This window comes from Acetobacter sp. ESL1128, assembly GCF_058505085.1.
In genome coordinates, this window is record NZ_CP196369.1 from 2,501,855 (window position 1) to 2,617,197 (window position 115,343).

At 51.5% G+C, this 115,343-nt stretch carries 88 protein-coding genes, 4 pseudogenes and 1 other annotated feature (2 of these 93 running past the window's edge); of the genes and pseudogenes, 39 read left to right on the plus strand and 53 right to left on the minus strand.

Translation table 11 applies throughout. The features are described 5' to 3' along the window. From ACSYTG_RS11755 to ACSYTG_RS11765, 3 genes are all read left to right on the plus strand, one after another. Positions 1–584: the 3' end of a DUF6538 domain-containing protein gene (locus tag ACSYTG_RS11755; protein WP_489783142.1), read on the plus strand. The gene continues 1,024 nt to the left of window position 1, outside the view; the window shows 584 of its 1,608 coding nt (coding positions 1,025–1,608); its start codon lies off the left edge, out of view; its stop codon occupies positions 582–584. Between the two features lie 174 nt (positions 585–758). Then, positions 759–1,136 carry a plasmid mobilization relaxosome protein MobC gene (gene mobC / locus ACSYTG_RS11760; protein ID WP_489783141.1) on the plus strand — a complete coding sequence of 126 codons (378 nt, stop codon included), beginning with the start codon at positions 759–761 and terminating at the stop codon, positions 1,134–1,136. A 21-nt stretch (positions 1,137–1,157) separates the two neighbouring features. Beyond that, positions 1,158–2,942 (plus strand): hypothetical protein, encoded by a 1,785-nt coding sequence (locus ACSYTG_RS11765; RefSeq protein WP_489783140.1) that lies wholly within the window; start codon positions 1,158–1,160, stop codon positions 2,940–2,942. A 37-nt stretch (positions 2,943–2,979) separates the two neighbouring features. On the opposite strand, the gene ACSYTG_RS11770 is transcribed toward ACSYTG_RS11765, so the two are convergent. Genes ACSYTG_RS11770 through ACSYTG_RS11780 form a run of 3 tightly spaced genes read right to left on the minus strand, consistent with a single transcriptional unit; the run spans position 2,980 to position 8,859 of the window. Beyond that, on the minus strand, positions 2,980–4,026 hold the full coding sequence (locus ACSYTG_RS11770) for a GIY-YIG nuclease family protein (protein ID WP_489783139.1): 1,047 nt from the start codon (positions 4,024–4,026) through the stop codon (positions 2,980–2,982). Continuing rightward, complete coding sequence (locus ACSYTG_RS11775; RefSeq protein WP_489783138.1) at positions 4,019–6,172, minus strand: DEAD/DEAH box helicase; 2,154 nt, start codon at positions 6,170–6,172, stop codon at positions 4,019–4,021. The genes ACSYTG_RS11770 and ACSYTG_RS11775 overlap by 8 nt, the downstream gene beginning before the upstream one ends. Continuing rightward, entirely contained in the window at positions 6,169–8,859 is a 2,691-nt protein-coding gene (locus tag ACSYTG_RS11780) for a DNA methyltransferase (RefSeq protein ID WP_489783137.1), read from the minus strand. The genes ACSYTG_RS11775 and ACSYTG_RS11780 overlap by 4 nt, the downstream gene beginning before the upstream one ends. Positions 8,860–9,353: 494 nt before the next feature. Here ACSYTG_RS11780 and ACSYTG_RS11785 point away from each other — a divergent pair. After that, positions 9,354–10,728: pseudogene (locus ACSYTG_RS11785) on the plus strand (DUF6538 domain-containing protein). A 104-nt stretch (positions 10,729–10,832) separates the two neighbouring features. Here ACSYTG_RS11785 and ACSYTG_RS11790 read toward each other — a convergent pair. After that, on the minus strand, positions 10,833–12,419 hold the full coding sequence (locus ACSYTG_RS11790; protein ID WP_489783136.1) for an ATP-dependent nuclease: 1,587 nt from the start codon (positions 12,417–12,419) through the stop codon (positions 10,833–10,835). Between the two features lie 450 nt (positions 12,420–12,869). Between ACSYTG_RS11790 and ACSYTG_RS11795 the strand changes: the two genes are divergently transcribed. The 3 genes from ACSYTG_RS11795 (at position 12,870) to ACSYTG_RS11805 (ending at position 15,630) form a co-directional block, all read left to right on the plus strand. Beyond that, positions 12,870–14,486 carry a DUF6538 domain-containing protein gene (locus ACSYTG_RS11795; RefSeq protein WP_489783135.1) on the plus strand — a complete coding sequence of 539 codons (1,617 nt, stop codon included), beginning with the start codon at positions 12,870–12,872 and terminating at the stop codon, positions 14,484–14,486. A 164-nt stretch (positions 14,487–14,650) separates the two neighbouring features. Beyond that, the gene (locus ACSYTG_RS11800; RefSeq protein WP_489783134.1) at positions 14,651–15,040 is read left to right on the plus strand and encodes a MobC family plasmid mobilization relaxosome protein; all 390 of its coding nucleotides are present in this window, start codon (positions 14,651–14,653) and stop codon (positions 15,038–15,040) included. 164 nt (positions 15,041–15,204) lie between these two features. Next, positions 15,205–15,630, plus strand: a complete 426-nt coding sequence (locus ACSYTG_RS11805) for a hypothetical protein (protein ID WP_489783133.1) — start codon at positions 15,205–15,207, stop codon at positions 15,628–15,630. 44 nt (positions 15,631–15,674) lie between these two features. Here ACSYTG_RS11805 and ACSYTG_RS11810 read toward each other — a convergent pair whose 3' ends face one another. Then, entirely contained in the window at positions 15,675–16,700 is a 1,026-nt protein-coding gene (locus tag ACSYTG_RS11810; RefSeq protein WP_489783132.1) for an AAA family ATPase, read from the minus strand. Positions 16,701–18,178: 1,478 nt separating this feature from the next. Beyond that, positions 18,179–18,739: a recombinase family protein gene (locus ACSYTG_RS11815; protein ID WP_279185441.1), complete on the minus strand. Its 561-nt coding sequence runs from the start codon at positions 18,737–18,739 to the stop codon at positions 18,179–18,181. A 231-nt stretch (positions 18,740–18,970) separates the two neighbouring features. On the opposite strand from ACSYTG_RS11815, the gene ACSYTG_RS11820 reads away from it, so the two are divergent. The 3 genes from ACSYTG_RS11820 to ACSYTG_RS11830 all read left to right on the plus strand — a co-directional run bounded on the left by ACSYTG_RS11820 (position 18,971) and on the right by ACSYTG_RS11830 (position 20,248). After that, positions 18,971–19,237 carry a hypothetical protein gene (locus ACSYTG_RS11820; RefSeq protein WP_048854710.1) on the plus strand — a complete coding sequence of 89 codons (267 nt, stop codon included), beginning with the start codon at positions 18,971–18,973 and terminating at the stop codon, positions 19,235–19,237. 51 nt (positions 19,238–19,288) lie between these two features. Next, positions 19,289–19,603 (plus strand): hypothetical protein, encoded by a 315-nt coding sequence (locus ACSYTG_RS11825; RefSeq protein ID WP_489783130.1) that lies wholly within the window; start codon positions 19,289–19,291, stop codon positions 19,601–19,603. A gap of 63 nt (positions 19,604–19,666) precedes the next feature. Next, complete coding sequence (locus ACSYTG_RS11830; RefSeq protein WP_489783129.1) at positions 19,667–20,248, plus strand: hypothetical protein; 582 nt, start codon at positions 19,667–19,669, stop codon at positions 20,246–20,248. 392 nt (positions 20,249–20,640) lie between these two features. Here ACSYTG_RS11830 and ACSYTG_RS11835 read toward each other — a convergent pair whose 3' ends face one another. Both ACSYTG_RS11835 and ACSYTG_RS11840 read right to left on the minus strand, forming a co-directional pair. Continuing rightward, positions 20,641–20,898, minus strand: a complete 258-nt coding sequence (locus tag ACSYTG_RS11835; protein ID WP_489783128.1) for a helix-turn-helix domain-containing protein — start codon at positions 20,896–20,898, stop codon at positions 20,641–20,643. 109 nt (positions 20,899–21,007) lie between these two features. Continuing rightward, on the minus strand, positions 21,008–21,562 hold the full coding sequence (locus ACSYTG_RS11840; protein ID WP_489783127.1) for a recombinase family protein: 555 nt from the start codon (positions 21,560–21,562) through the stop codon (positions 21,008–21,010). Between the two features lie 246 nt (positions 21,563–21,808). Here ACSYTG_RS11840 and ACSYTG_RS11845 point away from each other — a divergent pair, with 246 nt between their 5' ends. Beyond that, positions 21,809–22,126 carry a helix-turn-helix transcriptional regulator gene (locus ACSYTG_RS11845; protein WP_489783126.1) on the plus strand — a complete coding sequence of 106 codons (318 nt, stop codon included), beginning with the start codon at positions 21,809–21,811 and terminating at the stop codon, positions 22,124–22,126. 180 nt (positions 22,127–22,306) lie between these two features. Next, positions 22,307–23,482, plus strand: coding sequence for a Fic family protein (locus ACSYTG_RS11850; protein WP_489783125.1), 1,176 nt, complete (start codon positions 22,307–22,309; stop codon positions 23,480–23,482). Positions 23,483–23,544: 62 nt separating this feature from the next. Here ACSYTG_RS11850 and ACSYTG_RS11855 read toward each other — a convergent pair whose 3' ends face one another. Further along, positions 23,545–23,931: a hypothetical protein gene (locus tag ACSYTG_RS11855; protein WP_165925619.1), complete on the minus strand. Its 387-nt coding sequence runs from the start codon at positions 23,929–23,931 to the stop codon at positions 23,545–23,547. Positions 23,932–24,060: 129 nt separating this feature from the next. Between ACSYTG_RS11855 and ACSYTG_RS11860 the strand changes: the two genes are divergently transcribed. The 5 genes and pseudogenes from ACSYTG_RS11860 to ACSYTG_RS11880 form a co-directional block, all read left to right on the plus strand. Next, a complete protein-coding gene (locus ACSYTG_RS11860) occupies positions 24,061–25,608 on the plus strand; it encodes a recombinase family protein (RefSeq protein WP_491706423.1) in 1,548 nt (515 codons plus the stop codon). Beyond that, complete coding sequence (locus tag ACSYTG_RS11865) at positions 25,605–26,483, plus strand: plasmid partitioning protein RepB C-terminal domain-containing protein (RefSeq protein ID WP_489783123.1); 879 nt, start codon at positions 25,605–25,607, stop codon at positions 26,481–26,483. Before ACSYTG_RS11860 ends, ACSYTG_RS11865 begins: the two co-directional genes overlap by 4 nt. Next, positions 26,480–27,364 (plus strand): plasmid partitioning protein RepB C-terminal domain-containing protein, encoded by an 885-nt coding sequence (locus tag ACSYTG_RS11870; protein ID WP_489783122.1) that lies wholly within the window; start codon positions 26,480–26,482, stop codon positions 27,362–27,364. Before ACSYTG_RS11865 ends, ACSYTG_RS11870 begins: the two co-directional genes overlap by 4 nt. Positions 27,365–28,016: 652 nt before the next feature. Beyond that, positions 28,017–29,251 (plus strand): IS3 family transposase gene (locus ACSYTG_RS11875; protein WP_489783121.1). Its coding sequence is split into 2 segments (ribosomal slippage): positions 28,017–28,311 and positions 28,311–29,251, totalling 1,236 coding nucleotides; the frame shifts between segments, so codons are not numbered across the junction. Further along, positions 28,304–28,420, plus strand: a sequence feature (AL1L pseudoknot). It overlaps the preceding gene by 117 nt. Positions 29,252–29,291: 40 nt before the next feature. Beyond that, positions 29,292–29,957 (plus strand): annotated as a pseudogene (locus ACSYTG_RS11880) (IS3 family transposase); the annotation flags it as partial. A gap of 147 nt (positions 29,958–30,104) precedes the next feature. Here the strand turns inward: ACSYTG_RS11880 and ACSYTG_RS11885 are convergent. Beyond that, complete coding sequence (locus tag ACSYTG_RS11885) at positions 30,105–30,380, minus strand: hypothetical protein (RefSeq protein WP_491706424.1); 276 nt, start codon at positions 30,378–30,380, stop codon at positions 30,105–30,107. Between the two features lie 333 nt (positions 30,381–30,713). Further along, positions 30,714–32,090, minus strand: a complete 1,377-nt coding sequence (locus ACSYTG_RS11890) for a T6SS phospholipase effector Tle1-like catalytic domain-containing protein (RefSeq protein ID WP_489783120.1) — start codon at positions 32,088–32,090, stop codon at positions 30,714–30,716. A 556-nt stretch (positions 32,091–32,646) separates the two neighbouring features. On the opposite strand from ACSYTG_RS11890, the gene ACSYTG_RS11895 reads away from it, so the two are divergent. Further along, positions 32,647–33,069, plus strand: coding sequence for a DUF6538 domain-containing protein (locus tag ACSYTG_RS11895; protein ID WP_489783119.1), 423 nt, complete (start codon positions 32,647–32,649; stop codon positions 33,067–33,069). 136 nt (positions 33,070–33,205) lie between these two features. Here the strand turns inward: ACSYTG_RS11895 and istB are convergent, their stop codons facing one another. The 5 genes from istB to ACSYTG_RS11920 form a co-directional block, all read right to left on the minus strand. Further along, positions 33,206–33,976 (minus strand): IS21-like element helper ATPase IstB, encoded by a 771-nt coding sequence (istB, locus tag ACSYTG_RS11900; RefSeq protein WP_415421200.1) that lies wholly within the window; start codon positions 33,974–33,976, stop codon positions 33,206–33,208. Further along, a complete protein-coding gene (gene istA, locus ACSYTG_RS11905) occupies positions 33,973–35,466 on the minus strand; it encodes an IS21 family transposase (protein WP_462897561.1) in 1,494 nt (497 codons plus the stop codon). Before istA ends, istB begins: the two co-directional genes overlap by 4 nt. Before the next feature lie 78 nt (positions 35,467–35,544). Continuing rightward, positions 35,545–35,901, minus strand: coding sequence for an HAD family hydrolase (locus ACSYTG_RS11910; RefSeq protein WP_491706425.1), 357 nt, complete (start codon positions 35,899–35,901; stop codon positions 35,545–35,547). Next, the gene (locus ACSYTG_RS11915; RefSeq protein ID WP_491706426.1) at positions 35,898–36,644 is read right to left on the minus strand and encodes an SDR family oxidoreductase; all 747 of its coding nucleotides are present in this window, start codon (positions 36,642–36,644) and stop codon (positions 35,898–35,900) included. Before ACSYTG_RS11915 ends, ACSYTG_RS11910 begins: the two co-directional genes overlap by 4 nt. 6 nt (positions 36,645–36,650) lie before the next feature. Beyond that, positions 36,651–37,958 carry an FAD-binding oxidoreductase gene (locus ACSYTG_RS11920; RefSeq protein ID WP_491706427.1) on the minus strand — a complete coding sequence of 436 codons (1,308 nt, stop codon included), beginning with the start codon at positions 37,956–37,958 and terminating at the stop codon, positions 36,651–36,653. 361 nt (positions 37,959–38,319) lie between these two features. Between ACSYTG_RS11920 and ACSYTG_RS11925 the strand changes: the two genes are divergently transcribed. Next, positions 38,320–40,479: a hypothetical protein gene (locus tag ACSYTG_RS11925; protein WP_489783335.1), complete on the plus strand. Its 2,160-nt coding sequence runs from the start codon at positions 38,320–38,322 to the stop codon at positions 40,477–40,479. Positions 40,480–40,517: 38 nt separating this feature from the next. Here ACSYTG_RS11925 and ACSYTG_RS11930 read toward each other — a convergent pair whose 3' ends face one another. Together ACSYTG_RS11930 and ACSYTG_RS11935 are read right to left on the minus strand one after the other, a co-directional pair. Continuing rightward, positions 40,518–41,405: a decaprenyl-phosphate phosphoribosyltransferase gene (locus ACSYTG_RS11930; RefSeq protein WP_489783507.1), complete on the minus strand. Its 888-nt coding sequence runs from the start codon at positions 41,403–41,405 to the stop codon at positions 40,518–40,520. A gap of 182 nt (positions 41,406–41,587) precedes the next feature. Beyond that, positions 41,588–42,517: a restriction endonuclease gene (locus ACSYTG_RS11935; RefSeq protein WP_489783336.1), complete on the minus strand. Its 930-nt coding sequence runs from the start codon at positions 42,515–42,517 to the stop codon at positions 41,588–41,590. Positions 42,518–42,785: 268 nt separating this feature from the next. Here ACSYTG_RS11935 and ACSYTG_RS11940 point away from each other — a divergent pair, with 268 nt between their 5' ends. Together ACSYTG_RS11940 and ACSYTG_RS11945 are read left to right on the plus strand one after the other, a co-directional pair. Further along, positions 42,786–43,202 carry a hypothetical protein gene (locus ACSYTG_RS11940; protein WP_489783337.1) on the plus strand — a complete coding sequence of 139 codons (417 nt, stop codon included), beginning with the start codon at positions 42,786–42,788 and terminating at the stop codon, positions 43,200–43,202. Between the two features lie 123 nt (positions 43,203–43,325). Beyond that, positions 43,326–43,823, plus strand: coding sequence for a hypothetical protein (locus ACSYTG_RS11945; protein ID WP_491706428.1), 498 nt, complete (start codon positions 43,326–43,328; stop codon positions 43,821–43,823). A 166-nt stretch (positions 43,824–43,989) separates the two neighbouring features. On the opposite strand, the gene ACSYTG_RS11950 is transcribed toward ACSYTG_RS11945, so the two are convergent. Next, positions 43,990–44,355 carry a DUF1493 family protein gene (locus tag ACSYTG_RS11950; protein ID WP_489783339.1) on the minus strand — a complete coding sequence of 122 codons (366 nt, stop codon included), beginning with the start codon at positions 44,353–44,355 and terminating at the stop codon, positions 43,990–43,992. A gap of 443 nt (positions 44,356–44,798) precedes the next feature. Between ACSYTG_RS11950 and ACSYTG_RS11955 the strand changes: the two genes are divergently transcribed. Beyond that, positions 44,799–45,056, plus strand: coding sequence for a hypothetical protein (locus ACSYTG_RS11955; protein ID WP_489783340.1), 258 nt, complete (start codon positions 44,799–44,801; stop codon positions 45,054–45,056). 1,158 nt (positions 45,057–46,214) lie between these two features. On the opposite strand, the pseudogene ACSYTG_RS11960 reads toward ACSYTG_RS11955, so the two are convergent. Next, positions 46,215–47,229: pseudogene (locus tag ACSYTG_RS11960) on the minus strand (transposase). Positions 47,230–47,701: 472 nt separating this feature from the next. Here ACSYTG_RS11960 and ACSYTG_RS11965 point away from each other — a divergent pair. The 3 genes and pseudogenes from ACSYTG_RS11965 to ACSYTG_RS11975 all read left to right on the plus strand — a co-directional run bounded on the left by ACSYTG_RS11965 (position 47,702) and on the right by ACSYTG_RS11975 (position 50,669). Continuing rightward, complete coding sequence (locus tag ACSYTG_RS11965; RefSeq protein ID WP_489783341.1) at positions 47,702–49,300, plus strand: B12-binding domain-containing radical SAM protein; 1,599 nt, start codon at positions 47,702–47,704, stop codon at positions 49,298–49,300. Positions 49,301–49,752: 452 nt separating this feature from the next. Continuing rightward, positions 49,753–49,971: a hypothetical protein gene (locus ACSYTG_RS11970; RefSeq protein ID WP_489783342.1), complete on the plus strand. Its 219-nt coding sequence runs from the start codon at positions 49,753–49,755 to the stop codon at positions 49,969–49,971. Positions 49,972–49,981: 10 nt separating this feature from the next. Beyond that, positions 49,982–50,669 (plus strand): annotated as a pseudogene (locus ACSYTG_RS11975) (VIT1/CCC1 transporter family protein). A 144-nt stretch (positions 50,670–50,813) separates the two neighbouring features. Here ACSYTG_RS11975 and ACSYTG_RS11980 read toward each other — a convergent pair. Next, on the minus strand, positions 50,814–51,518 hold the full coding sequence (locus ACSYTG_RS11980; RefSeq protein WP_489783343.1) for a response regulator transcription factor: 705 nt from the start codon (positions 51,516–51,518) through the stop codon (positions 50,814–50,816). A 202-nt stretch (positions 51,519–51,720) separates the two neighbouring features. On the opposite strand from ACSYTG_RS11980, the gene ACSYTG_RS11985 reads away from it, so the two are divergent. Beyond that, positions 51,721–53,121, plus strand: a complete 1,401-nt coding sequence (locus ACSYTG_RS11985) for a sensor histidine kinase (protein WP_489783344.1) — start codon at positions 51,721–51,723, stop codon at positions 53,119–53,121. Between the two features lie 193 nt (positions 53,122–53,314). After that, positions 53,315–54,205, plus strand: a complete 891-nt coding sequence (locus ACSYTG_RS11990) for a sulfite exporter TauE/SafE family protein (RefSeq protein ID WP_489783345.1) — start codon at positions 53,315–53,317, stop codon at positions 54,203–54,205. A gap of 7 nt (positions 54,206–54,212) precedes the next feature. Here the strand turns inward: ACSYTG_RS11990 and ACSYTG_RS11995 are convergent, their stop codons facing one another. Together ACSYTG_RS11995 and scpC are read right to left on the minus strand one after the other, a co-directional pair. Further along, positions 54,213–55,184 (minus strand): GlxA family transcriptional regulator, encoded by a 972-nt coding sequence (locus ACSYTG_RS11995; protein WP_489783346.1) that lies wholly within the window; start codon positions 55,182–55,184, stop codon positions 54,213–54,215. An 18-nt stretch (positions 55,185–55,202) separates the two neighbouring features. Further along, the gene (gene scpC / locus ACSYTG_RS12000; RefSeq protein WP_489783347.1) at positions 55,203–56,714 is read right to left on the minus strand and encodes a succinyl-CoA:acetate CoA-transferase ScpC; all 1,512 of its coding nucleotides are present in this window, start codon (positions 56,712–56,714) and stop codon (positions 55,203–55,205) included. A 299-nt stretch (positions 56,715–57,013) separates the two neighbouring features. On the opposite strand from scpC, the gene ACSYTG_RS12005 reads away from it, so the two are divergent. Then, positions 57,014–57,913, plus strand: coding sequence for a dihydrodipicolinate synthase family protein (locus ACSYTG_RS12005; RefSeq protein ID WP_489783348.1), 900 nt, complete (start codon positions 57,014–57,016; stop codon positions 57,911–57,913). Between the two features lie 53 nt (positions 57,914–57,966). Here ACSYTG_RS12005 and ACSYTG_RS12010 read toward each other — a convergent pair whose 3' ends face one another. Further along, a complete protein-coding gene (locus ACSYTG_RS12010; RefSeq protein ID WP_489783349.1) occupies positions 57,967–59,217 on the minus strand; it encodes an MFS transporter in 1,251 nt (416 codons plus the stop codon). 27 nt (positions 59,218–59,244) lie between these two features. Beyond that, the gene (locus ACSYTG_RS12015) at positions 59,245–60,078 is read right to left on the minus strand and encodes a helix-turn-helix domain-containing protein (protein ID WP_489783350.1); all 834 of its coding nucleotides are present in this window, start codon (positions 60,076–60,078) and stop codon (positions 59,245–59,247) included. Between the two features lie 146 nt (positions 60,079–60,224). Here ACSYTG_RS12015 and ACSYTG_RS12020 point away from each other — a divergent pair, with 146 nt between their 5' ends. From ACSYTG_RS12020 to ACSYTG_RS12030, 3 genes are all read left to right on the plus strand, one after another. Then, entirely contained in the window at positions 60,225–61,133 is a 909-nt protein-coding gene (locus ACSYTG_RS12020) for a fatty acid desaturase (RefSeq protein ID WP_489783351.1), read from the plus strand. Next, positions 61,130–61,939: a phosphate/phosphite/phosphonate ABC transporter substrate-binding protein gene (locus tag ACSYTG_RS12025; protein WP_489783352.1), complete on the plus strand. Its 810-nt coding sequence runs from the start codon at positions 61,130–61,132 to the stop codon at positions 61,937–61,939. Before ACSYTG_RS12020 ends, ACSYTG_RS12025 begins: the two co-directional genes overlap by 4 nt. Before the next feature lie 148 nt (positions 61,940–62,087). After that, positions 62,088–64,448 (plus strand): TonB-dependent receptor, encoded by a 2,361-nt coding sequence (locus ACSYTG_RS12030; protein WP_489783353.1) that lies wholly within the window; start codon positions 62,088–62,090, stop codon positions 64,446–64,448. 210 nt (positions 64,449–64,658) lie between these two features. On the opposite strand, the gene ACSYTG_RS12035 is transcribed toward ACSYTG_RS12030, so the two are convergent. The 10 genes from ACSYTG_RS12035 to ACSYTG_RS12080 form a co-directional block, all read right to left on the minus strand. Next, positions 64,659–65,741, minus strand: coding sequence for a hypothetical protein (locus ACSYTG_RS12035; RefSeq protein WP_489783354.1), 1,083 nt, complete (start codon positions 65,739–65,741; stop codon positions 64,659–64,661). 671 nt (positions 65,742–66,412) lie between these two features. Further along, on the minus strand, positions 66,413–66,907 hold the full coding sequence (locus tag ACSYTG_RS12040; RefSeq protein WP_489783355.1) for a c-type cytochrome: 495 nt from the start codon (positions 66,905–66,907) through the stop codon (positions 66,413–66,415). A gap of 10 nt (positions 66,908–66,917) precedes the next feature. Further along, entirely contained in the window at positions 66,918–68,168 is a 1,251-nt protein-coding gene (locus ACSYTG_RS12045) for an FAD-dependent oxidoreductase (protein ID WP_489783356.1), read from the minus strand. Between the two features lie 261 nt (positions 68,169–68,429). Beyond that, entirely contained in the window at positions 68,430–69,167 is a 738-nt protein-coding gene (locus ACSYTG_RS12050) for a class II aldolase/adducin family protein (protein WP_086645166.1), read from the minus strand. Positions 69,168–69,201: 34 nt separating this feature from the next. Further along, on the minus strand, positions 69,202–70,248 hold the full coding sequence (locus ACSYTG_RS12055; RefSeq protein WP_165926369.1) for an isopenicillin N synthase family dioxygenase: 1,047 nt from the start codon (positions 70,246–70,248) through the stop codon (positions 69,202–69,204). Beyond that, the gene (locus ACSYTG_RS12060) at positions 70,248–71,117 is read right to left on the minus strand and encodes a sugar phosphate isomerase/epimerase family protein (RefSeq protein WP_491706429.1); all 870 of its coding nucleotides are present in this window, start codon (positions 71,115–71,117) and stop codon (positions 70,248–70,250) included. Before ACSYTG_RS12060 ends, ACSYTG_RS12055 begins: the two co-directional genes overlap by 1 nt. 25 nt (positions 71,118–71,142) lie before the next feature. Then, positions 71,143–73,536 carry a TonB-dependent receptor gene (locus ACSYTG_RS12065; protein ID WP_098123156.1) on the minus strand — a complete coding sequence of 798 codons (2,394 nt, stop codon included), beginning with the start codon at positions 73,534–73,536 and terminating at the stop codon, positions 71,143–71,145. A 154-nt stretch (positions 73,537–73,690) separates the two neighbouring features. Further along, positions 73,691–74,443: an amino acid ABC transporter ATP-binding protein gene (locus tag ACSYTG_RS12070; RefSeq protein ID WP_489783358.1), complete on the minus strand. Its 753-nt coding sequence runs from the start codon at positions 74,441–74,443 to the stop codon at positions 73,691–73,693. Then, the gene (locus tag ACSYTG_RS12075) at positions 74,433–76,007 is read right to left on the minus strand and encodes an ABC transporter substrate-binding protein/permease (protein ID WP_489783359.1); all 1,575 of its coding nucleotides are present in this window, start codon (positions 76,005–76,007) and stop codon (positions 74,433–74,435) included. The genes ACSYTG_RS12070 and ACSYTG_RS12075 overlap by 11 nt, the downstream gene beginning before the upstream one ends. Continuing rightward, positions 76,007–76,960, minus strand: a complete 954-nt coding sequence (locus ACSYTG_RS12080) for a LysR family transcriptional regulator (protein ID WP_489783360.1) — start codon at positions 76,958–76,960, stop codon at positions 76,007–76,009. Before ACSYTG_RS12080 ends, ACSYTG_RS12075 begins: the two co-directional genes overlap by 1 nt. A 315-nt stretch (positions 76,961–77,275) precedes the next feature. Between ACSYTG_RS12080 and ACSYTG_RS12085 the strand changes: the two genes are divergently transcribed. The 3 genes from ACSYTG_RS12085 to ACSYTG_RS12095 are packed head-to-tail and all read left to right on the plus strand — an operon-like array spanning position 77,276 to position 80,399. Continuing rightward, positions 77,276–78,148 (plus strand): dimethylarginine dimethylaminohydrolase family protein, encoded by an 873-nt coding sequence (locus tag ACSYTG_RS12085; RefSeq protein ID WP_086645137.1) that lies wholly within the window; start codon positions 77,276–77,278, stop codon positions 78,146–78,148. 26 nt (positions 78,149–78,174) lie between these two features. After that, positions 78,175–79,119, plus strand: coding sequence for a 2-hydroxyacid dehydrogenase (locus ACSYTG_RS12090; RefSeq protein WP_489783361.1), 945 nt, complete (start codon positions 78,175–78,177; stop codon positions 79,117–79,119). A gap of 35 nt (positions 79,120–79,154) precedes the next feature. Then, a complete protein-coding gene (locus ACSYTG_RS12095; RefSeq protein WP_489783362.1) occupies positions 79,155–80,399 on the plus strand; it encodes a M20 family metallo-hydrolase in 1,245 nt (414 codons plus the stop codon). 138 nt (positions 80,400–80,537) lie between these two features. On the opposite strand, the gene ACSYTG_RS12100 is transcribed toward ACSYTG_RS12095, so the two are convergent. The 12 genes from ACSYTG_RS12100 to ACSYTG_RS12155 all read right to left on the minus strand — a co-directional run bounded on the left by ACSYTG_RS12100 (position 80,538) and on the right by ACSYTG_RS12155 (position 101,472). Beyond that, positions 80,538–81,719: an aminotransferase class I/II-fold pyridoxal phosphate-dependent enzyme gene (locus tag ACSYTG_RS12100; RefSeq protein WP_489783363.1), complete on the minus strand. Its 1,182-nt coding sequence runs from the start codon at positions 81,717–81,719 to the stop codon at positions 80,538–80,540. 284 nt (positions 81,720–82,003) lie between these two features. Beyond that, entirely contained in the window at positions 82,004–83,605 is a 1,602-nt protein-coding gene (locus ACSYTG_RS12105) for a hypothetical protein (protein ID WP_489783364.1), read from the minus strand. 271 nt (positions 83,606–83,876) lie between these two features. Continuing rightward, positions 83,877–85,238: a nucleobase:cation symporter-2 family protein gene (locus tag ACSYTG_RS12110; RefSeq protein WP_489783365.1), complete on the minus strand. Its 1,362-nt coding sequence runs from the start codon at positions 85,236–85,238 to the stop codon at positions 83,877–83,879. Positions 85,239–85,386: 148 nt separating this feature from the next. Further along, positions 85,387–87,192 (minus strand): 2-oxoglutarate and iron-dependent oxygenase domain-containing protein, encoded by a 1,806-nt coding sequence (locus tag ACSYTG_RS12115; RefSeq protein ID WP_491706430.1) that lies wholly within the window; start codon positions 87,190–87,192, stop codon positions 85,387–85,389. Between the two features lie 187 nt (positions 87,193–87,379). Next, positions 87,380–88,831 (minus strand): carbohydrate porin, encoded by a 1,452-nt coding sequence (locus ACSYTG_RS12120; RefSeq protein WP_489783509.1) that lies wholly within the window; start codon positions 88,829–88,831, stop codon positions 87,380–87,382. A 690-nt stretch (positions 88,832–89,521) separates the two neighbouring features. Next, positions 89,522–89,731 carry a TOBE domain-containing protein gene (locus ACSYTG_RS12125; protein ID WP_086645129.1) on the minus strand — a complete coding sequence of 70 codons (210 nt, stop codon included), beginning with the start codon at positions 89,729–89,731 and terminating at the stop codon, positions 89,522–89,524. Positions 89,732–90,149: 418 nt separating this feature from the next. Continuing rightward, the gene (locus ACSYTG_RS12130) at positions 90,150–93,323 is read right to left on the minus strand and encodes a bifunctional diguanylate cyclase/phosphodiesterase (protein WP_489783367.1); all 3,174 of its coding nucleotides are present in this window, start codon (positions 93,321–93,323) and stop codon (positions 90,150–90,152) included. A 330-nt stretch (positions 93,324–93,653) separates the two neighbouring features. Continuing rightward, entirely contained in the window at positions 93,654–94,103 is a 450-nt protein-coding gene (locus ACSYTG_RS12135) for a hypothetical protein (RefSeq protein WP_415421685.1), read from the minus strand. 511 nt (positions 94,104–94,614) lie between these two features. Beyond that, positions 94,615–96,057 (minus strand): cytochrome c, encoded by a 1,443-nt coding sequence (locus tag ACSYTG_RS12140; RefSeq protein WP_095350199.1) that lies wholly within the window; start codon positions 96,055–96,057, stop codon positions 94,615–94,617. After that, the gene (locus tag ACSYTG_RS12145) at positions 96,050–97,687 is read right to left on the minus strand and encodes a GMC family oxidoreductase (RefSeq protein ID WP_354858016.1); all 1,638 of its coding nucleotides are present in this window, start codon (positions 97,685–97,687) and stop codon (positions 96,050–96,052) included. Before ACSYTG_RS12145 ends, ACSYTG_RS12140 begins: the two co-directional genes overlap by 8 nt. Positions 97,688–97,709: 22 nt before the next feature. After that, the gene (locus ACSYTG_RS12150; RefSeq protein ID WP_165925934.1) at positions 97,710–98,267 is read right to left on the minus strand and encodes a sugar dehydrogenase complex small subunit; all 558 of its coding nucleotides are present in this window, start codon (positions 98,265–98,267) and stop codon (positions 97,710–97,712) included. Between the two features lie 457 nt (positions 98,268–98,724). Next, a complete protein-coding gene (locus ACSYTG_RS12155) occupies positions 98,725–101,472 on the minus strand; it encodes an autotransporter outer membrane beta-barrel domain-containing protein (protein WP_489783368.1) in 2,748 nt (915 codons plus the stop codon). A 351-nt stretch (positions 101,473–101,823) separates the two neighbouring features. On the opposite strand from ACSYTG_RS12155, the gene ACSYTG_RS12160 reads away from it, so the two are divergent. The 3 genes from ACSYTG_RS12160 to ACSYTG_RS12170 all read left to right on the plus strand — a co-directional run bounded on the left by ACSYTG_RS12160 (position 101,824) and on the right by ACSYTG_RS12170 (position 105,580). Beyond that, positions 101,824–102,489, plus strand: coding sequence for a DedA family protein (locus tag ACSYTG_RS12160; RefSeq protein ID WP_489783369.1), 666 nt, complete (start codon positions 101,824–101,826; stop codon positions 102,487–102,489). Positions 102,490–102,763: 274 nt separating this feature from the next. Then, on the plus strand, positions 102,764–103,366 hold the full coding sequence (locus ACSYTG_RS12165) for a Crp/Fnr family transcriptional regulator (protein WP_491706431.1): 603 nt from the start codon (positions 102,764–102,766) through the stop codon (positions 103,364–103,366). Between the two features lie 348 nt (positions 103,367–103,714). After that, complete coding sequence (locus tag ACSYTG_RS12170; protein WP_489783371.1) at positions 103,715–105,580, plus strand: hypothetical protein; 1,866 nt, start codon at positions 103,715–103,717, stop codon at positions 105,578–105,580. Between the two features lie 90 nt (positions 105,581–105,670). Here ACSYTG_RS12170 and ACSYTG_RS12175 read toward each other — a convergent pair whose 3' ends face one another. The 3 genes from ACSYTG_RS12175 to ACSYTG_RS12185 form a co-directional block, all read right to left on the minus strand. Further along, on the minus strand, positions 105,671–106,963 hold the full coding sequence (locus tag ACSYTG_RS12175; RefSeq protein WP_253529785.1) for an NAD(P)/FAD-dependent oxidoreductase: 1,293 nt from the start codon (positions 106,961–106,963) through the stop codon (positions 105,671–105,673). Between the two features lie 189 nt (positions 106,964–107,152). Next, positions 107,153–108,544 (minus strand): NAD-dependent succinate-semialdehyde dehydrogenase, encoded by a 1,392-nt coding sequence (locus ACSYTG_RS12180; RefSeq protein ID WP_354858029.1) that lies wholly within the window; start codon positions 108,542–108,544, stop codon positions 107,153–107,155. A 397-nt stretch (positions 108,545–108,941) separates the two neighbouring features. Then, the gene (locus ACSYTG_RS12185; protein WP_278740593.1) at positions 108,942–109,535 is read right to left on the minus strand and encodes a TetR/AcrR family transcriptional regulator; all 594 of its coding nucleotides are present in this window, start codon (positions 109,533–109,535) and stop codon (positions 108,942–108,944) included. Positions 109,536–109,739: 204 nt separating this feature from the next. Between ACSYTG_RS12185 and ACSYTG_RS12190 the strand changes: the two genes are divergently transcribed. Continuing rightward, entirely contained in the window at positions 109,740–110,939 is a 1,200-nt protein-coding gene (locus ACSYTG_RS12190) for an MFS transporter (RefSeq protein ID WP_165925932.1), read from the plus strand. Positions 110,940–111,012: 73 nt separating this feature from the next. On the opposite strand, the gene ACSYTG_RS12195 is transcribed toward ACSYTG_RS12190, so the two are convergent. After that, complete coding sequence (locus ACSYTG_RS12195; RefSeq protein WP_086645119.1) at positions 111,013–111,219, minus strand: cold-shock protein; 207 nt, start codon at positions 111,217–111,219, stop codon at positions 111,013–111,015. Positions 111,220–111,619: 400 nt separating this feature from the next. On the opposite strand from ACSYTG_RS12195, the gene ACSYTG_RS12200 reads away from it, so the two are divergent. Continuing rightward, a complete protein-coding gene (locus ACSYTG_RS12200; protein WP_489783372.1) occupies positions 111,620–112,357 on the plus strand; it encodes a hypothetical protein in 738 nt (245 codons plus the stop codon). A 19-nt stretch (positions 112,358–112,376) separates the two neighbouring features. On the opposite strand, the gene ACSYTG_RS12205 is transcribed toward ACSYTG_RS12200, so the two are convergent. Together ACSYTG_RS12205 and ACSYTG_RS12210 are read right to left on the minus strand one after the other, a co-directional pair. Further along, on the minus strand, positions 112,377–113,318 hold the full coding sequence (locus ACSYTG_RS12205) for a DMT family transporter (RefSeq protein ID WP_233129013.1): 942 nt from the start codon (positions 113,316–113,318) through the stop codon (positions 112,377–112,379). A 199-nt stretch (positions 113,319–113,517) separates the two neighbouring features. Continuing rightward, positions 113,518–115,343, minus strand: partial view of a sensor domain-containing diguanylate cyclase gene (locus ACSYTG_RS12210; protein WP_489783373.1) — the 3' portion only. Its footprint extends 976 nt past the window's final position; 1,826 of the gene's 2,802 nt are visible here — the last part of the coding sequence; the start codon falls outside the window, past its right edge; it ends in the stop codon at positions 113,518–113,520.

The window sequence follows — 115,343 nt, forward strand, 5'->3', positions numbered from 1 at the left end:
ATACCCCATGGAATGGCACATCGGTTTCCCGCACCACATGGGCCGGTATCATCAGCGTTGGCATGTTCACGGGGATGCGTCTGGGCGAAATCTGTAATCTGAGAAAACAGGACATAGAAATTATTGAAGGGGTTCCGTGCTTTCATGTCCGCCCGCACCCCGAGGACAACTGGTCTCCCAAAACATCAGCAGGCACACGGATCATTCCCATTCACTCGCACCTGCTCACCATGGAAGGGCTCAGCCTGCTCAGGGATACCGGGGAGCACTACCTGTTTCCTGACCTCACGGTTTCATCGACGGGCGAACGCGGAGACAATTTTGCCCGGGCTTTCTCAAAGCATAAAAAGCGCATTGGCATCCCGGAAGATGTGACGTTTCATTCCTTCCGCCATACCGTCAGCACGAAACTTAGAAACCAAGAAGCGCACATTCGGGAACTCTGGATCGACACTGTTCTGGGACATGAGGCCTCCCATAAATCACAGGGCACGATGAACTACACAAGCGGGATTGAAGTCGCCAATTTGAAACAGGTCATTGAAGCCCTGAGCTATCCGCCCGAGTGCATCATGCCATTCTGAAAGCCTTATGGTGACAGTCTCGTTTGCATAAAAAGAAAGTTCGGAAATCAGGCATCTGAATAGGTTACCCTTACAGGGAGCCAGCAGTGCCAGACGGCTACCCAAAGGGTAGCGTCTGACAGCTGGCAAGGGGGAATACTTCCCCCGTTGACCCCCTTTAAGGAGAACCTTGTTATGCCGATTGCCCGAACTTCTCGTCTCTCTGTGAGAGCCAGCCCAGCTGAATTGGACCGCTGGAATAGCGTTACCCGCCACCTTGGCCATTCCACTACCGCCCATTGGATCAGAGCACTTCTGGCCACTTCTGAACTTACTGGTGACGATAGTCAAAAGGTCAGCTCAGAACTTTACAGTCTGCGTCATGCCCTCTCACGCATTGGCAACAATCTGAATCAGTTGGCTCGTTCCGCCCATTGTGGTGACACCGTTTACTGCGAAACGATGTTGAGCGAACTGGAAAACAGACTACACCAGATTGACCAGCTTCTGACCCGCTCAGGGCAACCGTCAACCGGGCGCAGGTGCGTCCGGTCTGCCCAAACACTTCATTGAAAGCTGTCCGGGTCATGAACCATGATTATTCAGGAAAGCCGAATTAAAACCAGAAGCGGTGCAAAGGCAATTGCCAGGCATGTTCTCCGTGGCCCCAAGAACGAGGCAATCAGGATCATGGCTGGGTCAGACTGGTTGCTTTACGATGCCATGCGGGAAGCCAGACGCGAAAACCTGACCTATGGTCTGCGTCACATCGCGTTCAATCCCAATGAACCCATGACAGACGCCCAACTGGCAGAATTTGCCGGAAGAATCTGTCACGAGTTCCATGCAGACCCTGAGCATATGACGCTGGTCATCCATCAAAAGGATGGCAGTACCCACGGACATCTGCTTCTACCCGAGTGGCAAGAGGATCATATTTTAGACAGTCGCTTTAGCTGGATACGATTAGAAAAACTTGCACGGCTGGAAGAAATCAGATTGGGTCATGCCCTTGTCGCGGGACGCCATGACCGCTCGATTGCTAAAGCTTTACGTCAGGACGGCAAAGTCCATGAAGCAGAATTGATCGCGGCCCTTGCACCAGCACAACCAGCAGACAAGCCACGTGCTGCCTATACCTCGCAAGCCCACCGCACAGCGGAAAGACAGGGACTTGACCTACCAAAACTCAAACAGCTTGTTGCCTCTCTCTGGACCCAGTCTGACGGATTAAAGTCTTTCCGTACGGCACTGACAGAACATGGCTTGACCATGCGCGAAGGGGACCGGACTGACAAACGGCCAGGAGCGCACATCATTGAAGATCAGGACGGAAAACTGATCGGCAGCTTTACCCGTCTCACAAAAGTCAAAATGACGGAATTCAGAAAGCTTCTTGCAGAAGAACAGCACCGCACTGTCAGCAAGTCAGAAACAGATATCAAAAGCAGCCGTTTACCCATCCGCCGGACAACCCCTGATTTTTATGAGGAATACCCTATCCCCAAAGGCCCAGACACTCAGACCGCCCTCAGACAAAGACCTGTTATAAAACGACCCAAAATACACCAATGGCAAAGAGAACTCTGGCTCCAACGTATGGCTGATGTTGATATACCGACGTCTCAGCCCCTTCTTTACACATCCTCTATCCGCATCACCAGTGCAGAGGAGGCCCGTTTTCGGAAAGAGATCAAGAAAGCTATTGCACAACAACAGGCTATTCTCGACCAGAAAGCCCCGGAAGCAAGCTGGAAACCCCTGGACAGAAACAGAACCATAACGACATGGCGCAGACAGCTTATCCCCTATCAGAAGCAGCTCCGAAAAAGCTATGACCGTTACGCCACGGCAAAACGAGCATGGCAGGAGGCCGAGAAAAGCCGCTGGCAACGCATGACCAGACGAACCGGGAAAATGCAAAAAGTCTGCCAACAACTTCTGCTCGAGTTCCTCGAAATCCTGCGGTTTGTTGTACAGGCGTTGCTGCATATTGTCGGCTTGCGCTCAACACCGCCAGAACCTGTCCGGTCTATCCTGACAGAACAGGATAGACCTGTCCTTGAAGAATTCAGGAAACAATATGATGCCGAATTTTCCGCCATGGCTGATTCGGAAAAACTTGAATCTTGGCTCCAGCATCGTTTTGACAGGCTGGTGCAGGCGAGAACAGAACATGTCAGGAGATGGGATAAAAACCACCAACCTGAAAAAGAACATGCGAAGCAGAAGATAGCTCATCTCAAATCAAAACTTGCTAGCCCAACAGTCATTTCCGAACCACAAAAACCAAACTCACCCCAGTCAAGACAGGCATTGCCAAAAAAATGTCTATTCCTAAATAATATTCGCAATTACGAAGGCATAACAAAACAATAAACCTCTTTTATTGCATTTTTTCTATCTCAATTTATCCTCATTGAAGTGCTAGATTTATGGCCTCTTCCACCAGCTTTGGCGTCGCCTGGAACCATTCCACTGCCCTGAAGGATCTTCCATCCGGTCCTGTCACTTTAAGAGTTGTGTGGTAGGAACTTAGTACGCGATGAATCCGCCGCTCGGCCTCCTTCGCTGAATGCCCTCTTAATTCGTAAGTCTCTAAAATTTCCACAGGCGCAAACAAGAACGTCGATTGGGTCTCAGCACCCGCGACGCGGTCCTCGACTGTGCCCGCTGTAGTACCGACCTTAAGTAAACCTTGGACTTCAGGTCTGTCCGATCGAGAACGCAGGACGTATACGAAACCTGTTCGAGCCCCCTCGAATAAAGGACCAATGTCTGTTGCACCAATCCTTCGGGCGTCTTTATCCTCGTAGAGCCTCCGCACCAGTGATGACATCAACAGATTCGATTCCGTCCCATTATCGAAAATGACGCGCAAACGGGCATCGGGCTTACCGTTGCGACGATGTTCATCGCGAATATCCGCAACATGCACGAGCTGACCCTTCAAAACAAAAAACTCACCCAATTCAACACGCTCCTGCCGAAAGGGCTGGGGGGCTCGTACCCCTTCCTCAACAGCTTTCCGAACAGACGCCATTAGCGGTTCGAAGCGGTCGAAGTCGGCGCATGGGCGTCGGTCAGCGATGAAATCTGGCCGCGCCATTGGCTTCAATTCATCCCGGACCTCGAAGATATCGATATTACCGGAAAGCAGGGGATCATCGAGAGGGTCGACGACACTCGTTCCACCGAACACAAGGTTGTGCGGATCGTAGGGTGCGAGCCCGTCAAGTTCTATCTTCGATGCTCGCAGTCCAGCTAACTCATTTGCAAGCATGCGCTCTCGAACACCACGCCCTGGCTCAGAGACCGGCTCAGCACCAGTCTTGTCAACGAAAGCATTAATACGCTCAAGCACCTCAATCGCACGATCAAGAAGAGGCGTTCGCGCGACTTTCGGTTTCTCATCAGGTGTGAGTAGAAGCTCATCGTTGAAGTAGTCGATTATTTCAGACATCAACTTCTCCTACATCTGCGCCAGCCATGGCAGCGCGTTTCTCTCGCGAAAGTTTACGCAGGAAGGCTAGGGCTTCTGCGAGCCTTACCTCGCGGCCGTTAGGGGAGTTGAGATTGGGCTCCCGACATTCACGCTTGATAAACTCTTTAATGCGCGAATAAAGCTTTTCGGCTTCTTCTCGCGTCATGCTTACTTTAAGCGCACGGACCTCACCATGGAGCCGCGCCAATAGCTCTTCGGAAAGTTCTTTCGATAATAGTTCGTAAGCGTCATCAAAATCGCGACGGCCGCCTAAAAGATCAACCTGTAACTCTTGGACATTGATAAACCTTCTAGCCTGCTTCACGAAACGATCACCTGCGTTCAGGCCATTCGCCACATCGCCCTCCGGCGGCTCCGCAAAGAGAGTCTGGTCTTCATCGGATAGGCTTGGTGTCTGAATAATGCTCGGATCTTTGGCAACTTCACGACCTAGACCAGCACGCACCCCAAAGAGCCCAACCGTATCTTGAATCTGCTCCTCAGAAAATCCGGGGTAACGTCGTTTAACGACGTCCGTAACCACGAGATCGTACATTACATCTGTGTGGTGATCATCCGGATTTATCATGACCGTCAGCGTACGTGGGTCATTCTGCACGTCAGCAAACAAATCATTAAAATCAGTTTCTATGGCACTGATAGCCTTTTCGTCGATCTTCGGCATACCAACAATTTCGATCTCGCCCGCATTGGTTACCGGTTCAGGTTTGAGCTTTTCTCCTGTCGAGCCATCAAACTCATCCGCCCCTTTATGAGTACGGAATTTGAAGACGGGCGCCATCACTTGTTCCATAAGCAACGAGACAGAAATGGCTTTGAGCATGTCGTTCACAGCACGACTCACCGCCTCATCTTTAGCGAAGGGAGCCGAAACAAGATTAGTGAACTGTGCTTCCGTCTTCCCTGGTGCATCCCGGGTCGCGCGGCCGATGATCTGCACTACTTCAGTCAACGAGCCTCGGTATCCTACCGTAAGAACGTGCTCGCACCATATCCAGTCGAAGCCTTCCTTTGCCATACCGAGTGCGATGATGATGTCGACGTCGTCACGCCCCTTTACCGTTCTTAGGCTTGCGAGCACCTTCTCCCGATCAGCGCTGTCGTCTACAAGGTTTGCGATCTTAATTAAGCGCCCCTCTGCCGTTAGGTGTACAAAGCCAGTTGCTCTGTCGATACTGGTCGAAAAGTTCTTCCCCAAGCGATCACCAATCGCATCTACAATCGCGTCGACCGCAAACATTTTATTGATCCCACTTCCTTCGGCCGAACCAACATGAGGAATGTGGACAATCGTCTTCAGGTTAGGATCCAGAGCATCGCCAATCGCATCCAGGTACTTACCCTGATAAAAGCGGAAATTAATACGTAACGTTTTTAGATACTCGTAGCCGTTAAGCTGTTCATAATAAGTATAGATCACCCGCTCGAAACGAGCCTCATCCTCAGGATGTAGCACCGCAGTTCCATCACCACGAAAGTAGGAACCCGTCATAGCCAAAATATGCGCCGCATCGCGCCCGATCTCACCTGCTCGATCGATCAATCCACGTAGTAGGTTGCCTAACCTGCTATTCTCATCTGAAGAAGCATGATGCAATTCATCCACACAGATGAGCGCACGATCAAACAAAGTTATATCGTCTGTCTTGGCGTAGACGGCACGCAAAGTGGAATGGGTGCAGAGTGCTATTCGACCACCCCCCTCTCCGTGCAGGAACGCGATTAACTCATCTACCTTACGCCCGGTCTCTGAGCCTACTGTACAAAGGTCCAGATCAAGCTGCCAGTCTGAGTAGAAACCGCCGGCAGTGAGGTCCGTGTTTCGAAACGAAGCACCGATGGAACGCTCTGGAACCGCGATGATCACGCGGTCAACAGCGTTCGTGCGTAGCTTCTCCAATCCCACAAACATGGCTGCACGAGACTTACCCGACGCTGGAGGCGACTTCACCAGTAGATGCTGCGCATCCCTCTTATCCCAAACACGCGCCTGCATTGCGCGCATACCGAGAGCGTCGGTTGCCTTAGACGCGCCTGTCCCGTCGTAATTAAGTGTGATTGAGCCGAGCCCGTTCTCGCCTGCATTGTTTTTCGTCTCAATCATGCATTTACCGTTTCATTATTTTTGGCCATATCTGTGTTTCCCGCTACCATACGCGAATAGAGTTGCAACATGTGCTCTATCCGGTCTGCGTCTGAGCGGTAGCGGCGTGAGCCGAAGATGGTCTCCATCGTCTCGTCTAGTTCGTCATGTACGCGACGCAGAACATCAGGCATGGCGGCAGGTGCGTAGAGCTCACCGAGCGAACATCCGAAGCCCGCTTCCTTACGCGCTTCATCGATTGCCCACCAGTGCTCTTCCAGTTCAGCCTTACGGCGCTCCGAAAGGTGTGGAAGCGGGAACGTGTTCCAGACAAGAGTGTTGGAGTAACGCACCCGGGTTTCGAGCTTTCCACCGACCAACTCAAGCCATAGGCGATGAAGTCGTGAAGATAGAACCGCAGCTTGCCAAATCGTCCCATCGAATATGCCAAAAGCAAGATTAGACACAATATTATTTTCGTCCATTACGTCTACTGGCAGCCAGTAGCGGTCCTCACTCGTTGCCCCTGGGATCATGATCGTGTGCGAGATAGCCGCGCCTGGCCGTTGCAGAAAGCGATGGGGCCGATCTGCAAAGTCTTTTGAGATATCGGAAGCCTTATCCTTGGAGCGATCCCGTGCTACAGCTTCAAACCGTCGCGCCAGTTCAGGAATCGCCTTGGCCTCCTCGACTTCGTCATCGCCCACCCAAAGGCAATACCGCTCGATCCCTTTCATCAACTCTTGGCTACCGTAAAGTCGCCGTATGAAACGAGCTGCCTCTGGATGCTCTTCCAGAAGCGCGTCACGCTCGCTGCGATCTAGAATCAGATTGCCGCCGTCGGTCGGTTGGTTACCTCGTATCATTGGTTCCAAGTCAGGCGCGATTGGCTTGCTTGCTTTCGCCACGATCGCCTTAGTACCTGGTGCCAGATAGGGTCCAATCACCTCCACATCACGTACTGTCTCACCATCGAACAGACGCTTGGGCGCATCATTTGGTAGTCCCATACCAATAATCACACAGGTCACACCGGGATTATTTACGGCGAGATTGGACCACTTGAAAGAGCGATGCGCAAAGCGGATCTCCATTCCATCGAGCAGATGCGGCCACAATTCAGGCACCTGTACGCCCTGAACAATGGAGTTGGTGGATACAAAAGCGAAAGGCGCACCGGTCTCCAAGGCGTAATCACGTGCTTTAGCGAACCAGAGAGATACATAGTCAAGATTGCCGAAGTTCTTAACGCGCCCCTTGAATACACGCGCCATATCCGCCTTCTGCTGGGGTGACCAGTAAGACGAGCCGCGAAACTGCGGATTGCCTACTACGATCGTTTCCACGGCTGTGTCTGGGGGGCATGCCTCTAACCAGTCGACTTCGGCCGCGTTGCCTTTCATGATCACGCCAGCCTTCTGGAGCGGCAGGAAGTCAGTCCGCTGACCGAGATCCAGTTCCAGTTGTAGATCACATTGATACTTTGCAATCCATAGCCCAAGCCGAGCCGCTTGGCAGGCGAAATCGTCAATCTCAATTCCAAAAAACTGCCCCAGTGCAATACCCGATAGACGTGGTGCAGCGAGGCGGCGCATTGCCTCAACTTCCAGATCGCGCATTTTCTTGTAAGCAAGGATCAGGAAGTTACCTGAACCACACGCTGGATCGAACACACGAATGCGACCAAGCCGATTAAGAAATGTACCTAGCCGCGCCTTGTTCAATCCAGCCCGTTCTAACTCTGCGTGGAGCGAATCAAGCAGGATGGGTTCCAACACCTTCATGATGTTAGCTGGAGAAGTGTAATGCATACCCAAGTCGCCGCGCTTCTCTACGTCGACGACGGCTTGAAGCATAGAGCCAAAGATGTCCGGGTTGATAAGCTTCCAGTTTAAGCCCGCACAATCGAGAAGGAGCTTGCGACAACGCCCATCCAGCTCCGGCATGGGCACGTCTTCCTCAAATAAGGAGCCGTTGACATAGGGTAACTTGGACCAACCCCTTGTTTCTGGAGGGCGCTTGTCAGGCTTAGTGTCCATGTGCCTGAACGCACCTTCAAGGAATTCGGCAAGACCAGCACCGTCAATACTGGTTGACTGGCGCACGGCAATCTCGAACGCGTCTTTCCCAAAAATCCCGACATCATCAGAAAACAGACAGAACAACATACGGGCCATGAAAATATTGAGCGCGTGCCGATCAGCCTCTGTTGTCCAGTTCGGGTTAGCATCGCGCACCGCATCATGGAACCGCGAGATGAAACGTGTTGCTCTTACGTCGGCCAAACGCTCCTTTTGAGGGACATAGCGCTCGTGTCCGCCCAGCGGGAAAAATAAATCTCCCTCCAGTGAAAGCATGTCGAGGCCAACGCGCAGCGGCTCCTCATCGAATTTCGGGCTTGTATCATAAGCGGCGATCCGTTCGCCGTCATATGCAAGCAATACACGCGGACGCCGCCCCTTAGACGAAGCCTCCACTTCTACTCGCATTCGGTCCAGAGCCGCATCCGCTCCGCCCGGCTCTGTTGCTTCGAACCGCAACATCCGCGTCCAAGTGAACGCGCCTCCTTTCGCTGTATCGCGAAGCTTCGTGATCGTAGAACGCGGAGCTCCCACCGCTTCCATCAACGCCAAGCCAAACTCAGCACCGGTTGGAGGATTAGCCACAAGATCATCTAAGTTGGAGTAGATTTCTCCTGGCGTCAGCATGACGTGCGATCTTCCTTCAACAGGAACCCTTTCTTAAGCTATTTATCCTTCTCTCCATCGATCGCACCAGGATGCTGAAGCAGTCAAGTGTGACATATCAACCTCCACCAACAATGCGCCCTTGATGGTGAAAAAAATATAATAATTACTGATTTTGCAAAATAATATTCAGTAAACGAATATGAATCTTGCGGAAAAAACCTACAATTACTTGAATTTCTAAGACATTAATATAAAAATTCATTCCCTCAAATGTATCAGCATATTCCTTCCCAGAATGCTTAACCAATGCTATAAGTAAAAACTAAACTAGAAGACGGCACGTTGTATTCTTTCTGCTGTTTCAAGAGGTTAGAAAAGTGTCACTGCGGGTTGATGCAGGTTCGAGTCCCGCAGTTCGCACCACAGACACCTGAAATAGCACGATTTTTCGGCTGAATGAGGGGCAAAGGCTGTCTTTGCTCCATCGTCCTTCCCCACTAAGGGAAGATTTTATGCTCCGTGTCCGAGGCACCACCTATCACTTTCGCCGGATCGTTCCCCCTGCCCTGCGAGCAGCCTTAAACCGGCGGGAAATCTGGGTTTCCCTGAAAACTGGCTATCAAAATGAAGCCCGCAAACGGGCATCACTTCTCCATGCCAGAACCACTGAACTGTTCATGCAAGCCCATTCTGTGCTGGGTGAACCAGACGCTTTAAGCAGGCTTGAGGGACTGCGGGTTGCACTGCGGGATTTGCAGAGTGTGAACCTAACTTCATCTGCTCAGGAAACGGGGTCCTTGCCAGTTTCAGCACCGATGCCAAAACCCCGGACAGTCAAAAAAAACGGCCAAAGCACCCAAAGCCCAACCTTTAATGCTCTCCGGTGCCCTGAAACGCTTTGTCCTGGACAGTCCTCATGCCAGCGCCGACACCAAGAAAGCCACGCAACGGGCGGTAGAGCTATTCCTGCAAGCTTTCGGAGATGCGCCTGTGTCCATTATTGGTAGTGAGAAGGCTGGAGCGTTCCGAGACCTGCTGTTTTCCCTTCCTGCCTCACTGGGCAAACGTAAAAGCAGCCTTACCCTTGAGGAAGAGGCTCAGAGGACCAGAGAGGAAAGTTTACCCACCCTGAGCGGTAAGAGCGTTAAAAATCACATGATGAGGCTGTCAGCCCTGTGGAACCAGTTACACCAGCGCGAACTGGTCACACGCAATCCGTGGACGGGTTGGAATTTCGAGAGCGGACAGAAGACCGTCAGAAGAAGCTGGACGACAAAGGAACTGGCTTTGCTGGTCTCTGCCTCATGGCATAGCACGTCAGTGCCAGAGCAGACCTTCCGACTGGTCACATTAATTGCTGCTTATAGCGGAATGCGATTGGGAGAAATCTGCACTCTGAGAAAAGAAGACCTCCAGACCGTAGACGGTATCCCTTGCTTCCTCATTCAGCCACACGCCGAAACCGGCTGGTCACCGAAGACAGAAGCAGGCACCCGTATTGTGCCCATACACTCGAAACTGATTGAGGCCGGTATCCCGACCCTTAAGGATACCACTGACGGCCCTTATCTCATTCCGGGTCTGGAAACCTCGAAAAAAGGTGTGAGGGGCGCAACATTGGGACGGGCTTTCTCATTGCTCAAGACCCGCATTGGTCTGCCCGCTGAAATCACGTTTCATTCCTTCCGGCACACCGTATCGACCCAACTCAGAAACGCAGATGCCAACATCCGGGAGGTATGGATTGACCGCCTGCTGGGTCATGAAGCCACCCACAAAAGTCAGGGCACCACAACCTATCTGACCGGCATTTCAACAGCCAATCTGCAACAAACCATAGAGGCGATAAGCTACCCCGAAACAGCCTTTGAAAACATGATAATTTAAAAGGGAGCCAGCAGTGGCGAGTGGCTACCCATTCGACATCTGGCAAGGGGGAATACTTCCCCCGTTGACCCCCAAGCTCGACCAATTCATTTTCAATGAAATCGCTATGATTTATTAAGTTCCAATGCTACTCCTTGCGATATTTCTTGGAAATACGCTTCTCTATTCTTTACCACAAATGAAATTAAGTCAGTTCTCGTTCTACCTTCATCCAGCCCGATGGCAGACGCTAGATCTCTAAATTCACCATGCTTTTCTGCCGCAGCTGCTTCTTCCAAAGAAGCCATAAGCTCTAAACGGCTCGATAGCCCCCACATATTCACTAATTCATCTACCTTTGTGTCACCTTCCTCAGCTACAATAGATTGCGCGGTTTCAATAATCCATTTTTCAGGCCAATCGCTACCAGGAAGATAGAATATACGCTTCGAAACCCAAGTGCTAACTTCTTCCTTTTCTAACTGAGTGCTACATTCACAAGATGAACAAAATGTCTTAATAGAATCATTAGCATATTTTCTTTGATCTCCGTCTAATATACAAATGCAATTATCAATTTTTTCTAGTTTTCGAGAAGCCATCTGACGCATAACAGCAGAATGAGATCCGATAGACTTTATTTGAACTCGTTTTCTTAATGTAGCTGGCAACGCTGCTTTTAGAATATCAACAGCTACGCTGTCTTCAACAAAGACATCAATTTCATGCGCGTCAGGACGACCCATTTTTCCGCATGCAAACTCTGGAGAAGCACCTGAAGTTATAAATGTATTACCACCGATGCTTTCAATATGAAACCGCGCTTCGGGGGGGAGGCTCCTCAGAACCCCATGAGAATGAGTTGAGCATATGATTTGACACTTTAGCTCTTTGCAGAGTTTTTTTAATTCTTGAATTAAGCGAACTTGCGCTTGTTCGTGCAGTCCAAGCTCAATTTCGTCAATAACCAATAGAGTTCCTGGACCAGAAACAAAAAGTTCAGATAAAATTTCAAAAACTGACCCTTCCCCCGCGCCCATGTTAAATCCAGAATATGAAATTCCGTTACAAGAGGCTACTGGAAGGGTATATTTAGTGTGCACGTACGAATTAAAATCTGTGTACGCTTTCCCGATAATTTTTCCCGCTATTTCCGCTATTCTCAACCTATCTTCGGAATTCATATTCCCAGGCTTGAATTTACTTCTATATGATTTGTGAGTATTCCTTTCGTAATGAGGAACGACTCTTTGTATACCAAAATAAATTACGTTCCTATTTACGCGAGACGCATAGTCGTTCCATTTTCCTCCTTGACTTTTTTTCCTAACCTGCTGGCCCACCCCAGGATCCCGACCTTTCCATTTATTATGATTAATAAAATAATTTATTTGCACACCACCCAAAGAATTTTCTTCTTTGGATTGCACAAAAAAATCATTAAAAGTGTAATAGCTTTTATTACGAAGTGGCGGAATAAACCCCGCTCTGTTATTATGAAAGCCGCAAGCAATTAAAGCCAGCATTGTTGATTTTCCAGAACCATTACCCCCAGAAAAAGCGGTTATTGGATATTTAAAGGAAACATCAAATTGAGTTAAGCCACGAATACCCCCTTTTACAAGAGATATGCCTGTTAAAGATGCTCTACTAGAATCGTTTTGGAACCAAGAAAAATTATTTTTATCTAAAGCCGAGGTTTTGTAAGCCATGAAATCACCCAAACTAAATTTTACATTGTGTCCATAACATTCTTATAAATCATAACAAACCACAATCCTATAAATATGCTTGTTTTTTTATTCCAATAATTAAAAATACTTACTCTACTTTATTATTTATAATTCGCATAAATTTAAATATTAGTGGTTAATATTACTTATTTTTTAATTTCCTCCGTAGCTTTTAAGAATAGAAGCTTTTCAACATCTTGACTGCCCCACGGGTTTGCTCCCACAGTGAACCCGCAGTCACCATGTGAAGGATGATTTCTCCTGAAATTATCGTTCTATTTCAATGGGTTGTCTGATTGATTGCGCCCAAAGCGAGCGGGCTCGAGTCCCGCAGTTCGTACCACTAACCACTTGAAATATAACAGTAAAATGAGAATTTGACGGGTCTGCGGGATTTTCCCGTTTGTCTTCCCAGACTGGGAACTCGTCATGCTCCGCCTCATAGGGTCACACTACCACTTCCGTCGCGCGGTTCCTCAGGCCGTGCAAGCCTGCCTCGGCAGAACCGAAATCTCCCTTTCCTTACAGACTCAGAGTAAGCTCATTGCCCGAGAACGGGCGGCTGCCCTCTATGCAGCCACGGGCACACTGTTTGAAAGGGCAAGGATGATGGACGAGAAGCCTGACACCGATCTGATGAAAGACCTGCTGGCCGTTCAGGCCCAGATGATCCGGGATCAGGAAGAGACGCTCGCCCTAGCCGAAGAGTGCCATGCCCTTGACCGCAAAATTCGCGACGCCACCCATAACATGGCCCTGCTCGAAAGAATTCAGAGCGAAAACGCCTTCCTCGATGAAAGCTCAAGAAAGATACGCGAGATCGGTCAGCGCTTTGACAGTCTACGTCAGCAGCTCACCACCGGCGTTGCCCTGAGCAAACAGGAAAAGAAAATGCTCAAGGCGGAAGCCGACCGCCTGTCCGGCATGATCGTTGACATCCAGAGCCGTCAGCCTGCCCATATTGTCCAGCCGGTGCCACAGACAATGGCCTCACCTGCACCGGAAGAGCGCAAACCCGCCCCGAAAATTTCATCGCCTCTTCTTTCAACCATGGCTGAACGCTTCATCTATTCCGACAAAACAAAGAGTGCCGACACCATAAAAGCCACCCAGAAGACTATCGGTCTGTTTATTGAAGCTTTTGGCGACATGCCCGTAAGACAGATTACTGGCAACGTGGCGGGAGAGTTCTTTGACCTGCTCTCTTCCCTGCCCGCAACACATGGTAAGGGCAAGACTGTTCTCCCGTTACGTGTTGTCATTGCACAGGCTCAGGAACGAGGTCTGGAAACGGTTGGCGGGAAAACGGTTAAAAATCATTTTTCCCGACTATCCGCATTATGGGGACATCTGGTCAAACGCGACTTTGCTGACAAGAACCCATGGGCCGGTTGGGATTTCAATGTCACCAGGAAGATTGTCCGCCGGGGATGGACTGACGGCGAACTGGCTTTGCTCGCCCGCACTCAGTGGTCAGGAACGGCTGTCTCTCACCGAACCTGGGTTGGCATTATCAGCATCGGCATGTTCACAGGTATGCGGTTAGGCGAAATCTGCAATTTACGCAGACAGGATATTGAGGTGATCGACGGAGTACCCTGCTTCCATGTCCGCCCTCACCCCGAAGATGGCTGGTCACCCAAAACGTCAGCGGGCACCCGTATCATTCCCATTCATTCCAGTCTGCTCAGAATGGAGGGGCTGAATCTAGTTGAGGACAATGGTGCAAAATATCTGTTCCCGGACCTGACCGTTTCTACTTCTGGTGAACGGGGCGATAACTTTGCCCGATCCTTCTCAAAGCACAAAAAGCGGCTCGGTCTGCCAGAAGCAGTGACGTTTCACTCCTTCCGGCACACCGTCTCGACAAAGCTTCGAAACCAAGAAGCGCACATTCGGGAACTATGGATTGATACTGTTCTGGGACATGAAGCCTCCCATAAATCACAGGGAACAATGAACTACACCAGTGGTATTGAGGTCGCTAATTTGCAACAGGTCATTGAAGCCCTCTCCTATTCGCCCGAATGCATCATGCCCTTCTGAAAGCCTTATGGTGGCAGTCTCGTTTGCATAAAAAGAAAGTTCGGAAATCAGGCATCTCGATAAGTTATCTTTAAGAGGAGCCAGCAGTGCTAAATGGCTACCCATTCAGCATCTGGCAAGGGGGAATACTTCCCCCGTTGACCCCCTTTAAGGAGACCCTTGTTATGCCGATTGCCCGAACTTCCCGCCTCTCTGTCAGAGCCAGCCCTGCTGAACTGGATTGCTGGAACCATATCGCCAGCGCTCATGGCCATGCCACAACCGCCCACTGGATACGCTCCCTCCTGACCAATGCGGAACTGGCCGGGCATGATGGGCCACGCGTCCCCGATGAACTGCGCGGGATACGTCATCAGCTTTCCCGTGTTGGAAACAACCTCAACCAGCTTGCCCATTCTGCCAACTGTAGCGATGCCGTGCATTGCGGGGCGGTGCTGGACGAGGTTGAAAGGCTGATCCAGAATCTTGACGGCCTTCTCCCCCGCTCACAGAGCAACCGTCCTGACAGGTCTGCCCGTCGCAGGTGCGAAAGGTCAGCACTGACCCTGCATTGACTGTTTGTGGTCATGCCCCATGATCGTCAAGGAAAGCAGAATTAACCGTTGCAAAATGGCGGGAAAGTCTCACACCCTATCAGAAACAACTTCACAGCAGCTTTACACGTTACAATCATGCCAAAAAGGAATGGAAACAGACCACAGAAAGCCAATGGCAGCGGATGACCGGACGGGCAGGAAAACTGGAAAAAATCTGCCAGCGGCTTTTACTCGCATTTCTGGAAGTCCTGCGCTTTGTCGTACAGGCATTGCTGCATATTGTCGGACTGCGCTCCACACCGCCAAAACCCGTCCGGCCTGTTCTGACGGAGAACGACAGACCAGCCCTTGAAGATTTCCACAAACGGCATGATGCCGAATTTACCGCCATGGCTGATCAGGAAAAACTTGAGGTCTGGCTCTCATACCGCTTTGACAGGCTTGTGCAGGCCAGACAGGAGCGCATCCAGCAATGGGACAAGGCCCACCGACCTGAAAAAGAACAGGCAAGGCAGGAAATCTCCCGCCTTCGTTCAAAACTTGTCATTCTAAAAGGAGTGACGAGAAATATGCCTGCTCCTTCGCCCCAACCGGTTATCGAACATTAACGCACAGCCAGTTTTTCACAGCCTCACGTGCGAACAAGCCTGTCTCAGCACATGATCAGAGAGGTCAGTCTTTCCCTGATGAAAAGATCAACCATCATCCGCAGATGGCGCAGGTCACCCCGAAAGTGCTCCTGCAACAAGACTTCCTCGACACCATCAAAAGTGATCCACCTGCGATCCAGCCCCATCTCTGTCAGAATTGCTTCCGCCATCTGACGAGACAATCCAATAGCATGTTTTCTGTCTGGCGACGGCACATGCACAATCTGACACCTGGAGCGAAGAGGAAGCGGTACCCTCTCCAGCACATTGGCAGTCATGACCCAACGCACACGGGACAGATCGACCTCGGCATTCAGACAGATATCACGAAAAGTTCTGGATTCACCGGGCTCAAGAAACTGGAGCATTACATTCTTGATGCTACCATTTCGTCCCCCTTCTGGTGATTTGTCGATCTCATCGAGAATGATGCAGGGATTGGCAATCTCATGTCTGGCCATATAATCCACAATGACCGAGGGCTTCGGGTTCGAATAGGTCGGATGCGTACCCGTGAACGCCATTACATCGGACAGAGCCGCGACATTCATGGTCATGCAGGGATAACCCAGCATTTTATGCCAGACACGCGCTAGCGTTGATTTGCCACATCCCGGAGGCCCGACCAGCAGTATGGGACGGAACACGCCAGAGCCCCCCAGCGTCATGCGCGTCAAATCAGCCATTGCCAAAGCATGGACTGCCGCCAACGCGTGGGGAAAACGCGCTTGAAGAGCTGCCAAATCAGACTGCACTGTTGCTGGCTGGTGTATCCTGACCGGAAAAGCCAGCTTACGGGCCTGTTCATAGGGATCGGCTCCCCCATGACGATCCGCACTGACCGCAGGAAAGCTATATCCCTTCTCCAGCAGACGAACATACCCGCCATCCGGGACACCTTCGGCTGGCCGCAGGCTTTCGTTTTCGTAGCGTTTTTCCCTCGCTGCCCGCATAAGAGCCGTGCGACGACGAAGAACTTCGGTCAGTGTGGAGTTAAGTTTATCCCTTGTTGAGTGGTTATCAGACATACTGGCACCTTTCAGATAAATTGCCCAAACGTTCCCGCAGGAGCGTCTTATCCGAAGGCTTGCGTGATCTTGTTCACGCGGACTGAGATAATAACGGCATCAAAAAAAACAAAAATGAACTCTCAATATCCCCTTTATATGACATATCTTTTGAGAAAAATCAATTCTAGAATCGTTTTACAATCGCCTCCTTAAAAAAATTTTTAATGAATAATCATCTTACGACAGTTATCAGAAAGCCACTTTTGAGGAGGATGCCCCACCTGCCTGTTTTACAATCATAGAGCAGACAGGCAGCCAGAGGGGGGGAGCCGACGGTTATTTTCAAGCAATGAGAATGCAAATGCGGCCACTCCACAATGTGGACGTTTGCAACATCTACACCTTTATATTCGGCAAGCAAAAAGCAATCACCGCTCGACGACAAAACATCCGTTGATGCAACCAGTTGAAAACTATGTTCATATTAATGAAGCATTTCTGGAAAGCATCTGTATTCTACATTAATTTCCCGTTCTCTTCCATCGAAGTCAACATAATCTACAGAAAGTTTACATTTTTTTCCGATACTCTTGCTCAGCTTGCTATCCTCGGCCAAACTGCCGGGGTTAGGCATTGGAGGGATTCTATATGACTGAACAATACTTTTGAAGCGCATCGTTGCTCCGGGAGCAATCACCACATTCGAGAAATCCGTTTCCAAATTACTTGTAGTCGTTATATATGACCACTTGTACGTTACATTGGCCTCAACAGGCGATGCCGACCGGTTTCCAGAATTTACAATAACATATTCAATATAATGTCCATCCGAGTAAAGAGGATAGATGCTTAAATTGGCTCTTAGATTAAAATAATTCTTATACACTGGTATAAGGAGCCCTATTATAGCAATAGTTGTTGATATTGTCCCAAATATTGTCAATCCGGAGGCAAAATATGAAACCCGCCCCAGGAACTTTCCTTGATATGATCGACACGTCGGACAAATACGGGCTGAACTTTCTATCAGGCTTGCGCAATATCTACATGCTACCAAATCCGAAGCAGAACGATCCGCTGTATTTGTAATGATTGTGGGTTGCATGTCCTCCGCTTGAGGACTCTCCATGTTGCCCATAGATATTTGCGCTCCAAATTGTTCGATTATGTAAAAATGATTCAGAGATTGTGGAAATATACGAAAATTCTTACTCTTTGGAATCAATCACGGCAACGTTTCCCTCGAACAGTCGACACTTCTTTTTACATCTATAGAATGATCGCGGCAACCAAGGTCCGGTATCTAAGAAGCACGAAACGGTAGATTAATGACCGACTTGAAGGCTACGACAGCCGACATTAAACAGTCACCCCCCACGCAACCAACATACTCTCGATAACGTTTACTGTCCGAAAAACGGTCGTTTCTGGAAGCTTGTCAAGCCGCACCGAACAGACGACGTCGCTACTGTCCCTAAAACCTGCTTTTTGGCACGCTATACCCCGCACTGAACCGTGCGCCAGACCGTGCTCCGACTGACCCGAAAAATTTTTGCAATTTCTGCCAGTGATCTCCCGGCCTGCTTCAATTCACAGGCATGCTTTTTTTGACGGGACGTCAGGATAGGGCACCTCCCCAATCGTTTTCCAGCCTGACGCGCGGCTTCCAGGCCCGCTCGCGTCCGCTCCCGGATAATTTCCCGCTCAAACTGAGCGAAACCCGCAAGGATGGTCAAAAAAAGCTGACCGTTCGGGGTGCCCGTCTCAATCCCAATATTCAATATTCGCACACGAACGCCGCTCTCTGTAAGGCTCCTGACCAATCCCATGACATCGACGGTATCACGTCCAAGGCGATCCAGACGTGCCACGACCATACTGTCTCCCTTTCCAAGCCGGTTCAGTAAGGAGGACAACCCAGGGCGTTCCACCGCCGGGATGCGTCCTGAAACAGTATCGGTAATGATCTCTTCAAGTCCCTCCCGCCTCAACTCAAGAAGCTGAGGATCATGACTCTGTTCATCGGTGGAAATACGAGCGTAACCATAACGCGCCATCGTTTGTGTCTCCTTATGTAAACGGGACACGTTTTTGAGACGCCATTTTCCTCTGTTTGTGCTTCGAAAGCCTTTTGTCCCAAAAACGACGGATTTTGACAACGATATCACGTAACTTCTTGGTTCAGAAAAATGCTCGAAAGTTCTCCTCCTCGTCTCTTACACATGACTCTTCTGACTTTACCTCTTATGCTCTCCGCCTGTTCCGGTGGAACGCCCAGTCAGGGCGAAATGGCTCAACTCGAAGCCGATCTACTCAGCCAGCCCAGTGGCTTCAACATGTTATTTGGCGGCAATCGTCGACAAGCCAGAGTAGATGTCGAAGCCATTAAAATTGTTAAGCAAAGCTGTGAAGCTCTGAAAAACTTCGATTCAGCTTTCGATTGCACCGTCAGCTTCACTCTTAATGATGAGCCTCATGAAAATACCCTACGGGTCATACATCATGAGGATGGCAAGTGGAGCCTCGCACATGAGCAGCCTGCACCTTCTCTTTAAACTCCCGAACGATAATCCTGATTTTAAATTCCACGGCTCAGAGATCATGTGATGTCGCTATATTATCCATCAAAACCAAAGTCTTCTTTATTTATATTGATACCTTTCCTTTTCCTGTCTGCCTGTGGAGATGAAGAACCTTCAATAAAAGAAATTGAAACAGTTCTTAGTCAGGAATTTCAAAATGACACTCAACAGGGAGCAAACGAACAGCCATCCACTAAAATCAGTGTTCTCGAAAGAAAATGCAGAAAAGGCAATGTCGCTTACATCTGCCAGTTGAAAATTCAACAAGGTAATTTTGTAGATAATGCTGAGTTAAGATTTGCAAAAAACAACGGCAAATGGATTAGAGTTCCAGAATAGAAATTCTTATTCCAATACACAGGGTTCCATCAAATAAACATTTTATCCTTAGTGAGGAATATCATGAAATTCACCATTGATGGTTCTCCAGTATGGTTTCATGGAATTAGCGGCGATGTTTACAGCCTCCAGAAATGGACATCCACCAGTTTAAAATCCGATGGTGGCGGTGGTTATATCCATCCTGTCTATGGCGGACAAATTAATGCCCCACAGATCAGATCGTCTACAGAACAACATCAGAATTTCTGGATTGTCTCACCGAGCGGTCATGAGCGGGAAATGAGCGATGCGAACATCCGATGCCGTGAAGGACAACGTGTCACCCTGATCTGGGGTGCATCAGAAGGCGTTGAAGACGGGAAATACCTTCTTTTCTATAATCATAATACAGATAGTATCACATTTTATGATGATGCATTCAGTGGGAAAAGTAGCTTTAAAGACCTGAATGCATCAGCATCAGAGTCACATATGAGTATAATCATATGGACATTAGCCATTCCCACTCTTGGCATAAGCCTCCTGTTTTTCATACCGTTAATCATTAAAATGGCAAGACGACTTGCTCCGATCACTCAGAAATACAGACTGTTCACGCAGGAACTTCTTAAAAATCCTGATTTCATTTCCTCCATATCATGACAATAAAATAAGTATTGTAGGGAATTTCAGTTATGGAAAAGCGCTTTTTTTCATTGGTTTTTCTAATCATATCATTAGCCCCTCTGCAATCCTTGGCGCAGACCAGCGGGCAAGTCACACCCTCTGCCCGCCCTCACGGATGTATTGCTGATGGCGCTGCAGGAGCCGTGGCAGGTCACTTCATGCGCTCTGGTCACGCAGTCATAGGGGCAATGGCAGGCTGTGCCTATGGCGCATGGCAACGCCACAAATGGAAAACGGAGATAAAAGAGTATGATAGCCAGCAACGCACGGTTATCATGCCTTCCATTACCGCTGGGCAGCATTCTAGGAGCCAGAACTATCTCCCAGCAGGAAGCCAGTTCCATCCGTCACATGATCCATAATCCGTCTTACTGGCTTGCTTTAATGTCCAATAATTTGGCAAAAACGTCTTCCGGCATCTTCTGGCGAACCTGTTCCCACGCCTGCAATTCCACAGAAGATACCCCTAAAAGACCAGCAAAGGCTTCCTGAGAGAGACCCAACCCTGTCCTGGCCAGCCGTAGCTTTCGCCCTCTATGAGCCATCACAAGCCCTGCTTTGGATACGGGTCTGTCTTCTGGATCGTTGGGATCAGCAGGCAGGGCGATGTCATTGTCATCTATCATAACTTTCTAATAACCTATTATAAATAAATATTCATGGCCTGAAACAGACATAACCCACAATATGACACTTACTGAAATAATAAACTGTTCAGATCATATTTTGAAAACACTATCCCCTAACAACGCGATGAACTGTCGATTTACTGACTTTAAAAATTGCAGCGATTTCCCGCAGGGACATACCATTTTCCGATAAATCACGAATATGGTTCTGCTGTCGCTTTGTCAGACAGTCTGGACGACCGAGTTTTTTTCCTGACGCCCGGATTGCAGCCAGCCCGGCTCGCGTTCGCTCCCGGACCAGTTCACGTTCAAATTCTGCAATCGCCATAAGAATTGTCAGAAACATGCGACCATTGGGGGTACCGGTTTCTGCGCCGATATTCAGTATCCGCACCCGAATACCGTCTTCGTCCAGTACCCGTAGCAGATTCAGAACATCCACAGTATCCCGTCCAAGACGGTCAAGCCGCGCGATCACGAGGCTGTCCCCCCGTTTCAGCTTGCCTAGAAGTTCCGAAAGCTGAGGACGGACACGGGCCGGGACAGAGCCGGAAATCACCTCTGTGACAATTGTTTCCACCCCTTCGTTCTGGAGCGCGAAAATCTGAGGATCATTCACCTGTGCGTCAGTTGAAACCCTTGCATATCCATAACGTGCCATATGGCTGCTTTCGACAATGACCCAACAGGCACACCTGAACGGTATGCCTGAGAGCGTCATCTATCATTATCATCATTTCGTGTAAACATATTTGGTTCCACACGATATTATTTATGTATATTATTGAGGTGTATTCCTTAAAGTCCGGAACAAAATTTGCCCTGGCTTTCGCACTTAAATTGCGATTTTTGCGCAGCATGATAGTAAATACGAAAGTGCCATCGTATTTTCCAAAGGTTCGTTTTCATGTCCATTCTGCTGGCTTCGCAGTGTCGTGCTGCCCGCGCCATGCTTGGCCTTTCCCAGAAAGACCTGGCGCAGCTGGCTGAAGTGGGTTCCAGAACACTGGCTGACTTTGAGACCGGCACACGCTCGCCCCATCACAGAACACTCAAAGCAATCCGGCATACACTGGAGGCAGCAGGAATCCTCTTTATTGGTGAGGAAGGCAATCTGGGGCCGGGCGTCAGGCTCAACAGCAATGAACACCCAGCGCTTATGTCAGATATGGAACAGCATGCCCCTGGCCTTCAGCACGAACTCAGCCCCGGCGCTTTCCGGTAACCATATAGTTCATTCTCTGCTTATTCCGCATGCTCAACCAATATCAGTGCATGGCATCATCCTGCCTTCACCTTTGACAGAAAGCTTAAATAAAGTACGTGGCGATAGCCATAAAATTAGGCTTGTGATAAAAACCTTAAATATGGATCATGCTATCCTTCCATGTTTAAGGTTTTCGCCATGAACCGTCAGGATTTAATGGGGGGCATCAGAGAGTGTCTGACCCGTCTGCCTCCCCCTTACGAGAGCCATTATGGCGTCGTCCCACCTGCTCCACCTGAAAGCGGAGTGTATCTGGACGACATCACAGCCCTGCACTCCCAGGCGATGGCTGCTCTGGGGCAAATTGCAGAATGGGCACGGTCGTCAACTGATCCCTATCTCATTAGCAGAACCCTCCGCAGCAGGGAGGCCGTAAGTAGTTCCGCGATGGAGGGCACCCACAGCACCCTTGATGAACTCCTGATCGTTGACGAAGACGACGAACAGGCCACGCAGGAAACACGTCAGGTCAGGGACTATGCGTTGGCACTTGAAAAGTTCCTGCCTCTGGCCGCTGCATCCGGCAGGAGCGTTTTCACGCTCGACACCGTGCTGGCGCTGCATCGGGAAGTCATGCGGCACGATACATCCTATATCGGCACTCCCGGCGCATTACGGACGACCGTTGTCTGGATTGGTGGCAGCAGACATAACATCGCCTATTCCACCTACAACCCGCCCCCACCTGACCGGGTGCCCCAGTGTCTTCAAAACACACTGGATTATATGGCGGGAGATGGCATGCAGATGATGACTCAATCACTCATCACGCGAGTTGCTATCGCCCATACCCATTTTGAAGCTGTCCACCCATTCAGGGACGGCAATGGACGGGTTGGCAGACTTTTGATTCCGATGATGCTGGCAGCGGAACAAGAACCACCTCTCTATCTCTCTTCCTACATTGAAGCGTACAAACAGGATTATTATGACGCGTTGAAACAGGCGCAGCAGAAACTGAACTGGCTCCCCCTGATTGCCTTCATGTCACAGGCCATTATTGGGACTGTGCAGGAATTCAAAGCTGTCAGGAAGGCAACCGAGACGCTGAAAGCGGAATGGCTGGGCAGACGCTCCTACAGAAAGAACTCCGCAGCCCTGAGAGCACTGGATGTTCTAATTGATAGTCCGGTCATTACAGCGACACGACTAGGGAAAACTCTAAACATTTCTGCTCCTGCAACCAAGACTGCGCTAGAACAGTTACAGGCCGCAGGCATTTTGGTGGAACGCACCGGGTATGCCAGAAACCGGATATTTTCTGCCCCCGAAGTCATGGCGATCATCAACAGACCATTCGGGGAAAGAACTTAAATTTTAAAAAAGCCGTTCTTTCATATAAAAGAACGGCTTTCATGAAATGGAATATTATATTTTTATTGTTTTGGAATATATTTCATAAACTCAATTACGGCTCGGTAGAGTTCTTTCTTACTTTTCGTTTCGGACATAGAACTCCACAAGTCGAAGCGTTCTGACAACTCCAGTACAGCCTTCGTGACCTCATCAGAATGGCGCATCAAAACGACAAGACTTGCACCGCTAGGACCATTGCGAGCACTCAACCAATTGCCCACTGTTCGTAAATTTGCTCCTGTTAATCGAGCGATATGTTTTATGTGTGCTGGTGTGTTTCCAAAATCGCGTCTGAGCGCGTCCGCAATAATGTTTGCAAAAGCCGCTTCCGTATCAGCAGACGGATCTAATGGAAATTTATTTCCTTCATCTACGCGAAAATTTCGGTCTTTTTTTGTAAACGACATTCCACATTCCTTTATATTAAAAAAACAATTGTCTGAACACGATCGATTCAGATCGACTGCACTAAGATCGTGGCGCAAAATGTGGGCGGGTGGCTTCTCCGTCTTTAACGCATAGAGCTGGGGATGAGAGTGGAAGCAGTAGGAGCAATAATCCCAGTGCGGGCCGCCCAATATGTGCGGATGTCAACCGACCATCAGAAATACTCCACAGAAAATCAGGCGGAAATTATCGCTGCCTATGCTGGACGGAGGAATTTTCAGATTGTTCGCAATTATGCCGACGAAGGACGTAGCGGCCTCAATATTGCTGGACGTGACTCTCTAAAACGCTTGATTGAGGACGTCCGAAGTGGAGCCGCCGATTTCGAGGCAATTCTCGTCTACGATATCAGTCGTTGGGGGCGTTTTCAGGATGCAGATGAAAGCGCCTATTACGAGTTTATATGCCGCGAACGTGGAATTAACATTCATTACTGTGCTGAACAATTTGATAACGATGGAAGTCTGCCATCTAATGTCATGAAAAGTATCAAGCGCGTGATGGCGGGAGAATATAGCCGCGAGCTGTCCAGTAAGGTTTTCACCGGGCAATGTCGCCTGATTACACTTGGTTATCGGCAGGGAGGCCCTGCTGGTTATGGTCTAAGACGTTTTCTTGTAAACGAGAATAACGAACCCAAGGCTCCCCTCGCTCGTGGGGAACACAAAAGTCTTCAAACTGATCGCGTTATCCTTATCCCCGGACCGGACGAAGAAGTTGAGACGGTCAGCCGGATTTATAGGCTATTTATTCTAGAGCATCGTTCAGAACGTGAAATTGCGATAATACTCAATGGCGAAGGTCGATTAACAGATATCGGAAAACCATGGACACATGCTGTCATCCGTCAGATTTTAAGCAACGAGAAGTATATAGGGAACAATGTTTACAATCGTGTTTCTTTCAAACTGAAACAGAAACGTGTTGTGAATGATGCCGATATGTGGGTTCGTGGTGATGGCGTTTTTGAAGGCATTGTTGATCCTGCCCTATTCGAAGCAGCACAAACCATTTTCGCGCAAAGAGCTCGCCGCTTTTCTAACGAAGAGCTTTTGAAAATGCTGTCTGATCTTCTTGCCTGTCGCGGTGTTCTTTCGGGCATGATTATCAACGAAGTTGAGGAAATGCCATCGAGTGCTGCTTATCGACATCGTTTTGGCAGTCTTCTCCGCGCCTATGAACTCATTGGTTATCAGCCTGCACGTGATTACCGTTACGTGGAGACCAACCGCCAGCTTCGACTAATGCACCCCGAGGTGGTCGCAGAAACCATCGCAGGAATTGAAGTCATTGGTGGCAGTGTGACTTCTAATGCCCGCAATGACCTGCTTTTGGTGAATCACGAAGTAACGCTGGCGTTCGTTATTGCTCGTTGTCAAAGCACTGCGGCTGGCTCTCTTCGCTGGAAGGTTCGTCTTGATACCAGTTTACAACCTGATCTAACTGTCGTTGTCAGGCTCAACCCGGACAATAAAACTGTGAAAGATTATTATCTTCTGCCATGGCTGGATATTGGTCACAAACCCAGACTGGGAATGGCGGAAAATAACGGGAACAATCTGGACTCTTTCAGAACAGATGATTTGTCCCCTCTTTTTCACTTACTGCGTCGTCATACTTTGGAAGGACCTCTATGATGTCCAAAATTGTCATGATTCCTACAAACTCTATTGAAATTTTGAATCCTCGAGTCCGAAACAGGAAAATATTCGAAGAGTTGGTTGAGAGTATTCGCAAGATTGGCTTGAAGCGTCCCATAACAGTCCGAAACGCACCCAATGGTAAGAATCACGAACTCATCTGTGGTCAAGGGCGACTGGAGGCATTTCAAAAACTAGGTCAAATAGAGATACCGGCCATGGTCATCGAAGCCACGCGTGACGAATGTTTCGTGATGAGTTTGGTCGAGAATTTAGCACGAAGGAACCTCTCTCCTCTCGAACTTATCCGGGAAGTCGGTTCCATGCGTGAGAGAGGATATAGCAACGCGGAAATAGCGGAAAAAGTCGGTTTCAGTGCTGACTATGTCTATTCCATTAATAGCCTTTTAGAAAAAGGAGAAGAACGATTACTTGATGCTGTAGAGCGCGGGATCATTCCTCACTCAATTGCAGCAGAAATCGCAAAAGCCGCAGATGCCGATGTTCAGAGAGCACTTACTGAGGCTTATGAATCTGGAGAGCTTCCTGGTCGCCAGGTTCTGGCCATCCGTCGGATTGTGGGAGAACGCAACACCATTGGTAAAGGTATGCGATCTGTTCGCCAAGGCAATAAAGGAGGACAACCAACAACTGCTACGGCATTGGTCCGAGCCTATCAAAAGGAAGTAGATCGGCAGAAAATGTTAGTGAAAAAAGCGCACCTTACCCAAGGTCGTCTGACTTTCGTTGTTGGTGCGATGGGGAAATTACTGGCTGAAGATCATTTCGTGCAGTTACTAAGAGCTGAAGGGTTGGCCTCCCTACCCCAGCCGATTGCAGACCGACTTGGTGTTGGGCAAGATCGGCCATGAGTAAGTCAGTTCGCATTTCTTTTGAGCGAGAGGTGCGCGAAGTGCTTCTTGATTCGATTCTTCCTCTCCGTCCAATGAGCAAACGAATTACAGACTCAAAGCGGTATCAACGAATTGCGACTTCCATTGGCGCAGTCGGTGTGATCGAGCCTCTGGTCATTGCCAAAGCTGGTCGAGATGGACGACATATGCTTCTTGATGGCCATTTACGATTACATGCCCTGCAAGAACGAAAGATAGAAAGTACTCTTTGTATTATTTCCGACGACGATGAAACATTCACCTACAATAAGCGGGTCAATCGTCTAGCGACGGTACAGGAACATTATATGATTTCGCGTGCCATTGATCGTGGCGTGCCGCCTGCCATGATTGCCAAAGCTTTGGGCATTGATGAAAAAGTTGTTTTACATCGACGTAACCTGCTTGATGGAATTGCTCTAGGCGCAGTTGATCTTCTGAAGGATCGACCGATTAATCCACATGTTTTTAGTATTCTGCGAAAAATGAAGCCACTCAAACAAACCGAGACGGCCGAACTTATGGTGGCTATGAATAACTTTACAGCCACTTACGCCAAGGCCATTCTGGCTGCATCGAAGCAAACGGATCTTGCGAAACCGGACCGTCCAAAAACGGTTTCAGGTCTGACATCGGAGCAGATGGCTAGAATGGAGCGCGAGATGGAAAGTCTGACTAAAGATTATCAAGCTCTTGAAGCAACCTTTGGAGATGATGTTCTTCAGCTTGTTCTTGCCTCTCGTTATCTCGGGCATCTTATACAAAATACCAAGATTGTCGGGTATCTTGAAGCCCGTTATCCTGAAATTATCGTTGAATTCAGAAGCATTGTATCCGCAACATCTCTTGATCCAAACTAATTTTACAAGTTCACCCTTACCTCAGAACAGCCTGAAGACTTTTGAGATATTAACCATCATTAATCTCTTCCCGAAATCAGCAAAATAAGGTTAAACTGCCCTCAAGATGTTCCCAGATGGTTTAACCAATTCTGGGAACCAGAACACTAAACTGGAAGACAGCACGTCGCATTCTTTTAGCTGTTTCAAAGGGTTAGAAAAGTGTCACTGCGGGTTGGCTCGGGTTCGAGTCCCGCAGTTCGCACCACAGATACCTGAAATAGCACGATTTTTCGGCTGAATGAGGGGCAAAGGCTGTCTTTGCTCCATCGTCTTTCCCCACTGCCGGCGGGAAATCTGGGTTTTTCTGAAAAGAGGCTACCAGAACGAAGCCCGCAAAAAGGCATCAATCCTTCATGCCAGAACCACAGAATTATTCTCTCAGACCCATCTGGCCCTCTCTGAACCCGACGCTTTAAGCAAGCTTGAGGGGCTGCGGGTTTCACTGCGGGATTTGCAGAGCATGAACCTGCCGTCATCTGCTCAGGAAACAGGGACCATGCCAGTTTCAGCACCGATGCCAAAACCCCGAACAGTGAAGAAACCAGCCAAAGCACCCAAAGTGAACTGCACCGGGTTTACCGGAGAGTAAAACTCTCGGAGGATGAGCCCTATGGTAGAGAAGAAGAAGACATCGCGTTATTCGCCTGAGTTCCGTGAGCGCGCCGTGCGCCTTCTGGACGAGCATCGCTCGGATTACCCGAGCCTATCGGCGGCCTGTCTCGAGATTGGTGGCAAGCTTGGCTGCTCGGGCGACAGCCTGCATGACTGGTGGAAGCAGGCCCGGCGGGACGCGGGTACGCAACCGGGGCCGACCACGGCCGAGACGGCACGGATCAGGGCGTTGGAGCGTGAGGTCCGTGAACTGCATCAGGCCAATGAGATCCTCAAGAAGGCCTCGGCTTATTTTGCACAGGCGGAGCTCGACCGCCCGTTTCGCAAATGATCGCGTTTATTGGAGCCTGCCGTGCCGATTACGGGGTCGAGCCAATCTGTCGTGTTCTGCCGATTGCCCCGTCCACGTTTTACCAGCATGCGGCCATAGCAAGAGATCCGGCCACGGCCAGCCCGCGTGCCCGGCGCGATAGGGAGCTAATGGAACATATCCGCCGGATCTGGCAGGACAACCGTGCTGTTTATGGTGCGCGCAAGGTGTGGCACAGCCTGCACCGTGAAGGGCGACAGGTGGCGCGTTGCACTGTTGAGCGCCTGATGCGCAAGATGGGTCTGAAGGGTATCACCCGGGGCCGGAAGGTCATTACGACCCGTCCGGATACGGCGCGCCCCTGTCCCGATGACAGGGTCAACCGGCAGTTCCGGGCCGAGGCCCCAAACCAGCTCTGGGTCTCGGACTTCACCTATGTCCAGACCTGGAATGGCATGGTCTATGTGGCGTTCGTCATTGATGTGTTCGCCCGCAGGATCGTGGGCTGGAAAGTCTCGACTTCCATGACCACCCAGTTCGTGCTCGATGCCCTTGAACAGGCCATCTGGCAACGAAAGCCTGCGGGAAACAAAGCACGGATCCATCATTCGGACCGTGGATCACAATACCTGTCGATCCGATATACCGAACGCCTGGCGCTGGCTGACATAGACGCCTCGGTCGGCACGGTTGGTGACAGCTACGACAATGCACTGGCGGAGACTATCAACGGTTTATACAAGGCCGAGGTCATCCATCATCTGGGGCCATGGCAATCCATGGCGCAGGTCGAATGGGAAACCCTCAAATGGGTGGACTGGTATAATAACCGACGCCTGCTGGCGCCAATCGGCTACAGGCCGCCCGCCGAAGCCGAACGCGCCTTCTATGAAGATCAGAACACGCTTGATATCGCTGCCTGATTACTGAACAAATCACTCTCCGGTAAACCCGGGGCAGTTCAGACTGACACAGGCTCACAGGAGATGGGGATTTGGCCTGTGTTTCCTGTATCTACGTAATGTGCAGGGACAGCCCTGGAACCATAAGCGGGTTTATCGGATCTATCGGGAGCTGGAACTTAACCTGCGGATTAAACCCCGCAAACGTCTGGTTCGCGAAAAGCCTGAAAAGCTGTCTGTTCCAGCCCTTCCCAACAGGGTCTGGTCCATGGATTTCATGGCGGACAGGCTTTTGGATGGACGTGCTTTCCGTCTCCTGAACATTCTGGATGACTTCAATCGTGAAGGACTGGCGATTGAGGTTGATTTTTCCTTGCCGGCCTGTCGGGTTGTCCGCTGTCTGGAACAGGTTATGGAGTGGCGCGGCAGGCCAGAGGCTATCAGAATGGATAATGGCCCTGAATATGTCAGTCATACGTTGGTTTCATGGGCGGAAAAGCAGGGAATTGCCCTGATCTATACGCAACCGGGTAATCCGCAGCAAAACGCTTATATCGAACGCTACAACAGGACTGTCCGGCAGGAATGGCTGGAGCAGTCTCTGTTTGAAAGCATTCAGGACGTACAGGAGGTCGCAACACAATGGCTCTGGACATATAATCATGACAGACCCAACATGGGGAACAGCGGGTTCACACCCGCTCAGAAACTAAAAGCAATTGCCTGAATTCTCAGTCAGAACCCCACTAAAAATGGGAGGATTACCTTGACATTTAACGTCTATACGTTGATAATGTTAAATAAATAATTACATAAATGTTTAAAATTATTTCAATTTTATATCATTTATTTGTGCAGAAATTGTTACTTGCGTTTATTTATTCCTGTAATCAGAACGTTTTTGTGCGATATGACATAAATTATCGTAATTATTTCCGTTGGAATCGCTGTCATAAATAACATACTCGAAATCTGGCTCAATTTCGGTCACTGATAATTCCGTACGAAAATGCTCTGATAGAAAACTTCTTACCCTTTCGACTTCGTCATCACCTCCATCCTGAGACACTAAATGTCCAAACCAAACACGACGGCTTTCATGGAACTGTTTTTCAAAATCTGGGTTTAGATGTCTGATATAATTTAACATATTATCCGTCTAAATGTTAAAGAATAGAAAATTATCACTCCATATAAATACTATCCTAATTTTGATCTACCATTTGATGGTTTCCATGAACTATTGACTAGAATCCAATATCACATATATTTTATTTTTCTATTTTTTCTAATCTAGTTTATATTTCTTCATCTAAAGCTTTCTATGTGATTAAATTATTGTCGGTATATTCTCTATCTTAGAATGTCTGAGCTGTTCGTCTACCCTATATTCTGTAGATACGTCATAAAATACGCGTGTCTGTAATGAGCTCTCATGGGCTCAGATCTGACATTCCGTTTACCCCCCGTAGTCGACATAACATCATGAATCACTGTCAAGATTTGACGAAGTGGTAAGTGATTTTTTCGGAATTCGAATTGTTTGTCCGGCGAATAAATCATCGGCCGTTTCAATTACATCTTTATTAGCTTCGAAGATAATTGGATAAAGTTCGGCATTCCTATAATATTTTTCCGCATAAGCACTCAAGGTATCTCCACTTTTCACGACAACCGTTTTGATCAAATCAGTCGGAGCAACAAACTCCCACGGTGTGAGCCGCGCCAGCTCATCCGCCACGCGCTCAAGGCTTTTGGGGCGATATGTCTTGCCGTCTGGCAGCAGTAAAGCGGGAGCTTGCCAGCGACGAACAGCGCTAATCGACATCTGCCAGACATGATCAGGACCAGCACGATCCGTTTTGGCCACCTGAGTTGGACTCCAAGTCGGATGCTTTACGTTATTGAGTGGTGCCAGCCAATCTGGGTGAAAGCCATCAATCCGAGTGCCCATGGCAGTGTCCAAATGAAGACCAGCCTCTTTGGCCCCCTTGAGAACCCACGCAAGCGCGTCATCCGACAAGCCTCTGATATCACCACCACCACCGACTGAGCCATGAACGCCAGGAAACCATCGCTCTTGGTATGGAGCCTTTGGATCACAATTATCATACCCAAGCGCTTGGTTAAGGTGCGTTACTTCTCCAAGAGGCACCGAAGGGAAAGTTGCTCTACGTTCGTCCAAAGCAACTGCGTGCCGTGCGCTTTTGACGAAATCATCAAGTGTTGCATCATGAAAGCGCTGATTTCTATTCAGTAGTTTACTAAAGGGAAGATTTTCTGGCAGCCCAAGAGCTGACACTGTATCCCATACACCAAGATATTGAATGGACATAATCGGTGCTGAGCCAGCTGTGTAAGTCGCAATATTGGCACACCGCCAATCATCATCTTCTTGATCAACACACACATCACTAGAGTAATCTGCGCGAAATTGTCGTAGATTCTCCTCGGCACCATCCTTTTCATCCAGTCGATGACGATAAAGTTCCAGAGCCTGATCTATACGCCCTGCATGCAGCCGACAAAGCGGACCCACATGCCTGATGAAGCCAATAAAAGACCGAGCACTGAAGCCACCACGAGAGAAACCGAAGACATATATTTCATCTCCTGGATCATAGTTGAAAATTAAAAAGCGATACGCGGCGCGAATATGCTCAATCAGTCCAGAACCAAACATTCCTCCTGTCCAGTGTTCATCCGCACCTGTGCCAACGCCTTCATCATAATGAATGATCTGAGTAACCGCATTAGGGGTAGTTCTTTGGATACTGGCAGCTGTCAGTACGACATTGGTCGGTGTATACTCATTCAACGTATTCCATGTACCATCGAAGCAAAAAATCAAGCGTTTCATTTTTTATTTCACCTTTATTTGTCAGAATTTTTAATCATTATTTAAATAATTTTTCTCCTTATATTTCAATATAAGTAATGGTAAGGTCAATTAAAATACCGTTAAGCATAAACATTTTTCACATATGTTCGATATACAAGAAAAAATTACAGCGTTCATAAATCGATTGTCTCTTCCAAGTTACAGTAACCATCAGGCTGAAGATAGCAATAGGGTTCCCAGCATTCGTACCCAATATTCATTTCACTGACTGTTGTGAGGCTGTCTTAGCCAAGAACAGACCTTCGGTTTTCTCCTCAAAAATCACCCAACCAAATTTCATGAGAGACTTTCAGACCCACATTTGCCTTTCCCATAATATTAGGTGTAGACATTTGGCCATTCGAAATGAGGGGGAATTTCCCCGGGCAAAAACCTTGGTCAAGCGTAACATGCCGATTCGAGCCCCGCAGTTCGTACCAATCATAACATATTGATTTAATTGACTTTTATGGTCTTTCTATACCCATAAAAGCCGAACCTTCTACAATCGGCTTCTACATAATGAGCCGTCTGTATGTTGATTCGTCTCCAATCCGGGTATCATTTCCGCAGAGCCGTACCTTCACATATCCGTGATATTGTGGGCAAAAAGGAGCTATGGCTCTCCCTTGGCACTAACAAACGCGAGGTTGCCAAACCATATGCGTGTGCAGTTTTCGCAGAGATCGAAAGGCTGTTCCGTTCCGTAATGCACCTCAAAACAGAACTCAGCGAAAACGAAAATTTTATCAGGAATGAACTGCCTGAAGAGGTGCAGGAACTCTTTGACCTGCTTATTCAGGACTACCAGCACAGGATTGCATCCTTACAGACGCAATATGACCATCAGAGACTCAGACATTCCATGGAAAGTCTGGAACAGGTGGAAAAGCTGGAGAAAGCCAGAAATCTGACTGGCAGAAGTGTGCATTTTCTGGAACGCACTGTCACGACCTGAAAAAGACCAAAGCTGTCAACGGCGGAGTAAAAGTAGGCCATTAGGCGGCGCAAAAGTAGGCCGTCTGGTGCCGCATTCGGGGAGCGTCGGGAGGGCGTAGCCCGACCAGAGTTCCCCGAATGCGGCGTCGGCGTTCTTATGGGGTGGCGTCGGCGGCTTTTCGTGCCCGGCTTTGGGCGAGGCGATAGCTGTCGCCATTTACCTCGAGGATGCTGACGTGGTGGGTCAGACGGTCGAGGAGTGCGCCTGTGAGGCGCTCGGACCCGAAGGTTTCGGTCCATTCATCGAAGGGCAGATTGCTGGTGATCAGGGTGGAGCCTCGCTCGTAACGCTGCGAGATCAGCTCAAACAGCAACTCTGCCCCGGTCTTTGACAGCGGCACGAAGCCTAACTCGTCGATGATGAGCAGCTTGTAGCCGGCCATCTGTTTCTGGAAACGTAGCAGACGACGTTCATCGCGGGCCTCCATCATCTCGCTGACGAGCGCAGCCGCCGTGGTGAAGCCGACGGACAATCCCTTCTGGCAGGCTGCCAGGCCGAGACCGATCGCGACATGGGTCTTGCCCGTGCCGCTGGGGCCGAGCGCGATGACGTTCTCGCGCCTTTCGATCCACTCGCAGCGCGCCAGTTCCAGCACCAACATCTTGTTGAGCTTCGGGATGGCGGTGAAGTTGAAGCTGTCGAGGCTCTTGGCGGCCGGGAACTTCGCAGCCCTGATGCGGCGCTCGACTGTCCTGCGCTCCCGGTCGATCAGTTCCAGTTCGACCAACCGGGCAAGGTAGCGAACATGATCCACGCCCTCGACCGCGCATTGCCGGGCAAGCTTCTGATGCTCGCGCAGGAAGGTCGGCAGCTTCAGGGTCTTCAGGTGATGAGCCAGCAGGATCTCGGGAACATCGCTGCTCATGCTGGCTCCTCCTCACGATCCAGCAGGCGCATATAGGCTTTGGCCGAGGTCGTCTCCACGGTGGCTCTGGGCAAATAGGGATAAATGTCGAGGTCCAGTCTGGGCGGCCTGCGCTCGGCCCGGCACAGGACGAGGTGCTTCACGGCGTCGAAGCTGATAGCGCCCAGATGCAGAGCCTGCTTCACGGCCACATGCAGATCGGCCAGATCGAAGTTTTCCAGCAGGCGCAGCAACTGCACGTAGGCGCGTCTGCCCTGTTTGCCCATCCGTGCTTCCATGAGGCGGCGCATTGTCGGGAACGCCTCTGGTAGTTCCCAGCCTTGCAAGGGTGCCGCCTGGTCGAGCGCGTTGATCTTGTGTTCGATCAGCGGCAGGTAATGCAGTGGATCGAAGATCACCTCTTCGCGCTCATAACTGCGCGAATGACGGGCAATGATCCCCCCGCCGCAGCCGATCACCACCGCATCGACATAGCCACGGATCCAGACGTCCTGGTGGCCGAAGGCGACCGGAACGGAGTAGTCGTTGGTCTTGAAGCGCACTAGCGCCTGCGAGGAGACCCGACCGCTGGCATGGTCGCAGGCATCGAAGGGAGAGGCTGGCAGCGGCCGCATCGCCGCCAGATCGCGTTGCAGCCGGTCGCAGATCGTCTCAGTCTCGCCGCGCAGCCGGTCCCCCTGGCGCTTACGACACTGAGCCTCGAGCCACAGGTTGAACGCATCCCACGTCGTAAAGTGCGGGATCGGCACCATGAAGTTGCGCCGGGCATAGCCGACCAGTCCTTCGACGCTGCCCTTGTCATTGCCCTTGCCAGGTCGGCCATAGCGGTCCTGGACCAGGTAGTGGGACAGAAAGCCGCTGAACAGCGCTGCCCGCTTGCGTGTGCCGTCGGGCAGAATCTTCGCCACCAGGCAGCGGTCATTGTCGTAGACGATCGACTGCGGCACGGCCTCAAAGAAGGAAAACGCATGGATATGACCGTCCACCCATGCTTCGGCCACCGCCGCAGGATAGGCGCGAACATAGCAGGCGTCGCTGTGCGGCAGATCAAGCACGAAGAAGTACGCCTTCTGCTCAACGCCACCGATGACAACCACAGCCTCCCCGAAGTCCGCCTGTGCGTGCCCGGCCGGGTGCGCCAGCGGCACGAACATCTCCTGGCCGCGCCGTAACCGATCGCGCATGTAATCCTTGATGATCGTGTAGCCGCCGGTAAATCCTTGCTCGTCCCGTAGCCGATCGAACACCCGTTTGGCCGTATGGCGCTGCTTGCGCGGGACCGTCCGGTCCTCATCAAGCCACCGATCAATGACAGCGATGAACGCGTCCAGTTTCGGGCGTCGCACAGGCGCCTGCCGCCGATAGCCCAGTGGGGCCGAATACGCCATCATCTTGCGAACCGTATCGCGCGAGATGCCAAAATGCCTGGATGCCTCGCGCTGGCTCATGCCCCCATCGCAAGCCATGCGAACCTTCAGATATAATTCCACGGTGTAGATCCCTCGTCCCTCCCTGCGCCGCGCAGAAAAGGGAAAAAGTGGACGACTTTTACGCCGCCCGCAGCAGGACTATCCCGCCGCTGCCGTGGTCGACTTTTCCACCGCCGTTCTCACCCGTGCCTGATGCGCATGCAGGCGTGCCATCATATCTGCCCGAAGCATGGTGGGAATGTTGTCCTGTGCAAACGCGCGCCCTGCGGCCCGCAAGCTGTCAAGGGGAAGGCCGCCCAGCGTATAACGTAGCAGGCGTTGTTTAGCTGTATCATTCGGGATGCACTTCAAGGCGTAGCCAGCCAACCACGGCAGGCTTTTCGTCATGCCCCAGCCTAAACCCCAATACCCTCTGACGGCGCGAAGGAAAGGAATAAGAGAGTCATGCCGCGTGAGTGTGCTGTCAAAATCAAACAGAGCCAGCTTACGTGTCACAGGGAAAGCTTTTTGAAGATTGCTTCGGGAATGGACCGAATGATCAGCATGATAATCCGCCAGAACCACGGCAGATAAACAACATTCCGTTTCCGTTTAACGGCCTGGATAATTCCCTGACCAATCTGACCCGGTGTCGCCCACAAAGCGCCTTTTGTGGGGATATGTGCTGTCATCGGGGTATCAACAAAGCCGGGTTTGATGGTCAGCACCGTAACGGAAGCCTTGGCCATACGATTGCGCAGCCCTTGCAGAAAAATATCCACCATGCCTTTGGCTGCCCCATAGACATAATTGCTCTGCCGCCCGCGATCACCCGCTACGGAGCCAATGACAGCGATTGTTCCTTCACGCCGGGGTTCAAACAGGTTGGCTGCCAGCGTGGTGAGTGAGATAACGCTGAGCGCATTTGTCCGGATTTCCTGCATTGTCAGCTCAACCGAAGCCTCGCAGGCTTTCTGGTCAGGGAGGGAACCGTGTGCGACCAGCACAATATCCGGCGCGCCAAGGGCCTGAGCTGCATGAGCGTATAGCGCCTCATGCGTAGAAAAATCATTAAGGTCGGCCGTGGCCGTGGCGACTGTCTGCCTCTGTGTGCTCCGGGTCTGCAGGTCGGTGCGCATGATCTCCAGTTTGTCCGCACTGCGACCAACCAGAAAAAGATTATGGCCTGCCGCAATCCACTCCCGCGCGCATGCAGTTGCAATAGCCGATGTGGCGCCGAATATAACGATATTGCTCATTCAGGGTTATCCCTCAGGTTCATTTACACGGCGCCAGAACCCCGAGGAAAATCGAGGGTCAATAAAAGGCAGCATTTTTTCCCATTGAGGGAAGCCACGGCGGAACATGGCTCCCGACATGCGGGCGTCTTTGGCTGGATACAAGGCCCCCCCGGCTGATGCAACAATGCTGTCCAAGCGGTTCAGCAGTTGCAAGGTCTTCTCACCCATATTGGGGAAGTCCAGCGCCAGCGTGGCTCCGGGGCGCGGGAAGGAAAGGGTGCCCATGGCGGGGCGGGTACCGAAAGTTTTGAGCACTGCCAAAAACGACCCCATGCCAGAACGTGCAATCTGGCGCATGAGCTCCGCGACCCCATCGGCCGAGACGTGTGGTGGCAGAACACACTGATACTGGTAAAACCCCTTGGTACCGTAGATACGGTTCCAGTTTTCTATTGCGTCCAGAGGGTAAAAATAAGGCGCATAATGTGCCACGTGCCGGTCACGGGGTAGTTTCTGCCGGTAATAGACCTCATTAAACGCTTTGAGCGAGAGGCTGTTGATACATGAGAACGGCAGGTCCACCGGCACAGTGCGGTGGCGGCTTTTCCATGCGGGCAATTCAGCCTGCGGCGGCGCATGCTGCCCCGCAAACAGAATGCCCCGCCCGCTCTGGCGGGTGCAGTCTATCCAGGCGACGGTGTAGGGCCATTCGCGCTCGGCGCGCGCATTGAGCTGCCAGAACTCATCCAGTGTCGAAAATCGGTAGGCCTGCGTCACCATGAACGGGTTGGCAACAGGGAGTAGGTCAAAAGTAACCTGCGTGATCAGACCAGTCAGGCCCAGCCCGCCAATTGTAGCAGCGAACCAATCCGCATTCTGCTCCGCCGAGCAGGTCAGGCGCTGCCCATCTGAACGCAGGAGTTCAAACGAACGAACATGATTGCCGAAACTCCCGGTGTCATGGTGGTTCTTGCCATGCACATCGTTTGCAACGCAGCCGCCCACCGTTACAAAGCGCGTGCCAGGGGTTACGGGGGGGAACCAGCCCTGAGGGGTAACCAGTTCAAGAATATCCGCAAGGATTACCCCGCCCTCGCAGGTAATGCGGCCATGCTCCCGATCGAAGGCAATCATATGGTCCAGCGCGCGGGTGCGGATTACGGCCGCATCCGGGTTCAGACAGACATCACCATAACTGCGGCCGTTACCAAACGGAATGCAGGTTTCCGCACCCGGCGGTAAAGGCAGATGAGCAGTGCGTGTCGGTATATCAAGAACATGCTGATGCCCTACAGCAGGCAGGCGGTTCCAGGATTTGATGTCCTGTCTCAAGCGATCCTCCCGGCGTTTTGGCCGATACGGCCATATCCTGCACAGCATATCCCTGCGACCAAGCTCAGCACCTTGTGCTGGCAGGTGTTAGAACAAAGCCGAAAAGTGTGCGCGCGGTGCTGGATCATGTGGTGAGGAATATCATTGGTCTATGAACAATGACAACGATGAGGGATGGCGCAGGGTTGGTTCTTTGTGCCCCTCAAGCTTTGCCGTAGAGTGCCAGCGTGTATGGCTGGCTGGCCCACTCCACCAGAAATTGTCAAACAATTCAGAGTAAAATGGGTGGCGTGTCGCTATTGAACGTTTTGTCTGGGAACGATATAAAGTTCACTCTTCATGTATAGGGCATCAAGTGAACTTGGAAAACAAAAACTATAAAAATATTTTTATCAGTTTTCTGATGGGTATATTTTTATCAATAATCCCTATTGTGATTCACAGCGATGCCTATTGCCGTGATGACATGCAGGTGCAGTATATGCCAACGTTTTATGCGATTGGCAGTACCATTCTGCATGCGCATTTGGTACCTTTTATAACAACGCACACATGGTTTGGCGGGAATCTTATAGGTGAGTTTCAGTACGGTATATTAAATCCGATTGAACTGGCTTTGTATTCCATATTGCCATTTATTAAATCCATTCAATATGGCGCTGATTTTATAGCCGTCTTCCATTATGGCATATTGTCATCAGGTATGTTCTTTTTAGCAAAGACATTGGGAATATCAGATAAGTTCTCATACGTTGCCGCGGCTACTGCTGTTACTAACAATTTTATATATTACTGGTATGCTTCCAGCTGGTTCCCTCAGTTTACCTCCATATCTTTTATGGTGTGGGCCATAGCGTTCACATTAAGAGCTAATCAGTCCAAATGGTATTTTCTGGCGGCGATCATATCTATATATCTTATGGTTACCATAGGATTCCCACAGACTATTGTTGCGTTTACCACATTTGGTCTGGTCTATTCGTTTCTGGAAATATTTAAATATAAAAATATTCAATCCTGTCTGCCTCTTTTTGCAGTCGGCCTTGGGGGTATGTCTGCTCTCATATCCTTTTTGCCGTCTGTGGCTATGCTTACGGTATCGGATCGCAATGTAAGAAGCTTATTTAGTGCAGGGTCTCTTATTCCTCAGCTGGGCGATCTTTTCTTTTTCTCCAATCCCGTTCACCCGTCCCATATGGTGATGATGTCATATCGGCACATCAAGGCATCACATTTTTATGTGGCATGGTTTATCTTGCCGGCACTCTTCTTTATTGACTGGAAAGCAGTTCGAAGTGTTCCAACCAAGGTTGTGTCTATTATAGTCTGTATGTTTGTTTTTCTTGTTCTGACACAAGGGCCTGAACATTTGGGGCCGTTGCGTTTACCGTTCAGATATATGGCGTTTTTTCAGATTTTTCTTGTTCTCACGGTTCTGTACTTTTTTGATCATTACAAAAAAATCCATACTCCAAAATATAAATCATATTGTTTTGCAGGCACACTCTTCATTCTGGACATGATCAGTTGCGTGCAATTCCCGAATAAATGCATATACATTGGTATATCTTTTATTTTGTGCCTGTATTTTGGACTGCGGATTGCTCAGAAAAATATGAGTGTCGTGCAATGGATAATCATAACGATTGTATTTACGGTATTCTCGCGCGGAGTGGGGGGCTTTCATAATGGAGCTATGCCGGACTGGCAGATATTCCCGCGGATTTCTGCCGAAATAAATCTTAATTCGGTCGATCCCTATTATAATATGTATCTTGTTGATAATATTTTTAATAAGAAATGGTACAAAAATAGTGACCAATATATAAAAGATATTGGTCTTGGTAATGTTGGACTTGCTCGTAATGATCCGAGTATCAATGGGTATTCGCCCATGCAGCCGTCAGGGCTTTCCAGAAGATTTTTCTCGCGTGGAGAGCATAAGGCTTCTGTTCATGGCACCACTTCCATGGAAGCAGGTATCAGAGGGCTGGAGATTGAGCCTGTAACAGGTTTGTCCTTTTTTGATCTGATGCGTGTTAAAAACGTCATAGCCTTTAATGGAGAGCAGGCGGATACATTCGACCGGGAAAAAACCGCAGAGTGGCAGAAAACCGAAAATCGGCAGTATGCTACGGTTTTCTCGCATTCATTACCAAACGAAATGCTGCCTGGCTCGCTTTCATGGCCATTGCAGGGCGCCTCGGTTGCTGAACAATCAGTGGCCACGGGCACGCATGAAGCTATGACCCTATCGTTGCGGAGCAAGAATGCGCACAAATTGATTTTCGCACGTACATATTGGCCCGGCTACGAGGCAACATTTAATGGTGCGACTGTGCCAGTCTCGGCGTTTGCAGGCTTTATGCTCTCTGTTGATCTTCCTGCTGATGCGTCCGCTGGGAAGCTGGAGCTGTTTTACCGTATGCCTTATTTGAAACTTTCCATATTTCTATTCATACTGAGTGTATTAATGACGGCAAGCATTATGAATATAAAAATGTTTTGGAAAAAAATATAAAGATAATTTTTAATATAATATGGAAGAATGTTTACCGCTTACATCGGCCATGAGATCAACCCGATGATAACGACAAACCAAAGCAGACCAGTGACAAGTAAATGTGGGTCCTGCAGCATATCACGGGCTGTGTCATTGCCCCCCGTGCCGCGATGCAGAAGGAAAAGGTAGCGGAAAATCCCGTAAACGACGAAGGGAACCGTATAGATCAGGTTGGTCGTGTGGTGCCGTGCTACGGTTTCAGGTGAAACGGTATAAAGGCTGTAGCAGATGATAGTGCATGCTGCGCTGATGGCAGTAAGCTGCTCAATCATTTCAGGGGAGTAATCATCAAGCACCCGGCGGATGGAGGCGGGGTTGACGTCATTATTGTTTTCTAGGGCAAGCAATTCGGCACGTCGTTTTGCAAAGCCTAAGAACAGAGTCAGCATGAAGCCACAGAGCAGGATCCATGAGGTAGGCTGGATGCCCAGGCCTACCGTGCCGATTAGAATGCGTAGCATAAAGCCAGAAGAAATCAGGAAAACATCTATGACCGGAATATGCTTCCAGCGGATGGAATAGCCAAGATTAATAACCATGTAGAGTGCAAGGAACACAAAGGCCCAAAGGCTAATGCTCACTCCTAGTGCGAATGCACTGGTAATGAGAAGAATGGCCAGAATTAGAGCTGATCTGGTAGAAATTTCACCACTGGCAATCGGACGCTTGCATTTTTTGGGATGCAACCTGTCGGCATCCACATCAATCATGTCGTTAATAATGTACACTGCGCTCGAGATCGCAGAAAATGCAATGAACGCGAGAAAATCTTTTAAAAGAAGATCATATTCACGTACATCGTAGAAAATTGGACCAGCAAAAACAAAAAAGTTTTTTATATATTGATGTGGTCGGCAAAGGCGGACGAGATGAATGATGTTCATAGTCAATATATAAAATGATGATTGCACTTAAAACATACCTAATATTTATTGGGTCGTCAAGAGATATTGTAGGCGAGATCCTCTATCTATTTTGCAGAACATACGTACTGTTTTTCATATTTCCAGGAATTATTCTGCATAATTAAACAGAATTGTCTGGCCTTCCATCAGTGCAACAATGTTCATTCAGGCTCAAAAAAATCCAGATCAATTCTCTTGATCTCTATTGTGCGGCTAATACGAACGCCTACGCCATGCTCGATCATCAGATCGGCAAGGGTAGTTCCATCAATCAAAATCACGCGTTGGCTTAGGTGGCGCACGAATTCTATGGCATGAGTGCTAAACGATGATGTGGTGACAAAAACGCCCTTGTGTGATCCGTGTCCAACAAGAGTGCCAACAAATGCCTGCACGTCGGGGCGGCCAACGCTAACATGGGCGGCATAACGCTTTGCCTGTACATAAATTCGGTCCAGCCCCAGGCGGTCTTCATTAATGACCCCATCAACACCGCCGTCTCCCGTGCCTCCCAAACGTTTTGCTGCATCTTCATGGCTGCCGCCATAGCCCATGGCCACCAATAGATCGACAATCAGCTGCTCAAAAAACGCAGGGCTTTGCCTCAAAATCTGATCCAGAAGATCTGAGCGTAACTCGGTCATCAGTTCCGTGTGAGCAGCTTCAATGCGTTCTTCAGGCGTTTGGTGATCTGTTATGGTAGAATCAGGTCTTACGGACAAAATTTCTGGTTTTTCACCCTCATTTGGTTTGCTCCCGACAAAGCTGACGAATGATGGGTACTGCTCCAGTATGGTGCGTGTGATGGCAGCAGGGTTGGAAGCAAGGAGTGCGCTACCGGCCGGTGTTATTGTGAACTGACCGCGTGCAGGAGAAGACAACAGGCCAGCTTTGATGAGATACGTTTTGGCCCAATGAACACGGTTTGGTAGCAATTTTTGTGTGCCACTGGGTAGCAACGCGGCTCGATCTTCTGCCGAGAGGCCGTATTCGTTTGCAATTGTCTCGGCAATTTCTGGCACGCGGCGAATACCAGTCGCGGCAAGGCGTAACACCGGCAGCATAAGGGATTGGTAATCAGGAACGGCCATAGTGTTACGTCAAACCTCGCATTGTCGCTTTAGCGCATTGTAGAAGAAAAATATGCCGTGGCATATCATAGAGCAATCCAACATCTTTGAATTGCAGTTAAATCGGAAAGTATGGGCATAATATGCGCTTATGCCTGTCATGTTCTTGATGATGGACGCTTAGCGGGAAAGACCGAAGACGCGTTAATTGAGAGGACAGTGTCCTCATTTGAGGGTTCAGCTGAAGTTTTCCATGTCTCGGGCGTTCAAGCTGGATCATGGAGATTTTATGACGATGATTACGAATACGGCTCTGCCAGAGGATGTTCTGGTTGCTCTGGACCGGCTAGGCAATAGTCTTCGGTTAGGGGGCGTGCCGTCGCAGAGGCTTGTTGATGAGGTGGTCGCTGCCCTGAACACCATACCAGTATTACGGATTATTTCTGAGATATATAATATCCAGAGAAATCTCGGATTTTACGATTGGAGCAATCACAATTCGGAGTGTGAAAAACGCGAAAGAGCTTTGCACTTTCTGGTCTGTATGCCTGCTTTGGCACAGGTTTTCACGTTTCATTCTAACGGGTATGTGCGTGAGGCTGCTTTGCGGGCTCTGACAGATGTGCCGTGTTCATCTTTCATGTTGGCGATTCTTGCTGTGCGTTTGAACGATTGGGTAGCCCCTGTGCGGCAAGCTGCTGTGTAGTGTGCGGAAGCGCTGTCTGGGCGGATTGATCCTGCGATTGTGGCTGCCTTTGGCATAGAACTTTGTGGCCGGTGGCATGAGTGAAGCAGGTGGTCCCCGGAGCAAGCCGCCTGCATAGAGAGCTTGTTTGTCCAATCTGCTGTGCACGAGCAGTTGGTTGTCCAGTTTGCAGTGCGGCGTAGCGGGCCGCTGCCGACGGCCCTACGTTATTTTTTACGCAAGCCGGGTTTGGATACTGCGTTGCCCATGCTGGCGCGTACGGCACAGGTAACCGGTGTCCGTGCGATAGCCGTGCTGGTGCTTTTGCGGGGGCACGCCCGGTGGCAAACTGGTACACGACGTCAATGGTTAAACAAGCCCCATGGAATCAGCCGCACAATACCGGTCCTGGCGCAGCGGGATATTGAAGTGTCTGTTGATCGTCACGAACTGATCAGCACAGTCCTTTGTGACAAATCCGCTATTGTCAGGCGGACTGCCTTGGTCGCGTTGACAGATTGTGCAACAGAACTTCCGGATCTTCCCACCTTTTTACCTGCTTTTCAGCAAGACGATAATCCGTCTGTGCGGAGATGGGCCGGATATCTGCTTCAGCAACAGGAAATGATGAAAATGCATTGACGGATGGAAGACGGGAACCGAAAAGAGCGCAGGACGATTAATATGATCTGGAATAATGTGGACGTGCGTTAGGCTCAAGTTATGGTGTTAGCCCCACGCACCAATAGAGACGGCATGTGCTAACATAGCTATAGTCAGAGGTTCAGGATCTGGCTGACGATGCTTTTTATAAGCGTAGCGCACCTATGATTCCGTCACCTTCTTGTGGGAAATATTTTTCGAAATCAAACGTTTGAGTGTTGACACCAAAGCACTCAAAGTAACTGTGCATCAGCTTTTCAGCATCGTCGTTGTGCATGCGAAGATCGTCTCGCAGTGTCGTATTTTCCGTCAACTCGCGTGGCATCAGACCCGGAACTTGCTCTGAGACAAATAACACGATTTCAGATAGTGTTTCATACGTTTCTTGGCAGGCTGAGGTCCTTCCTCTGTTTCCTCTAGAAGTTGGCAACACACCACGCATCTTCGATGCTTTTAGGAAAAAATGGCGCATATTTTCCGGCAGGAAAGAGCCGTTTTTTGCGGAATCCATTGTGAAGGATTGTTAGGTATTTCAGATGGTTTTGCGGAGGATTCCGAGCATTAGATGAAATTTTTTTGAGCTTTCTGCCGGTCTTCCTGATGTAGCTTCAGGGGAACAGGTGATCCTCTTCAGGCTGCGCTATCCTGATCAGACACTAAGTCTGTTTAGGACGTAAAAGCATGAGGATTTCTGCCCATCGGGTTTATCTTCATTTTGAGGCAGGCTGGTCTGGATCCGGCTACAGAGCGCGGCGATCTGGTTTTGTAAGCCCTATTTTTCGGTTACAGCCCAGACTTCTCGTTTTTCGAAGGTGTGCCTGATCTGTCCCAGTCCTTTCAGGAAGATCATTTTACCAAGTGTTGTCAAAAAATTAGTAGAAATTCAGATATATTTTTATGAATTTTTTTTAGAAACGAGAGAGTTAATATACTTCACCCGCAGGATGATGAATAATGTTTACGCCCGAACTGGTCACTGCTGATTCTTATATTTTGGTCCACAATCACTCCCTAGAAACGCCAAGGGCGGTTGAATTCGCCATGAAGTTTACAGTGGCGCGGGTAAGATTTGCTCGAGCAAATCTGCCTACCTTCGACATGAAGATTAAGCTGTATTTTGATGTACGCGGCCAGACACTCTGCCCAGAAGCAGAAATGAGACTGACAGCTATCGCTTTAGGTACGGATTCAGTTATGTTCAAGAGGTCATGAAATGTCACTACAATTTATTATTAAAACATCTTATAATTTTGAAGATCTTGAAAAGATTTTTTTTACTCTTAGCGAATGTGTCGAGATTTTTCCGATCGAAAAAGAGCACTTTGGTATCTCGATTCCTACGAAGGTTGTTGATGAATACGGAGAAGATATAATCTTAAATTTTATGATGACCTATGATCATTATGACCTCTGGTCAGGACTTTGGTTTAACGAAAAGTAAAAAACCTTTAAAAATTATTGATTTTTAAAATCCATTTTTGGTTAAAGGTAAGTATGGCATGTGATGAGGATATGGATCGTCTCTCACAAAATCGGAGTTTTGTGTGGTTCCATCAAAGATGGCCATTCCAAACAGGAGATGTTGCCGTTATCCAACCTATCACAGGACACCCAGATGGACATATGTATATGTTCGATGGTAATGGTCAGATATCAGATTTTAAACAGAACACCTTATATCCTGTACAAGCATATCGTGATGCGAAATCAATCTATAAAACTTACCGGCATCCGAAACGGATATAAAATATTATCACTCTGTGTTTTTACTTTTTTCGACTCTGAGCATATGCACAGATTACAAAATCAGCATACGAAGTTTAGGAATTTTATCAAAAACACATGATCACTTGCGATCATGTGTTTAGTAATAGTACTAAAAACGTAATGATTTTTTGCAACATGGATATTAGAAAATATATTACAAGAGAATTTCACAAAAAATAATTTCGGCTTATAAAGCTGGAACTTATAGTGATTATACTGGAGATAGAAATAATTCAGTTATTCGACTTCTCATGAATTTTCCAAAAGGGGCTGGGGAGCCGCTCGCAGTGTGTATCAGGTTACACTATGAAAGTAGTATTTGAAAAATTTACCAGGTAGACTCGTCCACCTATACTTACCTACCTGATTTCAAGTTCCTGGAAGATAACAGGCAGCTTTGTGACTTGATTTCTGGCACGTTCCCTATTTACGACCTTACTGGTGACACGCCACCATTCCAAAACTTCAGATGGAAGGATCGAAGAACCGTTAGTTGATGCGCTTGGCTCGTGATTTCAGGCTTTTGGCGATTTGATTGATGGTTCCTGAGGTAGCATTTGATCTGCATTTTGAGCAGATCGGGGACTGCCTGCCGCTAGATGACTACGCGCTCGCGCTGATCCGTTCCAGGAAGAGAAAGCGGCGGATATTATAGACGATATTGGCCAGGCCGATCCTCATTGTGGCCCGGGTGCTACCGACTGTTCGTACGAACAGCCCGGTCTGTGGTTTCTGGTCGGCAAAGACATGCTCGACGCGGGATCGGATCACGGACTTTCCAGCATTCGATTGCTGGATATGACCGGGTATAGGCTTGAGATGCAGCTTTTTCCTGTGAACCTTTGAGACAAAGCCCTGCTTTTCCATGAAGTCCTCATTGGCTTTTGAGCGATAGGTCGTGTCAGCCTAGGCTGTTGAGGTCGTATTGGTTTTATCCAGCAGCCCCTCTTTCAATCACGCACCATCACTGGCGGCGGCATCCGTCGTCTTCCATTTACGGATGAACCGGAACTTCCGGTCGATAGAGAGGTGGGATTTGTAGCCAAGGAATGGGATGGCGAGATCCCTAGATGGCATGCTTCCATCGTCCTGCCGCTTCGCTTTCGTGAACTTCAGCGTCCAGCGTGCATGGCGATCTTGGTGCGACAGCTTTGTGGGTCTGTCCTGCCAGTCTTCGGGAATACGTTCTGCCCGGAGATCCGCTTTCTCAGCGTTGATGTTACCTTGCTTTGGAACCGCCACCAGCGTTGCATCCAAGATATGGCCCGATACCGGCAAATACCCGGCGTTGCGCAGGATCGCGTCAAAGCAATTGAACAGGCCATCAACCGCACCGGCCTGAGACAGGCGTTCACTGAACAGCCAGACAGTTCTGGCGTCAGACACACGGTCCGAGAGCCCCAATCCCAGAAAGCGCATGAACGACAGGCGATCGTTGATCAGGTATTCTGTCCGCTCGTCTGACAAATTGTTCAGCGTCTGAATAGGCTAAAGTTTTTTCCAGATCAAGGCGGAACACCTCAAAATCCACAGTCAGGAAAAACGCTTCGAGTTGGCCACTAAGCCCGCTCAAACGAGAAAGCCGCTCTTCAACATCAAAGAAACCCGGCTGCTTCATCTTCCATCTTTCTCAATCAACGCAGGAAAGATGGAAGCACAGAAATGCACACAGAACCATGGAGTTTTTAGAACCCTCCCAATTAATAGGCGATGATCTTAAATTAATAAGCCCCAATCTTTGTACAAGCATATTGTTTGTTGATAAATAATATCGTAGGTTATTTATAATAAATAACGAAAGATCATCATGTAGTTTTTCTTCAATAAATACTTATATTGAATATGATAATTCATATAACCGTTAAGCATTTATTGAAGAAAAATACTCACGCAGACACTGAAATAGAACCAATCATGGCAGGTACGCCTCCTCACCCAGATCGTCTTTTTAACTCCAGTCACAAAGAAAAGCTCTTCATGTTTCTTTTGCAAAGGACTGGTGCTTTTTATGAAAACACTGGGTTGCAGAATAAATGGCAGCATATCTGTGCTGACTATCAGACAACCTTGCAGCAATGGAGGTTTGCAGCATGACCAGCCCATGCAAGGTTCTGATGATCTTTCCACTGTTCAATGCAGGGTCATTCTGGAATTACAAGGAAACTTGTGCTCTGAGCGGCGCACGCTACCCGGCAGCACCGCTCGGTCTCATTACTGTTGCCGCCTTACTCCCCAAAAGCTGGGAAATACGTCTGGTTAACCGCAATACCGAAGAGCTGGCCGATACGGATTTTGACTGGGCAGATATCGTGATGACTGGCGGCATGCTGCCCCAGCGCAACGATACACTCTTTCTGATCGAGATGTGCCGCACCCATGGTAAACCAGTCGTGGTGGGTGGGCCGGATGTTACGTCCAGTCCCTCCCTCTACAGCACTGCCAATTTTCAAGTTCTAGGTGAGGCAGAGGAAATCATGGCCGACTTTATCGCCGCCTGGCAGCTCGGCGATAAACGTGGCACATTCAAAGCTCCAATGGGCAAAACAGATGTTACAAAAAGCCCCCTCCCCCGTTTTGATCTGCTTAAACTCAACCACTACCTTCGTGTTGGCATTCAGTTTTCACGAGGGTGCCCATTCAGCTGCGAATTCTGCGATATTATCGAACTGTATGGCCGTGTGCCGCGCACCAAAACCAATGCGCAGGTCATAGCAGAGCTCGATGCCTTATACGCCCTTGGCTACCGTGGACATGTGGATTTTGTTGATGATAATTTGATTGGCAACAAAAAAGCCCTCAAGACATTCCTGCCATATCTCAAACACTGGCAAAAAGCGAACAACTTCCCCTTTGAATTTTCAACCGAAGCATCCATCAACCTTGCGGATGACCCTGAGCTGTTGCGTAGCCTGTCGGACACAAACTTCTTTGCCATTTTTGTTGGGATAGAAAGCCCGGATACAGACTCACTTGTGCTAATGCAGAAAAAGCAGAACACACGGCGCAGCCTGCAACAAAGCATTGAGACAATCCACAGAGCCGGGATTTTTGTTAATGCCGGCTTCATTGTCGGGTTTGATAGTGAAAAAGGCAGCGTTGCTCAAGGCATGATTGGCTGTATTGAAGACACATCAATCCCAGTCTGTATGGTCGGCCTCTTGTACGCCTTACCCACAACCCAGCTAACACGCCGTCTATTAGCGGAAGGGCGTCTTTTTTCCGGCAATGAACACACACAGTCCGGAGATCAATGCACGGCAGGGCTTAATTTTAAAACACAACGTCCACGGCGGGATATATTAAACGATTACAGGGCTGTTCTGGCAACAATCTATGCTCCTTCTGCCTATTTTGGGCGTGTGCGCAGACTTGGTCGGATGTTAAGGCGTGAACGTGCCCACCGGATGATCAAGGGAGATTTGCGTAGCTTTATCCGGCTTCTGGCCCGTATCCATCAGGCAGGGCCGGGTACGGCCGGGTCATTCTGGCGTATGCTGCTGGACTGCGCCCTGCATAACCCAAAAGCATTACCTTACGTCATTATGACAAGCGCACTTTACCTGCATCTTGGTCCTTTTTCGCGGCAGGTCATTGCTGAAATTGACCGTGAAATTGCGGATATAGACTGCGATCACTGGCATGCACCGCCCCTTATGCACCTTATGGAGCCAGAATTAATTCCTGCCTGACCTGTTTAAAGAAGAGATGAAGGAGTATGCGTAATGCAGAATGATTGTGGCATGTATTTTACATTAAAGCGCCTTTCATACAAATTGCAACACACAGGTGCCATTCCGCTCATGAAGATATACATGGAGCTGATAAAACGCATAGTTTCATGATCCCCCTATATTTTTTATAGGAATACACATTGCTAATCCACACTACATCAGCATCATTCAGGCACACGTTTTTCTACTTCTCTGCTTCCGAACTCAGACAGACTGTAATCTGTTCAGGTTCACGTCATGTTTGAATGATACGCTCCGTTAAATTAATGAAAAACTCACCTTTTCCTCAATACGTTATGATAACCTCACAATCCTTTTCTACTAGGGCTGTGCAGTTATTATTATGGTACAATTCGCAACAGCGAATGCATGGGGACCATTTCAGAACCTGCTGGAGTAACGTGCAATCCATGAGCTCCCGCTCCTGCCAGATCAGGCCTACATTTGCTAAATTTTCCGTACCAACTGTTAGCTGGTTACATGGCTTGCGCCAGTGGAATGGCTGGCTAATTATGCTGCTGACCACAGGCTATGCACTGGCTGCGTGTTTTCATTATTTTACTCTAAAAGACATTATTTCCCAAAAAATGTTGATAAAAAAGGATTATTCTGATGCAAACAGACAGTAGAAGCACCTCCATGACCGAGGAACTCCACGCCACATCCCGGCTGGGTTGGCTAAGGGCTGCTGTTTTGGGAGCAAATGACGGAATCCTGTCAACATCCAGCCTGATCATTGGCGTTGCCAGCGCTCATGCCACGCAGGAAAGCATTCTGCTGGCTGGAATCTCCAGCCTCGTTGCCGGGGCCATATCTATGGCGGCTGGAGAATATGTCTCTGTCAGTTCGCAGGCGGATTCAGAAAAAGCTGATCTAACCCGTGAAAAAAAAGGAACTGCACAGCAGTTGGGATACCGAAGTCAGCGAGCTGGCAAGCATATATCGCCAACGGGGTCTGGACGATACTCTCGCGCATGAGGTTGCCCTCCAGTTAATGCAACATGATGCGCTGGGCACACATGCCCGGGACGAACTGGGCATTTCCGAAGCTACGGTGGCCCGCCCCGTACAGGCCGCCTTTACCTCTGCCGCTGCGTTCTCATCCGGTGCCATATTACCCGTGCTGGCGGCATTGATGTCCCCCGCCAATATTGTCTCATGGTCTGTATCAGCTGTATCCTTGGTTAGTTTGGCCGTACTTGGAGTTGTGGGAGCACAAGCAGGTGGCGCCTCCCCCTGGTGCCCGGCAATGCGGGTTATCTTCTGGGGTGTTGTGGCAATGACCATAACGGCTGGAATAGGAAAGATGTTTGGCGTTCAGGCTTGATATATGCCCACACGCATTTCCCCGCCCCTGTTTTAATAAGTACAATTTCCCTGACCTTTAATCAGAACCCTGTTTGTATAACCAGTTATTCCTGATCCAGAATCATAATCTTGATTAAAAGATGCCTGAGCATTCCTGCCTATATCAAACAATATCGTTCAAATTGGCGCTCATAACATAACCACTCCCTCTGATCGTATGAATCAGAGGGGGGGCATCCTGCCCCAATTTTTCCCGCAGACGGCAAACATGTGTTTCAACAATGTTTGTACGAACCGGAAAATCCATATGCCAGACATCTTTCAGCAACATCTGGCGGGAAAGAATTGTTCCAGCATTGCGCATAAAATATTCCAGAAGTTTGAACTCCTGTGGTTGCAGAAAAATTTTCTCTCCATTGCGGGTCACTGCCAGTGTCAGCAAATTCAGCTCTATATCATCTACATTCAGGATTGCCGTGTTCCGAAAAGATGAAGATCGACGGAGCAGCACCTGCACACGTGCAACAAGTTCTGGCAAGGCGAAGGGTTTAACCATGTAGTCATCCGCGCCATGCCGCAAACCAGCCACACGGCTTGGCACGCCGTCCATGGTGGTCAAGAACAGCACTGGCGTCATAATACCCTGAGCGCGCATGCGCATAAGAATGGTCAGCCCATCCAGACCCGGCAACATCCGGTCCAGAATAATGACGTCCCATGGCTGGGAGAGCGCATAATGCGATCCGTCATTCCCATTTGCTACAGAGACGACGTCAACCCCGCATTTTTCCAGCCCCTGTTGCAGGTAATCCGTTGTAACATGGTCGTCTTCAACCAGCAGCAGGCGGGGACGTGTAACCGACGTCATGACTGTAGACCAATCACAGTTTTGCATCTTACTGAAAGCGCGCTCATTTCTGTCTCACGGTATCAGGATCAGTGCTATATGGCACTATCTATGATGCAAAACCGGTCATGATTGGGGATTTTTTAATTTATCAACTACCGGATATGAGACACACCCTCCCCTTCATACCTTGCGAGATTACGGCAATGCGTCACAATATCCCATGATATTCGGGAACAAACCATTCAAACGCCAGAGTGCTGCGGCCCGGCGTGTCATGGCCACAACGGCATTTCGTATTGTCACGCTGTTTGCCAGTCTTTTTATACTGGGTGGCACGGTCATGACCGTAACATCCGGCCTTTACAGCCAGTCCACCCTGCGCCAGCAAATCCGTCAGGCGGTAGAAAACGAAGGCCACGAAACATTTGCCGATGCAGGCGCGGCAGATGTGCGCCACCTCCTGCCTGTTGTGCAGGGACTGATCGAACATGAACCAGGCTTCCATTACCTTCTCCAAGGTCCCGGCGAGGTAGTTGTTACGGGTAATATGCTGCACCTGAAACCCATAGCAGGAGAACGCTGGCTAACCTGGTCCCACCGCCTGCCAAAGGAAGCAAACCAGAATATTGTTTATGGCATAGGCTACCTTCTGGATGATGGGGGTTATTACTTTGTCGGCATGGATGCCTCTCCCCTGACGCATCTGCAGCATGCCTTGTGGACCACGCTCCTATGGGAAATTGCAGGTTTTGGGCTTATGGGAATGGCTGGCGGTCTTTTCCTAAGCAACCTGATCCTGAAATGGATCGAAACCATAAACAGAACAGCGCGCAGCATTATGCAAGGGGACATGTCGCGCCGCATTCCCCTGCGTGGCACCAATGATGAGCTTGACCATCTTTCGGAAAGCCTGAATGCCATGCTTGATCAGAACGAATTCCTGATTGCCAGCTTAAAACAGGTTTCCAATGACATCGCACACGACATGCGCCGCCCACTGGCCCGCATGCGCCAGAACCTTGAACGCGCCAGCCTGGCCCGTTTACCGGCCGAAAACATGCAGGAGCAGGTCGAACTTGCGATTGTGGAACTGGATGCAGCGCTGGAAATATTTTCCTCCCTGCTCAAACTCGCCCAGCTTGAAGCCGGTGCATGGAACAAGGAAATGGAACCTCTAGACCCAGCCCAACTGCTGGAATCGGTTCTGGAACCCTACCGCTCCGTCATAGAGGATCATGGGCAGTACCTGCTCGCCCCACCCATGCCAGCCTGCCCTGCCATTATTGGGCATCCGGTGCTTTTGCGGCAGGCTTTTTCCAACCTGATTGAAAATGCCATACGGCACACCCCCAGCCAGACCACCATTACCGCGGCCATTAAGGTAACAGGCAACAGTATCCACATAGAAATAACCGATAACGGCCCCGGCATCCCGGGCGAGGCCATGCTACGGGTTTTTGATCGTTTTGTCCGGCTGGATACAAGCCGCACGCATGATGGCAATGGACTTGGGCTCAGCATGGTCAAGGCGATCATACAACTGCATGCAAGCACAATTATCCTGCGTGATAACAAACCCGGTTTGCGCTGCATAATCTCACTGCCTGTAAAAACCCAATAAGCGACCATGCTTTATTGGGGATACTATAGTGGGTCTGCTCTGCCCCCATAGCGCTTTGGCGGAAGATTGGGGGATTGTAAGCTGACACTGCCGGAAGCTTGAGCCAGATGTGGTAGCACCACCTGCATTTTGAGACGCAATTGCATGCAGTGCTCCCAATATGCAGGAACCAACATCCGAGGTCCGATAGCCAATGCTCCTCTGGTTCCTTATTCTGGTTGCATCAACTGCAGCATTTGGCCTGAGCGCTGTATCCGGCGGTGGAGCCGGACTTATTCTAATGCCCCTACTGGAGCTGGCGTTGCCGGGCAACCAGGTGCCCGCAACCCTGTCGATCGGCACAGCCGCCAGTTCCGCAGCCCGCATTCTCTCCTTCAGGCATGCAATCCGGTGGGACATTGTCCGCCATTTTGCCCCCACGGCATTACCGTTTGCAGGCCTTGGTGTCTGGGCTTTGAGTTGTATGAACCCGGCCTACCTCTCGCTCCTTCTGGGCCTGTTCCTTATGGGGAACCTGCCGCTGCTTTTTCGTAAACCTGCTTCCAACTGCACTGTTGCAACGGTTCCTGTTGCAAAGCTGCATATGCTGGGGGCTGCAGCTGGGTTCATATCCGGTTTTACGGGAGGCGTTGGTCTGGTTTTTAACGGGTTCTATTATCGGCTGGGTTTACGGAAGGAAGAAATTATCGCAACCCGTGCAGCCAACGAAATTTTGCTGCATCTGCTCAAAATCATTCTTTACGCTATATTTGGCCTGCTCAGTGCCCAAGCAACCGTTGCAGGGCTTGCCGTAGCAATGGCCGCAATCCTGTCTTCCATGGGCATGAAATACCTTCTGCCTTACCTGCATGACCGCCTGTTCCACCACATTGGTCATGCTGCCATGGTGGTAGCCGGCATTATGATGGTGATCATCGCCGGTGAGCAGATTGCACAACAGGAGAACATTACTGTTCATTTCGCCCATGCAGATGAAGAAGTCGCAGCATCCCTGTCATGGCAAGAGCATACTTTTGCACTGGAATGGGAGAATGGAGGCGAGCTGGAACTGAGCCATGATACCCAAAAGGCCAATCAACTCTAACACATGGTCAGACTTCTCGCAGTTGCCCAAAGCGCTTCCTGTATTCAGCCGGTGTTACACCAAGATGCCGCTGGAAAACCCGCCGCAAAACCCTGACAGACCCAAAGCCTGCTTCAGCAGCCACAACCTTGGGCGGTTTACGCCCTTCTTCAAGCAGGTTGCGGGCAATCGTCAGGCGTGTCTGCTCAACCCATCTGGCGGGCGATAACCCTGTTTCCTGCGCAAAAAGCCGCGTAAGCTGCCTGCGTTCCAGCGCAATCATCCCTGCCATGGCTTCTACACTGTATTCAGCGTCCGGCTGCTGCAAAATCTGCCGTTGAAGAGACTGCAAGGCAGACCGCCCGGCTGGGGACAGTTCCCTTTGCCGGCTGTACTGTAGTTGCCCTCCGGGTCGTTTGTAAAAAAGCACGAGTTGCCGGGCGACATCACGGGCAATTCGCTCCCCCATATCCTCCCGCACCAGCGCAAGCGCCAAATCCAGACCGGAGGATACACCTGCCGCAGTTCTAAGAGCCCCTTCCTCGCGCACAATTGCATCTGCATCCACCGTTACGGCGGGGAATCTGTGGCGAACACGGTCCACATCAGCCCAGTGCGTAGCAATGGTCTGTCCATCCAGCAGGCCGGTTTCTGCCAACGGAAAAACACCCCCACAGATTGATCCAAACCGGCGAGCTTTGGGGGCTTCCTGCCGTAGCCATCTGGTCAGGGCCGGGTTGTAACTTCTGGTCGCTGCATCGGGGGCTCCGGCCACTAGCAGGGTATCCACACATTTGCTGCCAATATCCCCCAGCAGCAGGTCAGCCCGCAGATTGAAACCACACGAACTTCGAATATCTTTTTTGGCTGCCACAAGGACAGACCGATAAAGTGGCCTGCCGTAAAACGTATTGGCTTCGGCAAAAACATCGGCAGGTCCGGCAATATCCATAAGCTGGACACCATCACTCACCACAAAAACAATCAAAAGTTCGGTCATCAGGTTTCCGGATTTTTCTCAGCCCAGCATGCTTCCAGTTTCCATATAACGCTGATGCCAGGCAAGGGCTGCGGGAAGATGATGCGGAATATGCTGCCCAAAGCCATACCGCTTGGCCTGCTCGAAATAATCCTGCAAATGCGGCCTGAAACCGGGATGTGCGCACTTGTCAATAATCGACCGTGCCCGTTCCACCGGGGCAAGGCCACGCAGATCTGCCAACCCCTGTTCGGAAACAATAATCTGCACATCCTGCAAAATATGATCGGTATGCGGCACCATTGGCACAAAGGCGGATATTTTTCCTCCTTTGGCGGTAGAAGGTGACACAAACATGGACAGAAACGCATTCCGTGCAAAATCGCCAGAGCCACCTATTCCATTTTGGATCCGTGACCCCATGACACAGGTGGAGTTCACGTTGCCATAAATGTCCGCCTCGATCATGCCGTTCATGGCAATAATTCCAAGGCGCCGGATGAGTTCGGGACTGTTGCTGACTTCCTGCTGCCGAAGTACAATTTTCTGGCGGAAAAATGCCGCTTGATGATTGATACGCTGCGCTGCCTCCGGGCTAAGGGAAAAAGAGGAGGCCGAAGCAACAGTCATGCGCCCGCTTTCCAGCATGGATAGCATACCGTCTTGAATAACCTCACTAAAGCCAGTGAGGTTTTCAAAATGGCTTTCATTCAAACCTTCCAGAACGGCATTGGCAATATTGCCAACCCCACTTTGCAACGGCAACAGTGAGGGCGGAAGCCGCCCCTGTTTTACCTCATGTGCAAAAAACTCCATAACATGACCGGCAATCTGCCGTGCAGTTGTATCCGGTTCTGCAAATGGTGCGTTACGGTCAGGCTCATCCGTAACAACAACAGCCACAAGCCGGTTAAGGTCAATGGCAAGTGTGCCGTTCCCTATACGGTCACCGGGGTGTAGCAGGGGTATAATCTGCCCGTTTGGTGGCATTTGCACACCACGCCAGATATCGTGAATGCCTGCAAGTTCAGGATTCTGCCAGGTATTGACCTCGACAATAATTTTATCTGCAATCTGCACCCATGTCGGGCTGTTGCCGACAGAAGAGCTAAGGATCACTTGCCCATCTGGCGTAACGGCAACTGCTTCAATAATCGCGACATCCGGCTTACCAAACTGCCCCTGCCGTGCCTTCTGGGCCACCTGACCAAGGTGTGTATCAAGGTAAAGCGTGCTGCCTTCGTTAATCCGGGCCCGCATGGCGGTATCCCCATTATAGGGGCTGCGAAACGCCACCGCGTTAGCTCTGGCCAGCGCTCCATCTAACTGCGGCCCGGTTGAAGCCCCGGTTAGCAACCGCACCGTAAACGGCTCCCCGGCCGCATGGGCTGCCTCAATCCGTTGGGCAAGGGCCTCGGGTACGGCCTTGGGGTATCCGGCACCGGTAAAGCCACTGGTGGCAATAACATCCTTATTCCGGATCAGGGCTGCGGCCTCTTGTGCCGTCATGATACGATCAAGAAATGTCTGGTGAGCAATGCGGTCTTTCATGGCCAGATTTCATCCAAGTGTTCCTGAGGTCACTTATGATGAAAGCTGAACAGCCAACACAGCAACGAGAATGATGGTCCGCAAAAAAGTATCATGGACCATATTGGGACATGTCTCTCCACATGACTGTGAGCCACCAAGCACCGGTTACGGATAGCGCCTGCCTGTTAAGATGTTGCCCAGCGCGTTAAAAACTTTCTCATCTGCGCATGATATTGGTAGATCATGAGCAGCCCACGGCATCAAACGTGATCTGAAGTCAATTGGCGTCAATGTTCCATCGGGGAATGAGGTCTGATATGTCGATTTTTTACGGTCTTTCAGCTTTTCCCATAACACCCACCAACTCACATGGTGTGGTCGATACAGAAGGTGTGATGCACCTGACGGGCTACCTGTCAGCCAATGGTGTAGATTCCATTGGCCTGTTAGGCAGCACCGGAACTTATGCCTATCTGAGCCGGACAGAACGATGCAGGGCCGTTCGGGCAGCGGTCAAAGCCATTGGCGGTAAAACCCCTCTGATCGTAGGGGTTGGAACCCTGCGCACTGATGATGCACAGAACCTTGCACGCGATGCGGCCGCCGAAGGCGCAGATGGGCTGTTAATGGCCCCTGTATCCTATACCCCCCTCACGCAGGAAGAGGCCTACCAGCACTATGCCGCGGTCGCGGCAGTCACGCCTTTGCCCCTGTGTATTTATAACAACCCCAGCACGACACATTTCAGCTTTGGTCGTACCCTACTGGAACGGCTGGCAGATATACCCAACATTGCCGCCATAAAAATGCCAGCCCCAGCAGCAGGCACGGTCACACAGGAACTGACAGAACTGCGGAACAGCCCGGCTGGAAAACTCAGTATTGGCTATAGTGGAGACTGGATTGCGGCTGAAGCCCTGCTGGCTGGATGCGACGGGTGGTTTAGTGTTTTAGGGGGATTTCTGCCCCAACTGGCCAAAGCCTTGGTCAGAGCTGCGCGTGCAGGTGATGTGGCTTCTGTAAACCATTACCAGAAAACCCTGCTGCCTCTGTGGCAGCTCTTCAAGGAATTCGGGAGCTTGCGCGTGGCTTATGCTGCAACCCGTTTTTTGGGGCTTGCCAATGCCCAGCCCCCTTTACCTATTCTGCCACTCAGCCCCCAGAACCAGCAGAGGGTAATTGAGGCATTACAGGCCTGCATGGATGATTGTTCCTAAAAACACCCCTGCATGCCATACGCAGCCGCGCATGAAGCATAGCGCGTCTGGCGCTAGGATTTTAGTGTACGGCCAGAAAAACCTTTATGATACATAACAACACTTACCAGACCTATGCCACAGGCCAGTATAAACGCAGGGCCGAATGATCCATAACGGGTTGCCAGAATACCCGTCAGCAAAGGAGCCAGAACACCTCCCAGTGAAGCACCGGTATTCTGTATGGCTTCAAGCGTTGCAACGCGGTTTTCCGTAACAATCAATGTACCCAGTGTCCATCCGCAACTCACAGCCACACCACTGGCAAACAGTGTAAACGTCAACAGGACTATGGCCGGGATCGACCCCGGTTGCAAAGCGAGTGTCCCGGTCAGGATTGCACAGGCAAGCATGGACAACACCACAGTACGCCTGCATGCCACTAAAGGGGCAACTCCGCGCTGGCTGATCATGTCCATCAGCCGCCCCCCCATAAAACAGCCCAAAAAGCTGAAAATCTGAGGGAATGCTGATAATAATCCTGCCTGAATGACTGAAAGATTTTCCGTTTTTTCCAACCAGGCCGGCAACCAGGTGACATAAAGAGAGCTAAGATAGACCACACCGGTATAACCTGCCGTAGCAGCCCATGTGTTACGTTGTCTGAGCAGGTACCCCAGATCATCCTTTAACGCAGAACGGAGTGATGCCCTTGCAGAATGAGCAGGTGTGGGAGCAGACACCTCGCCCGAAGCCGGGTCGCGATAATAAACAATCCAGATAACCGCAAGCAGAAGATTAATCAGGCCCACCAGAACCGACATATCCCGCCAGCCCCACCAGGCCATGATGGCCAGCAAAAAAGGAGGAGCCAGTGCAGGCCCCAAAGAGGCAGAACCATTAAACAGCCCGATCGCACTACCCCGCTCTTCCGCCGAAAACCAGTGAACCAGAACACGCGTGCCCGCCAGAAACAAAGGAGCTTCCCCCACACCCAGCAAGGCACGGGTCCAGAAAATATTGGTCGAACTATCCACCAGTCCAAACAATATTTCGGAAAATGAGCATAAAACCAGAGAAGCCCCAAGGAACACCCGTCCCCCCAGGCGGTCAGCCAGGAGCCCTATTGGAATCTGGCTGATCATGTAGGTCCATGCCAGAGCGGACAACAGCCAGCCCATGGTCTCATAGGACAAATGCAGGTCTGCCATAATCGCAGTATTGCCGATGGAAAGGGTTGCACGATCAATATAATTGATGCACCCCGCCCCTACGAGCAGAAGAAGAGTCATACGCTGGCGCGTGCGGTGCCTTGAATCCTGCATAAGAAATAAAATACCTTTAAAAACCTATTATTTTTCCAGAGATTTAGACGCCTGCTTGAGCCAGCGCGAGACATCATGAGGCTGTGTTTCAGACTGGCGGATAAGCTGATCAAAATGGCGCTGCATCTGCTGAATGGTCGCCTGATCATTGAAGATAATATATTGGCTACCAGCATAGATTGCAGCCCGCTGTGTTCCAAAAATTGTATAGGGCACGGTATGATGTGCTCGCCCATCAAACAGAAAAATACGCAAGGATGGGTATAACGTTTCTACCCGTTCCACCATATATGCCATCTGGGCCCGCCGGACTGAAACAGGCAGCCCATCCCATGGGAACACACCATCTATCAGGCTCGTGATGGTCTGGGTCGAGAGGCAGATTTCCATATCTGTTCCCGGGGGTCGGTTATAATTGAGATTGCTGACAATAGCCTCAATCTCTGCGGGGTCATCATATTCCGGCCCCAACTCCCATGCTACAACCTCTGACATACGCAGAATATCCGGCAAACGATAGGGCACGTAACGGATTTTCATACCCTCTGCTTCCGTGTGCCAGCGGGTTAGCAAAGGAATGTTATAATAATCCGGATTATCTGCAACTTCTGTCGTGCGGGTAGCACTTGTATTTGCGGTGTCTGTTACACCCAGCAGCCAGTCCACGGACACATTATAACGCTCGGCAATACGCACCAATGTATCCGCCCGGGGCAGGCGTACGGCATCCTCGGCAAGCAACTGGCTTAATGCTGAACGATCAATCCCGATCTCCGCAGCGAACAGAGAGCGACTTTTTGATTTTGCAATCAAGGACAAGACGCGCTGCTGAAAGATGCGGGAAATGACACGTTTGCTCATGCTGCTTTTCCACGATTAATTGCGTATTATATGTGACAAAAGTCAACATATTTTACAACACACTCATTGAAAAGGGTATTTGTACGGTTAAAACCGATCTTATGGAAAACGTACAGAATAAAACCACAAAAAATAGTGCTTTTATCATGCAGGCCATTGCAGAATGGCCAACATGGCTTGCCCTGCTGGGTTGCTACACAAGCTGGGTGCTGCTTGGATACTTTTTTTATCCTGCTCATCCGCTGCTGGCCTTGGTCTGCATGGCTGTAACAGTTGCATTCCACTCCTCACTCCAGCACGAAGCCATTCATGGCCACCCTACCCCATCTGCCCTGTTCAACGAAGTGCTGGTTGGCTTGCCCCTTGGTCTGGCTTACCCCTACCGCCGCTACCGTACGAGCCATTTGCAGCACCATCACGATGATGCATTAACCGACCCGCACCAGGACCCGGAAAGCTATTACTGGGACCGCGCGAACTGGGTACATCTCGGGTTTTTCTGGCGCTTTCTACTCACGCTCGACAACACCGTTCTGGGCCGCCTGCTGCTTGGGCCACTGGTGGGGAGTATCCGTTTTTTCTGGCAGGATCTAGCACTCATCCGGGCCGGAAACCGCACAGTCCGGCGAGCGTGGGTTATCCATGCCCTGTCCATCCTGCTTGTTGCTGCCATTGTTACATACGGTTTTCACATACCATTCTGGCTTTATGCAGTCGGACCGGCCTATGCGGGTAATGCCTTGATCGCCCTGCGTTCGTACTGCGAACATCGGTGGCACGAAGCCCCGGACGGACGGACGATTATTGTTGAAAAATCTTTCCTATCCTTCCTGTTTCTTTATAACAATCTGCATGTTGTCCACCATGCCCTGCCGGGTGAACCCTGGTTCCGCATGCCCAGCCTGTACAAGCAGAACCGGGAGCAATGGCAGATCCAGAATCGTGGATATGTCTATCGCGGGTACCACAAAATTATCTGGCAGTATCTGCTGCGCTCCAAAGAGCCATTGCTGCATCCGGCATATAGCCCACAGCCTGCAAGGGAGCAGTCATGACCTTTGTTGCTTCCATGCCAATGTATGACCCACCAGAGGAACGGGAGACCGTGGATCTAAGCTGGCGACGCGTGCGAGATGCGCTGCGCCTGCGTGGTATTGCTGCCCCGGAGCGACTGGTACGCCGTAATGCTGACCTGCCCGCCGTACCCGGTGGAATAAGGGATGTCGCTGGCAACATCATCGCCCCAGACCCTGCAACATTACCGCCAGAAGAGCTGGACCTGCACACGCTCTGGCGCCACCCCGACTTGCTGTTTGGTGAAACATGCTGGGGGCCGCTGGAGCAGGGGTTGCGACCGTTTGTGCATGTCATCGCACAAAACAGCTATTCTGGCGTACCGGGAGGAGAAGGTATTCTGTACCGCAGTGCGCTGATTACCCGCAGCGAGGCACAACGCCCTACCCTCGTACCATCAGACACTCCGGTTATGCCTGATCTGGCAGGCAAGCACTTTGCCTTTAACACGCTGGACTCCCGCTCGGGCTACTTATCGGTGGAGCGTGATCTGCACGCACAAGGTGCATCCATGCGCGCCTTTTCGCGCATTACACCAACTGGCAGCCATTTGGCCTCCCTGCGCATGGTAGCCGCCAACGAAGCCGATATTGCTGCAATTGATTGCAAAAGCTGGGCCATGGCGCAGCGACACCACCCGAGCCTGAGCGCAAAACTGCACGTGGCTGGCTGGACAGCCCCTTCCACCGGCCTGCCGTTCATCTGCTCGGTGCATCTGCCGGAAGCTATCAGGCGCAATGTGGCAGATGTCGCCCGGGCGATCTTCCTGCCTCCAGCGCGATGTTGACCCCGCAACCTCTCGCGCAGAATGCCCCCAGTCCGCACGATCATGTTTGCACGCATCTGCATGGCAGAACAAAGCATGATCAGGACACAATATTTATTAATATCGGATTCATCGGCAATCCACTTTCGTCTTTAAAGAGAGCAAACCCATGATGACACGACAGAGGCTTGCCCGCTCCACCATTCTGGGCGGTATGATCATGATACCCCCCCTGACATCGGCCATTGCTGCCAAATCGGTTCGGGCGGCTGAAGTATCTGGCGAGGCCAGAACCACCCCGGCTGCCGCACCCGCAGGGCATGTGAACAAGGCTGCCAAAACCGTTGATGGTGCGCACGAGGACATTGCCGTTTTTGGGCGTGGCTCCACCCGCCAGATGACCAGCATCACCCGAAGCATGATGCAGCAGAGCGTGCCCGGCACATCCCCGCTCAAAGTGCTCAACCAGTTACCGGGGGTGATGTACCAGTCCTCAGACCCGTTTGGTGCCTATGAATACTCCAGCCAGATTTTTATGCGGGGCTTTGGCCAGTCGCAATTGGGCTTTACGCTGGATGACATTCCACTGGGGGACCAGCAGTTCAACAATTACAATGGGTTGGGAGTGACACGCTCCATCATTTCCGACAACATTGGTGGCGTGGACGTATCACAAGGTGCCGGGGCAATTGATGTTGCCTCTACCAGTAATCTGGGGGGGGCCATCCAGATTCATTCCATCGACCCATCGCATACACGGGGCGGCACTGTCAGCCAGACATTTGGAAGCAATGCGGCCAAGCGTACCTTTGTACGCCTTGAAAGCGGGGACCTGAATGCAGTCGGCACGCGCTTTTATGTATCCTACGCACGCACGGATATGAACCTGTGGAAAGGCGGTGGCTACAACTACTCGGATCAGGTCAACGCCAAGCTTGTCCAGCCTCTTGCCAATGGGTCCTCCCTAAAAGCCTTTTTCGACTGGAGCTCAACGCAACAGTTCGATTATCAGGACATGACCATGGGTTACCTGCATAGCATTGGCCCCAAACTGTCCAATTATTACCCGAACTATGCCGCGGCCTATAATGCAGCTCGTGGTATTTTTTCTCCCTCGATTGCTGCCACGTATGACCCGGCCGATGCCTCCTATTACGCAGGCACAGCCAACCGGGTAGATTATCTGGGTGGGCTGACACTGGACGAAAACCTAACCGACCGGCTGAACTGGAAAACAACGCTGTATGGCCATGCAGACAACGGCTACAGCACATGGACCTCACCCTATATGCCCTCCCCCAACGGGGCACCCCTGTCGCAACGCCTCCAGACACCCCAGATCGCACGCGGCGGGTTTGAAACCGCATTCACCTACAAGATTGCCCGCCATACCCTCAATGCCGGTGTGTGGTACGAATATGGTACGTTTAACGAAGGGCGCTACTTTAGCCAGGCACCATTACTGGGTCAGGGTACATTGGGTAATCCGACCAGCGGCTTTCCATCCAGCCAGATTTTTGCTCACCCGTGGCAGGAATCTTTTTCCTCCAACACCTTTGTCTTTCATCTACAGGACACCTACCGGGTCACAGACACGCTTACGGTCAATGCTGGCTTCAAATCCATGATCCTCAACGCTGGCAACAATGTGCCTACGCAAGACCCCTCCCTCCCCCAAGCGGCACAGGGGCGGCTGGAGGCATCCAATGCGTTCTTGCCACAGGTATCGGCCAACTGGCGTTTTCTGCCACACAACGAGCTGTTTTTTGATGTCTCGCACAACATGCGCGGCTTTCCCGAAGATGGCTACCAGACCAATATGGTAGCCACACCATGGGCAGCACAGCAAAACGTGTTCCAGAGCACAAAAAATGCCTTAAAACCCGAAACTGACTGGGTATATGAAGGCGGATACCGTTATACGACCCCCTTGGTCAGTGCTCTGGCATCGCTCTACCGGATCAATTTTTCCAACCGTCTGCAAATGACATATGGCGGGCAGAACATAAGCCCTACCCCAGTGGTCCAGAACGTTGGCAGCGTAACAGCCAATGGGGCTGAAGCCAGCATTACCGTCAGGCCGTTAAAAGGCCTTTCGATCTATAACTCATTTTCTTACAACCATTCCTCTTACGACCAGAACGTTGCCAGCGGTGGTGTTCTGTACCAGACCCAAGGCAAACAGATCCCGAACTATCCACAGTTCATGTACAAGGGCAGTATCAGCTACCATATTGGCAAACTCTCCGCCCATGTGGATGGCACTTACCTGTCCAGCCGTCAGCTAACATATACCAATGACCTACATGTTCCTGGGTATTTTCTGGCCAACTTTGGCACCCGCTACGATTTTGGGTCTGTCGGCCCCTTAAAAGGGCTATCCGCCAGCTTTAACATCTACAATCTGGCCAACAAAACCTACATTGCCACCACCAATGAGGCGGGGAACAACTTCATTAACAACGGTTTCAATTATTTCCTCATGGGCGCACCCAGACAGTTTTTTGGAACGATTAGCGCAAACTTCTGAGGTTTGTGTATCCACGACCCAGAACCCATTAAGGCGCTGGGAGCAGACACAATAAGGGCTTCACATATTGGTCTCTCATACTGTGAAGCCCTTTAGTTTTGCAGCCATGCCAGCCGAAAGGCGTTTTCTGCCAGCCTCACCCCAAATGGGCGGAACATGAAAAGGCCTTTACCCATGCGATCAGGGCACAGATTTTGCCCTGCATCACATTTAGAATAAATACTTCAGCCCCATGAACCATATGATGGAGGACGACACAAAAGATACAACGCAAGCCCCATAAACAAGGCTATGCCTGAATTTTTGTTGCTTCACAAAATCTGCAACTACAATAATCGTTAAAGGGCATCCCCAGATATACCGATGTATGGACATAAGCGATGTGGATGATGAGATCAGGAACGTGAACAGCAATATAGTTGCTTCAACACAATACTTTCTCTTGTACGCATACCATATAATAACGATGTCTATAAGGAAGCTTACAAAAAGATGCATCCCATGCAGATGTTTTAAATAGTTCCATGCAACAACCACAGGAATACGGAATTTTCGTTCCCACGCAATCTGGGCATGCGAAAATGCCAGACCATCCCCCATGAGATGATATAGATACAAGCTATACAACCCGATTGCGCTGAACCCCACCAGAGCAACCAGTGCGTAACTCATAAAATCATATTTTTTTGCGATTATATTTTTAAAACCTGCCTCTTTCATCAAGAAAAATGACAAGATCAAACCCACCACAAACCCGGTCGGCCGACAAAAAGAAAGAAGAAATATGGAGGCCATGAGCGCAGGCATATTCTTCTTATAAAAATTATACAGGCTGACCAGCAGCAGAATGCCATAAACACATTCTGTGTACTGGATTCTATCCCACAAGCAAAATATTGAGAAAAACGAAAGAAAAATAATAACCGTATTATCTAAATTGCACTTCCTGATTTCATTGTATTTTATCAAAAAATACGGAATGAAAAACAATATTATGTTGTTAATGATCAGGCCGGAAGCCTGCACGCTGAGTGTAGAAAGATACGAAAATCCCTTTATCATCAGGATATAAAGAGGAAAAAAACACCAATCTCCCATTCCTATCATCGTCTGATAGAGATGCGAATATTTTCCGTATCCATGATTAGCTATATAAGAATACCAATGGCAGTCCCAATGGCATGTGGCTGGCACCACTCCCCCAAACAAGGGAGTCAGCATAAAAAACATGGCCGTTGATAATATATAGAGAGATATATATTTTTTGTTGATTATTTTTTTCATCGTTAACATGTCGTGTCTCTTGCAGATTTCACGCAAATTGGCTTGACCCGCTCTTGAATATCAAGTCCCCCGTATATCTCAGCCTCAAGATACTCCCATGCACTGATATTTTTATTAATATAGTAATTCCTGTAATTCTGACTGACACGGGGATGAATCATAATGAAAAGTGAAAAAGCACTGAACACCGACAGAGAGAAAAACAATATTGTTATGAACAGTTTCTGAAACATTGTTTTTTCTTCGTCGGGTGGCATCTGTCTGTATCCATTGTTAAAAAAATATTTATGAAATCCATTGCGTTATACTGCATGAAACCAGACGCAACAGAACATAGTGCGCCATCACATCGCGTTTTACTCCTACCTTCAGACTAAAAAAGGAAGGCTTTTTGCATAAATTATATTTTCGTGTCAATATAATGACCGCAAATAAGCATGCTAATATTTTATTGAATAATATTTCTGTTACTACAGAAAAACACCCAAATTATGGGAAGAAAAGCATTATTTTGTTTATACGTAATTATTTCTGAATAAAGCCATAATGGGTTTTAGAGCACCAAGAGGAAGCTTCAGGCATGGTGCCGTAACGGCTATCCGCCAATATTTGGTCTAACCTATCTGTATCTACCCGATAGAGGATGCGCCGCAGCTGAATATTACGGCACGACTCCCCTGTTACGGCTTGGTAGCTACAGCAGAACTGGCAGAAGGTGCGGGAAAGCGAAGTTTGGCCAGTCGGGCCTCTTCCATCGGCAAAGGCGCATCCGTTGCGGAGACCACTCCGTTCTGGTGCAGAAGAAACGCGACCAGAGCTGCCGTATCCTGTGGCGGCAGGGTGCCCGGTGCCATGAGCGGCATGGCGCGAGATATATATCCGGCTAATTGGTCAATCGGGGTGTTCGCCCAACGTGCCGTAAAATACGTGCTCAGGTCCGGTACGTCATGCCCACCTTCAAGGTCGGCACCATGGCACATGGCGCAGGCTCCAGCATAAATCTGCGCGCCATGCGCCACCTGCTCAGCCGAAAACGAGACAGCATGCCCATTACCGCTTTGGCTAGCAGCATGGGCTGTATAATGCGTGTCAGCCCATGCCGGAGCAGTATGGAGCAAAAAGACCGACAGCACAGAAGCCAAAAGAGCAATACGCAGGGTAAAGGAACGGATCATGATAGTGCTCTTATCCGGCACGAGGCTGAAAACGGGTAAAAAGATCGCCAATAATAGCAATGGCCTTTTCTGCCTCGGCGCGGTCCGGGTGTTCAAAACTGTTCCCCACACCGTCCATCTCACCCAGTCCGGACATGTCATACCCCTGAATCATCACGCCATCGGATTTGGAAATCATGGCCGCACCTTTGTATTCCAGCGCATAAGATGCGTCGGGCTGAGGCGGGAGCCAGCTTGTCTGCCCACGGACAGGAATGAGGGATTTATCATTCCACCAGTCCCGCGCAGCATAGCCGGGGCAATTGATCACCACACGCTCGGGCAGGTCCGCCAGATCGGCAGGACTATGGAATTCGCGGATAACTATACGCCCACCTGCCTGATGGAACTCTTCGAGCAGAAGGTGGCCGTAAGAACCAAAATTGTAGATCATGAGCGGCGTGCGCCGTGCATAAGCTACGGGAAACGGGTTATCGGCCCCGGCCAGCAGTTCGGGTGCGGGAATAATATCGCTTATCAGGCTGGCATATTCGGCAAATTCCGCACTGTTCTGCGGCATACCTGTGGTGGCAAAGCTGCCTTTGGCCGCATCTGCTGGGGCAGGCACATGGTCGGCCGCATCCGGTGCTGTGTCGGAAAGAGTATAGTTATCCCGGAAATCGATTGGATTGCCCGGCATGCCCAGATAATCCCGATAGGTCTGCCAGGAGTAACGGGCCATTTTTTCCCACGTTCTGGCAAATTCGGGGCCAGCCTGCTGGGTTAGGGCTATGCGCGAATCTGGTGTCCAGCTCCCATTCGCCCGCACGGAACGGGTATGGGGGAGCAGGTCGCGGGTGTAGATGGTGACATCCAGCCCAGCACGCTGCGCGGTCAGGGCCGAAGTCAGGCCGATAATGCCACAGCCTATAACCGCCACCCTGCGTTCCAGCGTAGCCGCGGCATGCCCAACGGCCATGTAAGCCGCCCCCCATGAGAGCGACCAGCCGCTACCACCATGGCCGTAATTATGCACCACGGTTTTGCCCGCCACATGCTCCACATCCATGCGTGGGCCAGCAGGGCGGAACGGACGCAGACAGACCTTTATATCCATGATCTGGTCCGCATGAGCACGAATAGGCACAATACGCGGGATGGTTCCGTGCAGGGCCGTACGCCCAAGAGCGGCTGCTGCATCTGGGGTGGCGGCCCAGCCCCGTCGGGTGCTCCCCATTATTCCGGCTGCCAGAGAGGCCGCAAACAGGTCTCTGCGTTTCAAGCTGCGTATCCTAATTGTGTGATCAACTGGCGAATAGAAGACCTAGCATACGGGAGTTTGCCGTGCATGCGCTACCCCTGCGCGCAAAACGACCGACCATGAACTTGCAAAATGGGTGATTTATCTGACTGAGCAGGCTTTACACCCGGCAAAACTCCTGCTGGCAAGGATGCAACACATCTGTTGTACCGCATCTGGCGCAGGCGGGCAGGCACCCTACCAAGGAGAGGCTCAAAAGCTCCCCCTGGCAGGGTCAGATGCTCAGTTTTTGTAGTCAGGCTGTTCGCGGTCAAGCTTGCGGCGCAGGGCTTTCCAGATCATCTGCCCCTGATCGGGGTCCGTATCAAACTGGTTTTTGGCACGAAGCATTTTTTCTTCTGACGGAATGTGTAGCGGTACCCCGGTGGACTGCGCTGCAATCTGGATCTTGCAGGCCTGTTCCATGTAGTACATGCGATAAAATGCCTGTGCCACGGTGCTACCTACAGTCAGCAGGCCGTGGTTTTGCAAAATAATGGCATTGCGTGTGCCAAGGTCACGCACCAGGCGTTCACGCTCGCTCAGGTTGTCATCCGCTGCAATACCTTCGTAAGCATGGAAGGCAACTGCACCATAAAACTCGATATTGATCTGGTTAAGTGGAAGAATCCCCTGATCCTGTGCCGCAATAACCATACCGGCAAGGGTATGCGTATGCATGACGCATGCAGCATCCGGCCGATTGGCATGGACAGCGGAATGAATGACAAACCCGGCAGGATTGATGTTCCAGCTTGTTTTTTGCTGCGGAACACCATCTGCGTCCACCACAACCAGACTGCTGGCTGTAATTTCTTCAAACAGAAGCCCATACGGGTTAACCAGATAACGGTGCCCATCACCGGGCAGGCGGACGGAAAGGTGCGTATAAACCATATCCGTCATGTCAAAATGCGCGATAAGCCGGTATGCGGCTGCCAGGTCTTCGCGCAGTTCCTGTTCTGTCTGCTGTGTTGTCATTGTTGTGGTGTCCTTAAATTCAAAAAAGGTGGTTTCAGGCTGAGGCAACGCGCTTGAAATGTCCAAAAGTTGCTGTTTTGCGTGCCCCTTCGGGGAGCTTGAGATCCCCTTTTTCAACCTTGCGCACCAGATACTGGTATGTCTGCAAGGCCTGCGCCCACATGTGCTCGCCAATAGTGATGGTTTCGTAGGAAGCCGCATCATCCTTGGCAAAAGCCGGTAACGGGCGGATCTGGGTATGGTAGTCGCAGGCGTAAAAGAGCGGGAAGGAATAGCGCTCTTCGGCAACCTTGCGCACCCTGTGTGCTGTTGCCACAAACTCGCCTGCGGTCATGACTTCGAGCATGTCACCAATATTGACCACAAACGCTCCGGGGATGGGGGGCGCGTCAATCCAGTCTCCGTGCCCGTTCATCACTTCCAGCCCCGGCTTGTCTGCCAGAAGAATTGTAAAGCATTCGTAATCCGTATGAGCACCAATGCCGGGCGCATCCTGCGCCTGTGCGTCATGCGGGTAATGGATCATGCGCAGCTTGGAGGGCGGAAAATTGGCTACGGAATCAAAGTAGTTTTCCTCCAGCCCCAGAGCGAGAGCAAAACCGCTGAAGAGCTTGCGACCCAGATCAAACACCGCACGGTAATAAGCTTCCGCCGCAGCCTGAAAACCGGGGAGGTCCGGCCAGTTGTTAGGGCCAAGCAACGGGGTTCCGGCTTGCACCAGCGGGTGATTGGCCGGAACTTCGTAGCCAATATCAAACGCTTCCTTGTGATCGGGGCGGCCAGCGGAATACACCTCCTCCCCTTCAGGCACAAAACCTTTGTGGGTGGCAGAGGTGCCTATGTAATATTCCATCTTCTTTTCAAAAGGCTGGGCAAAAAAATCACGCGCAGCCTTGCGCACGCCCTCGATCAGATCCTCTGGCACATTATGCCCGGAAATAAAGAGAAAACCGACATTACGCGCAGCATCACCCAGCTTGTCCGCTACGGCCTGACGTTGCGCAATATCAGGGCTGTACAGACCACTGATATCAATAACGGGAATACGGGTGAAAGTTTCGGTGGTGGTGGAAACGGACATCAACCCAGTTCCTTTTTACTGCCACGCGCTGACATGGCCTGTTGAAAATGCTGGCGTTCTGTCTGGCCAGTCCAGATGTTAAGGGACCACAGGTCCGCAACCGGCATGTTGGTAAACGGCAAGGTGTGCAGGTAACCATCCGGCCCACATTCGGGGGTCATGGTGGTTGTGGTGTAGCCCCGCGCAAGCTGGCTCTGCCAGATCTGCTGCCAGATGCTCTGGTGGAACCGTAAGGCGGGTGCATATTCCGGCGCGCCGGGATGGGGTGCCTGTGGCCCCTGATCATACCCCACCCGTGCCTGAATGTGATGCACACGCTCGACAAAAGCGGACAGGTCATCTGCCGGGTCATTCAGCAGGCGTTCACAGCACACAACCCAGTGGCTTATGTCCGCCGTAAACAGCATATCCGGCACCTGTGCTAACACATCCAGTGTTACCCACGGTGTTGCCAGAATACGGGAGCGGTGTGTTTCAAAACAGCAGAGCACATTGGCTGCACGGCAGATTTCCTGCGCCTGCGCAATAAACTCTGCCTGCTGGCTTGCGGGCCAGCGGTCGTTGCCCCCCAGAATGGTGACAAACCGGGGGTTCATGGGCAATGCGCGGTCCACAGCACACCGCAGGTCGTCCAGATGATTTTGAACAGAGGCACTCTGGTTGGGAATAACGCCGCCACCTGTCATGGCTATGGCGATATACGGTGCCCCTTCTTCTCGCAAAATAGTGCTGCATTCCTGTGCGGCAGCATGGGTTGGAGGAATACGCGCCTCAAACCCGGTAAACCCCGCGGCACGGGCTTCCGCCAGTGGGATGTCCCACCGGCGGTTATCTCCCCACAATGTTCGGAAAAGTTCAAATTTCATCATCGCTTTCCCGGTTTTTATTCAGGTATCAGAAGTTGTAGTGCAGGTCGCAGCCAACCCAGCGGGGTGTCTGGATATACTGGGCGCGGTTCCCGTCACTTCCGGTAAAGGAGTAGGTGGAGCCGTGATTGTCCTGCAGGTTGTCAACATAAACTGCAGCAGTCCATTTGCCGGTTTTGGGGCCAACTTCCATCCGCAGGCCAAGCGAGCTGATCTTGCTGGTCTGGGCGTTACTGTCACCCAATGCGGCCCACATGTTGTCTTTCCATGTGTAGCTGGCCTGCAATGTGGTGCGGTAGCGGTCAAAGTTGATGTTGTAACGTGCAACAGCACTCCATGAGAACCGTGGCGCAAACGGAAGCTGGGAGTTATGCGCGATCTTTGGGTCCAGTGTCAGGCCGGGCAGCGAGTCAACCGGGCTTTTGATCTGTGCATCCAGGTAGGCAAAGGAACCACGCAGATCAAGATTAGGAATAACGTTATGCAAGGTGGTGGAAACTTCGCCACCCCGTGTGCGTGCACGCGGAATAGTGCCCAGCGTCAGCGAGTTGCTGGAAATGTTTGAATTTGCATAAGGGTGGAACGTACCAAAGAAGAGTGTCTGACGGTTGTGATATTCGTAGTCAAACAGGGAGCCTTCCAGAATAACCTTGTTATGCAGCAGGGAGGATTTGATCCCGACTTCATAAGCAATCAGATTTTCCGGACGGACATAATCCAGTGCTGCGGGCGCCAGAACAGGGGCTGCAAAATAACTGCCTGCCTTATAACCGTTGGAAATGGTGCCATAAGCATAAGTGCCCGGTACAATCTGGTAACGCAGACCAACACGCCCGGTAAAGCGCTCGTAATCGTGCTGCTGGTTAAGATGGTTGATCGCACCATTAAGCGTTGCATTGTACGGAGCAGCAAGGCGCGGGCTTCCGTTCCCGACCGCCGAGTACACCGAACCACCATTAAAGCCACGTTCATCATAGGAAAAACGACCAGACGCGATAAAGTCCAGCTTTTTCGTGATATTGGTAACCGTGTTGACATAAACACCGGTGGACAGGTTCTGCTGCGAAAAATGGTTGGTCAGGTTGACCATGCTACCGGGGTCATCCATGCGGTAGCTGGTGTAGCTACCATCAATCTTGTCATAAGATTCGTAAACACCAACCGTCAGATGGAAGATTTTGGCCAGATTCATGCGCAGGTGCATGTCATGCGACTGGGCAATAGCCGTATCGTTCCAGCGGTAATCGGCATATTTGGTGCCAACGCCGCCTACCACGCCCGTACCGTCGGAGCGCACCCCGCCAGCAACGGTGCCAAGACCATCGTAGTTATCCAGATCATTCCGGCGGTAAAAATCGATCCCCGTTGTGGAGGAGAACGTACCAAAATCAAAAATTTTGGTAAAGTTGAGCGAAACACCACCGCCATTTTCGTTGCGTTGGGGCGGGGTATTGCCAACATTAACAGCATGCGGGTTGGGGTTTGCACCCACACCACCATTGGCAACCGTATCCATATCCTGAGGGGATGTGGACCGCCCCTTATCACGCGTATAGTGGATGTTCAGCAGGAAGGATGAGGTATCATCCACCGTAAATTTGGTCAGGTTACGCATTGCCAGCAGATCCTGCGAGCCATAACGCGCACCCGTTGCAACGTCTTTCTGCCAGCCGTCGCCCTTGACATAGTTAAAGGCCAGACGGTTTGAAATCTTGCTTGTAATGGGGGTGTTAATGGCAAAGCGGCCACGGCTGGTATTGTAGCTACCATAACCCCACTCCGCATAACCCCCAAACTTATCGGATGGTTTTACGGACTGTACGTTAATGCTACCACCCGTGGTGCTGCGCCCCATATCAAAACCCTGCGGGCCTTTTTCCGTTGCAACACTTTCCACATCCAGCATCTGGCCGGTGTAGAACACGGGGAACGGAGCCAAAACGCCATCAAGATAAATACCAATGCCACCCATGTTGGTGCCAACGTAGTCATCCAGCCCAACACCACGAATGGAGAAAATGGGAGCCGAACCAGAAACAGCGTTGGTTGCCGTCACACCGGGGGTAAAGGAGGCAATGTCCTTGGGGTTCTCCAGATGGAGCGAGCGGAGCTCCTGCCCGCTGATCACGTTGACCGTGGTTGGCTCGGACAGATAGCGATGGGCATGGGTCTGCGTGACTTCAACCTGCTCGGAGCCCCCTTGCCGAGGGGCTGAGCTTTTGCGGCGTGGCGCAGTACCCGCATGCTTATGGCCTGGGGCACTGTGGCTTGCATCTGCAGACGGCGGGCTTGCAGCAGAGGGTGCAGCCGTTGCCAGTGGGGAGGTGGATGCCAAAAGCAGGCAGGGCAGAGCTGGCAGGGTAACATACGCTGGAACCGAAGCCAGAAGGCGGAAGGACCGACGTAAAAACAAGGATTTCATGCCCGTATTCCTGATTTTATTCCAGTTGGAACCGGCCCTGGGCTTATAAGGCAACCGGTCTTTTCATTTCCATTTGATAACGAAATCTCCGGCACATTCGTTTGAAAATGACTAAATCATACTTTTGCTTGTTGGTATGCGGCCCTGTAGCGTCTCAATAACGGAGCATCTGGTTAAGAAAATTCTGTGCCCGCTCCGACTTGGGCGAGGTAAAAAAAGTTTCCGGGGGCGTAATTTCTACAATTTTCCCCTGATCCATAAAAATAATACGGTCAGCAATCCGGCGGCTAAACGCCATCTCGTGGGTTACGCAAACAGTTGTAATACCCTGCTCTGCCAGTTCGTCCATAATACCAACCACCCCCACAATGGCCTCGGGGTCCAGCGCTGCGGTTGGTTCATCAAACAGCATCACTTCTGGCTGCATACACAGGGCACGGGCAATGGCTACACGCTGCTGCTGCCCACCAGACAACTGAATGGGGTATTTATCTGCCTGATCGGGAATCCCCACCTGTTCCAGATAACGGCGGGCAAGGGCGGTAGCTTCCATACGGGTCATGCGCCTGACCCGTATGGGGGCGAGGATACAGTTTTCCAGCACGCTCAGATGCGGGAACAGATTATAGTTCTGGAACACCATCCCAACCATGCAACGGAGCTGTATGGGGTCCGTCTTTTCATTGATCAGCTTGCCATCAATGGTAAGCATACCGCTGTCATGCGGTTCAATCTGGTTGAGCGTGCGGATAAGGGTTGATTTTCCCGACCCGGATGGCCCCAGAACCACAATTTTTTCACCACGGCTTATATCAAAATCCACACGGTCCAGAGCAACAAACTTGCCGAACAGTTTGCTCATTCCCCGGACGGAGATCATGGGATTGGTTGTGGTTTCATGCTGCATTGGAAACAACCTTTTTGCGGTCAGACCAGGAAAAACGTCGTTCCACCCGTTTCTGAAGGAAAAGGAAAAAGAACACCATGACAAGGTAGTAAATCAGTGCGGCGGCATAATACTCGGTAAAAGCAAATGTCCGTGCCACCTGTATCTGGGTGACCGCCAGCAACTCCTGCAACGAGATAACAGACGCCAGAGACGTGATTTTTAACAGATTGATAAATTCGTTAATGGTTGGCGGCAGGGCAATACGAAAAGCCTGCGGAAAAATAACGCGCCAGTAAATATCACGCCGGCTCAGGCCCAGAGCACTTGCGCCAAGTTCCTGCCCCGGATCAACCGCGCTCAATGCGGCACGATTGATTTCGACCTGATAAGCCGATTCATTAATGGACAGAGCCAGAATGGTGGCCAGAAAAGGCGTAAACCACTGTTCCCGAAAAATGGGGAAAAACTGCGGCACCGCATTCCAGATAAACAGAAGCTGGAGCAGTGTGGGCGCAGCCCGGAACAGCGACACATAACCCTCCAGCGCCACCTTTAGCAGCGATTTTTGCGGGCTATTCAAAACAATGGCGATCGGCACGGAAATTGTGATGGCAATAAAGTGCGAAATCAGCGCAACACTCAGGGTAATCAGTGCACCGTGCAAAAATGCCATGGACGTAAGAGCGGAAAAGAATGCGCTCCAGTCAAACATTCCGCCTGCCCCGGCCTGCGCTGCATCGCCTTTTGTGGACTGGTCGGTAACAGACCATTTGGTGCGGAATGTTTGCAGCGTACCATCGCTATCCAACGCCGATATGGCGTTCTGCAACAGTGTCCGGTCCTCAGGATTCTGGCGGATATAAATGGCAAAATGGCGGTAATCCGGAATATTGGGGGTAATCAGCACATGCAGTTTGTCCCCCAACTGGCGCATACGGTAAAAAAGCTCGACATCCTGACTGACGAAGGCAAAAACACGCCCGATCAGCACCTGCTGCACCACCTGCTCTTCGGTTGGGTATTGCTGGATGATCATGGGGGGCTTGCCCGCAGCAATCAGGGCATCGTTTACAACCCCCAGCCGGGTTACGTAGCTGGTGCCGGATTCCACCGCGACATCCTTGCCCGACAGTTCATCCATACTGCTCAGGGAAGGAGTGCCTTTGCGCCCGACAACAACAAGCGCCGTATCCTGGTAGGAAACGGCATCAAAGCTTTTTTCCCGCGCGGGGGTGCGGATAATACCGCTCATGACCAGACCGCAGCGTTGGGCAGAAAGGCTGGGGAACAGCCCCGTAAAATCCATGGTGATCACAGACAGGCGGGCATGCCAGCGCGTGGCCAGTGCCTGTGCCACGTCTATGTCAAACCCTTCCGGGTGTGTAACATCCTGCCCTTTTACAAAGGTCATGGGGGGCAGCGTGGGGTTGGTACAAACGGTTAATGTGCCGTCCTGCACGAACGAGGGAACCTGCTCCGCCCGGGCTGCGCCGGGCAGCACTGCTGCGGTAAGCGCAACCGCAAGGGCCGCAACCGGACGAAGCCTGCGGGGGAGCCGCAGGTAAGATAAAACGCTGGTCATCAATAGGAAGCTTCCAGAAGGGCACGGAACGTCTCGACCATCAGGCTGGTTTCGGGGGACGTACGTGCCAGAAAATGACAGCAGGTGATCAGCCGCAGATCGTTAAAAACAATCCGGCGCAGCAAACCCTGTGCAACAAGAGGAGCGGCAAACACTTCGGGCAGAAAGCCCATATAACTGCCAGAAAGAATGAGCAGGGCGCGCGCATCCACCTTGTCGGCCTTGGCACGATAGGTAAACAGCGGGCGTATCTCCTCCCACCTGTCGGATGTGGCGGCATCTGCCACGCTGACCATGCTGTGGCTGGTTAGCACATCAAGGGTGATGTCTTCTTCAGGCATATGGAAAAGAGGATGGCGGGAGCCACAGAACAGAAAAGACGCCTCCGCCACAAGCGGGCGGCAACCCAACGGGGCCTGCCCCTGTGCATACAAAGCAATGCCAGCCGTGGCCTGCCCGGTCATGACTGCAACTTCTACCTCCTTGGTGGAGGCGGAATGCAGGTTCATGAACACACCAGGGTGGCTTTGCGTAAAGGTGTGAATGGCTTTGACCAGCGGTGTCTCACCATGGGTCTGTATGTTATCGGGAACATACAGGTTAAAAGTGCCGCTGAGCATGCCACTGGTCTGGTTGATCTGCTGGCGGAAGTTCTCCAGACTGACAAAGAGTTTGCGGGTTGCCTCCAGCACCTCGCGCCCTTCATCCGTAAGGGCAAAGCCACTGCGGCCGCGCAGGCAGATGGTCAGGCCCAGACGGGTTTCCAGCGCGGAAATATCCAGACTGATAGACGATTTGCTTTTGCCCAGTGTAATTTCGGCCGCACTGAAGCCCCCCTGTTCCGCCACAGTGTGAAAGACACGCAGCAGCCGCAGATCAATTTCGGAAACATGCCCCTGAAAACCGCGTGGCCTCTTTCTGGGGCGGGGTGTTTTATGGCTGCTTCCCGTCATGGTTTGAATGCTCCTGTCGGATGGGGCGTCAAGAAGAGGGCGGAAGGTGCTGCCAAAGGCTCCTGTTCTATGCTGGCAAACCGTTATCGTTCTTTATCCAGAATAATTATGACGTGGAAAATATACGATGTGAAGAGAGAACCAGTGCAATGCATAAACATACGCGCACCAGAACGCGGCAGAATGACGGTTTTCCGCGTTGTTTGCCTATGTTTGCGAAAAAACCAAAGTAAACTCATATCTGTTCATATTGGGTCCGAAACGAGGCTCGGATAGCCTGCAAGGGAAAACAGATACCTTGGGGATTGACAAGACATGGCTGCAAACAGGTGGTTTATTGATAGCGAAACCGGTGTGCTGACAGATGTTCTTTTATGCCCGCCAGATTATTATGAATGGATTCCGAGCAACGACATCGCCATTCAGACCATGGCTGGCGGTGGCAGTATTGACCGGAACATCCTGAGCAGCCAGTTCAACGAGCTGGTTTCCACCCTCAAGGGGGCGGATGTTTCCTGCCATTTTCTCACGCCGCACAAGGGCATGCCTTACGAGGTTTACACCCGCGACAGCTCGCAGACCACGCCATTTGGCACGGTAGTCACCAGCCTTTCCCGCCCTGAACGGGTGGGGGAAGAAAAGGAAATCCGCACCTTTTATGCACCCGACGAAATCTGGCGCACCTGCACCGCAGGCCGGATTGAAGGGGGGGATATTCATATCATCCGCCCCGGTCTTCTGGCCGTAGGGGTCAGTGGTGGGCGCACGGATACCAAAGGGGCGGCCGAGTTCATCAGCTGGTTTGAAGAAGCAGGCTGGACCTGCCGCATGATCCATTTTCCCGAACATTTCCTGCATCTGGACGTTATTTTCTGCATGGTGGCGGAAAATCTGGCGATTGCGGCAGTCGATGTGCTGGACGAAGCAGATCTGGAGTGGTTCCGTGAGCAGGGTATCCGTATTCTGCCCGTAACCTACCGTGAAGCCATGCGGGATATGGGGTGCAATGTGCTGGCTCTGGGGCGTGACCGGGTTGTAAGCCCGCGCCATTCCACCCGTATCAATGCCATGCTGCGGGCCGAAGGGTTGAGTGTGCTTGACCCGGAACTGAACCAGTTCTCCCGCGGGGGGGGCAGCATTCATTGCATGACCATGCCTTTGCGCCGTCAGTCTTTGCAGACCGCGTAAGGCACAAACTAAAGGAGCAGGGGCAGATGCCAGCACGGATTGTTATCAGCGCAGATGGCAAGAAGGCGTATGAAAGCTGGCATCAGGCCTTTGCTGCTGTCGCGCCTGATCTGGATGTCTGCTCATGGTATGACCCTGCGTGGGAAGTCGGGGGGGATGATTACGCACTCGTCTGGACCCCCGAACCTGAACATATGGAACGCCTTGCGGGCATGCAGGGGATTATCTGCACCGGAGCGGGTGTTGACCACCTTCTGGCGCACGAACACTTCCCCCGCACGGTTCCACTTGTCCGCATGGGCGGGGAGCAAACCGCACGGCTGATGGCCGATTATGTTCTGTGGGCGGTTATCGGTCTGCTGCGGGATGCCCGGACATGGGCCGTGCAGCAGCAGCAGGGCATATGGCGCAACAATGTATGCTGCCGCACATCCAGCACGACCAGAGTAGGCGTTATGGGGCTGGGCCACCTTGGGGCCTATGTGGCACAGGCGCTGGCACAGGTCGGTTTTTGCGTATCGGGCTGGAAGCGTACCCCGGCCGAACTGGATGGCATAACGGTCTGGAGTGGGGCGGACACATTGCCCGATTTTCTGGCCGAGCTGGATGTTCTGGTCAATCTTCTACCCGCAACCCCTGCAACTGACGGGCTGATCAACCACACCCTGCTCAGCCAGTTGCCCAAAGGGGCCGGGTTTATCAATGTCGGGCGTGGGCGCCACGTGGTGCAAAGCGATTTGCTCCGTGCTCTGGATGATGGAACACTCTGTGGCGCAGTACTGGATGTGGTAACACCAGAACCCCTACCACCAGCAGATCCCCTGTGGCACCACCCACGCCTGACCATAACTCCCCATGTTGCCTCTGAGGCCGCGCGGGAGGTGCAGGCCCGTTACGTAGCCGACGTGGTGCGCAGTCTGGAGCGGGGGGAAAAACCCGCATTACTGTGCGACACAGCACGTGGTTACTAAAAACCGAACAGCTTGAAACAGGGAATGGACAGGATATGAGCCAGCACGCCAACCTGACAGTAAACGGACAGGCCCTGTGGCATGACCTTGTCACAACCGCAGCCTTTGGCGGCACAGAAAAAGGTGGCGTCTGCCGCCTTGCCCTGACGGATGAAGACAGGCAGGTTCGCGTCTGGTTTGAGCAGACATGCACGGCACTTGGCTGCACGGTTACGTATGACTCCATGGGCAACCAGTTTGCACGCCGCCCCGGCACACATGATGACCTCCCCCCTATTATGATGGGCAGCCACCTGGACACACAGGTCACAGGTGGTCGCTTTGATGGTATTCTGGGGGTGCTGGGGGGCATTGCCGTTTTGCGCGCCCTGCATGATGCAGGAGTTACAACCAAGCATGCGCTGGAAGTTGTAAACTGGACCAACGAGGAAGGCGCACGCTTTACCCCGCCCATGCTGGCATCGGGCGTTTTTGGGGGAGCCTTTACCGAGGAATTCGCAGGCTCCCGCGCCGATGGAGCCGGCATAACCCTACGGCAGGAACTCGAACGCGGTGGTTTTGTTGGCACAGAACCCTGTGGCCAGCACCCTGCCGCTGCATATTTTGAACTGCACATTGAGCAAGGCCCCGTGCTGGAAGCCGAAGACCGCACCATAGGCGTGGTAACGGGTGTACAGGGCATGCGCTGGTACGAGGTTGTTGTACGTGGTCGCTCCGCCCATGCAGGCACAACCCCCATGCCCATGCGCAAGGACGCACTCCTGGCTGCCGCACGCATGATTGAACAGGTCAATGCCGTGGCTCAGGCCCATGCGCCTGAAGGGCTAAGCACCATTGGTATTATTACGGCACTCCCGGCCAGCAGCAACGTTGTGCCACGGGAGGTCCGCTTTACAGTGGACCTGCGCAACCCGTCAGAGCCTGTCTTACAGACCATGGAAGAAGATTTCCTACAGCGCATGCAGGCCTGTGCACTGGAAAACGATGTGCAGGTCACGGTTACACCAACATGGAACTCCCCGGCCGTTCATTTTGACCCACGTTGCATTGCCAGCGTTAAGGAAAGCACGGAAGAACTTGGCTACAGCATGCGCGATATTGTTTCCGGCGCCGGGCATGATGCCGTTTATGTCTCCCGTGTTGTACCAACTGCCATGATCTTTGTGCCATGCCTGCATGGCATCAGCCATAACGAGGCAGAAAGCGCCACACCGGAAGACGTCACGGCGGGCAGCAATGTTCTGTTGAATGCTGTTTTGAAAGCTGATCATCTTTTTTAAAGAGATCTTTTTTCACTACACCCCTTCAAAGACCATTCTGGTTTTCCAGTCCTAGAAACTGCACTTTATAAAAAGGGGAGGAAGAAGTTGATCTTCTCCCTCCCCTTTATTGAGCGGCGTTGCAACACAATCAGCTTGTCACTTAATCAGTGATGCAACCTGTTCCATGGCTTTACAAAAAACCTGCACATCGCTGGCCGAGCCCACGGTAATTCTGGAACAGGTGGGCCAGATCTCCCAGCTTCGTCCGATAATCACATTGTTCTGAGCAAATGTTCTCACAATTGGCCCGGGTGCTGTGCGCCAGTCTGCCATAAGCATATTGGCTTCACTTGGAATAGTCCGGACGCCATAATGGCTCAGACATTCCTGCATGACTTTGCGGTTTTGGCGTGTTTCAGAACGCCGCTTTGCAATTTCAGCCTGATCTTTCAGACTATCCGTGCCGATAGAAACAGCGGGGACGGAAAGCATGGTCGTCTGGTAAATGCCATCATACCGCATCATTCTGTCATGCAATTGCGGGTGAGCAATACTCAGCCCCAAGCGAAGTCCGGCCATGCCGAACAGTTTGGAAAAAGTACGTAAAACAACAAGATTACGGCACGACCCAAGCAGTGAAACCGCAGAGGGGGCGTTACTGAAATGCTGATAGGCTTCATCCACCACCAGCACGGATTTTTCAGGAATATTACGGGCAAGCCATGCAATATCCGCTAACGGCGTAACCGTGCCAGTCGGGTTATTGGGGCTGCATATGTAATACATACCTGCATGCGGATCAGCCTTGAGCATGGCCCGCACATCGGTCTTATAGCCATTGTCTGCCCTTAGGGGGACTTTGGTCAGGGGGATCTGTAGCCATTCCGCAACACCCCATACCGTCTCGTATGTAGGGTTGCTGGTTACAAGGCCCTGCGTAGGCGAACAGAAGGAAATCACAGTCCGGCACAGCGGGTCGCTCGACCCCGGCCAGGGAGTTACCAGCTCTGGAGAAATATGATCATACGTTGCCACGGCTTCAACAAGCGCCTGACGCTCCTTACCGGTCAGATAACGGTTGCCGTTCAGCAACGCCTTTTGTCCGGCGGGCAAGGCCGAGGGAAAAGGCCCCGTCCAGAATTCATTCCCATTGAGCAGAATGGCCCCCGCAGGGTAAACCCCGCCTACAGGCAGGGTATCCGCCCGGCTCCTGTGCCAAGGCATGCCGGCCATAACAGCACCAGCGCCCAGAACAAGACCAATGCGACCGATCTGCCTGCGGGAAAAACCACGCTCCTGAAACTCCTGCTGTGTGTGCGGTGGCAGAGGGGCAACCATGGCGTGTCTCCTGTCGGGGAAAGAAAGGAATCCGGGAGAAAACTTCTTTGGCTCAAACACTGCTCGTGCAGAGTAGCATGGTGGCCAAAGTAGAATGATCAGAACTGTACGAAAAAGAGGTGAAAAGAAAAGTTCACTTTTGTTGTAACGGAAGTCGGCCGATATGTTCCGATAACGTATCTAAAAATATACTCTGAAGACAAGCCTGAAAAATCGGGAGGGCGTTCAATTCATCGCCAGTCACTTTATTCCTCTCCAGAACAAAGCGTAACAGAGGCCCTGCCCTATTTTGACCGGCAATCACTCTGTTCTGCCCTGACCACATTCAGTTGGTAAACTATAAAGCCCTGCTCCAGATAACCATTGGGATACCTCGCGATTTCACGCGTATTTTCTAAAAATCTCTTTTTTTGTTCGGATGTTACGGTAAATGTCCAGTAGTTGTACATATAATTACGGACAGATTTTTCCGCATTTTCATCCATGATATTCAGAACAGAACTCCCTGCTTTTTCCTTATCATTAGCAATCAGAATCAAGGGCGGAGATTTAGAACACACGGCCAGCTTTTGTGCGGCCTTGAGCAAATCATCCAGATTGTAATCCAGCTTGTTTTTATAAGGAACGACAACATCATAGTCATTCGATGTCATCATGAACACGGGTCGTTTTGTATAGTAAGGAATTGCCTCCAGATTATAATCCATGGATGAAAGAATAGGAGAATTCTTTAAAATTTCGTCTTTATTGATAAAATCCACAAATTGTTTGGACATGCTATTGGGTTTATGCACCTCATGAAATGCCAGCAACCCAGACAGAATGACTTGAATAGTGAGTATTGTATAAAATGAGACAGACCCAATTTTATTCAGGACATTACCGGTAGGCTCTTTGCCCGTGTTTTTCTTTATCCACAATAATGCAACAACAAGCATGAGCCAGAGAGCCTCATGCCGATAACCACCTTGATAAACGATAGAAAAAAACGCAGAAAATCCGATAAGAGACAGCGCTGCAACAGAAAATAGAAAAGCATCACCCCACAAGACAAGGGGGGAAAACAAGATAGCAGCGTAAGCTACTGCTTCCAGAGCAAGATATACAATTTTTCCGAAAAGGTGATGGCCGAAAACATCGGATAAATAGTCTTTGCACCCGAAAAAGGTCAAATGCTTGAAAAATCGGAAATGGTGTTTGACGGTCATCTCTACCGGATGAGCCGCAGCCAGATCATAACGGGTTGGATAAACTGTCATGAAACAGGCAATAAATCCCGCAATACCCAGAAAACTGTTGAGGCATGCTTTTTTAGTGTCCTCACTCCACTTTTTGCCATTTTCGTACCAAATGCTTAATGGCCATAAAACTGAAAATCCCCCCACGATCAGAGCGGAGTGTACGTTGGTATTAGCCAACAAAAACAAAATAGGACCCGAAAAAATATATTTGTATTTATCAGCTGAAAAACAGCAGGCAAGCAGCAGCATCAACAGAGCGCTTATGCCATAATTCCTATCCATAACCGTATATTCATACAGCATGGGATAGCCAAAAAGTATCAGCGCTTTGAGTCTGAAATTAAATGGCGAGAAAAACAGCAGCAATATTACAGAGCAAAGAGATATGAACAACGATGAAGCTGGCAAAACATAATAAGAATCAGTTATCCAATATAACAACTGCTCTATTTTATAGACTAAAAATGGGTGTGGATTCCCAATAATATGGATCCGGGACGTTGCCCCTATGCCTATCATAAAATTCCGCACTTCATCCCGCCATAGGGCATGATGAAGAACCAAGTATGTTATGGTTAAAATCCACAACATAAAAATCCCAATTAAATTAATATTTTTATTTTTTAATAATCCACCTTTACTCATTTTTTATTTCCACAATATTTTGCCATTTCGGAACTCATAAAGCAGAAAACAACACCATTCAAGAGGATTTTTTAAGTGTCAAGACCATCAACTTTGAGAATTTGTGCTTAATATTTTTTTACTATTGAATGCACACCATAAAATTTCATTTCCACCAATAATCAGAGCATCCTCGCACAAATATCTAACATTCTTCTCAAACACTGAAGGGGAAGGAGCTTTCCCCCTTCCCATACATGCACGGCATATCTTTCGGCAATTATGAACGCCGTTAATTGCTGGCCAGATTTTTATCTGATTTTGAAGGCGGCAAAACATGATTGAAAAGAAGGCTAAGGAAAATAGCCGTAAGAGCACCAACGGTAATCCCGCTCCCGAACACAATCCGCACCCATGATGGGAGGCTGTCTGTAATATGCGGTTGAGCCGTAACCAGCATGCTCAATGCAACGCTGGCCCCCGCAATAATGATGTTATTATGATCATCAAAATCAACCTGACTTAAGATCTGAACACCAATCATTGCGACTGTTGCAAACATGGCAAGGGCAGCGCCCCCCAGTACCGGGGCCGGAATACTGGCGACAAGAGCCGCTGAGACCGGAAAACTGCTGAGAATGATCATAATGACAGAGGCGGATACAATAACCCAACGGCTCCGCACACCAGTCATACGCACCAGTCCAACATTCTCTGCATAACATGTATAAGGGAACGAGTTGAGAATACTGCCCAGAACAGTCGCCAAACCATCCGCCTGAATAGCGGAGGCAATGTCCTCGGCATGAATATCACGCTTTACAATGGAGCCAATGGCATAAACGCCGGCAGATGTTTCGATCATGGCAATGATCATAACAACTGTCATCGACAGAATTGGTGCGATATGAAAAATAGGAAGTCCAAAATAAAAGGGCTGAGTATAAGCCACCCAAGGCAGGGCATTATAATCATGCACTTTCATGTCACCCAGCATCATGGCAATGCCCGAACATAGGAGCAAACCCAACAGCACTGCTATGGTGGAAAAGAAGCCACGTAACACTCTTTGTAAGATGACAATCAGAAAAAAAGTACCCAACGCATAATAAATATTCCTGATATTAACAGAGCTCTGCATAATGCTCGGGCTCTGACCACCAACAATATCATTTGCGGCTATGGGAAGCAGGGCAAGCCCGACGATAAGAATGGTTGATCCCATGACCACTGGTGGGAAAAACCTTACAATTTTGGAAAAATATTTTCCTGCTATAAACGCGAACAGACCTGCTATGAGAATTGCACCGTAAATCTCTCGCAATCCTTCTATTCCGCCACCTGCAGCTACACCAATGGTGACCATCGGCACCATGGCCGTAAAAGTAACCCCCTGTAACATCGGTAAACGGACACCAATTTTTCCAATACCAACTGATTGTATTAAAGACGCAATACCACATGTAAAAAGATCAGCATTGATCAGGTGTAGCAGGTCACTTCTGGATAGGTTAAGCGCATTGGCCAGAATGATAGGCACAATAACCGCAGCAGCATAAAACGTGCAGACATGCTGAACACCATAGATAATCAGCTTGTTTAAGGGCAGCACTTCATCAACCGGATTATCCTGTGCTGATTGAGCCTTTGTCATACAACCTGACACACCTGCATTTGTTTCGCAGCACTTCATCCCAGTTCCTTCCGGCCATGTATGACTGAACTATGAGATTAAGGAAATTTTTTGAGTATTGATCATGTTCTCTACTCACGATCAAAATGGAAAGCATGGACTAGCTTATTCAGCCGTAGCTCTGGTGCCCATACGTTGCCTGTAGCCTTTCCTGCAGATAATCGTAGCCACTCACAGGCGGGTAATGCGCACTTTCACCTTGCTGGCTGACAATTGGTTCAACCTGTGCATCCGCATCCGGGTCCAGAAAAAAGGCAATGGAATATCGCTCTCCTTCTGGGCGCAAAACACGATGGGGGGTGGAGACATACACATCGTTGCTCCAGCGCATCAGGCAGTCCCCAATGTTGCAGATAAACGTACCGGGAATAAGTGGCGCATCCATCCAGTCACTCCCACGTGGGCGCACCTGCAGGCCGGACACACCATTAACGGCCAGAATGGTCACATTGCCATAATCCGTATGTGCCCCTGCCCCCGGAGCCTGATCGGCACGTTTTGATAGAGAAGGCGGGTAACGCAGCAGACGCAGCGTTGCCATGGGGTTTTGGAACTTATCAACAAAAAAGTTCTCATCCACGCCAAGGTCGCGCGCAAAACCACGGTGCAGGGCCGCACCTATATCCAGACATGTTGTAAAATACGCCATCATCAGGTCCCGCCACCCCGGTAAATCGGGCCATACATCTGCATCATCCACATTATGGGGGCTGATATTGAAGGCTTCCTTATTATCGGGCAGGGATGTCGTATCAAGCCGTTCGACGCCCAGGCCAACATAACCCCGATTTTTGCCAAGCCTGCTCATGGCGACCTTTTCCTTGGCATTGGCAGGCTGGTTGAAGAAAATGCGTGAAGCTTCAAAAAGCTTGTTCATCATTTCAGGCGCAACACCGTGGCCGGTAATGTAAAAAAAACCGGCTTCGCGGCATGCCCTGCCAAGGGCTGCAGCCACTACCTTACGCTCCGCACTGCTGCCATGGCGGAGTGCTGCAATATCAATAACAGGAATAGGGGGAACCATCGGACGTATCCTTTCAAACGCAGGACGCAAAGACTGATACTGATCGCTAGGCAGGCGGGTGGCGTCTCCCATGGTATGGGATGTCTGGCCATGAATACCGCGCTGCCGGATACTGCGTGGGCTCTGGCCATTCATCAGCCGGACCTCACGCGAGAGATGAAATGCCGATCCGTACCCGGTAATATCGGCAATACTGGCAAGCGACATATCTGTATGCCGTATAAGGCGCAAAGCCGCTTGGGCCCTTACGTTACGTAAATACCGTATAGGGGTTGTGCCCTGATGGCGGCGGAACAGGTCGATCAGGTAAGGCGGTGTAACACCAGCCACGCTAGCCAGTTGCTCAAGGGATGGCTTTTCAGCGTAATGCTGGTCGATATAGGATTTTGCCGCAATCAGGGAGGGCGGCATATGCCCGATAACGTCCTGCCCTGCCTCTATACGCCATGCCGCAAACAGGGCCTCGCCCAAAGCATTGCGTAATGTATCCAGCGTGGGCGAGCTATTCAGGCCGCAGTTAATGCCCTCACGAAACAACGTGAGAATACGCTGGGATGCGCGAACCCTGTCCCCCAGAAAATCACTTCTGGCGGGCAGGGCAGACTTGAGCAGCGGTGTTTCGCACCACATCACACGGCTGCCCGGAGCGTAAGTGGAGCGACGGCCCGTTCTGTTGATAAAAATACCGCATTCACCAGCATGCAGCTCGCGCCGGTTCCTATCAATAACCGTGCTCATGGTACCTGTTTCCAACAGGATCAGAGCAGCATAGGCACCACTGGTGACCCTGAACTCCCCTCCATCGGGGTAAGCCGTTTGACCAAACGAGAAATTGGCGCCACGCCTGATAAATGCGGTTTCCTGAATCTCTGACAGATCGAGCCTCCTCACATAGCGCACGACCTGAATTATAGTTATGATTCCGGAATGATAAATAGCTCAAATGGCTAAAAACATGTCCAGAATTAAGATATGGCAACCAAGGAGGGCACCCACCCCCAAAAGATCGGGCCTGTAACAAGCACGCTGGAAGCTGGAAAAATACGGGCGGCCTGAAACACCGCCCGACTGGACCGCTTTACAAAGCACTGATCACTTTAAGCCCTGCCAGAACAGCGTTGGGAATGACCGATGTCTCCCCCGGGCGCATCATGTATTCAAACTCGGGAGTTACAACCAACCCCGGCATGATGGGGATACCATAATACGCTTCCAGAATAGCAGAGTGGGTCTGAGGTGCATTAACATAGGCCCCCATGGACATGCCTGCCATCTGGCGCAATCGTTGCCCATACGTCGTGCGGGGGCTGAGCTGGTAATAGGAATACATGACCCCAAACCGGTCAAACGGACGCCCGGGAATAATCCCCAGCAAGGAAGCCCCGACATAAAACTCATTGGCGAATGTAGAATTGCTTGGAGTATTATGGACAAATCCCGCCAGCACATACCCCCCCGCCATCTGGTGTTGCCCATGACTGCGGTAAACCATCTGGTCCGTCTCGATATAAAACGTATCTCTGGGCTTTTCCTTATGCTTTTGCACGGACCCGGCAAAAGCATAAGGAACAACCCCGATCATGTCCGCATAGGGGGACGTATCATGCGCATACCCAATTTTGTAATGACCGGGCAATTTGCGTTCACCAAAAAAGGGTTCCCAGGTCAGTTCCACAGGGGTCTGAATACCAGTGTACGGCTCACTCCCCCACGCCCAGCCTGTGTTATCAACCGCTTTGGGGCCAATGCGGTACACGCCTGTTCGTAAAATCAGATCCCGCGTGGGACGTATGCGGAATGTTCCGCCCCACGATGTTTTAGGATACACGCTCCAGCCCGCAGGCTCACGAATGGCCATAGGTGCGGAACACATGGTCATGAACGTGCACAGCAGCACCGAAGTGGAATAGGTATGCGTGAGCGCAATACGCCCGAGATTAATATTGATCCTGTTGTTCAGGAACGATTTTTCTACGTAAAGGTCTGCCAGACGTGCGGCGGCAGGGCCATGAATACTCCAGACCTCGGTCAGCAGAACATTGCGCTCGCCCACGTGGTCCCACCCAACCTGCCGGCCCTCCCGGTTCATGACAATACCGTGCAGGAACCAGCCTTCCAGCGGTTTCCATCTGGTTAGCCGGCCCAGATCAAACAGCATGGCAATACGCACTTCATGCGTGTAGTCCATTCCTTTGGAAAGGCCACCGCTCATATTCCCCATGCCCTCACCTTTATAGGTTAGTTCAAAGCTGAAACCATGGTTCGCCAGACGGTCCCGTAAGGGTTTAAGGGAGGGCATAAGGTTGCCAAATGCCTGCTCGGACACATAATACCCTGCACTAATATCCCCCCGCCGCAAGGCATCTTCATTATGGTTCAATAATGAGGAAATACTTTCCGTCTGAAACAAGGATTCCAGACGATCTTCCGCAATAGGCCGCTTATGTTTGACCGGGGGCGGTGCAGTGCCATGCCCCCCACTGGCTTCAACACCTGCGGACACAGGCAATTTTTTAACGTCCTGAGCCATTACGGCGTAAGGCACAGCCAGAAGAACAAGCCCCAAAACAGCAGGCAATTTTGCGAGAGAATAAAAGATACGACACCGCAAGGCACATGCTTTGCGGCTATGACCCCGAAATGTGGACATGGCTTTATCCAAAGCTGCAAGCATCCGCCCCAGCTTGCGCTGAAACAGAGGCACAACATTCCTGATTTACAGAATAAAGACGCGCTTAGAGCTTGCTGACGACAGGCAAGCTTACGGGCACCTTATTGTGCTGTTGCAGGTCTGGGGGAGCACGGAGCATCATTTTGTCAGACATTTTTTTCTTTTTCTTATGATTGTTTTTTATGAGGCTAAACCGGGTTTTAAAAATTTTCAATTCACGTTCTTGTCGCTTATTTGTAATAACAACAGAACATACTTCAGTAATTCATTTTTCTGCTCAGATAATATAATATCTGTCGGGTACCGGCATACCTTTACGTATTGCTTTCAAGTATCGCCAAATTGGTTCTTTGCATCCCATAAAATGCTGTAACCAGCCGGTTTTTAAGCTGATTTCTTTATTGCCTTAAAACACAGGTCAGTTTCAAAAACATCTCTGTTCATCTTTATCTATGAACACTCTTGTTTCAAAAGAATGGAAACCGTGCCAGATTTTATGAGGCTACAAGCACCCTCTGCACAAGGCACGGTTCCAGAAATGGAATGCCTTTAGTCAACACCCACCATAACATCGGATGCCTTGATCACAGCATAGACGGACTCTCCGTCCTTTAGCCCGAGGTCTGCCACAGCTTCATTGGTAATGGATGCCATAACAATAGCTCCACCTGCAATTTCGATGCTCACATGAGAGGTGGTTGCACCTTTTTCTATTTTTCTGACTGTACCTTTGATCTGATTGCGTGCGCTAATCTTCATTATTCTATCTCCAGCATTTTTATCAGCTATCTCCCTCTGACGGACGGTAGAGAGAGTATTGCAGGAGCCAGATGCTCCTTCTTTTATATACTGCCACGTCCTGTAGAAAACACCAGCTTGCTACAGTGCTTACAGTTGGGGTTATTGTGCTTTAACCCCAACCAAACCACAACACGCCGGTATTTATCTGGAACAAATCACCAACGCGTGGCGATAAGCCGACTATGCCGCCTTGCGGTCACTTATAGTGGCAAGTCCCTTTTTGCGCCGAATGAGAACCGGCAATCGCGCCAGATTGCCCATTCCTGCCAGAAACTGAACCTGTCCGGCCGCGATGACGTGCATCTACCGAACAGGCAGGAAAAACCCTTGCATCCGGCGTAGCAATGCCGCGCATGGGAGCACCATGTGCACTGGTCTATACGCCCGTTTTAGGCTCTTCTACCAAAGACAGACGTTCCTGATTGGCCTCGGCTATTCTTTTAACCAGCCAGCCTATAAATTTGCGGGAAGCCCCCACAGGGTCATCTCCATAATGGCATTGTTCATGCCATTGTGCTGCATCGGAGCCTTCCAGCCCCCGTGCAGCCAGCCAGTGCGTTATAAGGCTATGGCGCAGTGAGTGCCTGCTGGCACTCTGCCCGCCCCGCGTGGACATCCAGTGGTACGACAGCACGCCCAGATCACTCACCAGTTCCTTGGCATAGCTGCAAGAATGGGCTTTTACGCGGTAACCTGCATGCCATTTGACAAAATGCTCGGGAGGCATGGGGGGAGAAATGCCATATCCCTGACCAAAACGGCAGCCCAGATGGTAGATGGCCTCGATAACGTCATCATCCTCCAGACCTTCCACAATAACCAGCTCATGGAAATCTATCCCCATATCCAGCACGGACTTAACCATGCTGAATGTCTGAAGAGGTGCTGTACGGATATTCCGCAAAAGCCCTTGGTCAACCTTGATAATATCAAACGGAAGGGAAGAAAGGCGGAGCAGGTTACTATAACCCGACCCCAGATCATCAATCGCGATCTTGACCCCTACCGCCTTGAACTTCTGGATAGCAATATCCTGTATGGTCGGGTCGATCATCTGGGTTTCCAGCAGCTCAACCGTTAACTGCTCAGGGCGGATGTTATAGCGCTGCAAAGCACTCTCAACCCACGCTGGGCCATCCTCATTTAAAAGATAAGTGGGAGGCATATTCACGGCCAGGTTGATAATCTGCCCGTCCTTCTGCCACTGCTGCAATAAGCCCAGAGACTCCTCAAGCCCCATATGGAACAGCCTGTCGAGCTCATTCTGCCCAAGCAGGGACAGGAAGCTCCCGGGTTCGATAATGGCACCATTGGTATCCTGAATACGCACAAGTGCTTCAACTTCCAGCAAATCTCCCGTGCGCAGGTTTACAATTGGCTGAACGTACATCCGCAACCCATCGCTGAACAACCTGTCCCTCAGGTAGCAGGACTGTTCTTCCGTCACGACGGAGCCCCGGGGGAAGCAGCACCGCATCCACATCTGCTCCCAGCGGTGTTGCAGGCTGCGGGCAAACTGCTGCATGCGCTGGGTTTCAAACTGGTTAGGGCATGCGCCAAACAGGGCCAGCACAACCGCGACCTGCTCCTCCTCCATGGAAATGGGGATGCTGATGGACGAACTTATGCCCAGAGCCTGCATCATCTCCCGCCATGGAGCGGCATTGGGGTTTGTGGAATAAGAGGCACAGGTCTGCTTCTGTCGTGTCCGCCATGCCAGACCGGTCACAGTGTTACCAAATACCGATTGCGCGTTCACAACGGGCTGACTGATGATCTGCTTCAGTCTTTCGGTCAGCTGGGCACCAGCAGCCCCTCCACTATGTTCGACCACCAGCTCACCGGCAGGGTTCATCCGGAACAGCAAGACAGCTTTAATACCCGGCAGGCTGCCCAGAGCCTCTATACCCTGCGCACTCACATCCGGCCACACACCCCCGGCAACAGGCAGACGCTTGGAAAGAAGAGAGAAATATTTTTCCTCTATCTTCTGCCCGGCCTCAAGCTGTGCGCCTTTATCATCCTGCAAGCGCATTTCGGTTGTCAGGAGAATATGGTACCGGTCGTACGCACGCAGCAGCGCTTTATCCAGACTGTCAATCAGCAAACGTCGATAAATACTATAGGCTTCTCCCAACAGGGCAGGGGAAATGCCACAAAGCATATGAATAGCACCCAGCTTTGTCGCCTGTTGCAGAATATCCTGCCGTTGCGTTTCTGCCCCCAGTAAAAAATCCAGATGTGCAGCCTGCTTTTGCTTCAGGTGCTCAAGCTGCTCTGGTGTCAGAACAGACAGAATAGACTGCGCCTCGCTCATTTTTGCCAGACTGTCGTAAAAACACTCGATAAAATTCTGCCGTATCCGTGTCAGAAACGTTTTGGCGCGTGTCAGCAGTTCCGCAGCTTCTGGCCCGTATGGGTTAAAGGCAACCTGTTCCACGGCCTCCTCAGCAGGCATCTGCCGGGTATTGCTGGCCATGCACCACCAGTTCTGGCGGTTGGCCTTGTTCTGCTTGGATAAATACATGGCCGCATCGGCACGGCGCAAAAGCGTGTCGGGGTCTTCGCCATCAACCGGATACAGTGCGAGCCCTAATGTCATGCCCACCATGGCAAAAGCATCCTGCGCAATGGCAAAGGGCGTTTCCACGGCTTTGTGCAGGTTATCCAGAATTTTTGTAGCCTGTGTTACCCGCAAGAGCGGGTCCAGATTTTCCAGCACAATAACAAACTCATCGCCGCCCAGCCGGGCAACGTAATCCGTATGCCGGACATGCTCTTGCAAACGACGCCCAAGGGCCTGCAAAAGACGGTCCCCCGCCTCATGCCCATAACCATCATTAACCTGCTTGAAGTCGTCCAGGTCCAGCATACCCACAGCCACCGAACTGCCCTGACGGACAGCTCGGGCTATGGCCTGCGGCATATACTCCTCCAGCGCCAGACGGTTGGGCAGGCCGGTTAGCGGGTCATGCCGTGCGCGGCGTGCTTCCTCATTCTGGAGTTTTTCCAGCCTTTTCTGGGCATCCAGTTTATCCAGCGCATGGCCCAGCAATTCCGCCACCTTCTGGCACAGGCCTATACACTGCTCATCGAACATATCTGTGCGGATTGATACAAACGAGATAACGGCCCAGCGCACGCCGCCCCGCCAGATCGGGACCGCCAGCACGGCACGCCACTGGTTACGGTAAAGAAAGTCATACCATGGCGTGTTTTTCTGCTCTCCCAGTTCGTCATTACTGTAAACTAGGGTCTGTCTGTCCCATGCCTCCACGGCGACAGGAAACTGGGGCGAATCTTCCTGAAAGCCAAACTTCAGGTTGGTCATCCCCTGCGTGCCAGCCCCCATGCAGGAGAGGATATGCAACGTGTCGGACTCATCCTTCCGACCAATCCAGACTGCCTGAAAAAGCGCATCATATACCAGATCGGCACATGTTTTATCGCACATCTCGCTTTCGGTAGAAGCCTGCAACACCGCATCGGCCGTGTTAAGAAGGGCGCGATACAGTCTCTGCACTAAATCCAGATTTGTTGCATTCTCCATAAAACAGACTAAAACCTTCCCCAGAGTTTATGAATGACACAAAAACTAAAGTCCAAAACCCAAAAATGGGTATACAATGCGTATCTAATCTAAAAACAAGACGATTTTATAAAGTGAAAACGCCACAAACCGATTACAATATATTTAATTATTAAATACATAACGGCATCAGATACAGACCCCCCTGTGCTGACAGGCAGATTTCCACGCGTTTAAAGACCCCAGATTATTCTACACCCGCATTGCGGTCAGACACGCCGGGAAACAGATACCCACGCCCCCGGCAACCCTGACCAAAACCTGAACACCAGAGAGAGAACCCGGCTTTCCTTAGGCGGCAGGTTCTTTTTCTTTGGGCATTTCCATGATCTTGATGCAGCTAGACAGAATCTTCCCGTTCAAAAAGCTATCACGCACAAACCGGCGGGACACATCTGCGGGCTTATGCTGCCCATCGGACCGGTTTTTATTATCGTCCAGCACAACGGCACCTGTTTTGGGGTCAAAATACCCAAAATCGCATAGATGGGGGTTTCTGATATCCGCCATAATATCAAACAGATGGCACTTATACTCCCCAATCCAGATTTCCGTTCCCTTGCGGTTGGAAATATCGGGGTAGTTGAAGGTCAGCCCACGCGCATGGAAAAAGTCAAAAATACCCCCCATCAGGCACTGGGTTGCCTTGACCTCACGCGGGTTGAACTCAAAACCATAATAAAAATGCTTCTGATAACGGATTTCGTCTGTGGGCAGGTATTTCTGATTAAACAGCCCCATGAACTTCTGCAGGCCGTTAGGGTTCGCCTTTACCTTGACAGGATCCTCATGAAAGAGGGCTGTTCCACGGTAATTGAAGAACACGGGAACAATAATATGTTTTGGGTTTTCCCACATGGGAAATCTCCTAAAGACCTGACCACACAATAAATAATCTAGTTTGTTATGATTCTGCCAGCTTTGACAAGCTGCCCGTGTTCATAACCCTCAACCAAAATCACCAAAGACCAATATCGGCGAGAGAGGCAGCAACATGCAAGTAACCTTACGAATGCACAACCGGCTTTGATAGCTTTACCCTAACGCCAGACCGAGCGAGACGTGGCACCATGTGCATCCAATTACCTGCTTATACCTTTTTAGCATAGAGCATTCCTCCACCCGCCCAAACGCAATCTGCCCCGCCAGCGCCCACAAGGGGAACATAACGGGGCAGACTTTGTAAGCGTTTACCGGGCCTTCAGGGGCATGCACTTTTGTCCTGCGGCTTATCCGCCACAGGCAGCGGGCCTCATGGATGCTCTGGTGGCGTAGGCTGGGCTGCCTCCTTGCCCGAAGCCGGCACGGCAGGCGGGGAGGCAACAGTTGCAGGTGCTGCGGTTGCCGGTGCTGGCACCGGAGCAGATGCGGAAGCAGGAGCCGGGGCCGGGCGCGGCTGGCGCATGGCCGCAACCTGCTCGGCATTAACCTGATGGTCCCCACTCCCGAACCTGATGGTCAGGTAATTGACCAGTCTGGCAATTTCCTCATCACTCAGGCGTTGCACATCGGAATGACTGCCAAAAGAGGGCATGCTGGCATGGCCAGACGGCGTCGTGCGGTTAACACCTTCCAGAATAGTCATGATCAGGTTATCCGGCCGCCCCGAACCCACAACGGAGTTGGTGTAGAGCGAGGGCACGTACTGGTCCGCCGTTCCTGCGCCATTGGCACCATGGCAGGCTGCGCAGTTTGCATCGTACAGTTCAGCCCCACCCATTTCGTACAGATCACCGACCTGATGGACAACACCGGACCGAATATCAGGCTCCTGTAGCGCCTTGCCAAAACTGTCCCGCGCCTGATGCTCCATGTCATCATCATGGGCAGGAACCTGTTTGATAAAGGCGGCCAGCGCATGCAGGTCCTCATCGGTAAGGTGGCTGGTGCTATGCTCAACCGCCTCCCCCATGGGGCCGGCGGCCTGACTGCGCCCTTTGGCATGACCCGTTTTAAGGTAGGCTACCAGATCATCCTCGCTCCAGTCCCCTATGCCGCCAGTATTGCTGGGCGTAATATTGGGCGCGAACCAGCCATTCAACTGGCTCCCAGCCAAGTACTGGTCCTGCTGCTCCACCAGCATGAAGTTACGGGGCGTATGGCAGGTGCCACAATGCTCCAGCGCAGTAGCCAGGTAATGGCCACGGCGGAGCTTGTCATAGGTTGCGGAATCCCCTGTTTCGGGCTTTTCGCTCTCGGCCAGCATGTTCCACGCCATCATGGACATACGGATATTGCCGGGGAACCCCATTTGTGTTTCAGGCGCTTTTTCCGCCACCGGCTGCACACCGTGCATGAACCATGTGTACAGCGCCTTGACGTCCTGATCAGTCAGCCCGGCGTAGGACACGTAAGGCATAACGGGGTAAAGATACGCCCCATCTTTTCGCAGGCCACGGCGCAGGGCTTTTTCAAAGTCCTCCAGCGTGTATGCACCAATGCCGTTTTGGGGGTCGGGCGTTATGTTGGTGGAAATCACCGCCCCTTTGGGAGTGGCAATTTCCAGCCCCCCTGCAAAGGGCTTGCCGCCGGGGCGCGTATGGCAGGCCACGCAATCACCCGCGGTTGCAAGGTATGCACCACGCGCCATAAGTGCCTGCTCGTCATCCGCAGCATGGCCGGGTGTGGCATGCACTCCGCCAAAGACCGCCCCACCCAGCAGAACAGACCAGAAAATATGTTTGAAATCAGCCATGGAGCAGTTCTTTTTTCAACGTATCGGCAACACGCAGCGCAATGGCCGCTACGGTCAGGGTGATATTCCCCGTTCCCACGGTCGAAAAGACAGACGAACTGGCAATAAACAGGTTTTCATGGTCATGCGTGCGGCAATGCCCATCCACCACGGAATCCTTGGGGTCCACGCCCATAATGGTGCTGCCCGAGGGATGATCCTGCGGGAAGTAGCCCGGTGTCCATTCTTCATCCGTGCCATGCATCAGGTGGATCAGCTGCTTGAACACACTGCGCGTGTGGTCACAGCTACGCACCGTGTACTGGGGCAGTTTGTAATAGACTTCGGGGTGCGGAATACCCAGTACGTCTTTTTCCGTCTTACTCAGGGTCAGGCGGTTTTCGGGGTCGGGCAAAGCCTCGTTATGGCTGAACAGGCGCACCGTGTGCGATGCAAGGTAGCGGATCTGCTCTTCCAGCTCCCGACCGACATACCCTTTGGAAATGGCAAGCTGGGTGGCAAAGTCCACCTGATTATCATCCACCATATGCACAAGGTACGCACCGCGTTCGTTCCGCCAGCTTCCATCCCGGAAATTGTCGATCACGTTTGTTTCCAGCGGCCCGCGCCCCGGCCAGAGCGCCTTGTCCCCGCTAATAAACGTCACCTGCACGCCGGTATGGTCCATCATGTTCCGGCCGACATGGCCTGAACTGTTGGCAACCCCATCGGGGCTCTGCTCATCGGCGGACAGAAGCAGGAGCTTGGCGGTTTCAATACAATGGGCGGCAATAACAAAGTATTTTCCGCTCACACGGTGCGACCCTTTATCGGGATCGTAATAGTGTAGCGCTGTAACTTTTTTATTCGCGGCATCCCGCTCAATTTTGTACACAACCGCATTGGGGATAAACTTCGCCCCGGCTGCCTCGGCATGGTAAACGGAATAACTGCCGTTATACATGGCCCCGATCGGGCAGATGGGCATGCAGTTATTATGCCCTTCGCAGGTTGGCCGCCCATCATACGGGCGCGTGTTGCGAGCCTGCGGTTCATGCACAATGCGCCAGGGGGTTTTTTCCGTAATCAGCTTGCGGAACTGCTCCCCGGCATAGGACAGGGGCAGAGCTTCCATGGGGTAGGGCTGCTTGCGGGGGGAGCCAAGGTCTTCCACGCTTGGGTCCGGCCCGCAGACGCCCATCATCACCTCGGCCTGATAGTAGAATGGCTCCAGATCATCATAGGTCAAGGCCCAGTCACGCCCCTGTCCGTAACGGGTTTTCAGCTCAAAGTCCGATGGCAGGTAACGCCATGCACAACCGGCCCAGTGCCATGTTGTGCCCCCCATAAGCCGCAGATAAGCCTGCTGGTACGCCTCTGCGTCCGGGCCGGTCGTGTGGAGGTATTTATTGGGGGACTGCTGGTTGGGCGGATGGGGCGCCCACGGCGTGCTGGGGAACGGCCCCTGATAGGAGGGTTTGTTCTCCAGATTACGAAAGTTCTCTACAAAATGCTGCCGGTCCACGCGCGGACCGGCCTCGAGCACGATAACGGATATTCCAGCGCGCACCAGTTCGTTGGCAATGGAACTTCCGGCAACGCCGGACCCGACAATAACAACATCAGCGGAAAGATTCTGGTCAGAAGACATAGGTTTGGACTGCTTCAGTTCTTCAGGTGGGTTCCACGACAAACGGCGAGGGCGAAAGGGCCGGCAGACCGGTCGGACGCGCGACCTCGGGCGGCTTGGTGGTCCAGTAGAATGGACCACCTGCGGCGTAGGTCTTGGGGTAAATTGCATCTTTGGTGATGTCGAACATCAAGGCCGTGCGGTACACAACGACCTTGCCCCCCGCAACACCACGGTACCAGCCGATCATGATGTCATGAATCGTCTCTTTTAAGGCCTTGTCGGCTTTTTCCGCCGCTTTTGCCAGTTCGGCCGCGGTGATCAGCCTGTACTTTGCCTTCAGGTCATACAGGGTTGCGATCTGGGCCGTACGTTCTGGTTTGGCCTGCACCATACCGGCGTACAGGGCAGCGCCTACGGCGGAGTCCAGCTCCGTGCGGTCTGTCAGACAATGAGAGACATCCATAAACCGGGCAAGGCCGGGGTCAACGGCCGGCACGGGTGGAGGCACTGTATCCAATGCCGGAGCAGCACTGGCCCCACCCCATGCTGCCAGAGCACCAATGCCCGAGAGCAGCACATCACGACGCATCAGCCGCATGGACTGGTTCAGCTTGATTGCATTGGGCGATGCACGCCATGAACCCTCCACTGGGGAACGTCTTTCTTGCGTCACAAAAACTCACTCCACCCTAAAATCATAACCCCGACCGGAACGCAGAATATCCCGGACATTATTGCGACAACCGAACAGACAGTCTGCCCTCTACATAAACCAGAGCACTGGCTCCAAGGGGTGATAAAGCGGAATAACTCCTCTGAACGAACAACAGAACCCCCAAAAAAGAGCAGTTCTCGCCCGATCACAGCCCTCCGGCCCATAGGGAACCAGATAAAGCACTTTATTCCTGTGTTGATATTTTTGCGCATACAGGCAAAAGTGGAGTGTTATATCAAATTTTTCTTTACCTTACGGCACCTCCGGCATGCGCCTGCCCTGCCAGCACTGGGGTTGTGTGCCGCAATACAGGCATATGCCAGATAAGGGCCACACTCCGTTAAAAACGGAAGGTCACGCCACCATGCGCACCACTGCTGGAGGACGGCCCACCATACTGCCCCAGATAGGACACGCCGATATCTATCAAGTCTGTCAGTTTAACACTCACCCCCACATCCATGACCGCCGCGTTCGGGCTAAGGGATATGCCGGCAACCTCCATGCCATAAGCACCAGAACCAATGGCAAAGGCCTCATGCGTGGTGGCTGTTAGCAGGCCAAAGGCGTGCCGGTAGCCTAATGTGGCATGTGGAGTAACCCATGCCCCATGTGTCTGGAAAGAAGCGGAAGCCCGCACTCCGAACGTGGCAAACGTGACCCCACTGGTCATTGCCCGCCCACGCAGTGCTGCCACGCCCCCACGCTCCCGGAAGGAACTGGTATGCTGGTTTACGTAAGCCACATTACCAAACGGCTCCAGCACAGCCCGCCCCGTATGGAACCGGTAGCCCAGTTCGCCCACACCCTGTGCCGTGCCTCCATCATAATGGCTAGACAGGGTGTTGCCAAAACCCGCAAACGCCACCCTGCGTGAAAGGGAGAGCAGGTTCCATGTGTAATCGCCCTCTATATGCAGGCGCCACCCGCCCCAGCGCGCGCCCACATACCCCCCCAGCGTTATGTTGTTGCTCCGGCCAGACGCGCTGCGCCCTCCGCTGTCCACCATGGAACGGCCATAACTGACCAGCCCCCCAACACGCCACCGGGCCTCCTCCCCCAAAGGCGCATCTGCCCCCATGATAAACCCGGATGTAGAATGGTGCAGGCTGGCCGCATTGCCATTGCCGCTATTATTGCCAAAGCCTCCATAGGCCTGGCTCCACACTGCCGCGCGCTCTGCCGTGCAGCCCTCCTCCACACCGCGCCCATGCCGCGTGCCCAGCACATGCACGTTTTGCTCTGTTGGCCCATTATCACACCAGGCTCCGGCCAGCCGGTCGGATACGGCCTGCCGCACATACATGGAATCCTGCACCAGAACCGTGCGCATGGAGGCATGGACTTCGCCCGACAGGGCATCCAGCGCACCATCCACCGCGCGGGTACCCCCAAGCTGCACTACTGCACGCACCACGGAACTATCCAGCGCCACGCCTTGCAATCCATTCCCTGCGGCCCGCTGGTTCCGTGTCTGTGCCACTGCGGCAAAAGGCACAGAATTACGCAATAATTGCAGGTTTACCGTATTTGCCGTGTAAAGCAGGGTGGGAGATAAAAACGGGTAAATGCTCGCCTGTTCCAGACTCACCCCTTCATACTGCCCGCTTACACCCTGTGCGGCGGATAACAGGGTGTATTTCTCCCCGTAACGCAGGTTCTGCTCGGCACCCAGCAGGCGCACGGTGCCACCGGACAGGTTTGCACTCCCCGTAACCCGCACCAGTTCCTGCGTGGTGGACAGGTTATTAACCAGCAGGGAGGAACCCTGGCTCATGCTCAGGTTCCCCACCACATTCAACTGCCCACCAGTGCTCCCCACTCCGGGCGAAAGAGCAGCACCGGAGGCCACCGTTGTAGTGCCAACACGCCCCTGCCCCGCCAGAGTGGCTCCACCGAGCACATTCACCGCGCTGCTGACCCCGCCATCAACCTCCAGCACCCCGGACTGCACATCCGTCTGCCCGGTGTAGGTATTGGTCCCGGATAAAATAAGCGTCCCCTGCCCGGCCTTGGTCAGCCCCCCATTGCCCGAGAGCGTGCCAGACAACACCGCCATTCTGCCATTGGTATCAAAGGTGGACTGCACGCCACCGGTCAGTTGCATGGCCATTTGCGTGGTTAAGCCGGAATTAATCAGCTTGATGCCCCCGCCAGACAGGATCAGATGTGACTGCCCGCCTGCTCCTTCCTGATCCACCAGCGCACTGAGCGTCTGGCCATTGGCCACCCGGTCCCCCAGTGCCAGCGTGCCGCCGGATTGCAGAATAAGCGTGCCATCGCCATTGGTGTTGTCCGTACCAAAATAGACCTGCCCGCCCACAAACAGCATACCGCCATTGCTGACCTGTGTTGTACCCGTGCCGCCAGCGCCCCCCGAACCACCATTGACGTAATAATCCTGGCTTGCCTGCAAAAGGGAGTTGGCACCATCCACCGTTACAGTGCCTATGCCATCACCATACATCCCAATAGCCACTGTACCCACCAGCACCCGCCCCCCATTGGTAATGTTAAGGGTGCCGTAGGTTTTGTTGGTCGTGCCAATAAACGGGCTGCCGTAATTACTGTTATCCCCCGTTGCCACGACCAGAAGGCTCTCGGGTGATGTCACTATCTGGGAGCCCGCGCCAGAAACATTGACCAGACCATCCCCCCCGCTCCAGCCAATCTGCATAACCGAGCGGTTGAGCAGCAGAGTCCCTCCCCCCTGAATGGAAAGAGTGCTGGTGCCCGAGGTGGTAAACCCGACATAAACCTGCGCAGTGGATGTGACCGTGGCCCCTGTGCCCACAATTCCCAGCGTAGCCCCACCATCCACGCAGAGTGGAGATGGGGCTATATTGTTTGAGCAGGCCCCCCCCGGTACAAAAAAACTTTCCTGACCATTCACCACATATGTTGTCTGGCTTCCGGTCAGGTACAGGGTGTTATCTGCGTGAGCAGCCTTTTGGAGCGCCACATTCAACCCGACCAGAATACCCAGAACCGGGCCTGACAAAGCGAACGAACGGACTCTGGCGCGAGAAAACAGTACAATTTTAGTGCTGTTTTTGCCCATGGAAATGCCTGCACGATCTAATTTCATGCAACTGTATTCCTTATCAGATTAATGCTGTTACTCATGAATTTGTCTTAATTATAAGCACACATGAAAATATATTGAGCGTTAAAAAAACGGTTATTCCAATTTATTGAGATTATTTGATATTTTATTAATTGATTATAAATACGTTTGTTTAAAAATTATTGACTGTATGTTTTTTTGTTCTTATTTTTCTAACTTAGTTCTGTTCTTTCTCTTCCGCTGGATAACAGTACTCCAACACCACCAGCAGCCAGCACCAACTCAAACATGGCAGGAAATGCAGCCATGCAACAGAAAGCCTTTCCACCCGTAACACTCTGACTGCATCAGAAAACGGAAACGCCAAAAAGGATGCTCCCCCTGCTACATCATCTGGATACGCTGCTTCAGCATTACGGTTACGGTATCGTGACCCTGCTTGTTCTGATGGAGAGCATGGGCCTGCCTGTTCCGGCCGAAACCTGTATTATCACCGCATCGCTGTACTGCCTCAAAACCCACCATCTGGCCATTCAGGGTGTTGCGCTGGCGGCTATTGCCGGGGCGATCCTCGGGGATAATCTTGGCTACCTGATCGGGCGGCATTTTGGGCTTCCGCTCCTGCAAAAGCACGGGCGCAAGGTCGGCCTGACGCCAGAACGGCTGGTGCTGGGCCAGTATCTGTTCCGCCACCACGGTAGCGCCATTGTTTTTCTGGGGCGGTTTGTTTCTGTCCTGCGCGTTTTTGTGGCCCTGCTGGCTGGGGCGTGCAACATGCACTGGAAGCGCTTTATGCTTTTTAATGCACTGGGCGGCACATGCTGGGCCGGGGGGTACGCAATGGGCACCTACCTGCTGGGGCGAAAAATATCGGAAGTTTCCGGCCCGACCGGCATAGCCATAGGGGTGCTGACCGTAATCGGCCTGCTTGGCTCAGGTCTTTTTTTACGCAAGAACGAAAAACATCTGACCCAACTCGCCCTTGCCGAAGAAAAAAACCTCGAATCCCCGCAGCAAAGCACCATTTCAGCCGCCTGAAAGGCTGCTCCATTCGCTCTGGCAGCCTGTTCTGGATGATATTGTGAAACGGTTCCGTTTCGTTTATTTAGGACCCAACAGCAACCTCGTCATCATGACAGCAAGGGTTTACCGGCATGGCGGTCACACATCATGAACCAGACCACCTGCCCGCCTCCGCGCTGCCGCTTGGGTGGTAACCAGCACCGTGCCTTACTCTCGACCGCTGCATAATCTGGAGTATTCCGGGGAGCATGCCCCAAGCACTCCACCTAGTCTTGTGGAAGAAGCATGCTTGGCTCTGGAGCGCATTGGCTGCGACCTGAAAAAACCCGCAAAAAGCATTGTGTTCCGGCAAGGTGAAAGTGCCGATTTTATCTATTTTATACAATCCGGAGCACTCAGGCTGGATTACCAGCTTGAAGATGGCCGCAATCTGGTGCTTGATTTTTTATGGCCCGGCAGAGTTTTGGGCATTGTAGAAAACGATGTTTACGCCTGGTCTGCCATTGCGTTGGTAGACGTGCACCTCAAGCGCCTGCGCCGGAGTGCCGTGCAAACCCTTGCCCAGAACTATCCGGGCATAACGGATTTACTGCTCAAGCAGAAAACAGCCTCCCTTATGGCGGCCAAAAACCATATTATTCTGATGTCCCACTCCACAGCGACCAGCAAACTGATCGGTTTTCTGCTCGATTACAGCAAACAGCCTGAATACTTCAACCAAGCAACGCAGGTGTTAACGCTGGTTATGAGCCGTAAGGATATTGCCGATTATCTGGGCATGACGTTTGAGACAACCAGCAGAATTTTCAAATATCTGGAAACCAAGAATTACATCAAAAAAATCAACCACCGGCAGATACAACTCAACACCCGCATGCTGCTGGACCCATAACCTGTTCGGCCAAACCCACCTGCGCGGCATAATCCAGACCAACCCATCATCTTTTTCTGGTCATGGCCTTGAAGGTTCTTATTTTACACAGTTATGCAGATCATAAACACGCCTGCTTTTTCAGACTTTTTTATATTCTACGCCCCTGTTCTTCCTACAGTTTACTGAAAAACCACTGTACCAGTCTGGCACTTCCGGCCGTTTGGGCGGCCTGAATTCGCCCTGTATGGATGGGTCGCCAAATTGGCATATCTAGACTGGAGCAATACCCGTTAAATCACTGCTTCGTTACCGGTAAGGCGTTGAAAGGATAATCGTCTCCAGCCGGCCACACGAGGATCGGTCAGGGTGAAAAAACAGTCTTTTCTACATCTCTACACGCAGGACCTCTGGTATTTTGGGCTATCATGCGTTCTGGGCTGCATGGTCAGCTTCCCCCGCGCAGCTCTGGCCGACAATAGTGCCGAAATTGCACAATTGCGCAGCATGGTTCTGCAACTTCAGGCACAGGTTAAAGACCTGCAGAAAAACCAGCGGACACCCCGTAGCCCCCTCCGCCACCAGCCCCGTGCGGAACAGAACCCCACCAGCCACTATGCCTCTGGTCAACAGGCTTCTGGCACAGCGGGCACACGTCTGGCACGCTCACCCTCCATGCCAAGCCAGCAGACGGAAGAACTGGCCGGGCCAATCCGGATCAACAACCAGCCAGTCGAACCATTTTCTGCCGACCCTGCCCCCACAGCCATGGCGCAGGACACGCCAAGCGTTAAAAACATCAACCTGTCTTCTTCCAGCCCTACCGCGCTCACCCAGACAGAAGTGGACAGCCTACCCCCTATTTTCAAAATTGGCTCAGTCTCAGTCAAACTGGGGGGATTTGTGGATATGTCCAATATCTACCGAGACAAAAACCTGACCGCAGGCCCAGCAACCCCTTGGGGTGCCTTCCCTTACTCCGGAAACCCCAATGCCCATGCCTCCGAATACCGCCCGACCGCCCAGCTCAGCCGCTTCAGCCTGCTGATTGAGGGCAAACCCGCCCGGGGGGTTACCGTTGAAGCTTACGTGGAAAGCGATTTTGGCGGTTCTGGCAGCAATTCCAATGCCGTGCAGACCAACAGCTACGTGCCCAGAATGCGACAGGCCTATCTGGCGGCAGACGACCGGGATCTGGGCCTGCACTTTCTGGCCGGTCAGGCATGGAGCCTGACCACGGGCTACACCAGCACCCTGCTGCGCAGGCACGAACAACTCCCCCCTGTTGTGGATAGCAACCTTATTCCCGGCGTAACCTTTACCCGTGTGCCTCAGGTGCGCTTTATCAAGGACTTCCACCGTAAGTGGTGGCTTGGCCTGTCGGTTGAAACCCCGCAGGCTACCCTTGGGTTTGATGATTCCACGCTGGATTCCGGCGGCAACATTCCACCCGCCATGGGGCAAACGTCTGGCCCGCATGTAATCTATAACAGCACGGGTACAGGCATGCTGGACCCCGAAGCCCATTACAGCCTTGATGCCGCGCCGGATATTGTTCTCAAGACTGCGGTGGACACTTCTGCTGGGCATTACGAACTATACGGCTTGGCACGGTGGTTCCGCACCATTGTTGTCAATGGCGGGGGCAGTGGGGGGCTTGGTGGTCAGGCGCATTCCCGGGTTGCCTTTGGGGGCGGTGTTGGTGGCTCCATGGCTGTGCCGCTTCTGTCTGGTAAAATGCAGCTAGTGGGGGATGTGCTGGCAGGCAGAGGAATTGGCCGTTACGGCCCCAGCCAGTTACCCGACATGACCTTCCGCAGCACCGGCGCACCCGCCCCCTTGCACGAAATTATTGGCTCCCTTGGCCTGATCGGCCACCCGACGGACAACCTGCTCCTGTATTCCTATGGTGGTGTGGAAGCCGCCCACCGCACGGTTTATGAAGGAGCGGATGGCAACTATTACGGCTATGGCTCCCCCAATGCCAGACTTTCAGGCTGCTCCCTGATGATGGGGGTCTGCAATGCCCAGACCCAGTCCCTTATATCGTACACAATGGGTGGGTGGTGGCACCTGCTGGATGGGCATTACGGTAGTGTTATGGCGGGCCTGCAATATACCTATGTTCGAAAATTTGCTTTTCGGGGCGTGAATGATACCGGAACGACAACCCGCCCAACCGTAAACGGCAACACGGTTTTTGTAACCTTCCGGTATTATCCTTTCCAGAATTAGGCCAGAAGCAGGCCGGGGCCTGAAATACCTGAAGACAAAAACCGAAAAACACAGGGGCCTACAACTCCCCCTAATCCTGCTTGGCCGGGATTAATCCAGCCTTACAGGGGGGCGGATAAAGGTTTCAATCCTGTCCGCAAAAATGGAGGCCAGACCACGCAGTAATCCGTACAGTTCAACCTGATGTTTTCTGTAAAGCATGATATGGCCAATACGGGCAGAAAGCCCGCGCATAAAGCCGCCCCCCAACACACGCCCACCCGGCAGGGCCGCCCAGCCATTATAATTGCCCAAGGCAACAATAGCCCCCTTGTTATGAAAAATGCAGCCAGGCACTTCTTGACCGTGCTCAATCCAGGCAGGCAGGTGCCGGGCAAGGTGAATGGCCTGCTGGCGGGCAACCTGCGCGGTTGCTGGCAAAGGGTCATCCACAATAAAGGAGCAGTCCCCCATTGCAAAAATCCGGTCGTCATCCACTGAGCACAGGTTGGGTTTAACCTGTATCTGCCCCGCACGATTGAGCGATAGCCCCCCATAGGCACGCGTAACTTCCGGCGCTTTAACCCCAGCAGCCCAGACACGCAGCATGGCAGGCACATGCGTGCCATCCTTGAGGATAAAGCCGCTCTGATCCGCCCCTGCCACTCTGGCCGATGTGCGCACGGTTACCCCAATACGCTCCAGCTCCTGCTGCGCTGCCACCGAAACAGATTCGGGAAAAGCCGGGAGAATACGTGCACCGGACTGAAGCAGCGTAATACTGAGCTTGGGCGGCTCCTTGCCAAAGGCATGCAGGCTGACCGGGTCCACAATTTCGAGCGATTTATGCAGTTCCGCAGCCAGCTGGGTGCCCGTTGCACCGCCACCAACAATGGCAATGTCCAGCTTGGATGTGCTGGCGAACGCCTTGAGCAGTTCCATGCGGAACTTCTCGTTAAAAGAATTGGCTTCGACCAGATTATCAATAAACAGGCAGTTTTCCTTAACTCCCGGTGTACCAAAATCGTTCGCGCAGCTTCCCACCGCCAGCACTACAGCATCATATGTCAGTGTCCGGCTTTCCAGCACCGGCGTGCCATCGGAGGCATGAAAAGGGCTTAGAGTTACCTGCCGTTTCTCCCGATCCAGAGAGACGACCTCACCGGGCCAGAACTCAAAATGGTTGCCGCTGGCCTGCGACATAAAACTGATCCGGTCATTTTCGTTCATGACCGTCCCTGCCGCAAAACAATGCAGCATGGGCTTCCACACGTGGCAGAAGCTTTTATCCACCAGTGTAATGCGGGCCTTACCCTGCCTGCCCAGCGTTTTACCCAGACGCGTTGCAAGAGCCAGCCCGGCCACACCACCGCCAACAATAAGAATTTCAGACCTGGATGCCATCGGTTTTACCAACCTCTTTAAAAAACACGCAGAATGGAAGAGCAGCCAAAAGGGTTTCCCGCATGGGAAACACAGAAGAATTATTTTAGTCCGGGAGTTTCATTCTGATACTTTTATAAAAAAGTATCTTATTCAGTCAGTATTTTTTGAAAAACCCGGTGGAATATTACTTCCACCGGGCTGTGTTCATCAGAACGGTGCGTCAATATCAACAGTGTTGATCAGCTTGTGGTTAACAAACTCCTTGATCCCCAGACCGATCAGCTCGCGGCCATAACCGGAACGGGCAATACCCCCGAACGGAAGATCGGCCTTTGGTGCCAGCGGATGGTTGATAAACACCATGCCTGTGCGTATCCGGGCGGCAACACGTGCACCACGCGCCTCATCCCGCGTAAAGACAGACCCACCCAGACCATAGGGCGAATCATTGGCAATACGCACGGCGTCATCTTCATCTTTCGCACGGTAAAGCTGTGTCACCGGGCCAAAAAACTCCCAATGGCGGGCTTCGTTATTCTCATCCAGACCGGTCATGAGCAGCGGCTGGAAGAACGCGCCCTTACCCGGCACGGGGGCACCAATAACTTCTACCTTTGCGCCATGGCTCATGGCCCGCGTTACCTGATCGTGCAGGTCATCCTTGGCACCCTGGGAAGAAAGCGGAGCCAGTGTGGTGGCTGGGTCCATAGGATCACCCGCCTTAAGCTCGGCAACACCTTTTTTGTACAGCTCCAGAAAGCGGTCATACACGGCATCAGCCACAATCAGGCGCTTGGCAGACACACACACCTGCCCTGCATTCCAATGGCGGCCCAGCACGGCCCATTTGGCAGCCTTTTCCACATCGGCATCATCCAGAACAATAAAGGCGTCTGCGCCACCCAGTTCCATGGTTGCCTTTTTAAGGGCTTTGCCCGCCGTGCCTGCGATAATAACGCCAGCACCTTCGGACCCGGTCAGGGCCACGCCGCAAACGCGGGGGTCATTCAGGATCATGGCTGTATGCGGGCGCGCAGCATACAGGTTGCGGAACAGGCCTTTGGGCAGACCGGCTTCTTCCATCAGGCTCTGGCAGGCTGCTGCACACTGCGGCAGGTTGGAAGCATGCTTAAGCAGCACGGCATTACCGGCAGAAAGCTGGGGCGCAATAATGCGCACAACCTGATAGAAGGGGAAATTCCAAGGTTCGATTGCCAGCACAATACCCAGCGGTTCATGCACCAAAGTGGCCTTGCCTTCCGAGGGATCGGCAACCGGCAGGGATTCAGGCTGGAGCAGTTTTTCGGAAAATTTTGCGTAATATTCAAAAATTTCGGCTGAAAGAATCACTTCTTTTTTGGATTCTTCAAACAGCTTGCCCATTTCCAGCGTGCCAAGCAGGGCATATTTATCCACATCCCGGCGCAAAATGGCGGCGGCGGCCGTCATGACCCGTGCACGTTCTGCAAAGGATGTTTCGCGCCAGCTTTCATAAGCTGCGTGAGCCTGTGCCAGTGCGGTCTGCACTTCCGCATCCGTTGCATCGGGGAATGTGGCTAGAACTTCGCCCGTATAGGGGTTTGTTGACGCGTAGGCCATTTTTTCCTCACAAGTATTAAAAGTCGCCAAGGCAGAAGTGTGCACAATCTACCCCGCACCCGATGCGCGACCGCGCACAACATCGGGGCGATTAAAAATAGACCAGTCTATTTAATTGTTGGCACATGAGAAGCAGCCGGATGCTGCCCGCTTCTTGCGCCCACAACCTGGAACAACAGTGCACGACCATAACTCCACACAAACAGCACCCCGCCAAAACCGAGGCTTGCTGGTTTGTGCTACTCATGTTGTCTATATATGTATGGATATAGATGCGGTCAACGACGAAAATAGACCGATCGGCTCATATCCGCCCTGCACGTTACGCACATGCTTGTAACAAAAGCATTTTAAAAAAGACCAAACCGGGTCGGTTTGAGCTACACACCCCGCCGGATCAGGGCAGAAGGAGCCGCTGGGACGCCTGCCATGTTTTTTCAAACGGCTGGGAGCGGTGCGTAATCTTGACCATTAAGGTCGCGCCAAGCCAGAGCTGGTATAAAGCCCCCGCCAGTGCCTGAGCCTCCATCCCACGCTGGACCGAGCCTTCCTGTTGCCCTTCCGCAATGGTGCGGGCAATGCGGTCTATAGCTTTGGCTGTGCCGGTATCCAGAATTCTGCGCATGCGTTCGGACAGGTCAGATACTTCAGCTGCCAGCTTAACAATCAGGCATTTATCGCCTGTTTTCCCATCCACATGCGTTTCCTGCCAGAAGCGGAAATACGCAAACAGCTGGTCCGCTGCATTACCAACATCGGGTGAGAACAGAGTGTCCATTTTTTGCAGATAATCATCCATGTAAATCCGCAAAAGTTCTTCGCCAAAAGCCTCCTTCGAATCAAAATAATGGTAAAATGATCCTTTGGGGATACTTGCAACTTCCAGTATCTGGGAAATGCCTACAGCAGAAAACCCACGCTCCCCAACAATAGACCGTGCGGCTTCTACAATACGCCTTTTGGCTGCATTATGCTTTTCTACAACACTCATGCGTATTTAATAGAGTATCTACAGTGCTCAGTCAATACAACTAGACCGATCGGTCTATAAAAATCCCCTTTTACTCTGCCGAATTCTTTGCGCCATGCCGGCACCAAAGGGCCTCTCCGGCTCCATGCCCCACATACTCATCACATTGCTGCTCATGCGCTTAACCTGCTGTGCAAAGCGTTCAAAATCTGTTCCAATTACGGCATGGCCACCGCACAAACATCAGCCGCATCTCCGATCAGGAAGGTTCTTTCCGTCGTTCTGTTCAATCTGCTTGTCTATATTGTTATAGGCATGCCCAATGCGGTCCTGACCATTTTTGTGCATACAACGCTGGGCTACAGCACAACGCTGGCCGGGCTAACCTTTGCCCTACAATATCTGGCCACCTTTGCGGCCCGCTCCTCCGCCGGACGGCTGGTGGACAGAATAGGCCCCAAACCCGTGGTTATTGGCGGGTTACTGACTTGCGTCTGCTCCGGCCTGCTCTTGGGGGGGGCGGGTCTGCTGCCATATGCCCCCTCTGCTTCCCTTGCCATTATATTGCTCAGCCGTCTTTTTCTGGGCTGGGCAGAAAGCTGGACAGCAACGGGTGTTATCATATGGAACATTCACCGCGTGGGGGCCGAGAACACAGCACTGGCCATATCATGGAACGGAATATGCTCTTACGGGGGCATTGCTCTGGGGGCACCGGTTGGTGCGGCACTTGCACTCCTGCCTGCACCGTATGGGGGGCTGGTTTCAGTTGGTGCCCTTTCTGCCGCATTACCACTCTTCGGGCTTGCTCTTATTGGCTTTTACCACGGAGCCCAGCCTCACCCATCAACTGAAACGCCTATTGCTTTCAGCAAGGCATTGCATCTGGTTCTGTGGCACGGCTCGGCCCTTGCCGCAGGCTCTATCGGGTTTGCCGCCATCTCGTCTTTTCTGGCACTGTATTATGCAGCCCATCATTGGACTGGCGCGGCTACGGCACTTGCTGTTTTTGGCATCGTGTTTGTGTGTATCCGGTTTTTCTTTGCATCCCAGATCAAACGGCGCGGAGGCGTGTTTGTCGCCATTGTTTCCTTGCTGGTCGAAGCGATTGGACTGGTTGTTATTGGGGTTTTTCCGTCCCATACCAGTGCATTGCTGGGGGCAGCCCTAACAGGGGCAGGCTTTTCGCTTCTGTTCCCGGCATTAGGGGTTCTGGCGGTTAACAAGGCAGGCCCTCATAACCGTGGTGCTGCACTCAGCGCTTATTCCATCTTTCTGGACCTGGCCATTGCGTGTTCAGGCTTTACACTTGGGCCTATCATTGAACTTGCGGGCTACCCCGCCATGTTCCTGGCCAGTGCCACCTGCTGCCTGGTCGGGGCCATGATCAGCTACCTGTTAACACGCGCGCCAGACCACACCTGACCGGACTTAACCCCAGACATAAAAAAAGCCGCCCCGAAAGGCGGCTTCAGACAGCATTTCTGCTGGTCTGGTCTTAAACTGCCTTGAGATTGACAGCAGACTTTTTGCCGTTACGGCCAGCTTCGATTTCGTAAGAAATCTGCTGCCCTTCGCTGAGCGAAGCCATACCTGCACGTTCGAGAGCAGTAATGTGAACGAACACGTCCTGCGCACCATCCTCAGGCTGGATAAAACCGAAACCCTTGGTCGAATTAAACCATTTTACGGTGCCTGTTGCCATAACTAGGCTCCTTTTTAACGTCGTGGTCGCGCACAGAACACGTGCGCAATCGTAACTTCTAACAGGACAAGGCTGGCACAACGCGCACCAACTCGCCTTATAAGAGCATCCACTCTATATTTTTCCCATACATCCAATACAAAGGCAAGTTATTATTTTTATAATGGACATAATTTTATTTTATAAGATCAAGAATTTTATGCATGATATTGAATTTGTTACACCTTATTAATTTACATATCATTCCGATTTATTTTTACACATCTCTTTTTTATAATCTTTTAAAGGCTGTTCCTTTCCATAGCCCCCTCCCCAACATTGCCCCTGCATGCTGGATGGAAACCACAGTTCGCGTTATGGAGCACTCTTTGGTCCATACAAAACACCAAGGCCTGTCTGCATGCCCTACTCCTCCGCCCCACAAAACCAGACAACGGGTTCAGATGGTGTTGTCTGGAAAGATTTTCCTCAGGCGGCCCTTCTTAACCTTGTCACAACCGAAATCGTGCGCAATTTTGCACGCCCGTTACAAGATGATAACCGGCGCGTACATGCCCCTACGCTATTTGCGGCTTTAGGGAGCGTTTGTGGGTTTGCCGCCCAAACCAGTCTGCTTGCGCTCATACACTCTGGGCAACGGCCAGAGCAGGATATAATGGCCCATACACTGGCTGGGGGACGGACCTTTATGTTTGGTGAGCAGCTCAACCAACTGCTGATGCAAGGTGACGCCAGTGTGCATAACCCCGGCCTGTGGCCCTGCCTGAGTGGGCCTGCACTCCAGAACGGCTGCTCCGCACAGGACTTACCGGACCTGAACGCCCAGTTTGCAAGCGTTGCCAGCCGCCTGGGCACCACAGAAGAAGGCATGCCTGATGTTGAAGCCCACTTCCGCCCTCTGATTGCTACAGAAAACCTGCGCGAGGCCATGTGGGCATACGTGGAACCTATTTTTCAGCAGGATTACCCCGATCAACCCGGACCATATGGCCCGCTCCCAAAACCGTTCTGGGGCTCCGCCATGACCGTTGCCACAGGCATGCTGTTCAACACCATGTGCAAGGTCATGGACACACGCATTGCCATGACCATTATCCTGCAATCCGCCATTTTTGGTTCAAAAATTATAGAAGCCTGAAGCAGCGGCCCCAACCCGGTCAACTCACGAGTTGACCGGCCTTGTCTGCCTTACGGGCTTTACGGCGGGCAAGGCGTTCCTTCATGGCCATCCGCTCATAGCGGATTCTCTGACGCACCCAGTTCAGAATACCGGAAGACATTAGCACAATAATACCCACGAATGTCCAACCATCCAGCGGCTGGCGGAATACGAGGTAGCTCAAAGCCACCCCCCACACCATCTGGCTGTACTGCGGCAGCGCAACACGGTTAGCAGGTGCTCTGGCTGTTGCCATCATCATCATCAACTGCCCCAAAGCCGCAAGAAAGCCGTAACCAAACAGATAGACCCATGCTGTCATTGTGGCAGGCCATTGTGCATGCAGCCCCATAAGCAGCCCATTGCCAACCAGAGGACCAATCAGGCTTGAACCAAACAGGGACAGGCGCGTGGGCTCCTTATCCGCCAGACGATAGGCAATAACACTGCCAGCGTTGGCAAAAGCTGCGATCAGCGCGCACAGGTGTCCCCATTGCAGCGCACGAAGCCCGGGGCGCAGAACAATAAGAACCCCGACAAACCCCAGTACAACCGCCAGCCATGCCCAGAATGACACTTTTTCCTTGAGCAGCAGCACGGACAGGATTGTTACAAACAGCGGCATAAGAAACATGAGCGAAAGGGCTTCGGGCATGGGGAGCAGCATAAACGCTTCCACACTGGCAGCCGTAGCAGCAAACACACACCCAGCACGCAGCAACCACATGCCCCATTTTTGCGGCCTGACGATATCCAGATAGGATTCACCGGACCTGCGGATAAAGGGCAGAATAAGAAAACCAAAAACCCCGCCAGAAAAAGCCACTTCAAATGGATCAAGCTGGCCAGCCAGCAATTTGGAAAATGCATCACTCACTGCAAAAGACGCATAAGCGCCAAAGGCCAGAGCCATGCCGGAAAAAAGAGTCTTTGTGTCCATTGAAGCCGCTATATCTGTGAGAAAAGTCCTGTATTCAGGACAATATTTGGTAGCAATAAGGGCCAGCTAGCACAAAGTAAAACGGTAATTTTTGCGCTGTATTTCTGGCATCAGGTTTTTCAATCAATCCCATGTTGCGCATAACGCAAACTCAGGCCGACAGAAAACACCTCTTTTGCACCATGCGGAGCCCGCTACCTCAGAGCAGGGGAGCATCCGGTGCGTCACCCGCAAGATCCTTCACCAAAAACCACCATTTTTCACGCGTTTTTTTATTCTGTTTTGCGTGATACATGGCCTTATCGGCCCGTTTGAGCAAACTTTCGGCATTTTCACCATCCTGCGGGTACAATGCCACCCCCAGTGTCATACCAACAGTTGCGGTGTCCTCCACTGTAACCGGAAAAGGCTTTTCAACTGCTGTATGCAACGCGGCCAGCACAACTTCCACCTGCTCAACCGCCTGCGTGGGTGTCAGTCCTTCAAACACCACAACAAACTCATCGCCACCCAACCGGGCAACAAAATCTGTCTGGCGTATCCGGGCTTGCAGGTTTTGCCCCAGTTGCTGCAAAAGCCTGTCCCCAGCTTCGTGCCCGTATGTATCATTCACCTGTTTAAAGCCGTCCAGATCAATCATGCCAATGGCAACACTGGTCGTCTGGCGCTGCGCACGGGCAAGAGCTTGCGGCAGATACTCCGTAAGCGCCAGACGGTTGGGCAGGCCGGTCAGCATATCATGCCGGGCGCGGGCAGCTTCCTGCTCCTGCAAACATTCAATGCGCTGTTTCACATCGAGCTTGTCCAGCGCATGGCCCAACAGGCTGGCAACCCGTTTGCACAATGCAATGCTTGGCGCATCAAACACCTGCGCCTGAGGGGAAACAAAGGTCATGATCGCCCATATCTGGCCATCACGCCAAATGGGTGCACACAGCACCGCACGCCAGTTATTGGCGCGTATAAACTCAAAGCAGGGACTATTGGCCTGCTCTGCAAGTTCATCGTTGCTATAAGCAAGATCCCTGTCGCGCCATGCACGCATAATCACCAGCGGCTGGGACAGGGAGCAGGATTGATCCAGACAGTTGTTGATCTGCTCTATCCCTTCGGTACCCTCCCCGGCATGGGATAAAACCTCCAGCTGCCCTACGTCGCTTACTCGACCAATCCAGACCGCATGGAACAGCGTATCCCGCACCAGATCCAGGCAGGCCCGGCGACACATCTCGCGTTCATCCGTGGCCAGCAACACGGCATCTGCCGCGTTCACCAGTGCATGGTACAAACGCCTTGCGACATCCCTGCTGGTTACATCCTCGAGCGTCCAGACAGAAATATCATTTTGCAGATCAGACAATTTTACGCCTGAACAATCAGCAATCAAAATCTGTCCATCGGAGCGGGCAAGGCGCACGCCGGTTATCCGCACTGTACGCTTTTGCTCAAGCTGTTCATAAAACTCGGCAATACGCTCGAACTCGGCCTGATCTGCGTAGAATATTTCGGTTGATTTGCCAACAAGGGCATCAGGCTCAAGACCAAACATATGCGTGGCATATGAGTTGGTCATCTGAACAACCCTGTTTTTTACAAGAAGAATCCCCACAAGGGAATTATCCAGCAAGGCGGTTTTCAACTGCTGGCTATAAATCCTATCCAGACCCATGGAAATATTAATGCAGACTTCCTTGAGCAGGATCTGGAGCTGATCATCAAAAATATCTGCTTTTTCATGATAAACACTAAAAACAGCCCAGACCTTGCCATCCCTGTAAATCGGCAGAGCCGTATTGGAACGCAACCCCAGCTTGAGCGCGCGTTCTTTCCATGGCGCAAGGGCGGCGTTACTGGAGAAAGACGCATTAAAAATAGGTAGCCCCGTGCGCCAGACCTGACCAATAGTACCCCGCCCTTCCGGCAGGTCCCCCCGCGCGGAAATGGCAATATTATTCAGATACGCCCGCGCACCGCTTATTGCGAGCATCTGAAACCACTGCGCTTCATCCGGTCGGGCAATAAGGG

What these genes read in the sequence shown, in the direction of transcription:
- ACSYTG_RS11915 (WP_491706426.1), bottom strand. Translation starts at nt 36,644, where the DNA reads ATGAGCAATATCGTTATATTCGGCGCCACATCGGCTATTGCAACTGCA.
- ACSYTG_RS11830 (WP_489783129.1), top strand. Translation starts at nt 19,667, where the DNA reads ATGAAATTCACCATTGATGGTTCTCCAGTATGGTTTCATGGAATTAGC.
- ACSYTG_RS11835 (WP_489783128.1), bottom strand. Translation starts at nt 20,898, where the DNA reads ATGATAGATGACAATGACATCGCCCTGCCTGCTGATCCCAACGATCCA.
- ACSYTG_RS12140 (WP_095350199.1), bottom strand. Translation starts at nt 96,057, where the DNA reads ATGGCTGATTTCAAACATATTTTCTGGTCTGTTCTGCTGGGTGGGGCG.
- ACSYTG_RS12195 (WP_086645119.1), bottom strand. Translation starts at nt 111,219, where the DNA reads ATGGCAACAGGCACCGTAAAATGGTTTAATTCGACCAAGGGTTTCGGT.
- ACSYTG_RS12090 (WP_489783361.1), top strand. Translation starts at nt 78,175, where the DNA reads ATGCCAGCACGGATTGTTATCAGCGCAGATGGCAAGAAGGCGTATGAA.
- ACSYTG_RS11970 (WP_489783342.1), top strand. Translation starts at nt 49,753, where the DNA reads ATGAGCTCCCGCTCCTGCCAGATCAGGCCTACATTTGCTAAATTTTCC.
- ACSYTG_RS11815 (WP_279185441.1), bottom strand. Translation starts at nt 18,739, where the DNA reads ATGGCGCGTTATGGTTACGCTCGTATTTCCACCGATGAACAGAGTCAT.
- ACSYTG_RS12180 (WP_354858029.1), bottom strand. Translation starts at nt 108,544, where the DNA reads ATGGCCTACGCGTCAACAAACCCCTATACGGGCGAAGTTCTAGCCACA.
- ACSYTG_RS11870 (WP_489783122.1), top strand. Translation starts at nt 26,480, where the DNA reads ATGAGTAAGTCAGTTCGCATTTCTTTTGAGCGAGAGGTGCGCGAAGTG.
- ACSYTG_RS11790 (WP_489783136.1), bottom strand. Translation starts at nt 12,419, where the DNA reads ATGGCTTACAAAACCTCGGCTTTAGATAAAAATAATTTTTCTTGGTTC.
- mobC (WP_489783141.1), top strand. Translation starts at nt 759, where the DNA reads ATGCCGATTGCCCGAACTTCTCGTCTCTCTGTGAGAGCCAGCCCAGCT.
- ACSYTG_RS11965 (WP_489783341.1), top strand. Translation starts at nt 47,702, where the DNA reads ATGACCAGCCCATGCAAGGTTCTGATGATCTTTCCACTGTTCAATGCA.
- ACSYTG_RS12050 (WP_086645166.1), bottom strand. Translation starts at nt 69,167, where the DNA reads ATGACAACACAGCAGACAGAACAGGAACTGCGCGAAGACCTGGCAGCC.
- ACSYTG_RS12085 (WP_086645137.1), top strand. Translation starts at nt 77,276, where the DNA reads ATGGCTGCAAACAGGTGGTTTATTGATAGCGAAACCGGTGTGCTGACA.
- scpC (WP_489783347.1), bottom strand. Translation starts at nt 56,714, where the DNA reads ATGAAAGACCGCATTGCTCACCAGACATTTCTTGATCGTATCATGACG.
- ACSYTG_RS12145 (WP_354858016.1), bottom strand. Translation starts at nt 97,687, where the DNA reads ATGTCTTCTGACCAGAATCTTTCCGCTGATGTTGTTATTGTCGGGTCC.
- ACSYTG_RS11935 (WP_489783336.1), bottom strand. Translation starts at nt 42,517, where the DNA reads ATGGCCGTTCCTGATTACCAATCCCTTATGCTGCCGGTGTTACGCCTT.
- ACSYTG_RS12020 (WP_489783351.1), top strand. Translation starts at nt 60,225, where the DNA reads ATGCAGGCCATTGCAGAATGGCCAACATGGCTTGCCCTGCTGGGTTGC.
- ACSYTG_RS12175 (WP_253529785.1), bottom strand. Translation starts at nt 106,963, where the DNA reads ATGGCATCCAGGTCTGAAATTCTTATTGTTGGCGGTGGTGTGGCCGGG.
- ACSYTG_RS11985 (WP_489783344.1), top strand. Translation starts at nt 51,721, where the DNA reads ATGATATTCGGGAACAAACCATTCAAACGCCAGAGTGCTGCGGCCCGG.
- ACSYTG_RS11850 (WP_489783125.1), top strand. Translation starts at nt 22,307, where the DNA reads ATGAACCGTCAGGATTTAATGGGGGGCATCAGAGAGTGTCTGACCCGT.
- ACSYTG_RS12155 (WP_489783368.1), bottom strand. Translation starts at nt 101,472, where the DNA reads ATGAAATTAGATCGTGCAGGCATTTCCATGGGCAAAAACAGCACTAAA.
- ACSYTG_RS11840 (WP_489783127.1), bottom strand. Translation starts at nt 21,562, where the DNA reads ATGGCACGTTATGGATATGCAAGGGTTTCAACTGACGCACAGGTGAAT.
- ACSYTG_RS11775 (WP_489783138.1), bottom strand. Translation starts at nt 6,172, where the DNA reads ATGATTGAGACGAAAAACAATGCAGGCGAGAACGGGCTCGGCTCAATC.
- ACSYTG_RS11770 (WP_489783139.1), bottom strand. Translation starts at nt 4,026, where the DNA reads ATGTCTGAAATAATCGACTACTTCAACGATGAGCTTCTACTCACACCT.
- ACSYTG_RS12125 (WP_086645129.1), bottom strand. Translation starts at nt 89,731, where the DNA reads ATGAAGATTAGCGCACGCAATCAGATCAAAGGTACAGTCAGAAAAATA.
- ACSYTG_RS11895 (WP_489783119.1), top strand. Translation starts at nt 32,647, where the DNA reads ATGTTGATTCGTCTCCAATCCGGGTATCATTTCCGCAGAGCCGTACCT.
- ACSYTG_RS11995 (WP_489783346.1), bottom strand. Translation starts at nt 55,184, where the DNA reads ATGACCGAACTTTTGATTGTTTTTGTGGTGAGTGATGGTGTCCAGCTT.
- ACSYTG_RS11780 (WP_489783137.1), bottom strand. Translation starts at nt 8,859, where the DNA reads ATGCTGACGCCAGGAGAAATCTACTCCAACTTAGATGATCTTGTGGCT.
- ACSYTG_RS11990 (WP_489783345.1), top strand. Translation starts at nt 53,315, where the DNA reads ATGCTCCTCTGGTTCCTTATTCTGGTTGCATCAACTGCAGCATTTGGC.
- ACSYTG_RS12065 (WP_098123156.1), bottom strand. Translation starts at nt 73,536, where the DNA reads ATGAAATCCTTGTTTTTACGTCGGTCCTTCCGCCTTCTGGCTTCGGTT.
- ACSYTG_RS11825 (WP_489783130.1), top strand. Translation starts at nt 19,289, where the DNA reads ATGTCGCTATATTATCCATCAAAACCAAAGTCTTCTTTATTTATATTG.
- ACSYTG_RS12060 (WP_491706429.1), bottom strand. Translation starts at nt 71,117, where the DNA reads ATGATGAAATTTGAACTTTTCCGAACATTGTGGGGAGATAACCGCCGG.
- ACSYTG_RS12080 (WP_489783360.1), bottom strand. Translation starts at nt 76,960, where the DNA reads ATGACGGGAAGCAGCCATAAAACACCCCGCCCCAGAAAGAGGCCACGC.
- ACSYTG_RS11930 (WP_489783507.1), bottom strand. Translation starts at nt 41,405, where the DNA reads ATGAACATCATTCATCTCGTCCGCCTTTGCCGACCACATCAATATATA.
- ACSYTG_RS12070 (WP_489783358.1), bottom strand. Translation starts at nt 74,443, where the DNA reads ATGCAGCATGAAACCACAACCAATCCCATGATCTCCGTCCGGGGAATG.
- ACSYTG_RS12130 (WP_489783367.1), bottom strand. Translation starts at nt 93,323, where the DNA reads ATGGAGAATGCAACAAATCTGGATTTAGTGCAGAGACTGTATCGCGCC.
- ACSYTG_RS12160 (WP_489783369.1), top strand. Translation starts at nt 101,824, where the DNA reads ATGCTCCCCCTGCTACATCATCTGGATACGCTGCTTCAGCATTACGGT.
- ACSYTG_RS12030 (WP_489783353.1), top strand. Translation starts at nt 62,088, where the DNA reads ATGATGACACGACAGAGGCTTGCCCGCTCCACCATTCTGGGCGGTATG.
- ACSYTG_RS12075 (WP_489783359.1), bottom strand. Translation starts at nt 76,007, where the DNA reads ATGACCAGCGTTTTATCTTACCTGCGGCTCCCCCGCAGGCTTCGTCCG.
- ACSYTG_RS11820 (WP_048854710.1), top strand. Translation starts at nt 18,971, where the DNA reads ATGGCTCAACTCGAAGCCGATCTACTCAGCCAGCCCAGTGGCTTCAAC.
- ACSYTG_RS11805 (WP_489783133.1), top strand. Translation starts at nt 15,205, where the DNA reads ATGACCGGACGGGCAGGAAAACTGGAAAAAATCTGCCAGCGGCTTTTA.
- ACSYTG_RS12035 (WP_489783354.1), bottom strand. Translation starts at nt 65,741, where the DNA reads ATGTTAACGATGAAAAAAATAATCAACAAAAAATATATATCTCTCTAT.
- ACSYTG_RS12055 (WP_165926369.1), bottom strand. Translation starts at nt 70,248, where the DNA reads ATGTCCGTTTCCACCACCACCGAAACTTTCACCCGTATTCCCGTTATT.
- ACSYTG_RS11845 (WP_489783126.1), top strand. Translation starts at nt 21,809, where the DNA reads ATGTCCATTCTGCTGGCTTCGCAGTGTCGTGCTGCCCGCGCCATGCTT.
- istB (WP_415421200.1), bottom strand. Translation starts at nt 33,976, where the DNA reads ATGAGCAGCGATGTTCCCGAGATCCTGCTGGCTCATCACCTGAAGACC.
- ACSYTG_RS12190 (WP_165925932.1), top strand. Translation starts at nt 109,740, where the DNA reads ATGGCCACCGCACAAACATCAGCCGCATCTCCGATCAGGAAGGTTCTT.
- ACSYTG_RS11810 (WP_489783132.1), bottom strand. Translation starts at nt 16,700, where the DNA reads ATGTCTGATAACCACTCAACAAGGGATAAACTTAACTCCACACTGACC.
- ACSYTG_RS11865 (WP_489783123.1), top strand. Translation starts at nt 25,605, where the DNA reads ATGATGTCCAAAATTGTCATGATTCCTACAAACTCTATTGAAATTTTG.
- ACSYTG_RS11950 (WP_489783339.1), bottom strand. Translation starts at nt 44,355, where the DNA reads ATGGATTCCGCAAAAAACGGCTCTTTCCTGCCGGAAAATATGCGCCAT.
- ACSYTG_RS11940 (WP_489783337.1), top strand. Translation starts at nt 42,786, where the DNA reads ATGACGATGATTACGAATACGGCTCTGCCAGAGGATGTTCTGGTTGCT.
- ACSYTG_RS12110 (WP_489783365.1), bottom strand. Translation starts at nt 85,238, where the DNA reads ATGACAAAGGCTCAATCAGCACAGGATAATCCGGTTGATGAAGTGCTG.
- ACSYTG_RS11765 (WP_489783140.1), top strand. Translation starts at nt 1,158, where the DNA reads ATGATTATTCAGGAAAGCCGAATTAAAACCAGAAGCGGTGCAAAGGCA.
- ACSYTG_RS12205 (WP_233129013.1), bottom strand. Translation starts at nt 113,318, where the DNA reads ATGGACACAAAGACTCTTTTTTCCGGCATGGCTCTGGCCTTTGGCGCT.
- ACSYTG_RS12010 (WP_489783349.1), bottom strand. Translation starts at nt 59,217, where the DNA reads ATGCAGGATTCAAGGCACCGCACGCGCCAGCGTATGACTCTTCTTCTG.
- ACSYTG_RS11855 (WP_165925619.1), bottom strand. Translation starts at nt 23,931, where the DNA reads ATGTCGTTTACAAAAAAAGACCGAAATTTTCGCGTAGATGAAGGAAAT.
- ACSYTG_RS12025 (WP_489783352.1), top strand. Translation starts at nt 61,130, where the DNA reads ATGACCTTTGTTGCTTCCATGCCAATGTATGACCCACCAGAGGAACGG.
- ACSYTG_RS12200 (WP_489783372.1), top strand. Translation starts at nt 111,620, where the DNA reads ATGCCCTACTCCTCCGCCCCACAAAACCAGACAACGGGTTCAGATGGT.
- ACSYTG_RS12120 (WP_489783509.1), bottom strand. Translation starts at nt 88,831, where the DNA reads ATGGCTCAGGACGTTAAAAAATTGCCTGTGTCCGCAGGTGTTGAAGCC.
- ACSYTG_RS11885 (WP_491706424.1), bottom strand. Translation starts at nt 30,380, where the DNA reads ATGTTAAATTATATCAGACATCTAAACCCAGATTTTGAAAAACAGTTC.
- ACSYTG_RS11955 (WP_489783340.1), top strand. Translation starts at nt 44,799, where the DNA reads ATGTTTACGCCCGAACTGGTCACTGCTGATTCTTATATTTTGGTCCAC.
- ACSYTG_RS11890 (WP_489783120.1), bottom strand. Translation starts at nt 32,090, where the DNA reads ATGAAACGCTTGATTTTTTGCTTCGATGGTACATGGAATACGTTGAAT.
- ACSYTG_RS12040 (WP_489783355.1), bottom strand. Translation starts at nt 66,907, where the DNA reads ATGATCCGTTCCTTTACCCTGCGTATTGCTCTTTTGGCTTCTGTGCTG.
- ACSYTG_RS12095 (WP_489783362.1), top strand. Translation starts at nt 79,155, where the DNA reads ATGAGCCAGCACGCCAACCTGACAGTAAACGGACAGGCCCTGTGGCAT.
- ACSYTG_RS12015 (WP_489783350.1), bottom strand. Translation starts at nt 60,078, where the DNA reads ATGAGCAAACGTGTCATTTCCCGCATCTTTCAGCAGCGCGTCTTGTCC.
- ACSYTG_RS12005 (WP_489783348.1), top strand. Translation starts at nt 57,014, where the DNA reads ATGTCGATTTTTTACGGTCTTTCAGCTTTTCCCATAACACCCACCAAC.
- ACSYTG_RS12150 (WP_165925934.1), bottom strand. Translation starts at nt 98,267, where the DNA reads ATGCGGCTGATGCGTCGTGATGTGCTGCTCTCGGGCATTGGTGCTCTG.
- ACSYTG_RS12105 (WP_489783364.1), bottom strand. Translation starts at nt 83,605, where the DNA reads ATGAGTAAAGGTGGATTATTAAAAAATAAAAATATTAATTTAATTGGG.
- ACSYTG_RS12185 (WP_278740593.1), bottom strand. Translation starts at nt 109,535, where the DNA reads ATGAGTGTTGTAGAAAAGCATAATGCAGCCAAAAGGCGTATTGTAGAA.
- ACSYTG_RS11980 (WP_489783343.1), bottom strand. Translation starts at nt 51,518, where the DNA reads ATGACGTCGGTTACACGTCCCCGCCTGCTGCTGGTTGAAGACGACCAT.
- ACSYTG_RS12135 (WP_415421685.1), bottom strand. Translation starts at nt 94,103, where the DNA reads ATGGGGCTGTTTAATCAGAAATACCTGCCCACAGACGAAATCCGTTAT.
- ACSYTG_RS11795 (WP_489783135.1), top strand. Translation starts at nt 12,870, where the DNA reads ATGCTCCGCCTCATAGGGTCACACTACCACTTCCGTCGCGCGGTTCCT.
- ACSYTG_RS11800 (WP_489783134.1), top strand. Translation starts at nt 14,651, where the DNA reads ATGCCGATTGCCCGAACTTCCCGCCTCTCTGTCAGAGCCAGCCCTGCT.
- ACSYTG_RS12100 (WP_489783363.1), bottom strand. Translation starts at nt 81,719, where the DNA reads ATGGTTGCCCCTCTGCCACCGCACACACAGCAGGAGTTTCAGGAGCGT.